This is a genomic window from Paraburkholderia sp. MM5482-R2 (assembly GCF_050436125.1).
Classification (GTDB): domain Bacteria; phylum Pseudomonadota; class Gammaproteobacteria; order Burkholderiales; family Burkholderiaceae; genus Paraburkholderia; species Paraburkholderia tuberum.
This window is the reverse complement of record NZ_JBNDLP010000004.1, coordinates 288,080-402,160: the sequence shown is the minus strand read 5'-3', so window position 1 is coordinate 402,160 and position 114,081 is coordinate 288,080. Positions and strand designations below refer to the sequence as shown.

The following is a 114,081-nucleotide window of genomic DNA, read 5'->3' as shown; positions in this document are numbered from 1 at the left end:
CCTGCCAGACGCTTGCCGCGTCGTGTCGGCGCGATCCAGCTTGCCCATGCCGCCGAAGACCGTGGCCGCATTGGACATGTGCCTCGGTTGATGCTCGGCGTACACCTGAGGATTTTTCTCGGAGTCAGGGCAAAGATCGACAACCATCTTGATATGCCCAAATTCTATTTCTCCGGCCCGACGTTTTGCTACAGTATTCATGAGAGCGTCCACGAGAAATTGACTTGAAATTCGGTGCCGTATCCGCCGAGAAAGTTCAGCGAGTTCGGGATCGGCGATTTCCTTCGTCCAGGTGATGAAGCGTCGCCAGTGCTGCTTCATGTGCCCACCGTTATGGCCGCCCATCGGGCCGTACACGCCGCTGTTGCGCCATGCGTGAGCCGGTCACGGACCGACTGCCCGCTCACGCCGAGTTGCCCGGCGGCGAGCTTGCGCTTGATCCTGTGTCCGCGCAACGACAGGGCCGCCGCTCGCGTGCGCGTGTCCCGATGCATGTGAGTGATCGACAACTGCTGCAACGTCATTCCTCGGTTTCGCTCAGTTCTACGACACACTTCATCCGCTACCCCGGCACGACGAAGGCGCCAGCAGGTTTGCGAAATTGAAATGGACTTACCAGGAACACTATCCTCCATGCCGTGCATTTCGTAAAATCGATTGTTTTGATGGAACGCATCCACACTATGGATAAGTTGGGATCATGCGCTTCAAGGGCCTCGATCTAAATCTGCTCGTCGTGCTCGATGCTTTGATGACCGAGCGTAATCTCACCGCGGCGGCACGCAGCAAGGCCCAACTCAACGTCGTTCGCTACGCCGATGACTTTATTGTGACCGGTATGTCGAAAGAAGTGCTCGAATTCGAGGTGCTTCCGGCGGTCAGGCAGTTTATGGCCGCTCAAGGTCTGGAGCGCTCGGAAGAGAAGACCCGGATCACGAACATTGCAGACGGTTTCGATTTCCTTGGCCAGAACGTGCGCAAGTACGACGGCTACCTGCCCAGCGCCTGCCCGCTCAAGGAACGATGTCACCCGGCGACTACCGTCGCATTCGACGATGGGAACATGAGCATATAGTTGAAGCCATGCAGCGTCGGCTAGAGCGCAAGCCTGACGCAATGAACATCCGCAGAAGCACATGTCGAATATGTCTTCGGCACGCTGAAGCACTGGATTGGGGGCCACACACTTCCTGACCCGAACGCTCGGACGGGTCAGCACCGATAGGCTCGGATCTGACGATCTGAAAACAGTTTCCATACGTTCTCGGCCAGTTCAAGAGGAACATTTTGTCGCCCGACACGGAAGCGCTTCTTGTGCCAAATATCCCGCTGCGCCGGGGTGGGCATGCCCGAAGAGGTCGCAAAGATAGATCATCTTCGTCCTATGCTCGGATGCGGCGAGTTATCTCACGGGCACCGAGGCAGAAATCAATGATGGACGACACCTGTAATCGGCTGCACCTGGAGTAGACAAATCGCAGTTGATTTGAGCGACATCAATGGAACTCGCGTTCCTAACGGAATCCACGCAGCGAAATCGCAAAAGCAGAAAATAAGTACATCAAGGCACTACAGTTTCACCGTCCTTCCATGAAAGGGCATTATCTTTTGAAGTCAGCCCGTGAAATTGGGCGCTAGATCGAGGATGATATGCAACACAATGCCCGCAAATCCGAACAAGGTGACGGGGAGCACGGCCCCCACAACGGGGACGTCGTCATGCTGCATATCGCTTCCGTACGCGAAAGGCCTGGCTCAAAGTCCGAGACGGACCACGCGGTCCCTATTGTGCAGTGGCACGAGAGCGTGCTTACCGGCATCTTCGAAATATCGAAGGTACTCACCGCCCCCTACCGGCTCGAAGTCACGTTGGCCAACGTCATCGATCTCCTGCAATCGTTTGTTCAGATGCGACTCGGTATCGTCTCTCTCTTCGACGATGATGGCGTACCGGACATTACCGTTGGCGCGGACTGGAGCGAAGGCAGCGATGAGCACTACCGGATGCGCCTGCCGCAGAAGGCAATTGACCAGATCATGGCGACGGACAGGCCGCTCGTCGCCGAGAACATAGCGGTGCATTCGGGCTTCAGTGCCGCCGACATGGGCGTGCTCGGTGCCTCCGACAACATGCGAGTGTCGTTCATTGGCGTCCCTATTCGCATCGACGCGAAAGTCGTAGGCACGCTGACCATCGACCGCATCCTGGGCTATGAGTCGAACTTCCGGCTCGATTACGACGTGCGGCTGCTTACCATGGTCGCCAACCTGGTGGGGCAGACGGTGAAGCTGCATCGCTTTTTCAAGAGCGACCGCGAGCGACTGATGGCGGGGAAGGACGGGCTGCAAAAGCCATTGTCCGAGCTCAAGCACCCTGCAGGTGAGCGTAAGAAGTTTCAGATCGAGGGGATCATTGGCGACAGCCCGGCGCTGCGCGGGCTGCTCGCGAAGATCGCGGTGGTAGCCGAATCGAACAGCACAGTTCTGTTGCGCGGCGAATCCGGTACCGGGAAGGAGCTGGTCGCCAAGGCCGTTCACGAGCTGTCGCCGCGCGCCAAGCGGCCCTTCATCAAGCTCAATTGCGCGGCGCTCCATGAGACGGTGCTGGAATCCGAATTGTTCGGTCATGAGAAGGGTGCCTTTACCAGCGCCTTCAATTCGCGCAAGGGGCGCTTCGAGCTCGCCGACAAGGGGACGCTGTTTCTGGACGAGATCGGCGAGATCTCGGCCTCGTTCCAGGCAAAGCTGCTGCGCGTCCTGCAGGAGCAAGAATTCGAGCGCGTCGGCAGCAACCAGACCATTAAGGTCGATGTTCGCGTGATTGCCGCCACGAATAAAAACTTGGAAGAGGCGGTGGCAAGGAACGAGTTCCGCGCCGACCTTTATTATCGCCTCTGCGTGGTTCCCTTGCTGTTGCCGCCGTTGCGTGAAAGGCGCAGTGATATTCCGCTCCTCGCCGTTGAGTTTCTCGAGAATTTCAACAGCGAGAACGGCCGTACGCTGACCTTCGATGCGAGCGCGATTGAAGTATTGATGAACTGCGGTTTTCCCGGCAATGTCCGCGAGCTCGAGAATTGCGTGCAGCGGAGCGCGACCTTGGCGCCGGGACCAGCGATCGTGAGAAACGACTTTGCCTGCTGCCACGGCCAGTGCCTGTCCGCGATGCTGTGGAAGAGCCGATCGGACGAAATTGCGCTGCAGCCCGGGCGAATCGTACCAGTGCCCGTGAAGCCGGCTACGCCGCGGGCTGAGGCTGCTACGTCGGGCGCAGTTGCTGCGGTCCAGCCTGTCGGCAGCGAGCGGGCTCCGTTGGCGGCTGGCGGCGCAGTCCTCGGAAGTGATGCGAAGATGACCAACCGCGAGCGTCTCATCGCCGCCATGGAAAGGTCCGGCTGGGTGCAGGCAAAAGCGGCGCGGCTGCTTGGACTGACGCCGCGCCAGATTGGCTACGCGCTGAGGAAATACGGTGTCGAGATCAAGCGTCTCTGAAAGGACTGTCGGACTTGCGGCGTGTCGGGGCCGCGACATCGCGACTGAGGCGAATGGCTCGGAGAAGTCAAATCTGGATTTGGCGCGGACCTTGGCACGATCACGATGGGGAGCGGCCCGTATCTCGACTAAGGTGGTGCGAACGCGGCGCTGTCATCGCCGGTTCGTTGGGCCATGTGTCTCCTCAGACGGCCCGTTGCAGCGACGCTCCCACTACGGGCCGAGGCAGCCCGAATATGTGATCGCGACGGTATCGGGCGCCTGGCGTTTCTGCTGTTCCGCCCAGAAGACCTTCAGCAGCGCGGCCGAGCCCTTGCCGCCCGCGCAGGCGCCCCGCGGATGCGGCGGCGGCCGGTTCTCGGTGCAAGCAAACACATGTCGTTCTGCTTTGGCAATGACGATGTTCCTCAACCGAACTTGAACAGGATGCCGTGACCACCGCGCGGGTAGTCCCACTCGATATTCTGGTGGTCGGTACAGAGGATGCGGCAACTGCCGCATTCGAGGCAGCCGTCGGTGATCAGCGTCACCGCGCCGTTGCCTTCGGCCTTGTAGCACGAGGCCGGGCAGACGAAGGTGCAACTCTTCGCGCTGCATTCGCTCTGGCAGACGTCGGCATCCTTGATGTGGACGTGCGGCCGTCCTGCATCGACGCGATAACGGTTCTGGAACAGCTTTTCCTCTACGTTGACGGGTAGGGTGCTCATCGGAAGGCCCTCAGGAGTTTGTAGGCGTCACCCACGATGCCGGAAAGCGAACGGGCTGTGCGGAAGCTCGAAAAAATCTCGCGCTCCTTGCTTTTCTTGTCCTTACCGTCGACCGTGATCATCGTGCGCGCGGCGCGTGCCATGAGGTCGGGGTAGGTCGTGAAGAACTGCGGATTCTGGTGCAGCACGGCCGGCATGTCGCGGTACTTGTGCAGGTCTTTCATCACGAAGCTCTGATCGAGCGCGGCCTTGTAGGCCTTGAGCGTGCCGGCGCGGTAGCCGTGGCCCGCGGCTTTCGCGTGGATCACCGTTTCGGCGGCGAGGCGTCCCGTGGTCATCGCAAGATTCGATCCTTCTCGGTGCGCGGCGTTCACGAAACCGCCTGAATCGCCAACGATCATCCAGCCGTTGCCGTAGACCTGCGGGATTGCGTGAAAACCGCCTTCGGGAATCAGATGCGCGCAATACTCCTTCATCTCGCCGCCCGCAATCAGCGGTGCGATCGACGGGTGCTGCTTCATCTTTTCGAGGAGCGCGTAGGGGCTCGTGCGGTTGGGGTTTTTCTTGAAGTCGCTCAGCATGCAGCCCACGCCTATGGTGAGCGATTCCTTGTTGGTATAGAGGAAGCCAGTGCCCATCATGCCGTCGGTGATCCTGCCGACCATCTCGATCACGACGCCGTCGTCCTCGCCGACGTTGAAGCGCTGGCGGATCGTCTCCTCCGGCATGAAGAGAATCTCCTTGACGGCGAGCGCAACGTTGCCGGCCCCGATCTCTCCATGAAAGCCCGCCTTGCGCGCGAGCGTCGAATTCACGCCGTCGGCGAGCACCACCACGTCGGCATAGACATCGCCGTGCTCGCGGTCGCACTGCACGCCGACCACCCGGTCGCCGTCCATGATCAGTTCCTTCACCGTGGTCTCGCAGAGCAGCAGTGCGCCGGCTTCGCGCACTTTCGATGAAAACCACTTGTCGAACTGCGCGCGGATGATTGTGTAGCGGTTATAGGGCGGCTTGTTGTAATCCTCGCTGCGCACATGTGTACCGACAAACGACGTATCGTCGAGCATCCACATCCGCTGCTCGATGATGTGGCGCTCCAGCGGCGCATCGTCGCGGAAGTCCGGGATGATCTCTTCGAGCGCCTTCGCGTACAGGATCGCACCCTGAACGTTTTTGCTGCCCGGATATTCGCCCCGCTCGATCTGCAGCACTTCCAGACCTGCCTTGGCCATCGTGTAAGCGGCAGCGTTGCCGGACGGACCGGCGCCGACCACAATCACATCGAACTGTGAAGGTTTTCTCATCGTGATTCTCCTCAGGCAGCCTGCTTGCGGCGCCGGGTCAAATGCTCCGCAAAAGCCTGCTTCAGCGCGGGCAACACTTGCAACGCATTGCCGACAATCCCGTAGTGTGCGAAATCGAAGATGGGTGCGTTCGGGTCGGTGTTGATCGCCACGATCACGTCTGCGCTTTCCATGCCCACGCGGTGCTGGATCGCTCCGGATATGCCGGCGGCGATGTAGAGCTTGGGCCGCACCGTCTTGCCGGTCTGTCCCACCTGGCGCTCCCCCTCGACCCAGCCGGCCTGCACGCATGGCCGGGTCGCACCCACTTCGCCGCCGAGCACGTTCGCCAGTTCGAACGCCAGCTGGAAGTTCTCAGGGCTCTTCAACCCCTTGCCGCCGCTCACGATCACATCGGCATAGGGCAGGTTGATCCGGTTGCTGCTCGCATCCGGGATAAAGTCGAGCAGCCTCGTGACGATGTCCGTCTCGATCATCCCCAGCGTTCCATGGACGATGTTGCCGGTGCGTTCGGCGTCGCGCGGCGGCATCGGCATCACGCGGGGGCGCACCGTCGCCATCTGCGGACGGTACGCGAGCGTCATGATCGTGCACAACAGGGAGCCGCCGAAGGTGGGGCGCGTCGCCGCCAGCGCCCGCGACGCGGGATCGATGTTGAGTCCGGTGCAATCGGCGGTCAGCCCGGTCAGCAGGGTCGTCGCTACGGAGCCGGCGAGGTCGCGGCCCATCGACGTCGCGCCCAGCAGCAGGATCTCGGGCTGATGCCGGTTGACGAGGTCGGTCAGCCCTTTCGTGAACGGCTCGTTGCGATAGCCTTGCAAGACCGGGTCGTGGACGATGTACGCATCGTCCGCACCGTAAGTGAAGGCTTCTGCGGCGAACTGTTCGAGCGGTTCATTCGCGCCGCCGAGCACCGCGATGCCCACTCGGCTGCCGAGCGTGTCGGCCAATTTTCGCGCTTCACCGAGCAGTTCCCACGAGACGCTGTGCACGTGTCCACGGTCGTGCTCGATAAAGACCCAGACGCCTTTGTAGGCCTTCAGGTGTTTCGGCAGTTCGAGATTGCGTCCTGCGCGGCCGGCGGGTTTCTTCGCGGGGGCGGCGGGTGCGTTCATGAACCCTCCTTCATCAGCAGGTCAGCTTCCAGGGTAGGATGGCGCGCGAAGATCTTTTGCAGCAGGTTCACCGACACGTCGCAAAGACTCGTTGCGTCGAGGTCGAGCATCTCCGCTTTCTCGCTGCGCGGCGTCGGTCCAAAGACTTTACTGACCACCGTCGGCGAGCCCTTCAGGCCGATCTTGCCAAGATCTTCGATGCCGGCCTGTTCGCAGTTCCATTTGTGCACCGGATAGCCGGCCGCGTGAATCATCGCGGGCAGCGTCGCAAAGCGCAGTTCGTTGGTGTTCTCCAGCATTGTGATCAGGCACGGCAGCGCAGTCCTGAGCACGTGCACGCCGCCCTCGGCGCGGCGCTCGACGGTGATCGTGCGCGCATCGAGAGCGGTCTCGACGATGCGCGACACGTAGGTCAGCAGTTGCAGCCCGAGGCGTTTGGCGATACCGGGGCCGACTTGCGCGGTGTCGCCGTCGATCGTCTGCTTGCCGGTGAACACGATGTCCACCGCCTGCTCCTTCGCGATCTGCTGGATACCCGCTGCCAGCGCGTACGACGTAGCGAGCGTATCCGCGCCAGCGAATGCACGGTCGGTGAGCAGCACGGCGTCGTCCGCGCCGAAGCTGATGCACTTGCGCAGCGCTTCCTCGGCCTGCGGCGGGCCCATGCAAAGCAACGTGACCTTGCCGCCGAAGCGGTCCTTCAGTCGCAGCGCCTCTTCGAGTGAAAACAGGTCATACGGGTTGACGATCGCCGGAACACCTTGGCGCATGATCGTGTTGGTGACCGGATGAACGCGGATCTGCGTCGAGTCCGGGACCTGCTTGATGCAGACGACAATGTGCATGGTCTTAACGATGTGCATGGTCTTGCTCCACCTGTCCGGCAAGGGTGCGCGCGGGCAGCGACGCGCGCAGACTGTCGAGTGAAACGTGCTGCCGCCCATTTGTGTCCCGGAACACCTTGAACACTTTTTCCTGCGCCGGCGTGGAGGTGACGAAGTCGCCGTAAGCCTTCAGCAGCAGCGCGTGATATGACGCGAACAGGGCGGCTTCGTCGCCTTCCGGCAGCGCGTCCTGTTGCTGGATGTACTGAAAGAAGCGCTTGAGGATGTGCAGTCGACTCACGTTGACGACCTTCTGGTCGAACGGAATGCCGAAGAACTGCAGGAAGTCCTCGGCTGAGGACAGCGCCTTGAGTTGCTGGACAAAGCTTTCCATCGCGTTTACTCCTTGCAAGCGGATGAGGATAGGTGTGGACAGAACGTCGGCTCGGCGAAGTACTTGTCGCAGGCGCCGCTGGTGGGGCACGGCGTCGTCGTGCCCGACTGTTCGGATCGCGCGACGCACTTCGTGAAGCCGACCACAGCGCCGCTCATGACAATTCTCCGACGGTGTAGCGCAACTCGATCAGGAAGCGATAGAGGTCGGCGGCGCTGGGCGTTTGCTTGTGCTGGGTGGCATGGTGGCGGATACGGGGCAGCAGCAGCACGAGCAGCTTTTCACTGACGGCCAGGCCGAGCGCGTCATAAGCCCGGCGCACGCTTTGCGAACCCGAATGCTTGCCGAGCACGACCGAGCGTTCGCGACCGAGTTCGGCGGGATCGAAGCTCTCGTATGTCGATGCATTCTTCGCGAGCCCGTCTGTGTGGATGCCCGACTCGTGCGTGAATACGCTGGCGCCGACAATGCTTTTGTTAAGCGCGACCGGGCGTCCTGAAGCCCGTTCGACAAGCCGCGAGATGCTCAATAGCGCGGTCGTGTCGACGCCGGTGTTGCGACCCATGATATGGCGCACGCCCATCACGATCTCCTCCAGCGCGGCATTTCCGGCGCGTTCGCCGAGACCATTGACAGTGGTGTTGGAGTGGGTTGCGCCGGCGCGCAGTGCGGCAAGGGTGTTCGCGGTCGCGAGCCCGAGGTCGTTGTGCGCGTGGATTTCGATTTCCAGATCGACCGCGTCGTGCAATCGCGCAATCGCTTCATAGGTCGAAAAAGGATCGAGGACGCCGAGCGTGTCCGCAAAGCGGATGCGTTGCGCACCACACTGTTGCGCGTGCCGCGCCACGTCGGCAAGGAACGAGGGGTCCGCGCGCGAGGCATCCTCCGCGCCCAGCGAAACCTTGCGGCCGCTTTTGACGGCGGCGCTGATCACGCGATTCACCTGCGCGAGCACCCACGAGCGCGGCTGGCGCAATTTGTGTTGAAGTTGGATATCGGACACGGGAATCGACAGGTGAATGATGTCGGGATTGCAGCACAAGGCCGACGCCAGGTCCGCGTCGGTGAGACGGCCCCAGACCATCAGATCGGCGTCGAGATTCAGCGCGACGATGGTCTGGATGCAATCGATTTCCTCGGCACCCATCGCGGGGATACCGATCTCCAGTTCGGGTACGCCGGCGCTTGAGAGCGCCTCGGCAATCGCGCATTTTTCGGCAACCGTGAATGCGACGCCAGCGGTCTGTTCGCCGTCGCGCAGTGTGGTGTCGTTGATGATCGGATTCGACACGGGAAGTTGTCCTTTAGGCATTTGATCATACGGTTTGCAAGTACTGCGCCATGCACCGTTAGTGCGAATAGCCGCTTGCCGCGGGGCTTTCCCGTGTTCGCTGGCGCTGTGATGAAGCGGTTCCAACGAAGACCTGTCGCGAATGTCCTGTTTCGAACAGCCAGGTGTAGCGATGAACACGGCGCTGCAGAAAGCGATGCGCGATGCGATGGGCGTGGTCAGCCAGGATGTGCGGATGCGGTCGGCGCGATGCAAACGCTGGAGGAATTGGCTATCCATGGCGACGGCGATGCGGGAAGAAAAACACAGGCGGCGGCTATCAGCGCGGCTATGACCGCTATGGCGCTTGAAGAGGCCGCACAGCGCTAAGGACGCATGCCCTCAATGCTCACGCGCGAGCTCGCGCGTATGTGGCGGCAGTTCGATCGTCAGGTCGGCGTTGCGCAGCTTCACGCAGCACGCGAGACGCGATTGCACGTCAAGGCCCCACGCATTGTCGAACTGGTTGTTCTCCTCGTCGTCGGGAGGCGCCAGTCAGTGAGATTTCATGATTGCCTCACACGGAAAACGAACTGCCGCAGCCACAGGTGCTCTGCGCATTGGGGTTGTGAATGACGAAGCGCGAACCTTCCAGGCTGTCTTCGTAGTCGACGCGCGCGCCGGGCAGGTATTGCTGGCTCATCGAATCGACCAGCAGCGTGACGCCGTCCGTGACGGTCTGCATGTCGTCGTCCGCCACCTGGTCGTCGAACGCGAAGCCGTACTGCAAGCCCGAACAGCCGCCGCCTGACACGTACAGCCGCAGCTTCAGGTTGGGATTGCCTTCTTCCTCGATCAGCGAGGCCACTTTCGCAGCGGCCTGAGGCGTGAATTCGAGTAGGCCGGGCATGACGCCGGGTGTGGCGGAAGCCGGTTGGGCGAGCGTTTCCATGGAGGTTCCTCTCAGGCTTGAATGGACTCATTTCGGGTTAGACGAGCAGGTCGGTTGCTCGGCGAGTTACAGGTCGTCGGCTGCTGCGCCTCGAATCGTCTGGCGCGAGCGAAAGTCAGACACGGCCGCCTTGATCGCGTCCTCGGCGCGAGAATCGAGCAGTGGATCTCGATCGGCGGCAATGGCAGTTCCTCGACGATCTGATGCGTGCACAACGTCCCCGAGCGCATGCCGCGCTCGTGGACGCCGCCGTGCAGTTGGCACGCGATCCGCATGCGCGGCCCGAGCCCCACGAGGTCCAGACAATCTCGTCCGGGTCCCCGTTGACGAGCGAGCTGACCTGCTCGCGGGCGAGTTCCACCGCTTCTTCGCCGACCCAGCCGTAGGCATGCGAACGGCTGGCGGGATTGCCGTACATCTCGGTCAGGTAAGGCAGCATGCGTCTGATCACGCACGGATCGACCGGCGTGGTGGCGGCATGATCCAGATGCACCGGGTGGGCGCCGCGCGGATGGAGGCTGGTACTGACGCGTTGGAAATCCGACATTGCAGGCTCTTGAAAGCGGGGTAATGCGACCTTGAGGGCAACTTCCATGCCACTGGATTGTCACGCTCTAGTGGCCTCTTTCAGCTGGGCCGCTGTTGTTTCGCTGTTGTTTTTGAGTCGATGCGCCCGACGAGTGAGGATTGCCGCCGTTCTTTTTGTCGGATTTGTCGTTACGCGCGCGGGATTGACATGCGCGATGGCTGAATCGTCAGGCGTTGAAATGCGCTTACTTCAAACGCTGTGTCTTTGGGTCGATCGTGCGCCTTGCGCTGGTACATCGAAAGCGCGCAGCGCACGAAGGGGAAGTCAACGGTGAACATTCAGGCAAGCGTTGGACGGCGTCTACGAGGTGAGCAAGACGCTGGTTTCGTCGCTCGATGTGGCGAAAGCCTTCCGCGAGTCCCTGAACTATCTTGTGCAGACGATGGAGTGGCGGCGCGCCTTTGTGGTGCTGGCCGAACCGGACGGGCAACTGCGCGGCCGTGAGCGCTACGGGACTTTCGCGTGACGAGCAGCAGCGGGCGACCACACGTTCGCGAAATCGCAAGCCAGGGAAGCCGGAGGGTGAACGCGAACGATTGATCTGGTTTGTGCGGGTCCCTCTCGCTGGTTTAGAACATGCCGTCCGGGTCGTGTGAGATTTGTCGCAACACCGACACGACGCAACGAAAATGTAGGGATACGTCGCGCGCCGGGATCAAACAGAACTGCGAAATATATCCTAACCCATTGATTCCTGGCGTTCTTGTCGAGTGGCATGGATCTGGCTCTATGGCTTGCGCGCGGCCGCCGTTGGTTGCGAGGAGATATCCATGCAAGCGAGTTCAAATGCGAGCGACTTGCCCGCAGCGGCCTATATCAGCATCGGGCAGATTAAACCGCTCGGTGTGAAGATCGAAGACCCGTCCACCGGTGCCGGCTGCGGCACGCACGGTGGCGAGGGTAAGGCCAGCTGCGGCGCGTTGGGTAGTCTCGACGACATGCCGCCGGACATCTGGGAGAAGGTCAAGAATCACCCATGCTACTCGGAAGAAGCCCATCATCACTATGCGCGCATGCATGTGGCGGTGGCGCCGGCTTGCAACGTCCAGTGCAACTACTGCAACCGCAAATACGACTGCGCGAACGAGTCGCGTCCCGGCGTGGTCTCTCAGAAGCTAACGCCGCAACAGGCAGTGAAGAAGGTCGTGGCGGTCGCAAGCGAGATTCCACAGATGACGGTGCTTGGCATCGCCGGTCCCGGTGATTCGCTGGCGAGCCCGAAGAAGACCTTCGAGACGTTCCGGATGCTGCAGGAACAGGCGCCGGACATCAAGCTGTGCCTGTCGACCAATGGCTTGGCGTTGCCCGACCTCGTGGACGAAATCTGCAAGTACAACATCGACCACGTGACAATCACCATCAACATGGTCGACCCGGCGGTGGGCGAGAAAATCTATCCGTGGATTTTCTGGAAGCACAAGCGCGTGACCGGTTACGAAGCAGCCCGAATCCTTCATGACCGGCAGATGAAGGGTCTCGAGATGCTCACCGCACGCGGCGTGCTGACCAAGATCAACTCGGTGCTGATTCCCGGCATCAACGAGGAGCACCTGATCGAGGTCAACCGCGACGTCAAGAAACGCGGCGCGTTCCTGCATAACATCATGCCGCTGATCTCGGAGCCCGAGCACGGCACTCACTTTGGCCTGAGCGGCCAGCGCGGACCGACTGCGCAGGAACTCAAGGCCGTGCAGGACGCCTGCATGGGCGGCGCCAACCTGATGCGTCATTGCCGCCAGTGCCGCGCGGATGCGGTTGGCCTGCTGGGCGAGGACCGCAGCGAGGATTTCACGCTCGACAGGATCGAGCAGATGGAAGTGGTCTACGACCTCGACCGCCGCCGTGAATACCAGCAGCGCGTCGAAGCCGAGCGTCAGGCGCAGCACGACGCGAAGCAGGAAGCGCTGGCTGTCTCTCGCGAGATCGACGTCGCCGACGACATGAAGGCGCTGGTCGCGGTCGCAACGAAGGGCGGCGGCCGGGTCAACGAGCACTTCGGCCACGTCACGGAGTTTCAGATCTTCGAGGTCTCGGCAGCCGAAGCGCTGTTCGTCGGCCATCGCCGGGTGGACCTGTATTGCCGGGGCGGTTACGGCGACGACGAGCAACTACCGTCGGTCGTGCGCGCGCTTCGCGACTGCCACGCGGTGCTGGTCGCGAAGATCGGCGCCTGCCCGAAAGACGAACTGGCGCAAGCTGGCATCGAGCCGGTCGATCAGTACGTCGGCGAATTTATCGAAAAAGCGGTGCTTGCTTGGTTCAACGACTACCGCAGTCGCATCGCCAGCGGCGCCATCGTGCACCTGGACCGCGGCGATGCTTCGATCCGCCAGGGTGCTTACACCTCGTCAGCCTCAGCGGCGTGACACCCCACACCCTTCCAGACAGGACAACAGGAGAGCCTCCATGTCTCTGAAGATTATTGCGTCCACCTGTACGGGATGCTCGGCCTGCGAACCGGAATGCCCCAATGTCGCGATCAGCGACAAAGGCGGCGTGTTCGCGATCGACCCCAAGAAATGCAGCGAATGCGAAGGCCACTTCGACGACCCGCAGTGCGTCGCCGTGTGTCCCGTGGACGGCTGCATCGTTCAGGTTTGAGTCTGGCTCGTGGCCGGGCCGGCCATTCATCCATCAGGAGACTACGCATCATGCTGTCCAACGTAACTGTTACGAGCGCCGCAGAGAAGTTCATGCGTCGTATCGTGCGCTTTTCGGGCCTGCCGGCTGGGGCCGGCTTTCGTCTGGTGGTGAGCGCCGGCGGCTGTTCCGGCTATACCGCGAAATTCACCGCCGAGCCGGCGCTGCAACCAGGCGAACAGGAACTCGACATCAACGGCCTGCGCGTATTCCTGCCGGCTGAGAGCCGGCTGATGCTCGAAGGCATAACGATCGATTTCGCCGACAGGCTAACCCAGTCCGGCCTGATCTTCTTCAATCCGAACCAGGCCGCTTGTGGTTGCAGTAGTAGTGCGGAGTCGGCGCCGCCGGGCGTGGCGACCATCGATGTCAGCGCGATTGGCCGCGGGCGGCCGCCGCTGCCGCGTCAGATCTCCTGAAGAGGAGCGATGGCGATGGAGTCCGGCGACCGTGCCCTCGACGACGTAATGACCGCGTTTGCGCAGAGCGCGATTGGCGGCGGCTTGCCGTCGGGCGTCAATGCATTGATCGCCGAGGCGGGTCGGTTGCGCGAGCGCCCCGGCGAGGCGCTCGCGCTGTTGCAACGCGCCCGCGCCGCCGCGCCGCGCCATCCGGTGCCGTTGATCGCGCTGTACCGCTTTTACTTCTACGACCATCAATTGGCGCAGGCGCGTGCGATCGGCGAAGACGCGCTGGCGGTCGCCCGCACCGCGCTGGGCTCAGATTTCGGCGATGAACCGCATGCGGCCGCGATCGTGACCACGCGTTATGACGCGGCCGCGCGTTTTTATCTGTTCACGCTGAAGGGCCTCGCGTACCTCAACATGCGTCTCGGCGACTTTGAAGAAGCGCGCATGCGACTGCGCGAATTGCGCCGGCTCGATCCCGAAGACCGGGTGGGGGGCGCGCTGCTTTCGCAGGTCTTGGATCGTCATGAGTCCGGCGTCGGGTCCGACGATGCAATGGATGCGCTGAGTGCATATCCGACGCGCGGCTGGACGGGGACGAAACCATGAGCGTACAGAACGTGCGCGTACCAGGCGGCGACATTGCACCGCGCCACTGGCAGGGCGGCCCGCTCGACTGCGCCGGCTGCGGGTGCGTGCGGTTGCGCGAGTTGCCGGCGGAGCACGATTGCGGGCCAGCGAGTCACGCCGGTGTGTTTTGTCTGCCGGCATTGCTCGGCGACCCGGACGAGATGGTCCGGCTGCAGCTCGCGTTGCGATTGCCGCAGGCGCAACTGGCACGCCTGATCCACGATCCGCATCGCGAGGTGCGGATTCGCGTGGCGCAGCGCCTGTCGCCTGCTGCATTGATCGGCATGCGGGGCGATGCCGACTACGGCGTGCGTGAATGGGTGGCGCGGCGTCTGCCGCTCGCGCTGCTGCCGCAGATGATCGGCGACCCTGATCGCGGAGTCCGGATGCGACTGGCCGAGCGTCTTGAGATGCCCGCGCTGCTGCGTATTGCCGACGACAGCGAGGCCGAGGTACGCCGCATCGTTGCCGAGCGTCTGCCCGCGACGCTGCTATCGCGCCTCGCGTTCGATCCCGATTGGCGAGTGCGCTGGCAAGTCGCGCGGCGCGCCGCTGGCGAAATCGTGGCGTCGCTGATGGATGACGCGGACGAAGAGGTGCGCGCGCTCGCGCGGCAGCGCCGGCAGTCGGGCGAGGTCGCGAACCTGATGACCACCGGACAGACGCAACGATCAGCAGGAGTGAAGCATGGCTGACATCAACCGCGATGACGACCTGATCGAGGTCGCGTTTCCCCCGCGCTTCAACTACGGCGAGCGCGTGATCGCACGCGCGGTGATCCGCAACGACGGCACCTACAACGGCAAGGACATCGGCGAAGTGCTGGTGAACAAGGGCGAGATTGGCTACGTCACCAGCATCGACACCTTCCTTCAGCAGTTCTATATCTACGCGGTGTATTTCGTCGAGAGCGGCCACCGTGTCGGCATGCGCGCGAAAGAGCTATGCACGCTCGACAACCTGCCGGACGACGTGCTGCAAGGCTTGGGCGAGCGGGCCGAAGCGCTGCACAAGATCGGCACGCGGGTCCAGCCGGAAACGTCGCAACCGCAGGAGCCGTCAGCATGAGTATCGAACCGGTTCAGCCTGCTTATCAGTGGGGCATGCGCGTGATCGCGCTGGATGACCTGTGCAACGACGGCAGCTTTCCGGAGCGCGGCCAGGACGATTGTCTGGCCGAGGCGGGTACGGTCGGCGAAATCGTCAACGTCGGCCAGGTGATTGAGAGCGGCGAGCCGGTCTATCTGGTGGAGTTCGGCAACTGTGTCGTCGGATGCACGGAGAATGAAATTGCGCCCGCACCCGCCGGCCTGCTACCCGAAGAAGGAGCCATGTCATGACGGTTCAGGCGAGCGCGCCAGAAGCGGCGGCGCCGCGCGACGGTTTGCGCGCGGGCCGCCCTTTCGACCTGACCCAGCGCCAGATCGAGCAAGCGTTGCGCGAGCGTACCCGCTACCGCTATGTGGTGCCGCGCGTGCTGCGCGATGGGCCGGGGTTCCGTGTCGAGAGTCCGTGCTGCTCCCGCAATGTCGACGCGAATGGCGGGCTGATCGACATAGCCTGGCTCACGCGCGATGAAGACGGTATGTGGCACCTGAGCGCGCGCGATCATGCATCGCACCGATGGATGCCCCAGCATGAGAGCACCGGCCTGGCCGAGTTGCTGGACACGCTGTGCATCGATTGCGAATGCGTGTTCTGGCCGTGAAGCAAACTAACGGAGCCGGGCGACGATCTATGGTGTGCCGCGCGATGAGGCGCTGGCGGCGGTGCGGCTGTCGCTCGGCGAAATCACTACGGCGCAGGACATTGAGTACGTGCTCGCCCATCTGCCGCGGTTGCTTCGTCCACTGCTGGAGGAAGCAGCGCATCCCGCTTGAACCTGGTTTGAACCTGTCATCAACCTCCGGAGTCCGCAACCATGAAAGTCATGATCCGCAAGGACAGCAAGGGCGCGCTGAGCGCCTACGTGCCAAAGAAGGACCTGGAGGAGCCCATTGTCGCGATGGCGCAGCCCGGGATGTGGGGCGGTCTCGTCACGCTCGCGAACGGCTGGCAACTCGAATTGCCCGCGATGGCCGACGATACGCCACTGCCCATCACGGTCGAAGCGCGGCGTATTGCGGGCGTGGAGGAGTGAGATGAGCCTGAACGCCGAGCAATTGGACTTCGCGGCGGACCTGCTCCGCACGGCACCGACGCTACGCGACGCCGCCGCGCAATGGCACGAACGTTATCCCGAGGTGCGCACAATGCATGTCAGCGCAACGGCGATGCGCGACGAGACAGCAGCGCTCCGGTTCGGTGTGCGCAGTATCTATTTCGCGATATCGGCCGGGTATTACAGGACCATCACGCGGCGGCCTGAAGAGGCCGATGCGTTGATCCTGACTGAGGACAAGGCGCATGGAAATCGATGAGATCGCGTTGAGCGAACCGGCTTGCGCGGCGCGCGAGATCGATCTCGTCAACGCGGTGCTGCAATCCTCGCGTTGGAGCGACGGGCCGATGCTTGATTCGTTCGAGCGCGCGTTTGCGGGCTGGGTTGGCCGGGAGCATGCGGTCGCGGTCGCGAGCGGCACGCTCGCCACCTGGATTGCGTTGCGCGCGACGGGGATCGGCCCGGGAGACGAGGTGGTCTGCGCGTCGCACACGTGGCATCAGGTGGCGCAGGCGATCACGCTGGCGGGAGCCGTGCCGGTGTTCGCCGACATCGACTACTGGAGCGGTTGTCTGAGCGCCGAAAAAGCCGCGCAGAAGATCGGCCCTCGCACGCGCGCGATCCTCGCCGGCAATACCAACGGCCACCCGGCCGCGTGGGCGCTGCTGCGCGAACTGGCCGACGCGCAGCGCTTGCGGCTGATCGAAGACAGTACTGAGGCGTTGGGCTCGCGCTACCGGGGCCGCAACGTCGGCTGTTTCGGCGACGTATCAGTGTTCGACTTCTCCAGCCCGTCCGCGCTGTGCACAGGAGCGGGCGGCATGCTCGTCACCGACGATGACGAACTCGTCCATGAACTGCGCTATCTGCGCGAGCGGCGCGTCACGGACCGCGCGTCCGTCTCGGTCGGCTCGCGGGTGCCGCTGCAGGCGGGCATCAGTGATCTGACCGCCGCGCTCGGTCTCGCGCAACTGGCCGAACTCGACACGCGCCTCGCGCAGCGAAAGCAGGTCGAGACCTGGTATCACGAAGAGATGCAAAGCTTCGAAGGGATCAAGCCGGCCTACGTGGCCGAGGACGTCGAAGAAGTGCACTGGATGCTCTATGTTGTGCATTTGGGCAAGCGTTTTACGCAGAGCGCGCGCGCCCAGATGATCGACGACATGAAATCTTGCGGCATTGAGACGGTGGCCTACAGCCATCCGCTGCATCAGCAGTTCCACTACATGAACTCGGGCGATGCGATCGGCCGCAAGAGCGGCCTGTTGCCCGACACCGAGCGCATCGGCGATCGCGCGCTGGCGCTGCCGCTGCACACGCTGCTCGACACCGACCAGGTCAGGTACATCGTCAAGACGCTGAAAGACACCGCGACCAACGTGGGCGCCGGCGCTGCCATTTATCTGTGAGGCGCACTGCATAACCGTTTCAGTCCAGACCATCGCCGAACGCCTGCGGGCGGCGTCATTCCGCACCTGGGACCGGCGCTGCTCGCGCTGTGCCCCGACACGGCCGTCCCTGCCACGCCGCTCGCGCTCGCCGAAATCATCACGGCCAAGGTCAGCGTGCTGCACAAGATCCGCACCCGGCTGACCCAGGCGGCGCAGTTCATCGAAAACTTCAAGCATCGCAAGTCGCTGGTGAGCGTCATGAATGAGGCCTTCGCCATGACGCCGACGCCGTCGGCACTGCATTGCGCGCTGGCGCAGGCGCGGCCGCAGGGCGGCTGGGCGCAGTTGCAGGGGCTGTCGCAGGCCGAGCATTTCGGCCATTGGTTCGCGGCCTATAGCGCAGACGGCGCGTTGCTGGATGACGTGCCGGCCTCGGGCGCGCTGCTCTACAAGCCGATTGGCGGCCATGCGCCGGCCTCTAACTACCTGGTCTCTGACAGCGACTTCGTCGAAGTCATGACTGAGATCGATATCCAGACGCCCATTCCGCCTGCCGTGCAGGCGTGGCGCAGCGGTCGCAGTTTTTTGTTTCTGGGCTTTGAGCGACGAGATGACCGCGGTCGAATCGCTGGTGGTCGAAGTGGCCATCGTCGGCGCGGGTCTACGCGGCCTCGCGCTGGCGCGCGTACTGCATGCGCAGGACGTTTCCGTCGTGGTCATCGAAGGGCGCGAGCGCGAGGGCGGCCGTGCTGACGCAATGTTGCGAAGCCACGCGTCGATATACGGTCAGATGCCCTTCGCGTGTTCCAGCAGGCTGTCGGCGGTGGCCCGATCCAGCGTGCCGGCCATGAAGACGGTGAGACTGAGTGCCATCTCGTAGGCGCCCTCGAGGTTCATCTACATCGACAGCGCGATTCCCCGTTGGGCTCAGCGCAGCAGCTTGCGGCGCTCGGCCGGCGAATAGTTGCTGAGGTGCCCTTCGCGCGCCGCCTGACGCCGCGCGCGGGAGATGATCGCGCGGCTCTTGCCGGGCGAGGCCGGCGCGCTGACCTGCTTGTCCAGCGCGGTGCCGCCGCATTGCGGGCAGACGGGCGTGTGGCCGGCGCGCACCAGCGTTTCGAATGCGTGGCCGCAGGCCGCGCAGCGGTAGTCGTACAGAGGCATAGTGACCAGATCTCCGTTTCAGGTGGATGGGGCGCAGCGGATCGCCCGTTGGTGCGAGCTGTGGTCTGTCATTGCGCGCTCGCTAGAACTTCATCCCGACGCCTATTCCCAGTACCAGTGGGTCGATGTCCAGTCGGCCCAACGAACTATCGCCGACCGAGGCGTCCGTGTGCATCCAGATCTTCTTGATATCCGCGTTGAGAAAGACGGTCTTCGTGATCTGCACGTCGACGCCAGCCTGCACCGCCGGACCGAAGCTGCTGCGTGACACCTGGATGCCTTCGGAGCCCGCGCTCAGGCCGTCGTTGTAGAAGTACGTGTAGTTGACCCCCGCGCCGACATACGGTCGGATCATGCCAGCATGGTTGAAGTGATATTGCAGCAGCAGCGTCGGTGGCAGCACGTTCACGCCACCGAGATCGCCGAGGCTGGACGTCACGTGGTGCCGCGAGGTGGCGAGAATCAGCTCGATGCCGATCGCGTCGCGGATCATATAGGTCAGGTCCAACTCCGGCACGAGTGCGTTATTGACACCCACGCCGAGCGACGACAACGTGCCGCTGGTGTGCACTTCGGGCTCGATCGAGATGGCACGCAGACGCACGAGCACGTCACCGGCGTGGATCCCATCCGCCGTCACCTCGCCTGCCATCGTGCTTCCGTTCGCGCTGACGTCATCCGCGTATGCCAGCACTTCGAACAAACCGGTAGCGCACAGGCTTGCCACGATCATGACGGCCTTGATCATGTGCTTCATCGCTTTCCCCTTGTTGATGTATGCGGGGAATTGTCGCCGCGCAAATCAGGGCTGCCCTTGCGCAGGGTCAACCGGTCCCGATCCCGAAGTCAGGATGCGACACCGGGTCACGCGGAGGAATGTCGAGATAGCGGGAGCCTTGAGGCCGGACTATTGGCCTTCAACCGCATTGACTCGTACCCAAGATGTTTCTCGCACCCGGAGACACCGATTTCGCAGCCATTGCCGGACTGGCTGCAGCCGCCGAACGGCACGCAGATCATTCTGCTACTTCTGCGCATGCAACAAGGTCATTACGCACGACCATGGCTGCAGCGCCAGATATCTGAGCTACCTCGTTCGTGAGATGGATCTGGCCGCGTCACATCTCGGACCTGACCGGCGAACCGTGCAGCTGCATCTGGGAGGTGGAACGCCGACCTTCTTCCCTGTTGCCGAACTCGAAGAGCTTTCCAGCAACTGCAGAACCGCTTCGCGTTCTCGATCGACGCAGAACTTGCCATCGAAATTGATCCGCGAACCGTCAGCACCAAAACGCTTTCACCACTCGCGCGCCTCGGCTTCAACCGAGCGAGCTTCGACGTACAGGACTTTGCTACCGACGTTCAGCAAGCTGTCAATCGCATCCAGCCACTCGATGTGGTGGAACGCGCACTCAGCGGCGCACGCGATGCGGGATTTCTCTCAATCAACGTCGACCTGATCTACGGTTTGCCGCAGCAGACTGTCGCCTGATTTAGCCCGCGCACTGCGTCAGTGCACCGCACCCCGCCGCTTTGTTCGTCCTTGATCGACATCAATCACAAAGCTGGCCGGTTGTCGGACCATGACGCTGCGAGTGTGATGCCGCATGCGTCAAGCCAGCTTCAGGTCGAAAGTGCCACAACCCGGACTTAACCACTATGACAGACAGAAAAGCCTTAAGGAAACGGTCGATAGCCATCGTCACGACATTGAGCGCCTGTCTATCGGGATGTGATCTGACTGTGCTTGATCCAAAAGGGAGCGTCGGCGCGGCCGAGAAGTCGCTGATCGCCACCGCCACGTGGGCGATGCTGATCGTCGCGATCCCGGTGATCCTGCTGACGCTGTTCTTCGCGTGGCGCTACCGTGCGTCGAACCGTCACGCGGTCTATGCACCCAAATGGGCGCACTCGACGGCGATCGAGATCGTCGTCTGGACGATCCCCGCCATGATCATCCTGTACCTCGGTATCCTGACCTGGCGCACCACACATGAGCTCGACCCGTACCGGCCGCTGCAGTCGAGCGTGAAGCCGATCGACGTCGAGGTGGTCGCGCTCGACTGGAAGTGGCTCTTCATCTACCCGGACCTCGGCATTGCGTCGGTGAACCAGCTCGCCGTGCCAGTCGATACGCCGGTAAATTTCCGGATCACGTCCGATTCGGTGATGAACTCATTCTTCATCCCGCAACTCGGTACCCAGGTGTATGCAATGGTCGGCATGCAGACCCGTCTGCACCTGATCGCGGATGCACCGGGAAATTTCGAAGGCATGTCCGCCAACTTCAGCGGCAAGGGATTCGCCGACATGAAGTTCCGTACGCTCGCGACGAGCGCCACCGACTTCGACGCATGGGTGCGGAAGGTCAAGGCTTCGCCGGACCGCCTGAGCATGGACGAATACGCCGAAGTCGCGAAGCCGAGCGAGAAGCAGTCGGTACGCTACTTCTCATCGATCGACCAGTACCTGTTCCGCAACATCGTTGCCCGATACAACAACGGCAACGTCACGGCCTTCCGCGACGCCGCCTGTCGCACGCAGACCACGGAGTAAGCCATGTTTGGAAAACTCACGCCCGGCGCGATTCCGTTCGATCAGCCGGTCATCATGGGCGCGGCCGCGTTCATGGCGCTCATCGTGCTGGCGGTCATCGTCACGCTCACGAAGCTCGGCCGCTGGAAGTGGCTCTGGACCGAGTGGCTGACAAGCGTCGATCACAAGAAGATCGGCATCATGTACATCATCGTCGCGGTGCTGATGCTCGTGCGCGGTTTTGTCGACGCCGTAATGATGCGGCTTCAGCTCGCGATCGCGTTTCACGGCCCCGGTTACCTGCCGCCGCACCACTACGACCAGATATTCACCGCGCACGGTGTCATCATGATCTTCTTCATGGCGATGGCGCTGATGGTCGGCCTCTTCAATCTTGTCGTGCCGCTGCAGATCGGCGCGCGCGACGTCGCCTTCCCGTTCCTGAATTCGCTGAGCTTCTGGATGACGGCGATCAGCGCGATCCTGATCAATCTGTCGCTCGTGATCGGCGAGTTCGCGCAGGTCGGCTGGCTCGCGTATCCACCGCTGTCGGAGCTGCAGTTCAGTCCGGGCGTCGGGGTCGACTACTACATCTGGAGTCTGCAGCTCTCCGGCGTCGGTACGCTGATTACCGCGATCAACTTCTTCGTGACGATCGTCAAGCTGCGCGCGCCCGGCATGACGCTGATGAAGATGCCGGTGTTCACGTGGACCGCGCTGTGCTCGAACGTGCTGATCATGGCAACGTTCCCGATCCTAACCGTGACGCTCGCACTGCTCGGCCTCGACCGCTACGCAGGCATGCACTTTTTCACAAACGAGCTCGGCGGCAACGCGATGCTGTACCTGAACCTGATCTGGGCGTGGGGCCACCCGGAGGTGTACATCCTCGTGCTGCCCGCGTTCGGCATCTACTCGGAAGTGATCGCGACCTTCGCGAAGAAACCGCTGTTTGGCTACAGAACGATGGTCTACGCGTCGTGCGCGATCACGGTGCTCGCATTCCTCGTGTGGGCGCACCACTTCTTCACGATGGGTTCCGGCGCGGACGTCAACGCGTTCTTCGGCATTATGACGATGGTCATCGCGATCCCCACGGGCGTGAAAATCTTCAACTGGCTGTTCACGATGTACCGCGGTCGCATCGAGTTCACCGCACCCGTGCTGTGGACGATCGGCTTCATGGTCACGTTCACGATCGGCGGCATGACGGGCGTGATGATGGCGATCCCGGGCGTGGACTTCGTGTTGCACAACAGCCTGTTCCTGATCGCGCACTTTCACAACGCGATCATAGGCGGCGTCGTGTTCGGCTATCTCGCAGGCTTCCATTACTGGTTCCCGAAGGCGTTCGGCTTCAAGCTTAACGAGAAGCTCGGCAAGCGGGCGTTCTGGTGCTGGTTCGTCGGCTTCTACGTATCGTTCGTGCCGCTCTACGTGCTCGGCTTCATGGGCATGACCCGGCGCCTGAATCACTACGACAACCCGACCTGGCATCCCTGGCTGTTCGTCGCCGCATGCGGCGTGGTGCTGATCGCACTCGGTGTCGTGCACCAGATCGCCCAGGTCGTCGTGAGCGTGATCCATCGCAACGAGCCGGAATACGGCGACCTGACGGGCGACCCGTGGAACGGCCGCACGCTCGAATGGGCCACCTCGTCACCGCCCGCTGTCTACAACTTCGCGCGCATACCGGTCGTCCACCAGCTCGACGCGTTCGCGCACATGAAGGAAAGCGGCGCAGCAAATGCCGCACTGGCGCATTACGAGGACATCCACCTACCGTCGAATACCGCGGACGGGTTCCTGATCGGCGCATTCAGCCTCGTGCTCGGCTTCGCCGGCGTCTGGCACATCACGTGGCTCGCCGTGCTGGCCTTCGTCGCGATCGTCGCCGCGCTGATCGCGCGTAGCTTCCGCGACGACCATGGCTACGTGATTCCGGCCTCGCGCGTGCGCGAAATCGAAGCACGACGCGGCAGCGCACCCACCCCGGCCGCCCTTGAATTACCCGAATCCGCGGAGACCTGATCCATGACGCAATCTGCATTACTCGTCCATCACGGCAGGTCGAGCGCTGACCACGGCCCAACGCCCACCGTGTTCGGCTTCTGGCTGTACCTGATGACCGACTGCATGCTGTTCGCGTCGCTGTTCGCCGTGTTCGCCGTAATGGCGCACCAGTTCGCGGGTGGACCGTCCGGACGGGACCTGTTCGACATCCCCGGTGTCGCACTTGAAACCGGCGCGCTGCTGCTGAGCAGCACCACCTACGGCTTCGCGATGCTCGGCGCGCAGCGCCAGGGGCGTGGTGCCGTGATCGGCTGGCTCCTCGTGACGTTCGTGCTTGGCGCGCTGTTCCTCGCGTTAGAACTGGGCGAGTTCTCGCACCTGGTCGCCAACGGTGCCGGGCCCAGTCGCAGCGCCTTCCTGTCGTCGTTCTTCACGCTGGTTGGCACCCACGGCCTGCACGTAACAGCGGGCCTCGTCTGGATGGCCGTGCTCGTCGTGCATGTCGTCCGCTCGCCTGAACTGTCCGGTCGCGACCTCACGAGTCTGACATGCCTGAGCCTCTTCTGGCACTTCCTCGACATCGTGTGGATCTGCGTGTTTTCGTTTGTCTATCTCGGGAGCATGCTCTAAATGGTCCATTCACACTCGACGTCCACGACCGCCTCGCGTGGTGACGTCGCCAGTTATATCACCGGTTTCGTGCTTGCCGTGGCGCTGACGGCTGGCTCATTCTCGATCGTCACGCAACGGTTGCTGCCGTCCGGCTCCGCGATTATGGCGCTCGCGTTGCTGGCGTTCGTGCAGATCGTCGTGCATCTGGTGACGTTCCTGCATCTCGACCTGTCGCGCGGCCAGCGCTGGAACGGGCTGGCGTTATGCTACACCGCGCTCGCCGCGCTGTTCCTGATCTTCGGCACGATCTGGGTGATGCACAATGTCAGTATGAACATGATGTCGCGCTGACTCGCCACCAGCGCGAAACGGTCTGGTCACATCATCGCGGACACGGCATGTAGCCGTTGGCCGCGTGCGTGGTGTTGTGCTGCACCGCTCTACCGGTCTTCTTCATGAACAGTCCGAATCACCCCGTTCCCGCCAATGAGCCATTGCCCCATCGCAAGGTCATCCGCTCGTGGCTGACACCGTTCGCCGAACGCTGCACCGCCTACGCGCTTCTGCTGCTCGTGTTCGACTACGTTTTGCTATTGTGTGCGCTCGCCGCGAGCGTGTTCGCGCACGGGTTCGTGCTGAAGACCGTATTCGGATGCATGGCGGGCTTCGTCATCGGGCGGCTCTTCGTCATCGGTCACGACGCATGTCATGAGAGCCTGACCCGGCACCGCACGCTCAACCGCTGGCTGGGCCGGATCGCCTTCCTGCCGTCGCTCACGCCGTACAGCCTGTGGCAAGTGGGTCACAACGTGGTGCATCACGGCTACACGAACCTGAAAGGCATCGATTTTGTGTGGGCACCACTGACGATCCAGGAATATCGCGCCTTGAGTGGGCCACGGCGCGCACTGGAACGTATCTATCGCAGCGGCTGGGCGCCTGGTCTCTACTACATGATCGAAATCTGGTGGACGAAGATGTTTTTCCCGTCGCGGGTCGCAATGCCGACGCGGCGCCCCGTGTTCTTCCGTGACTGCACGCTGGTATCGGTGTTCGCGCTGCTGTGGATCGGCGCGCTCGCGTGGATCGCTCGCGCGACGCAGCGGGGGGTGGTCCCGTCAATCGCATGCGGGTTCGGGGTGCCGTTCCTGTTCTGGTGCGCGATGGTGGGTTTCGTCGTGTACGCGCACCACACGCATCCGCAAATCCGCTGGTACGACGATCGCGCGAAATGGGGGCGTTCAGATCCGTTCGTATCCACGACGGTGCACTTGACCTTTCGCTGGCGTTTTGGCGCGCTGTTTCATCACATCATGGAGCACACCGCGCATCACGTCGACATGAGTCTCCCTCTATACGGGCTCGTCGGTGCTCAGCGAACCCTCGAAGCGATGCTTCCGGAACGGATCGTCGTGCAGCGGTTTTCGTGGCGTTGGTACTTCGACACCGCACGAGGCTGCAAACTATACGATTTTTCGACTGATCAGTGGACCGATTTCGCTGGTCGCGCGACGCACGTCCCTCTTAAGACTCGCTGACAAAGCCTGTCATCCGAAAGCAAGCAGCAGTTGCAGCCCGAGGTCGGCTGCCATGTCGAGCGCGCTGCGCCCATCCGGTGCGCACAGTTCTGCGTTCGCCCCATGCGCAAGCAGCATCTGCAGGACGTCGAGGCGGCCGCTCGCGGCTGCCTGCATCGGGCATGTGATGTCGTCGTCGTTCACATGGTCGATCGGCGCGCCGGCGTCGATGAGCCGCAGGATGGTCGCGGGGCCGCCGTGCAGGCACGCGAACCAGAGCGCATGGTTGCCGTCGTCATCGAGCGCGTCGGCGCGTGCGCCGAGTGCGAGCAACGCTTCGACGACCGCGTCCTCGCCATGCTGCGCGGCGCGCATCAACGGGGTTTCGCCGTTCACGCAGCGCGAATGCGGATCAGGGAAGCCGTGGTACGCCAGCCACGTGCAAAGTACGGCGGGCACGATCGTTTCGAGTTGTGCATCGGGGTTCCGGACAACGCGCGAGGCCAGGCGTTCGCGGACGACGAAAGCAGTGTCGGTGTGCATGATCATGGTCGCGTTCGGGTGCAAGGGAACATCGGTTAGCGCAGCCGCGCGGGCGGCAGCCGTCGGGACCCGAGCCTCACACGGGCCGGTTCTCGTTGGGGTTGCGCACCGGCCCCATCAATTCAAGTCCTTCGCTGTAGGTGATCGTCTCGAAGGTCACGTCGAACTTGATGGCCGCGTCCGCTACCGCATCCAGCTTGCCGCCTGAGTCCTTTTTCTTCAATTCGTTCTTTTCGAGGTACAGCAGTTCGAGCATCTCGTTGTAGACGGTGGACTCGAGAATCGGCAGCACATAGAACATCGCGCCCTTGTACGGCACCTGATATCGCTTGCTCAGGTCGATGTTGTCGCAAAACAGAAAGTACTTGCCGTCCGCCGAGAGCGTGTCGCTGAGCACCTCGGCCACGTTCTTCAGATGCTCGAAGCTCAACAGATACCCGGCGAAGAACGGCAAGTGCTTATGGCCGATCGTCGCGCATGCCATCACCTGATCGCAGGTCAGCTCCGGCGGCCGCGCTTCGTCGGCGAGCTTCGGGGCAAACCGCAGCGCAAGTTCGCCGCGGAAGCCGACCCGGTCGAGCCTGTTCGTCAGCCCCTTGAGAACCGGGTTGAGCAGACGGCCTTCATGTTCGAGACGGGCGAACGCGGTGTCGTCGATCTCCTTGTGCGCGAGCGTTTCGGTCATCACAGATCCTTGGGTTAAACAGCGTTGAAGAGGGATTCACGTCTGCGTATTGCGCATCCGGTCGGCGATTTTGAAAAAGGCCTGCATCAGTTCATCGCGTAGCACCGGATCGACACCCGTCTCGTCGAACGCGGCGCGCATGCAAGCTAGCCACGCATCCCGTTCGGCGGTGCCGATCGCGAATGCGGCATGACGCGTGCGCAGCCGTGGTTGGCCGCGCTGTGCCGAGTACCGCTTGTCGGCGCCGAGCCATTCGCACAGATACAGCACCAGCACGGCCTTCGTCGAAGACAGGTCCGGGTGATGCATCGCGCGAATGCGCTGCGCGTCGGCCCGCGTATCCATGTGCCGATAGAACGCGTCGACCAGGCGGATGACGGCGGTCTCGCCGCCTAGACGGTCGAAGTGCGTCTCGCGCGGCACGGGTCGCGAAGCTTGGGTGGCTGGTGTGTCCATGGCGCGATCAATGCAATAACCGAACCAGGCCGCAACCCGGCGATTGTCCGGCTGCACGCAGGCCAATGCGACAGAAATCGCACGACAAACGCGCCCGAATGGTTTCATTGGCGACGAAGTTCGCGTGGTTTGTCGCGAAATCGACAAGACAGAAGAGGAGTCCGCAAAAGTCCCGTACCAACCCCCGCAGCGCGGCGGGGCGGACGCGTCGCAGTACCGCTGGTGACGTGGCACAGAAGCTGCGTTTGGAGTCCAGCGCGGACACAGGTCCGGCCGATGCGTGACTCGATATAAGAAGACCCATACAGGCACGACAGGCTGACATGGTCGCGGTTACGCAACCTGGTTTCAACCCTTCTTCCTGAATGGAGAAATGCAATGTCTAAACTTCGGCAAATCGCTTTCTACGGTAAAGGCGGTATCGGCAAGTCGACCACCTCGCAGAACACCCTGGCAGCCCTGACTGAACTCGGGCAGAAGATCCTGATCGTCGGCTGCGATCCCAAGGCGGACTCTACTCGCCTGATCCTGCATGCAAAGGCGCAGGACACCATCCTGTCGCTAGCGGCCGAAGCCGGCTCGGTGGAGGACCTCGAACTCGAGGACGTGATGAAGATCGGTTACCGCAACATCCGTTGCGTGGAGTCCGGCGGTCCGGAACCGGGCGTCGGCTGCGCGGGCCGTGGCGTCATCACGTCGATCAACTTCCTCGAAGAAAACGGCGCCTATGACGGCGTGGACTACGTGTCGTACGACGTGCTCGGCGACGTGGTGTGCGGCGGTTTCGCAATGCCGATTCGTGAGAACAAGGCGCAGGAAATCTACATTGTGATGTCCGGCGAAATGATGGCCATGTATGCGGCCAACAACATTTCAAAGGGCATTCTGAAGTACGCGAACAGCGGCGGTGTGCGGATCGGCGGGCTCGTGTGCAACGAGCGTCAGACCGACAAGGAACTCGAACTCGCCGAAGCGCTGGCGAAGATGCTCGGTTCGAAGCTGATCCACTTCGTGCCGCGCGATAACATCGTGCAGCACGCCGAGCTGCGCCGCATGACGGTGATCGAGTTCGCGCCCGAATCCAAACAGGCGGAAGAGTATCGCCAGCTCGCCACCAAGGTGCACAACAACGCGGGCAACGGCACGATCCCGACGCCGATCACGATGGATCAACTGGAAGACCTGTTAATGGAGCACGGAATCATGACGTCCATCGACGAATCGCAAGTCGGCAAGCCTGCAGCGGAACTGACCGCCTAAGCGAGCGCCGCTGCGCGCGGCCCGGTGTTCTTCTTCACGCGATGAACCGGGCCATGCCGGCTACCCGCTGCCAGGCTTGATACTCACCCTATGGAGCATTCCCATGAGCGTCACTGTTGAAGAGCGCAAGGCCGCGAACAAGGCCCTGATCGATGAAGTGCTGAAGGCCTATCCGGAGAAGATGGCCAAACGGCGCGCCAAGCATTTGGGCACCTTCGAGGACGGCAAGCCCGACTGTGGCGTGAAATCAAACATCAAGTCATTGCCGGGCGTGATGACGATTCGCGGTTGCGCGTACGCCGGCTCGAAGGGCGTGGTCTGGGGGCCCATCAAGGACATGATCCACATCAGTCATGGTCCGGTCGGTTGCGGCCAGTACTCGTGGGCCGCGCGTCGCAACTACTACATCGGCACTACCGGTATCGACACCTTCGTGACGATGCAGTTCACGTCGGACTTCCAGGAAAAGGACATCGTCTTCGGCGGCGACAAGAAGCTCGACAAGATCATCGACGAGATTCAGGAACTGTTTCCGCTGAACAAGGGCATCTCGATCCAGAGTGAATGCCCGATCGGCCTGATCGGCGACGACATCGAGGCCGTCTCGAAGAAGAAGAGTGCGCAGTATGAAGGGCACACCATTTTGCCGGTGCGCTGCGAAGGTTTTCGCGGAGTCAGCCAGTCGCTGGGCCACCATCTGGCTAACGATGCGATTCGGGACTGGATATTCGACAAGGCCGATCCGGACAAGCGGCCCGAATTTGTTTCGACGCCTTATGATGTTGCGATCATCGGCGATTACAACATCGGCGGCGATGCCTGGTCGAGCCGGATTCTGCTCGAAGAGATCGGCCTGCGCGTGATCGCGCAATGGTCGGGCGACGGCTCGATCGCCGAGCTCGAGAACACGCCCAAGGCCAAGCTCAATTTGCTGCATTGCTACCGCTCGATGAACTATATCAGCCGGCACATGGAAGAGAAGTACTGCATTCCGTGGGCGGAATACAACTTCTTCGGCCCGTCGATGATCGAGAAGAGCCTGCGCGAGATCGCCAGCCACTTCGACGACACCATCAAAGCCAACGCGGAGAGGGTAATCGCCCAGTATCGTCCCCTGGTCGATGCGGTAAACGCGAAGTTCAGAGCGCGCCTGCAGGATAAGACCGTGATGCTGTTCGTTGGCGGCCTGCGTCCGCGCCACGTGATCGGCGCCTACGAAGACCTCGGCATGAACGTGGTCGGCACCGGCTACGAATTCGGCCACAACGACGACTATCAGCGCACCACGCACTACGTGAAGGACGGCACACTGATTTACGACGACGTGACCGGCTACGAGTTCGAGAGGTTCGTCGAACAGGTCCAGCCCGATCTGGTCGGCTCCGGCATCAAGGAAAAGTACGTGTTCCAGAAGATGGGCGTGCCGTTTCGCCAGATGCACAGCTGGGACTATTCCGGTCCATATCACGGCTACGACGGCTACGCCATTTTCGCGCGCGACATGGACATGGCCATTTCCAGCCCGGTGTGGGGGCTCGCCAAGGCGCCCTGGAAGAAAAACCCCTAAGCGCCGGCCACCGCGCCGATCACCGGACTGACCACCGGCCGGCAGGCCATTGAATTGAATATCAGGAGCATCCCGTGCCCCAATCCGCAGACCAGATTCTCGACCAGGAATTCCTGTTCCGTGAGCCCGAGTACCAGAAAATTTTCCGCGCGAAAAAGGAAAACTTCGAGTTCAACCATTCAGACGAGCAGGTCAAGCAGATCGTCGAGTGGACCAAGAGCGAAGACTACCGGCAAAAGAACTTTGCACGCGACTCGCTCACCATCAACCCGGCCAAGGCCTGCCAGCCGCTCGGCGCAGTGTACGTGGCCAACGGCTTTCACAAGACGCTCAGTTTTGTGCATGGCTCGCAGGGCTGTGTAGCGTTTTACCGCTCGCACTTCTCGCGTCACTTCAAGGAGCCGACCTCGTGTGTCAGCTCGTCGATGACCGAGGACGCGGCGGTGTTCGGCGGCATGAACAACATGATCGACGGCCTCGCAAATGCGTACAACCTGTACAAGCCCGACATGATCGCAGTCTCCACGACCTGCATGGCGGAAGTGATCGGCGATGACCTCGACGCGCTCATCAAGAGCAGCAAGCAGAAGGGCAGCGTGCCGGAAGACTATGACGTGCCGTTCGCGCACACGCCGGCCTTCGTCGGCAGCCACGTGACCGGCTACGACAACGCGCTCCTCGGCATCCTCAGGCACTTCTGGGACGGCAAGGCCGGCACAGCGACGCCGCTTGAGCGCGTGCCCGACGACAGCGTCAACTTCATCGGCGGCTTCGACGGCTACGTGGTCGGCAACATGAAGGAAATTCGCCGCATCTTCGATCTGTTCGGCGTGACGGTGAACATCATCTGCGACCCATCCGAAACGTGGAATACGCCGACCGACGGCGAGTTCCGGATGTACGAAGGCGGCACGACCAAGGAGGAAGTCGAGCGCGCGTTGAACGCGAAGGCGACCTTCGTGTTCCAGGAATACTGCTGCGAGAAGACCAGCAAGCTCATTGGCGAGCATGGACAGGAAGTGGTGGTGCTGAACTCGCCGGTTGGCGTCGCGGGCACCGATCAGTTCCTGATGGAAATCTCGCGCGTGACCGGCAAGCCGATTCCGGCGCAACTGGAGAAGGAGCGAGGCCAGCTCGTCGATGCGATGGCCGACAGCCAGGCTCACCTGCACGGCAAGCGCTTTGCACTCTACGGCGACCCGGACCAGATGCTGGGCTACACGCAGTTCCTGCTGGAACTCGGCGCCGAGCCGGCTCACGTGCTGGCGACCAACGGCAACGAAACCTGGGCTGCGAAGGTGCAGGCGCTGCTCGACGCGTCGCCCTACGGCGCCGGCTGCAAGGTGTATCCGAAACGCGACCTGTGGCACATGCGTTCACTGCTGTTTACCGAGCCAGTGGATTTCCTGATCGGCAACACCTACGGCAAATATCTCGAGCGCGATACCAAAACGCCGCTGATACGCATGGTGTTCCCGATCTTCGATCGCCACCATTACCATCGCTTCCCGACCTGGGGCTATGAAGGTGCGTTGCGGGTGCTGGTCACGCTGCTGGACGAGTTCTTCGAAGCGCTCGACGCCAACACGATCGACGTGGCGAAGACCGACTACAGCTACGACATCATTCGCTGACGAGGAGAGCGCGGCCATGGCAGACACAGCAGATGCATCGGGCGCGGCAGATGCAGTTCTGGTCAAGATGACGCAGGACGGCCGTAACGTCGAGGTCATCAGCGGCTAGGTTTGCCTGGCCGGTGTGGGCGAGGCCGACCACCTCGTCCCGCTGCTCGAACACCCGAACCGGCAGATGATCGCCCAAGTGCTGCCCGGGGCCCCGCGCATGTGGCCGGCCGGTTGCCATTGACGCACGAGGAGATTGCGATTGCACAGGGTGCGATGTCGGCGGCTCGGTGGCAGTTCGACGCGAGCCCGGCGGGTATCGCGCCGCGGTTACCTCGCGCGGTGTGGGCGAAGATTGCGGCGGAGGATGTCGAGTAGCGGGGCACCGCTGAAAACGAAATTGCTGCGCTGTGTGTAGCTAGCCTGCGTGACGAACCTCAGCGAGGGAGCGGGGCATGATCTATGTAGTCGCGCAGTCTGACTCCGTGCCGCTGCGTGCCTGGTTCGCAACCAGTTGATGGTAGAGATCGCCAAACTGGCTGGCCGGATAGCGTGGATTTGCGACGACGTTGGAACGCCGTGGGATGTTCAGGATCGCAAGCAAGCTGTGACGAAACTGCTCAGTCTGAATATGGGCGGCGAGATCGGCAAGCAGAGTGGAAAGAGACATGGGGCCAACGAAGATCAAAAAGATCCTCATTGGCCGCAGCCCTGCTGGCGTCTAAAAAGACGCCAGCAGGGCTGCGGCCGCGCGAAGCTGGCTTCACGTCAAGTGTTTTTTTAACTTGATTGAGTTCCGGCGCGGCAGACGCGCTTAACTTGGGTGGATCGAGGTGCCGCCGGGTGCCGGATATCGATTGCGCGAAAACCATACCCGTTTTCCGGATCAGTGCCGCAGGCGTCAACGAAGTTGCGCGCGTACAGGCTCATCGGTCGTCAGATGGATCCCATATTCCAGGTTCCGTGTTGCGGGATTATATAAAAAGCATACGTAATTAAACTGCCAAGGTGAAACGCATGACCAGCAAATTAACCAGCCGTCAGCCTTATGCCAGCCCGTTGGAGCGAATACAGAAGCGCGTGAGGAACAAGCGCGCTTCTATTCCGCGGCGAAGCGCAACCTGTCTTGCGGCCCTTGCATATATCGCGGCCATTCCTTCATTGTCTTTCGCGAATTGCACGACATCGAATAACTCGACGACGTGCGACACGAGCGCCCCGTCGCCATGGTCAAGCACGATCGGAACCGGCCCGACCACCGCTTCAGGCTCTACTGTGACAGTAGGAGCAAACGCACAGATCGTGGTGGGCGATGCGACAGCGATCGCGCTTGCCGACAACGCCACCATCGTCGTTCAGTCAGGCGCGCAAGTAAAAAACAGCGCGCTGACGGGTAACGGCACGTACGGCACCGGGGCCGATACGATCGCCTTCCGGAACAACAGCACGCTGACAGTGGAACAGGGCGCGGCCGTCATCTCTGGCGGGACGGAAGGCAACGCCGAAGCCGTCAATCCGGAGGGTACAGGCAATACCATCATCAACAACGGGACGATCCAGGGCGTCCATAGCGCTGCGATCTGGTTCCAGAATACGTCCGGCTCGAATACCGTCATCAACAACGCGACCGGCGTGATCGAGGCGCCGGGAAACGTGATGGGCGCGTCCGGCAACGGCGCGGTCGACTTCACCAACCGCGGACAGGTGATCGGTAATCTGGTCTTTGCCGGTGGCAACGATACGTTGCGCCTTTACACCGGTTCGTCGGTGAGCGGAACCATCAACGGAGGCGGCGGCAACAACCTGTTGACGCTGAACGGCACCGGAACGGACACGCTGCCGACCGGCATCACGAACTTCCAGACGCTGCAGAAGCAGGACACCGGTACCTGGACAGTCGCGAGCTCGATGGGCGCGATGGGGGTCACGTCGGCCGAGGTGCAGCAGGGAACGCTCGCGCTGACCGGCAACAACACGCAGTACACTGGCACGATGCTGGTCGATCAGGCGGGCATCCTTCAGGGATCGTCGCAGAGCCTGCCAGGCGCGATCACCGATAACGGTCTGGTGCAGTTCGCGCAGGCCGCCAACGGCACTTATGCGGGGCTCATCAGCGGTACCGGCTCGGCGGAGAAAGACGGTGCCGGCACGCTTACGCTTGCGCCCACCGCTGCGGGCGGCAATACGTATACCGGGGGTACCGTACTGAAGCAGGGCGTACTCTCGGTGTCCGCAGATAACGCACTCGGCGGCACGGCAGGCGGCGTGACGTTCGACGGGGGAACGCTGCAGCTCGGCAGCAGTTTCGACCTCGCCAGTACGCGCGCGTTATCGGTTGCCGCGGGCGGCGGCACCATCGATACACAGGGCTTCCAGTCGACGATCGCGCAAAACGTGACGGGTACTACGGGCTCGTTCTTCAAGACCGGCTCGGGCATGTTGACGATCGACGGCTCGCTCATCGGCCCGATCGCCGCGGAGGTGCAAGAGGGCACGCTCGTGCTCAACGGCAGCGGCGCACAGCATACGGGCAGCGTGACGGTTGATCTGCCCGGCACGTTGCAGGCGAGCGCCAAAAGCCTGCCGTCGACCGTTACCAACAACGGTCTCGTGCAATTCGAACAGAACGTCGACGGGACATATGCCGGGTTGATCAGCGGGACCGGCGTCGTGGAGAAAGACGGACTGGGCACGTTGACGCTCGCGCCGGGCGCGGTGGGCGGCAATACGTATACCGGCGGCACGGTGCTGAAACAGGGTGCGCTGTCGGTGAGCGCCGACAGCGCGCTGGGCGGCGCGACCGGTGGCGTGGCCTTCGATGGCGGCACGCTGCAGTTCGGCAGCAGCTTCGACCCGGCCAGCACGCGTGCAATCTCGATTGCGGCAGGCGGCGGCACGATCGATACGCAGGCGTTTCAGTCGACCCTCACACAGAACATCACCGGCACCGGTGCCTTGACAAAGGTCGGTGCGGGGACGCTGGTGCTCGATGGGGCGAATACGTGGTCGGGCGGCACGACGGTAAGCGCCGGCACGCTCGCGGTCGGCGATGCGTCGACGTCCGCCGCGTCGATGACCGGCGCGACGAGCGTCGCTGCGGGAGCGACGCTCGGCGGCTACGGCACTGTCAACGGCGACGTGACCAACAACGGCACCGTCGCGGTGGCCAATGCGTTGGCGCAGTTTGCCGGCGGCGCACAGGGCAATTTCACGATCAACGGCAAGTTGACGAACGCGAATCTCGTGCAGATTGGCGGCGGCAAGAGCGCCGGCAATTCACTCGTCGTCAATAGCTACGTCGGAAACAATGGGGCCATTGCATTGAATACCGTTCTCGCGGGTGACAACGCGTCTTCGGACAAGCTCGTTGTGAACGGCGGCACGGCAACCGGTGCGACCACGCTGAAGGTGACGAACGTGGGCGGCCAGGGCGCGGCGATCACGTCGAACGGCATCCAGGTCGTCGCCGCGACGAACGGCGCCACGACTGATGCCGGTGCATTTTCGCTCGCAGGCGGAACGACGAAAGCCGGCGCATACGAGTACTACCTCGTCAAAGGCGGCGTGATGGCCGGCACGTCGCAGAGCTGGTACCTGCGCAACACCGTGCCCGCTGCGCAGAGTGCGCCGGCCGACGCGAGCGGCAGCGGCACGACAGCCGTGACCAGCACCCCCGCGCCGGGCACACCCGCACTTCCCGCCGCGAGTGCTGATCCGATTACGCTTTACCGCCCTGAAGCGGCCCTTTACGCGGAGCTTCCAGCCGTTGCCCGGCAGCTCGGCATGATGCAGATCGACAACTTCCATCTGCGCCAGGGCGAGCAGTCGTTGCTGAGCGAGAACGGCAGCCTGCCAGCGGCGTGGGCACGTGTGTGGGGCGGACACAGCACGCTGTCGCAAAGCGGCGACGTCGCGCCCGGATTTTCCGGCTCGATGACGGGAGCGCAGGTCGGTCAGGACCTGTACGCGAGTACGACGGCGAGCGGTCACCGCGACCACTACGGGCTCTTCCTCGGCTTTGGACGGGCCACGGGTGATGTCAGCGGCTTTGCAGTCGGCGTGCCGGATGCCGCGGCCGGCCATCTTGGAATTAGCGCATACAGCATCGGCGGCTACTGGACCCACATCGGACCGAGCGGGTGGTACACAGATGCGGTGGTTTCGGGCAGCTCACTGGTGATCGATTCGTCGTCGCGCGACGGGGTTAGCGCCACGACGCACGGAAATGCGGTGACCGGTTCGCTTGAAGGCGGTTTGCCGTTCGCGATCGGACACTCGCTCACGCTCGAACCGCAAGCCCAGCTGATCTGGCAACACCAGACGATCAAGGATCTGAACGACGGAATCTCGAACGTCACGTTCAGCAACGGTAATACGATGGTCGGCCGTCTTGGCGTGCGGCTCGCCGGCGTCTACGAGGCGGCACGCGTGACCTGGCAGCCTTATCTGCGGCTCAACCTGTTGCGTTCGTTCGGCAGCACGGACAAAGCGACGTTTGGCGGCGTGACGCCGATCAGCACGTCGGTTGGCCAGACCACCGGGCAGATCGACGCGGGGATGGTGGCGAAGCTGACGAAGCATGGAAGCGCGTTTGCGACTGTCAGCCTCGGCACGAACCTTGGGGGCGAACACCAACGCGTTGTCACTGGAAACGTCGGCGCGCGCTGGACCTGGTAGCACAATTTACCAGGTTCGCAGGAAGACATTGAACTGTCAAGCTTCGGACGGATCTTCCCCACGGTAAATTTGTTCTAGCCCGACACGGGCGCGGAAGGTCGGGTGGAGTTCTGCGTCATTCGCGGATAGTCGAAGACCTGTCGTGTGTTGCGGTTCAGGCTGCGCATTTTCTCTCAACTGGTTGCGGGTTTCTCAAGGCTGCTAAATTTGCCTGAAGGCCTTTGTGGGTATGACTTTCGCCGATTTCCGCCGGATCCGCTAGAATTCCCGATCTTTGGCGGTCGATAATGGCGCAAAGCCAGCAATGGCAACGGATTCCAACGGAATTAAGCCTCGAACAGTTCGAGCAATTTGTCTTGCCGCACCTTACGGCAGGAAGTCGGGGACCGGCATCCAAACTGACCGCGCACGCGATCTTCAACTACATCCTGAAACTGCTTTACCTCGGTTGCCAATGGAAGGCGCTGCCGATTGCAATGGATCGGCACGGCAAGCCGGAGATTCACTACACGAGCATCTATCGGGCCTTTCGGCGCTGGCAGGCATGCGAATGTTTCGACGCTGTCTTCCTCGCGTCAGTGGTGCGGCTTAGCCACGACCAGTTGTTGGACACCAGCGTCATCCATGGCGACGGCACCACGACGGCGGCGAAAAAAGGCGGCGACAATATTGGCTTCAGCGGCCACAAGCACATGAAGGGTGACAAGGTAGTGGCCTTCTGTGACCGGAACTGCAATGTGATCGCCCCGTTCGTGTCGACGCCAGGCAATCGCAACGAATCGCCACTGCTGCGAGACGCGTTGCCGCAGGTGATGCGGATTGCCCGTGAAGCCAGGCTGGACCTGCGTGACACCGTGGTCAGCCTGGACGGCGTCTACGATTGTCGCGCCAACCGCAAGGCGATCTTCAACCGCGGGATGGTGCCCAACATCAATCCGAACCCGCGCGGCAGGAAACGCACAAAGCGAGGTCGCAAGGCGCTGTTCGATCTGGCCATTTTTAAAGAGCGATTCCGAACGATCGAGCGCGTGTTCGCATGGGAAGATAAGTTTCGTCGCCTGCTACTTCGCTTCGATCGTATCAGTCAGTTGCACTACGCATTCAAGATCATGGCCTACACGATGATCAATCTACGACACCATTGCGGTAGTTGATCTGACAGTTGAGGTCCATGCTTCATGTCCGGCGCAGCGCGCCGTGATCCCGTTCGTCCTCATCCTGCGGAAATACATCCATGACAACACAAAACTGCCTCGTCCCCCTCCTCGACGCGGCTGGTCTCGCCCGCTTGCCCATTCCGTTGACCGCCGCCAGATCGCTTCAACCGAAACTCGCAACCAGTTGGTCGCCTACGACGACTTTGAGCGCGAGGTGGCGGCGTCCGACCCGTTGAGCCTCGCGGAGATCAATGACGAGGTAACGCCGCGCGAACTGCTCGCTCTGGTCGACGACGTTTCCGATGCGAACGGACGGGCAGAGTACCTGTCGATCTGTGCGGTGGGACTACGCGAAAGCTCCACGGATGCGCCACGCGCTGACTGCTTACCTGGCGGTTCGCGACCCCTTGGGGCCGGATGCGTTGCTGGAGGCGCGCGCGAATGCGATCGCACGGTTCCTGCTCCATACGGAACGGCAAGGCAGGCAGTGAACGTGTGTTGTGGTTCTCTGTGTCGCGAACCGTCTGTCGCAGACCGTTCAAACCCGCCATTGCGATGCGCGCGAGCGACTGCTTCAGCGCCAATTGGCACGTTTTCAAGGCGTTTCCCGGTGGTATGGAACTTGCCACTAGAGAAACGTCCATCCATCAGGAGCACGTCATGTCTGCTTCGCTCAATGCCCAAATCGCCGAAGTTTTCGACGAGCCGGGTTGCGACAAGAATCAAGGCAAGAGCGAGAAGGAGCGCAAAAGGGGCTGCACGAAGCAGCTTTCGCCGGGTTCGGCCGCAGGCGGGTGCGCGTTCGACGGCGCGAAGATCGCTTTGCAGCCGGTGGTGGACGTCGCACACCTCGTGCACGGGCCGATTGCCTGTGAAGGTAATTCGTGGGACAACCGGCACGCCGCTTCGTCCGGTTCGCAACTCTATCGCACCGGCTTCACCACCGATATCAACGAACTCGACGTGGTGTACGGCGGCGAGAAGCGCCTGTTCAGGAGCGTGCGCGAAATCATCGAGAAATACGATCCGCCCGCGGTGTTCGTCTACCAGACCTGCGTCACTGCGCTGATCGGCGACGACATCGAGGCGGTCTGCAAGCGCGCCACCGAACAATTTGGCAAGCCGGTGATTCCGGTCATTTCCCCCGGTTTCGCCGGGCCGAAGAATCTGGGCAACAAGCTTGGCGGCGAGGCGATCCTCAACTATGTGATCGGCACGCGCGAGCCCGAGTACACGACGCCGTATGACATCAACGTCATTGGCGAATACAACCTGTCGGGCGAACTCTGGCAGACCAAGCCGCTGCTCGACGCGCTAGGCATCCGTATCCTCTCGTGCATCTCCGGCGACGGGCGCTACAACGAGATCGCAAGTTCGCATCGCGCCAAGGTCAACATGATGGTCTGCTCGAAGTCGATGATCAACATCGCGACAAAGATGCAGCGGCGCTACGGCATCCCTTACTTCGAGGGCTCGTTCTATGGGATCGGCGACATGAGCGACACGCTGCGCCATATCGCCAGCCTGCTCGTGCAGCAGGGCGCGCCGGACGATCTGCTCGATCGGACCGAGCGCCTGATCGCCGCCGAGGAAGCGCGTGCGTGGGAGCGCATCGCGCACTACAAGGCGCGCCTTACCGGCAAGCGGGTGTTGCTCATCACAGGTGGCGTGAAGTCTTGGTCGGTGGTTTCCGCGCTGCAGGAAGCAGGGCTCGAAATCGTCGGCACCAGCGTCAAGAAGAGCACTAAGGAAGACAAGGACAAGATCAAGGAGATCATGGGCGACGACGCCCACATGATCGACGGTATGACGCCGCGGGAGATGTACGCGATGCTCAGGGACGCGCGGGCCGACATCATGCTGTCGGGTGGCCGCTCCCAGTTCGTCGCACTGAAGGCCCGCATACCGTGGCTCGACATCAATCAGGAACGCCACCACCCTTATGGCGGCTACCAGGGGATCGTCGAGCTGGTGCATGAGATCGACCGCGCGATCTACAACCCGGTGTGGCAACAGGTGCGGATCCCTGCTCCGTGGGGCGACGACGGGGGAGCGCTCGGTGTGGTCCAAGCGCAAGCCGCGCGCCCGCTGTCGAGCGCCCCGGGGTTGGGGCGATGAGCCTCGAACCCGGTATTCCGACCTGACACCCCCGAACTCGAGAACATCCCATGGCCGATGTCGTCGAATCTATGAAAGCCTGTGCGGTCAATCCGCTCAAGATGAGCCAGCCGCTGGGCGCGAGCCTCGCGTTCCTTGGGCTCGATGCCTGCATGCCCGTGATGCACGGCTCGCAGGGCTGCACGTCGTTCGGCCTCGTGCTGCTGGTGCGCCACTTCAGGGAGGCGATCCCGCTGCAGACGACAGCCATGGACGAAGTCACCGCGGTGCTCGGCGGCTACGAGAACATCGAGGCCGCGCTGCTCAACATCCGCAAGCGCGCTGCGCCGAAGATCATCGCGATCTGTTCAACAGGTCTCACCGAGACCGAGGGCGACGACGTGGACGGCTATCTCGTTACCGTGCGCAAGCGCAAGCCCGAACTCAACGACACTGAGATCGTCTATGTGTCGACCCCCGACTATGTCGGCGCATTCGAAGACGGCTACCGGCATGCGATTACCGGCATCGTCAACGCGCTGGTCAAGGCGTTGCCAACGGTGGCCAATCAGGTGACGCTGCTGCCCGGCAGCCATCTGTCGCCTGGCGACATCGACGAACTGCGCGAGATCATCGAAGCGTTCGGCTTCGATGTCATCGTGCTGCCCGACATTTCCGGCTCGCTCGACGGCCATATCGCGCCGGACTGGCGCGGCACCACACTGGGTGGTACCACGCTCGCGGAGATCCGGGCCGCGGGTGCATCGGCATTTACGATCGGCGTGGGCGAGCAGACGCGCGACGGCGCCGAGGCATTGCATGCTATCGCCGGCACACCGTTCGAAGTGTTCGGGCGGCTCACCGGACTGGAACCCAACGATCGTCTGCTGCAATTGCTCGCGCAGCGCTCGGAACGACCCGTTCCCGCGAAATACCGGCGTCAGCGCAGCCAATTGCTCGATGCGATGCTGGACGGCCATTTCTACACCGGAGGCATCAAGGTCGCGATCGGCGCAGAGCCCGATCTGCTGTTCGCGGTCGGCAGCATGCTGCACGAGATGGGCGCGCAGTTGCGCTGCTGCATCAGCACGACGCGATCGCGCGCGCACGCGTTGCTGCCCGCTGATCAGGTCGTGATCGGCGATCTCGAAGACATGGAGCGCGCCGCGGCGGACTGCGACCTGCTGATCACCCATTCGCACGGCAGGCAGATGGCCGAGCACCTGCAAAAGCCGCTCTTCCGGATCGGTTTTCCGGTCTTCGACCGGGTTGGAAACGCACATCGACGCTACGTCGGCTACCGCGGCACGATGAACCTGATCTTTGAGATCGCCAACCTGATGATCGAGCAGATTCCGCATCACGATCCGGGCGAATGGCCGCTGCCGCAGGCCGCTATCGATCTGGCCGCGCGCGATCCGGCGCGCGAAGCGGACATTCCTGTCGTCGCGGCCGGTGCTTGACCCACCTAAAGGAGCACACAGCATGAAGATCGCGTTCGCCACCCAGGACAGGCGGTTCGTCGATGCGCATTTTGGCTGGGCGAGGAGCATCGTCACCTACAACGTCACACCGGACGGCTACCAGTTCGTCGAGGCGTTCGACTTTGGTGACAAGCTCGAAGAGGACGGCGACGAGGACAAGCTCGCGCCCAAGCTCGAAGCCGTCAAGGATTGCGCGATCCTGTACGTCGCCGCAATCGGCGGCTCGGCCGCGGCTCGAGTGGTTGCGCTGAAGATTCATCCGATCAAGGTGCCGCGGCCCGAGTCCATCGAGGAGACTCTCGGCAAGTTGCAACAGGTGCTGAAGGGCACGCCGCCGCCGTGGCTGCGCAAGGCGCTGGCGAAGGATGGCGAACGTGTATACGACTTTGAAGACGATGAGGTATCCCATGGCTGAAACATCCGCAATTCCGTCCAAGGCCAGCGACGAAATGCTGCTGGTCGCACCGTTCGTGCAGCAGCTCGTCAGGCAGTTGCGCGCGCAGGACACCCACGGCGTGTGGGACGGAAAGACCGACCTGCAACTGCTCAAGCCGTACATCCACACGCCGGAGGAACGCCGCGCGATTCCGATCATGGGCGACCCCGACCCCGAAACGCTGTGGCGGCTCGAGCTTTTCTATAGCGCGATTGCGGTGGCGATCGAGCGTGAGACCGGCCAAATGGTTTCGCCGATGATGAAGATGAGCCACGAGGGCTTCGGCCGCATGGTGTTGATCGCGGGGCGGCTCGTTGTCGTCAACAAGCAGTTGCGCGACGTACACCGGTTCGGCTTCGCTTCGCTGGAGAAGCTCGCCGAGGCGGGCGCAAAGCTTCTCGACGAAGCGGTCGAGGTGATCCGGATGTACCCCGCCGTCGCACAGTACGGCGCCTGAAGGAATCGTGAGGGGACCGAGACGATGAGCACCGATGCCGATGAACTCAAGGCGCACCTGAAGAAACTCAACGCGCAAGCGACCCGGGAGAAGTTGGACCTGCACGACCTCTCAGAGGAACTCCCGACCAACTGGGAGAACATTCTCGCTGTCGCCCAGCGCTGCCATGACGCCCACGCCGCGCTGATGGCAGCCCGCAAGGCTGCCGCTGCGGCAGCGGCCTGAACCAGCGAAGCCATGGAGCCACATCATGAGCGATACCTTCAGCGTTACGCTGCCAAGCGGCGCCACCTGGACGCCGACCTTCGTCAACAGGCTCGACGAAGAAAAATGCATTGGTTGCGGACGTTGTTTCCGTGTCTGTCCGCGTGGCGTGCTGCAACTCGTCGGGCTTAACGAGGACGGCGCGCACGTCGCACTGGACGGCGACGACGAAGACGAAGACGAAGACGACGACGAGTACGAGAAGAAGGTGATGATTATCGTGCATCGGGAACTGTGCGTCGGCTGCACCGCGTGCGCGAAGATCTGCCCGAAAAAGTGCTACACGCACGCGGCGGCCGTTCTCTGAGCGATGCCGCGATGGACGCCTATGCAACCCTGATGGCGTGTGCGGTGGATGCGGGCGATCCCGCCGTGCTGGCACTGGCCGGCGTGCTGTCGAGCGGGTTCGAGCACCACGGCGTCGATGTGCTGCCGATGCCCGGACTGGACGCCGACCAGACGCGCCGAATGCTCGCGCGCTGGTTCCCAGGTGCCGGCTCGGCGCTCGGTCTTACGTGCGTCTTGTCGCCCGCCACGATGCCGCGTGGCGACGAACTGGAAGACCTGGTGGCGTTGCTCAATCACCATGCCGATCCCCGCGCCGGCCCGGCAGACGAGGCGAACTGCGTGGCCCATGCATTGGCCTGCGCGAGCCTCGGGCAAAACCACCTTTGGCAAGACCTGCTTCTGCCGTCGCGGCGCGAGTTGTCCGCATTGATCAGCCACTGGTTTCCGCGGCTGGCCGCGAAGAATACGCATGACATGAAGTGGAAGAAGTTCTTCTACAAGCAACTGTGCGAGCGCGAGGGCCTGTTCATCTGCAAGGCGCCGAGTTGTGGCGTCTGTTCGGACCATGCGCTTTGCTTTAGAGCGGAGTAGGCAGCACGCGTCGGTCACCGCTTCGATTGTGTCGCGTCGCGGGTGGCCGACTTCTGGGGCTGGGCGAAGCCGCTGTCCGAGCATCGGCTGGCGCCGCACGCGCGTCATGCCGGCCGGACGCGCTACACGTACGACACGGTGCGTAGCTGGTTTTTCACTCCGGCAGCGGGCGAACGGCTTGCGGGCCATGTCACGAGGCGCTCTCCATGAGACCCATCCCGCCTGCCGTTGCCGTAACGGTGCGATCCGAAGCGCAGCCCGTCATGAATCAGAACCGCGGCACATGCCTTCCCGACAGCAGTGCGAGCCTGTCGCTGGAGCGCGCGCGGGCACATGTCGCGAGCCTGCAGCACGAGTTGTTCGCGGTTGAGCAAGCGCTGCTCGACGAGCGCGCATTGACGCGCGCATTAAGCGGGCGTCGATGGGTTTATGTGGGCGGGCGGCCAAGCATCAACGCCGTGCTGCGTGCGCTGGTGGAGGCGGCCGGAGGCGAGTTCGTTCATCACACCGGGACCATCGACGACGATAGCCGTGCCGAAGGCTTCGAGGCTTTGCTGTCAGGCGCCTACCGGGTGCTGTGCCCATTGGATCTGATCGACCCGGACTCGCTGGTCGCGCTGCGGCGATTGTGCGCGCGTCACCGCGCGCCGTGGTCCGCTTTGCGTTCGTCGAGCGTGACGAGCTTCATCGCGGGCGTGTTGCGGGCTCGGCCTGCCCAGCCGCGCGGCGCGGTCGCAGCGTCGCGCTTCTGCCTGAGGCATGGCTGACGTCGTCATGACTTTACGTAGCGCGAGATGTGGGCGCAAAACTTGCCTTTGACGTGGTCTTTCCACGAGAGGGCTTGCCACGTCGGATTCCGCACAACGCTACGGCCTTTTCCTCAACGTCGAGAACCCCGACGGCGACGCGCGCGATGCGCTGACGCAAACCGTGCGTAATGCGACGGCCATAGCTGGCATTAAGACATGAGGCGTCGACGTAACAGCGCCACCGACAGGAAGAACGGCAACACCGTGCAAATGCAGAGAGCGCCAATATGCAAGGCAACACTGCCCACCGGGCGTCCGAGCATCGCGGGACGGATAAGGTCGACGGAATGTGCCAGCGGCAAGAAGCGCGCTACGTCGCAAAAAACGGCAGGTAGCTTGCTGATCGGGAAGATCACGCCGCTCAGGAGCACCATGGGCGTGAGAACGAGCGTTTGATAGAACACGAAGTAATCGTGACTGGGTGCAAGCGCCGTGAGGATCATCGCCAGACTCGCGAAGGCGAGGCCAGTCAGGGCGATGGCAGGCAATGCATAGAGAATGGATGACCACGCTGCATAACCCAGCACGGTGGCTACCACCATGACGGCGATGCCGGCAAAAAAGGCCCTGGTGGCGGCCCATGCCAGTTCACCGAGAACGATATCGCCGAGCGTGAGCCGTGTACACAGGATCGCTTCCCACATGCGCTGAACATGCATGCGAGAGAAAGCTGCGTAAATCGTTTCGAAGGTCGCGGAGGTCATCGCGCTCGTGGCGACCATACCCGCCGCGAGAAACGCGATATAAGATGCGCCATCGACGCGACCTACCATTATCCCGAAACCAAAGCCGAGGCCGAACAGATAAATCATAGGATCGGCAAGGTTACCGAGAATCGAGGCAAACGCGACTTTTTTCCATGCCAGATAGTTGTGGCGCCACACTGCAACCCAGTTCCACACGTTCGCGGGCAGGGCCGCTGCATAAAACTCTCTCATCGTTCACTCCTTCATCCCGCGCCCGGTTAACTGCAAAAAGACATCCTCGAGATTTGCTGGACGCTGTAAAAGGCGCAGCGCCGCGCGCCCGCGCAACTGTACACACACCCGTTCCGGATCGGACACATAGCAGAAGAGGGTCCCGCCACTGACCTCGATACGCTGCGCGTGCGGCGCGATCAACGTGCGCAGCTCATGTGGATTGCCGCCGTGGATCTCGACCACGTGGCTCCCGATCTGTTCTTCGATCAGCACGCGAGGCCCGCCTTCGGCGATCTTTCGCCCCTCCTCCAGCACACACAGTCGGTCGCACAACCGCTCGGCCTCTTCCATGAAATGGGTGGTCAAGAGGATCGTCTTGCCGCGCGCCAACAATGAACGCAGGCTTTCCCAGATCAGGTGGCGCGCATGCGGGTCGAGACCCGTTGTAGGCTCGTCCATGACCAACAACTGTGGATCGTTGATCAGCGCGCGTGCCAGCATCAGCCGCCGCTTCATGCCACCGGATAGTTCGGTGACGCGCGCATCGACCTTGCTTTCGAGGCAAGCGAATTCGAGCAGCGACGGCACGACCGCTTCAATTTCACGTGTGCTCATGCCGAAGTAGCGCCCAAACACCAGAAGGTTCTCGCGCACGGTAAACCCGGGTTCGAGGTTGTCGAATTGCGGCACCACGCCAATGCTCATACGTGCCGAGCGAGCGCGCGCCGGCACTGGCTCCCCGAGCACGATGATCTTGCCTGCGTCGGGCGGCGCCATGCCGAGAACCATACGCACCGTCGTGCTCTTGCCCGCGCCATTTGGCCCTAGCAGACCGAAGCACTCTCCAGGCGCGACGCTAAACGACAATCCGTCGACTACGATCTTGTCGCCATATGACTTCCTTACGCCGGTGAAGCTGATTGCTGCTTTGGACATGGAGATAAGAAGGAAAATTACGCACTCGTCTTGGAGAAAAATAAGCCGTTCTGCTGCCGCGGCCCGATTGAAAACGCCCCGGTCGATAGAAGATCCTTGCCTGCCAAGCGCATGAGTTACTGACAATGGAGTACCAGGATTTCGGTGAATGCACCGGCGTTGGGAAGACGACAATCGAGCCTTTGCGTGAGACGATCGCACTCAAGCGGACCAGTGCCGATGGTGGGCGGTTCTGGGTTGGCGCAATACTCGAGATCTATATGTACGATTAACTAATCGCCATCGAATGCTTCGTCAGACGTCGCTAATGTTGAAGACTCGCACGTGTGATCCTGCCGACGGTGTGGAGTCGCAGATCTTGACGCTGAAGTCGCGTTCGGCTTTGTAACCGGATTCGGAGTATCGACCTGTTTTTCACGAACGTTCGAAACGTTCCCTGCAGAGCCACGGGACAGCCAATTGCTATTGCTCAATGTACACAGCGCATAGACTTTCAGGGGGAGCAAGAGAAAGAGGTTAATGGGTGTGTGAAGAGAAAAGCCAAGAAATCGAACCTGGCGAGCGCGAACCGATGCCACGCTACAGCGGATCATGGTCGATGATGCGATTATCAGGGCAGTCCACCACGGCACTGTCGCTGTCAATGCGAGCTGCGCGAGACCCGCTAGTAGCGATAAGCCGAGAAATAGCGAGCCCAGATTGTGTCCGATCACGTCCAGCGTAAGGTAACGATCGAGACGGGGCAGCAGGCGCAGCGAAAGCAACGTGTCCCGATACGTACTGCGCGCCCAGCGCAGTTGTTGGCGCAGATACGCCCCCAGTCTGTCTGGAACGACTGTCGCCGCAATGGCGTCGTGAACGTACACGGTCCGATAACCTGCCGTCAGCATGAGAATCGTCAGATGACGGTCCTCGCCGAAGTCGCTCGGCTTCCCGCGAAAAAACTGTGTCTCGTACTGATCTAGCAGCAAAAGGAGCGCGGACCGGCGGTACATGGCACATGGACCGGAGCAGCACATAACAGCGCCGAAGCGAGCCTGTGCGGCGCGCTCTTCGTTGCAAGCCAACCAGTACTCCATATCGATCAGACGGGTCAACCAGGTGTCGCTCCGGTTGCTGGCCGTCAACTGCCCCATGGCGGCGCCTATCGTCGCTTCTCGCATTGTCAATACGAGCTTCTTGACGACATCGGGCGCCAGCGTCGTGTCCGAGTCGACGTTGAGTACCAGTTCCCCGGATGAAGAGCGTATCGCGGCGATCTGTGCCTTGCGCTTTCCCATATTTTGGGGAAGCGTAATGAAGTTGAATTTCGGGTCGCGCGAGTACTCATCGTATACCGGCCTCACGGCGTCGAGATTCGCAGAACCATCATCGACCACATAGACGCGCAGTTTTGCGGCGTAGTCCTGGTTTGCGATGGACTCCAGGCATGCCGAGAGCGTGCGCGGGTCCTCATTGAAGCAGGGAACGATGACATCCACGCCCGGCAGAGTGTCGGAGTCGATCAGACCGTCCGACAGCGATGACACGTTTGTCGGCTGAGCATAAAGCGTCTGGGTGCTTTTATAGACAGTCGAGAGCAGCGCATAAAACGAGACAGCGACAGTGCTAGTTGCGGCAAGCATGTTCATAGGGTATCTGGTTCGTCCGGTGAGGTTGAGGAAGCGATCGGATTGCAAACCCCCGGTCATGCAATGCTGGAATCATGAGGGAAAGCGCCGTGAGGGTCTGCTCGCGCCGACCAGCGTGAGTGCATCGTCACAACTCATCGGGAGGGCATCCGTCGTGCAAGAGCACAATTGCGCCAGGCCGGACAGAGGCCAGCACTGCGCTGACAATCGCATCGATGCCGGGGGGCGAGACCAGTCACGCGGGTCTACCGACCAGTGGAGGGGCGCCAGACCAGCGCTCGCTGACGTAGTGAGCACTGCTTCGGTCCACATGCCATACGGGGCACGCATGTACGGCCCGAGTAAATCGAGAAAATTCGGTATGAAAAAGGAATTGGTACTGTCGTCAAGGGTTAAGTAGACGTCGCGACATCCGGCGCGATTGTGGCACTCGTCGCGCGCCGCGGATACGCAATTGAGGACCTTCACAGCTCTGGACCGTTTCGTTCAATTATCGAGCCAGTAGGCCGATCCACGGTCGATAGTCCCAACCGAAAGGCTGCGACGGGCACGGTTCCGGTAAGCTTAGGTGGCGCGTCGAGAGATACATCTAAAGGTATGATCATCATGAAGACACGTCTAAACATTGTCGTACTACTTATAAAGTTGAAGTATTCGATCAATCAACTTCGATTCCGATTTCCGCAACGAGAGGCTTCACTGTGCAACACAAAAATTGATTTGTAAAATCGATTGCGTTGATGCCTTACATCTATAGTGTGGATATGTTGAGAAATGGGTTTTATGGGTTTCGATCTAAATCTGCTCGTTGCGCTCGAGCGCATAGACCAATCCGCTGGCGTTAAGGTAGCTCCGTTTTTGGAGCGACCGACGATGCCGGCTGATCGCACAACCATGCGAAAAATCAAGGAAGTACTCCGCCTGAAGTGGGCATGCGATCTCACGCACCACCAGCGTGCAGGGCGCCCTCAGCGTCGGTCTGGGGACGATCACGCAGTATCTTCAGCTTGCCACAGCGGCAGGACTGGGCTGGGCGTCGGTCGAACATCTGGAAGAAGACGAGCTTGAGCGGCGCGTCCTGTCGCTCGCGTCGTCACCTTTGCGGTACTCGACTGCGAAGGTCATATCAGTAGCTGGTCGTGGTCATGCGCAGATTGCTCTGTCACAAAGGATCATTTAGGCGCGACACGACAGGTAGAGCACACTTGCAATAATTATGACCGTTCCGAGTGCTACCTGTAGAGAAATGACCTCCCCCCAAATCAAATAGTCGAAAATGATTGCCCATACAATGCTGAGGTAACCAAATGAGGCGACGATTGGGGTGGCGACAGTCGCGACTGCGATCGTTAGCATAAGTTGCGCTACACCTGCAGTCAGTCCAAATAGAACCATGTACCCGAAATCCCTTAGATCTGGCGTTACCCAAGCGACGGGAAGTGACACTCCGCTAACAATCGTCGCTATGATTGTGTAATAGAAGACGATTGTCGCTGGCTCGTCAGTTCGCGAGAGTCTCTTGACCTGGATGACTGAACCGGCGCTAAACATAGCACTCAGCAGAATTAGAATCATTGCGCGCAGCGACGCACCATTGGCGCTGAATGGTGAGGAAGCCACCGCGACTCCCGCGAATCCGGACATCGACGCTATCGCCGTAGGTAGACGAAAACGCTCACGCAAGAACACGATGCCGAAAAAGCAGACAAAGATTGCTTCTGTCTCCTTCAGCGTTACAGCGGTTGATAAAGGCAGATATGGCACGCCGGCAATGAAAAATCCTACTGCGGCAAGCCCTGTGACGGCTCTGATGAAATGACCGCCTAAGCGATAAATCGTCAGTTCCTTCCATTGAATGCGACAAGTCCCGAACACGAACGCGGCGGGAATTAACCCGGATAGCATCCGAAAGAACATCATCTCGTTCGCCGGATATCTTGCCGGAATGAGCCTCGCAACCGCATTGCTTATTGCGAAAAGAAGAATCGCGTAGAACATGAATGCAATCCCGCGCAGCTTTCTAAATCGTGTGCGAAAAAGCCGATTTTCGGTTGCCAACTTGTAGCCAGACTGCTCCGATGTCTCAAAAGAATCGTGACTTATATGAGGATTTCCTAACGTGACACGATTCAAACCGACATACCGCAGAAGGCAGAATTTCGTTGTGCGCGTCATCACGAAAAGTTTTCTCATGTTGCGAAGGTCCCGCGAAAAAGGAGTGCCTGCTCGATTGCGTGTGGTAACGAAGCCCACACGGCGCATACCGGCTAACTGTCGGGGCCATTTCAGCGTGGACGGAATTGAGCCGCGTTACGGGACGTCGCGGTTTGTCGAAATATCCCAGGTCGGATAGCTGTCTGCATGCAGCTTTCGCACCATGTCGGCCTGAAAGCTCGAAATCCCCGGTGAACGAACTTTTGGCGCATTTCGCGAAATTGCCTCGGCTGATATGGCCGCCGTCGGATTCCCGACAAACGGCGCGCGGTTTGTCGCAAGCGGTGCCTTCGTGTCCCGTCCTGGCGCGCGATTGGGTCTGTAACACTTCACGACGGATGACCCAGTCGCGCAGCGTCGGCTCTACGCGACGACAAATGGAATGAACGCCCCTACGTACAGATTGGAGGCTCTATTGGAGGTGTTCGCGGGCCTATGGCACCAGGGCGCCAAATTGAAGATCATTGAGATGTATCCGTCAGCTGAACTCGTGTTGTAAGAAGCTCGCACCAACATACCTACGCGATCCGAGTGCCAAAACACCGTTTTGGCCTTATAACCTTTCCGCACAGATGATTGTTCAGCGGTGGTTAATACGCATTGCCTTACAAACACGTCGAGATTCGGACAGATCTAACTCAAGATGCTGGATTTGTAACGTTCGCGACATGATCTGCACTGGACGAGGAATCGCGTCTTGTTCTCCTCACCACATTAACCGGTATATGAGCCGTTTAAAGAGGTGGCCTCGTTCCGCGGTGGCACGTTCGTTGCGTGCCGTCGTCGTGCTAACGCACAACTACTGATCGGCGTTCAGCCTTGCATGACGTCGCAATATTGGGTGGCGTCACAGAAAACTTCTGTTTGTTTATGCGGAGAGGACATGTCATTAAGGTTTCCAGTTTCAATCATCGGTGCCGGAAATTGTGGATGCGCTTTCGCGGCCGATTTGGCTAGTCGTGGATTCGAAGTTCTCCTTTACGGGAAGCCAGATCATCGTCGTAATATTGATGCGATCCGAGCGAACGGTCGCTTGTTGGCTAGCATGGCTATCACGGGTGAGTTTTATCCGACTGTAACTACCGATATGGATGAGGCCGTAAACTTCTCGCGTTTTCTCGTGATTGCTGTTCCAGCATACGCGCATGACGATCTCATTGGCGATCTAAAAGGTTTCGATTTGAGTCGACATGTCATCATAGTCAATAATGCCAATTTTTTTTCCCCAATGGGTTCAAGAGAGCTAAACCCGCAGGCAGTTCTAGAGACAAATTCCTCGCCCTATGCGTCGTCGGTCAGGGACGGCGAAGTCCGGATCACTGGAATTAAGAATTGTTTGCCGATTGCTGCTTTTTCGAACGCCATGGATGAGAAACAGTTATCGCAAATCACCGCAATCTTTCCGGAAAGGCTCTTGTGGTGGGATAACATTTTCGCAATTGGAATGCAGTCGAATAATGGTGTCATCCATCCTGTCGGGGGTATTTTAAATACGGGATGGATAGAAAGCACAAAAGGAGATTTTTTCTTCTATCGTGACGGGATCTCACCCTCGGTCGGAAGGGTCGTAGAGGCGTTGGACAATGAGCGATTGAAAATCGGAGAGGCTTTCGGTTTTCGACTGCCGACAGTCCTCGAGGAAATGATCGGCTTTTACGGCGGAGATTGTGCCAACTTCTCCGATTTCGCTTTCCAATCCAAAACTCATAACTCCACGAAGGTCAAAACGCCTGATCGTATGCAACATAGATATATATGTGAGGATATTCCATATATCTTGGTCCCTTGGTACGAACTCGGCGCCAGAGTGGGCATAGAGTCTCGGGCAATCAAAGCCGTGATTGAAATCGCTTCCTCCATCAACGGCGTTAACTATTTTCAAACTGGCCGTAATCTGAAGCGCCTCGGTGTAGACCACATGTCGAAGGCGGAGCTTTTGCGATTCGTAGATAGCGCGACTTTCCGATTGCCGTTAGCTTCGGCTACTAAGAAGTGACCGGATCCATCGGGTAACTTGAATCGCCTTCGGAATTCTGGAGGCCGCTTGGTTTAAGTCGATACCGGCTGCAACAGTATTGTTGAATTGCCGGTAGTAGTTTGCTTCAGCATCGTCAGGCGGGGCGGGATATGGTTGAGCCGTTCCATCACCCTATGGCAGTTGGGCGCCGAAGAAAGGGCCGACGCAGGCACGCGCTGATGCGACGAACGCGCGCCGACATGTGCAAGCGCAAATCATCACTCGCAGGAGATCACCGCGGAGGGCCGGCACGTGGGTGCGCTGGTGAGGACGCTCTCCGCTTCTGTAGGAACTGGGCTGGCGCAAGGCGCTGCCCAACAGGTTCGCTCGGAACGTGGACGAACGTCAATCGAGCGATATCTGGCCCGGTTTAGAATTTATGACGCAGGCCGACGCGCGCAACCACTTGATTGCGATTCGACGATACGTCATCGGCCACCGGCACAAAGGCGAAGTCGAGGGCGCTGCCAGTACGGTCACCACCGACGTGCTGATACGCACTCTGTACATAGACGTCCGTGCGCTTTGACAGTGAGTAATCAGCCATCAGCCCCGCAGTTTCGTAATTCGGCTTTAGCTTTCCAGTGGTGGCGTTGAAACCGCTCAGGGTGTACGTATACATCGCCCCGACGAAGAAGGCTGGCGTGAACTGGTACTTGCCGTTGATTTCGAAATTCTGGTAACGCAGGTTGGAAAGCGTGCCCGAGGCTGGCGTAATCTTGCCGACGTATCCCGAAGACACCGGATTGGCGACGAAGGTATTCGAATACGAGATGCCCACGTTGGCCGAACCAAACGTGTAGGTTGCCCCCGCGCCGAAGATGCGCAGCTTGTTCCCCAGAAAATTTTCATCCGCAGCGGGATTGTTCCCGATTGCACCACCGGCGGTGGACGACTGGTTGTTCGCCTGCAGATAGGCGGCTTCCAGCAGCAGGCCGCCTATGACGTATTGGACGCCCATGCTGTACGCGCGATTGTTGGCGAAGTTGGTGTCGTTGCTAAAGCCGTACGTGCCGCCAAATTTAAAGCCAGCAATCTCGGGGCTTGTGTACTTGACAGTATTGTTGACACGGAAGGTGTTGTCCGTGTTGTCGTTGTCGTACGGATGGGAGAACATGCCCCCGCCCCATGTGCCATTCGCCGTCGTTTGAGCCAGATAGTTGACGACGGAGTCGTACTGTCGACCGAGAGTAACCGTCCCGTATTGGTTGGATGCGACGCCGACCCACGCCTGTCGCCCAAACATCAGGCCACCCTGACCGAGCTTGCCATTATTGACATTAAAGCCGCTCTCCAACTGAAAAACTGCCTTGAGACCACCGCCGAGATCCTCCGCTCCCTTCAAGCCCCAACGACTCCCCTGGACCGTACCGCTCTGGAGCTCGAACAGCTTGTGGCCTCCGACGTTATTCGTATAGTTGATTCCTTCGTCGATCAGACCGTAGAGCGTCACCGTACTTTGGGCCATTGCGGGAGCTGCGGCGGCTGACATCACGAAAGCTGCAAGAAGTTTGATTTTCATTGAGGTCTCCAAACCTTATATTGTGTGTCTCGATGCTTTTTTATGCGCAACCCTGGGTCGGGCATGCGGTCTGTTTTGCTGGGCAGTTGACGTCGATTAACCGCCGTAAATGTCGAACGTGAAGTACTTCTTTGCAATTCGGTCATACGTCCCGTCCTTGCGGAGACTGTCGATCGCACCGTTGATTGCTTCGAGCAGGGCTCTGTCACCCTTTCTCACACCGATGCTGACACCGGGACCGAAGATAGCGGCGTCGTGGATGGCCGGACCTCGCGCGAAACCGAAATCACGACCCTGCGCAGTCTTCAGGAATCCCGACTCAGCCGTCGGCCCCGAAACCAGTGCCGCATCGAGCCGCCCACCCGCGAGGTCATTCCACACCTGGTCTTGCGAAGGGTAGGGCACAATGTCAACTCCATTTGTCCAATGCTTCCGTGCATAGGCTTCCTGTGTGCTTCCCTGCAAGACTCCGATATGCTTTTCGTTCGGCGATTCGGGCATTGTCACCAGAGCCGAGCCGCCCCTTACAACCAGCGCTTCGAAGTTGGCGTATATCTTGTGGCTGAAATCGATTGCCTTCGCGCGCTTCTCGGTCTGCGACATTGACGAATTGATCGCATCGAACTTGCGGGCCTGCAACGCGGGAATCATGCCGTCGAACGAGTTTTCAACCCAGACGCACTTCACCTTGAGCTTCGCGCAAATTGCATTACCCAGATCGATGTCAAATCCAACGAGCTCGCCACTCGGGGTTTTCGATTCAAATGGCGGGTAAGCGCTGTCCACTCCGAACTTAAGTTCCTTTCCATCGTACGCGAATGCCGCAAATGGAATGGACGTTGCGCACAGAGCGATCAGTAGCGTTTTAATCTTCATTTTGGTTTCTCATAAACTCCAAGTCTGGATTTGCGGCATAGTGCTTGTGGTTTTATTGCATCGGTGGCGTCGGACTCGGACGCCCATCGAGCGCCGCGCCGGATGTAATGACATCTAGGTTGGAACGGCATAGCCGTCGACCACAAGCCTCTTGAGGGTGTCGATTTGAAGCGGTCCAATCTCGGGAAGAATGTCGTTGTCCGCCACAAAGTTCCGACCGTAACAAGCGCCGAGAATTACCACGCCGCCCTCGTGCAAGGGTGCTCTCACCCCAGCCAGTTCGGCGAGTCGAAGCGTCGGTACCAACCCGAACGGCACGTCTTCGAGCACGTAGCGTGTGGCGATATCTCTCGGGCCGAGCGGATCACTCCTTTGCCGGACCAGTTGCTCCGATATTGCCGAAAGTGAGTCACCAACCACGCCAAAAGACAGCCTGCAATGATCAAAGGTCGTTCTCACTGACTTTCCGAATGCTGCTGCGATGGTAAGTCTCTCTTGGTCTAGAGCCTCAAGGAGCCTCCCGACTGTTGGTGTCAGATTGGAGTTTTGGCTCCAGCTTTCGCCTTTCTCAATACGGGTCAAGTTGGCTAGCGCAATACCCATGTGATCTTGCGGATTAATGTTGCTGAGCGTCAGCGTCAGCATGTCGTCCGTCAGTGCGAACCGGTCTCCGAAGAGTGAAACGCAAGTGGTATGAATCCGGTGGATGTGGCGGGTTGGAAATGCGGCCATGTCGACCTTGGCGCGGATCGTGCCTACCGTGATAGCTCTCGCAGACTGAGTCTTGCACGTTAGCACGGTGGTGCTCCAAGCTGCTATGGGGATGACGAGCCCCCGCGCCGCAAGGCGCTGGGAAATGTAGAGAGCGGCAAATGAAAGATGAGCGCTGATGATTACGCTATGGTGTGCGCGGATATGAGGGATGATGCTGTCGAGGACGAATCGGTATCCGTAGGCCGGCAATGCCAAAATAATGACATCGGCGTCGCCAACATCTTCCGCTTTCCCGCAGACTTCTAAGTAGAACTCTCCCTCGACCGCTCCCTTCACGTGAAGGGGAAGTCCAGCAACGAAGTCTGCAGTCCGGGCTCCCGATGGAGACCAAACTTTCGGTTTATGTCCACTCTGTATGAGATACGCCGCATAACCCAAAGCGATTGCGCCGGCTCCCACGATTGTCACTTGCATGTACCTTCTACCTTGGAATAGTCCACTGGCCGTGCACGACCTGGGCGGTTATGTACTAAATTTCTCAGCCCAAGCCCGAACCCATCGTCTTTAGGAGAGGGCAAACGAAACGTTACGTAGACGTTCTTCGCATATGAGATAGCATCGATCTGCAAAACTACATTGAGTGTGGTGGGTTTTGGTGCTCAATGCGATGATCTTACGTGCGAAAACACTATCGGTTGCAAGACAAGCGTTTGTCGTTGTAAAGGCTTTTATTGACTGCATCAAACTGCGGCAGAAAAGGCAAGTTCCGTCTTATCCAGTGAGAAGCAAAGCCAATGGGGCTCAGAATAGAGAGGCAAAAATCTCGTGTCAAAGTCCGGTTTGATCGTGGATGTATTCTGGGAGGTTATGGGTGCGGAGTTGCCTTTAGGGAAGCGAGCAACTCAGGCAGTTCACCTCGCACCTTTGCTCCGCGCCATTTGTCTTCATCGTTTCAGCAACGTCTGCAGCTTCGTGATCTCCCGCGCTGGACGTCGAGATCAGTGCATCATTCGGTACGCTGCGCGTGGAAAGGGGCTTCGGTCCCGGACAAAAACGGCATCCCGTCCGTAGTGCACCCACATATCCTCGCCTTTTTCTGGCGTTTATGCAGAGACGATGTACTCGCCAATAGACCCTGCATTTTGTTAAATGCTCGGGAGAAAGCAATGCAGCGCTATAACCTTCTGGAATGTTGACGTTTGAAAATCGGACTTTGATTTTTCGACGAGACGCGCCTAACATGTCTCGTCACTCGAGTGAGCGTCGGGAGGGTTGACAGTAGCATCAGCGCACAATTGTTATTAAGGACGGTCGGGCGTCGCAGATCGGCGTAGCTGTTGCCAGAGGTGGTCGGTTCGGGTTACTTGCGAAAAGCGGCATTCCGATTTTTCACGGCGAGTACTCGCATGCTCATTGACAAAGCTTCGAGTCGCCTTGGAGACGTTACGACCCGTCCGTCGTATCCGTGGCGACGACCAAGGGCTTCCATCGGATCCCTGGGCGGTCGCACGCGGTGCAATCATTTTGAACATAGATTTGTGCGTTACGCACGTTTGGTCGGTCACATAATTCTGGAACGTCATGAACAATTCACCGCCTGATGACGAGCTTTCTCTGCAGCCAAGCACGATTCATCGTATTGCATCTTATGTCGTCGAAGCTCGCGGTAGGCGGGTGTCCGGGGTTGCCAGGGAATCTGCGCTAAAACGCATCCTTGACCTCTTATGCGCGGTGGGGGCAGGGGCTAGCGAGCCAGGTGCTGTCGCAATTCGCGCGACAGCATGTAAATATCTGGGATCGGGCGATATACCGATGTGGTTCACGGGAACGGGCAGTTCGGTCGTCGGTGCTGCGTGGGCGAATAGCGCGGCTGCGTCGATGCTAGATCTCGACGACGGGCATCGACGCGCGCGCGGGCACCCGGGCGCGGCGGTCATTCCGGTGGCCTTTGCGGTTGCGGCTGAAATGGGAGCCGGGCTGGAAGATTTGATCGCGTCAATCGTCATCGGTTATGAAGTCGGCGTATCAATCGCTGCGGCCCGTACAACATACGGTACGACAGGTACGTGGTCATCCTACGCAGTTGTCGCAACAGCCGCGGCCTTGAGGTGTGCCTCGTGTAGTGTAGTCGAGCATGCGTTGGCTATCGCAGGCGAAAGCGCGCCCAATTCGTTGTTCATGAGCGCGCCACCGCTCTCCTTCCCAACACCGGAGAGCAGCGACATTAAGGAGGGCATACCATGGTCCGTAGTGACCGGGATGCTCGCGCTCGATCTCGCAGAAGGCGGGTTCACCGGTCCCCGGAACATACTTGACAGCGGTCTGCTCTATAGGTTTGCCGACGTATCGCCCCTCGGGGAGTCTCTGCATATCTGCAATGCCTACTACAAGCTCTATTGCTGCTGTCGGCACGTTCACCCGCCCTTGGAAGCCACCCTGAGGCTGATCGAGCAATATCGACTCGACGCGAAGGCGATTGAGGCGATCGACATCGAGACGTACGGCGGGGCGCTGCGCATCGCGAATCAGACCTGCCCAGCTACCCTTGTTGACGTTCAGTACAGCATCCCTTATTGCGTGGCCCTCGCCGCCCTCGCGGGACGAGAGTCGCTTTTGCCCCTCACGATAGACTGCTTAACTTACGAGGGAGTAAGCGCACTCGCCAACAAGGTCTCGCTAACGGTCGACGCCGAAATTGATAAACAATTCCCTGCCAGAACACTCGCGCGAGTCACAATCGTGTGTGGGGGACGTCGGTATGTGTCGGAGGTTACCGAGCCACGCGGCGAAGCCGGTGACTCCCTCTCTTGGGAAGAACTCAAGGCAAAATACGTTGCGGCGACGCGGTTTCACGCCACTGGTGCGCAGCAAGAGCAACTGCTCGCCGCGGTTGAAGAACTGCGCTCAAAAGCTGACTTGGAGCCGTTAAAGGCCTGTATGAGTACTTCGTTCGAAAAGAGTATTGCGCGTCCGAATGCCTAAGAAGCTCTAATAATATGATTTTTGGGGGGGATAACTTCAAGGATTGAGGTTAGCCTCATCACCGTTTCGATGATGAAATGCGTGCGAATCGGCGAGGACGTCCGGGAGAAGTTCGACTACGCACCGGGTGTATTTACGTTAGAGGGACATATCGGGGACAAGTGGTATGCCGCCTCGGCTACAGCCGTGTGAGCTTCGTGCGCCTTGCCGCCGGCGAAGACGCGCGTATCGGCCGGTGGCTTACTACGCTTCGCGCAACTCAATAGGCAAGACCCGCACGCAATCTCAAGGACATCCTCACGCGCCTGCCCACGAGGGCCAGCCCATGCCGCATTATTGCCGCATCGCTGGCAGCCCGAGGCAAGCCAGCGCCTACCTCGCCCGTCAAGAGATCATTGGTCGCTTATGACATTGGTAGTCAAATTGCGGGCGCCCTGCCGATCGGCCGAAGGCAAACGAAAACTTGGAACAATTTCGACCCTCAAGCGATCGTTAAATTGGATCGAAGAGTAAAGGGGCTCGATCACGGAAGGTTCTGTGATGGGTTGGCGCCTGGAGACGGCCATTTTCGGAGGCGTGCGGCGGTCTCCTTGACATCAGAATGTTCGCATTGTGTACGCGGTGCAAATTGTGCCAAATCCAGAACGGGCACGCGACCGAAGTCTTGGGGCGCAACCTCAAGATGCGCTCGTGCGAACCGCAAACGTGCCCGATGTAACGCAAGGCAGGTATAACCCGGAGGAATACCATCGTGTCTCAACTCGACTTTGACACCCAATTTGGGCATACGTATTCTGAGCTTATCCGCAATCGCTCGGCGCTGAGACGGGCGTAAATCGAGCGAACGACCGGCGGCCGCCTTTTTTCGTCCGTCGAGTGTGCTTGGCGCTTCCATCGCGTTCATTGCAGGTCCGACAGCGCAAGGCAGTACAACGTTTAATTAATATCTATAACGATAATCCTTCTCAGGTTGACGTAAATGTCAAACCTGAGATGTTCAGTCATGAGGAGATGAGATGAAGGTGGTTAATGCACTTCGATCGGCGTACCAATCTGCGAGTTACGCCTTGTCAATGACCCCAGAGGCGGGCGGGACCACGATCGGCATGGTGGGCCATAAAACACCGGCTCTCGTAGCCGATGGCATATACAAAAGTTACGGCGTTCACGAAGTGCTCAAAGGGGTCTCGCTTCAGGCTGAGCGGGGCGACGTGATCTCGTTAATTGGTAGTTCTGGGTCGGGAAAAAGTACGTTTTTGCGATGCATGAATCTCCTTGAGGTCCCTACCAAAGGCCGCATCGCGGTGGGGCAGCGCGAGATCAGCGTGGAAACCGACGCAACCGGTCGCGTCGTCGGGATGGATCGCAAGAAAGTTGACCAGATGCGCACGCAACTCGGTATGGTCTTCCAGGGCTTCAATTTGTGGTCCCATATGACCGTGCTGCAAAATGTGATGGAAGGGCCAGTCCATGTGCTGAAGCTGCCAAAGAACGAAGCGCGCGATAGGGCAATGGATTTCCTTGGGAAAGTTGGCGTTGCCGACAAGCACGCGTGTTACCCATCTGAGTTGTCTGGTGGGCAGCAGCAACGAGTAAGCATCGCGCGTGCGCTCGCGATGCAACCGGCTGCGCTCCTTTTCGACGAGCCGACCTCCGCACTCGATCCCGAATTGGTGGGAGAAGTGCTGAAAGTCATCAGGAAGTTGGCGGAAGAGGGGCGCACGATGATAGTCGTGACTCATGAGATGGGTTTTGCTCGTGATGTCTCCAACAAGATGATCTTTCTTGAAAGGGGACGCATTGAGGAAGAAGGGACGCCAGAAGAGGTTTTCAAAAACCCAGCATCGCCGAGATGTCGTGAATTTCTCTCGCGTGTACTTTGACTGACTTAAAACGCGATATTGAAATTCCGAGAATCATAGAACGAAGAAGATAGGACATAGTCCAGGAGATGCTCATGAAGTTCCTGAAAATCGGCGCGCTTATTGGAATGCTGTCTGCTGCATTGATGCTCTGCGACCCTGTTATGGCCAAGGAGTACAAGAGAATCACGATTGGTACCGAAGCTTCGTATGCTCCGTATGCCTTCAAGGACCAAAGCGGCAAGATGGTTGGCTTTGAGATCGATGTAGCTAGCGACTTGTGCCGACGGATGGGATTGCAGTGCGAAATCGTCGATCAGGCCTATGACAGCCTAATTCCCTCTCTTTTGTCTGGTCGGTTCGATTCAATTATGGCTGCAATTGGGATTACACCCGCCCGAGAAAAAGTTATCTCATTTTCCAGGCCGTACGTAACCACTCCGATGGTTTTTGTCACCACATCGGCGAGCGATCTAACCGCTCTCAAAATATCGCCATCAAATCTGAATTTGGACAAATTTGATGCTGATGAGGAGACCGCGATAAAAAAAATGACCTCCGCTCTGAAGGGAAAAACCGTTGGGGTACAGGTGGGCAGCAACTTTGAGACGTTCATGAAGAAGTTCATGCCGACCGTGAGAGTTTCGACATATGACACCACGGATAACATGATGCTCGACTTGACGGCTGGGAGAATTGATGCAGGAATGGTTTCGTTCAATTTCCTCAAGCCGTTGATGGACAAGCCCGACGGCAAGAACCTGCGGACATTTGGCCCTAGTATGACGAACGGGCCGTTCGGCAGCCGAGTGGCCGCTGGATTTCGCAAAAATGACGATCAACTACGTGCGATGTTCGACAAGGCGATCGGGGAAGCAATTTCGGATGGCAGCCTGCGCAGACTTGCCATCAAGTGGTTCGGCTTCGACAATTCGCCGAAGGAATAGGTAAGTGAATACGGTCGTTTATGTATAGCCGAACTCAATTTGATGGGGAATGAAAGTGAATATTTCAGTGCTCGCATGGGGAAGCACAGCGTGGGTTGATGAATTTGCGCGTGGCACCCTTATGACCGTTGCCGTCGCGGTGTGTTCATTTCCCGTCGGCATTTTGCTCGGCTCGGTTTTTGCCGCGGCAAAACTCTCTCGCTTCAGTTTGCTGCGTATTCTAGCTGACGTCTATACGACGGTCGTACGCGGAATTCCCGAGCTGCTGATAATTTTTCTGGTGTTCTTTGGTGGGGATACGTTGCTCCGCTATGTCGCGAACGCTGTTTTCGGCTTCGAAGGTTATATAGAACTGCCCGTGTTCGCAGTCGGTGTGCTCTGCATCGGCATCAGTGCCGGCGCCTATGCGACAGAGGTCATACGGGCGGCGGTCATAGCCATTCCAACAGGACAAATTGAAGCGGCAGTGGCAATGGGATTGGAGCGGGCAGTGCTACTTCGTCGGATTCTTATCCCACAGGCCGCGAGATTCGCCTTGCCCGGTCTGGGGAATGTCTGGCAACTGGCCTTAAAGGATACCTCACTCATTTCCGTCGTTGGGTTGGTTGAAATCATGCGCACAGCTGCCATCGGAGCTGGATCTTTCAAAGAACCGTTCACGTTTTATCTGGTCGCCTTCGTGATTTTCCTTTTGCTTTCTTCGATTTCTAACCAGGGATTTCTGAGAGCAGAGAAGTGGGCTAACCGCGGCGTAAGGAGGCGGTGATGGATTTTCAGCTGATATATGAGTCGTTTCCCAAGCTTCTTGCGGCGGTTCCCGCGACCGTCGCATTGGCTTCCGTGTCGCTTTTTGTTGGTTTCCTGCTTGCGGTCCCAGTCGCATTGGCTCGGCTTTCGCACAGTAGACTTTTGGCTTCTCTCGGTTATGGTTACGTATATGTAGTGCGGTCCACGCCGCTTCTGGTGCAAATGTTCCTGATTTATTATGGATCGGGGCAGTTTAGAATTGTCTTGGAACACCTCGGCCTGTGGGCGCTATTTCGCGATGCGTGGTTTTGTGCGATTTTAGCTCTGTCGCTGAACACTGCGGCATACACCAGCGAAATCATTCGTGGTGGTGTTCAGTCAGTACCATGGGGACAAATTGAAGCGGCGCGGTCAATTGGCATGTCGAGCGTCCTTTTATTCCGCAGAATTGTCTTCCCGATTGCAATGCGGCAAGCACTACCAGCTTATGGAAGCGAACTTATGATTATGATCAAGTCAACGTCACTTGCGTCGACAATCACCATAGTCGAAGTGACAGGAGTGGCTAAGCAAATCATCTCTGAGAGCTACCGCCCCCTAGAGGTATTTCTGATAGCTGGCTGCATATATCTCAGCATGAACTTTCTTATCAGTAGAGTTATATTCATGATCGAAAGGCGGATTAGTCCGAAGAGACGCGATCGCGGCACGTTCGGATCTTCTGCTGCAGCGGCCATGCATTAAGCACTTCGGTACGGTGTCCGTCGGCCATGAACGCATCAACAGTTCGACGACGTAGAAGTGGCCTGACGGCACGAACCGACATTGTCCCGTTACGGCGGCTCCGTCCGGGTACACGAGGGTAGTTGGCCCTTGTGTACAGCTTTTTTCTCATGGCGGACGGCTTGATGTTTGAAGAGTGCCCGGCTGCGTCGATTATGGCAGGCCGACAGCAAAACGGGATCGTGGGTGGACATCGCGGTGTTGCGCATTAAAGTGTCACTTGCAGCCAACTATCAAGTTCGAAATGTTCAATTGATGTTATCGAGGCACCATGACGACTAATGTGATCGAGGATGAGCGTTATCCCCAAGGCGGGATCGTCCAAAAATTTTCCGCTTATATCGTGGAGGCGCGGGAAAATCGAGCTCCAGAAGAGTCGCTGGAATTCGCGCTCAAATGTATCCTGGATCTGCTCAGTGCTGTTGGCGCTGGAGTTGGGCAGGCGGGGGCCCTTGCGATCCGAAAGACGGCTCACGAAACGCGACCTCCTGGCGACATTCCTATTTGGTTCACGGGAGAGACCAGTTCCGTCATTGGAGCTGCTTGGGCAAACAGTGCCGCCGGTTCTGCGCTAGACCTCGACGATGACACGCCGGCATCTCGGGGCCATCCTGGCGCCGCCGTCATTCCAACAGCCATTGCCGTTGCCAAAGAGACGAAAGCCACCTTGGGAGAGCTATTAAATGCGATTGTCATCGGTTATGAAGTGGGTACAGCGATTAGCGCTGCGCGCGCCTACGGAAGTAGTGGTACGTGGGCTCCTTATGCGGTCGTCGCAACGGCTGCGGCGCTTCGCCGGTCCTCCCGCGAGGTGATTGAACACGCTTTGGCGATTGCTGGGGAAAGTGCACCCAATCAGTCGTTGGCGAGCGCTCCCGCTCCCCGAAAACCGCATCCCGAGCCAAACCATGTCAAGGAGGGCATCACGTGGGCTGTCGTGACCGGCTTGGAGTCGCTCGCATCAGCGCAGAACGGATTTCACGGCGCCCGCAATATCTTGGACGCAACGCGTTACTACAATTTTCCGAACGATCTAGACCTCGGTTCCTACCAGTACATTCGCACGACGGGCTTTAAGCCGTATTGCTGTTGCAGGCATCTACACGGTGCGCTTGATGCATTAATCGAGCTGATCAATGAACATCGGTTAGTGGGTCGAAATATCGACAGGATTGAGGTCGAAACATACGGGCCGGCCTTACGCATTTCGAACTGGAAAGAACCTCGAGATATAATGGATGTTCAGTATAGTCATCCATATTGTCTCGCGCTGGTCGCGCACTACGGTCACGAGGCTCTGTTGCCACTGACTGGCGATGTCCTAAACAATCCCTCCGTCACTGCGCTTTCACACAAGGTGGAGCTTTCGCTAAGTCCGGAGCTGGACAAGATCTATGCGGAAAGCGGCATGCTGCCGGCCCGTGTCACGGTCACATGCGGGGATCAGCGCTTTGTTTCACCTGTAACCTTCCCGAAGGATAACGGTCTTCCGTGGGATAAACTCGAGGATAAGTTTCGACAGGCCACGCGTTTCGTTGCCACCCCCGAGCAGCAGAACATTGTGGTCGGGGCCATTTCGGACGCCAGACGAGGCGACATGCGTGGTTTGACGGAAAGCTTGTCGGAGATCCAGTTCGTTTAAAAACGGCATTTGTGTAGCCCGCGTAGTTCGGAAACTCATCGGTCATCGATGTAAGAAATGACAAAAATGTCTCAGCTTGTTGAGGATCGTCCGCAAGCTGTGGCTACCGTTGCATACAGCGAGCGAGTTGCATTGTCTACCCGGCATTCAAGGAGCTGAAAATGGGTTGCATATGGAAGTGACTGCTAGCAGGGACGCTCAGCGGTGCCGGGTAAACGCTGCGACCGTCCGAACAAGCGTTCTTCACAGCTTCAAAAGGACAGATCGGCGACGCGGGCTACATCGGCGTAGACAAGCGCGAGGAAACCAGGAGGCTCGTTTACGAGCCAAATTCACCGAAATGAGCGCCGATTCGATTCGTTATCCGGAAATTTCGACGCCTGTTCTTCTGCATGCCGAACGGGCCGCACATTAATCAGCATTTTCCTAGTCTGGGAATGACATTAGAAAAAGCAACCGGCATATGAAAAGACAAATTCAACTACGGCAGATAGAGGCATTTAAAGCTCTCATCGAGCAAGGCACGGTGAGTCGAGCGGCCGAGGTTCTTCACGTGACCCAACCTGCCGTGAGCAAACTGCTGGTGCACCTTGAGGAGGAGACAGGTCTTCTACTGTTCGAACGGGTTAAAGGCCGACTAACTGCAACGGCACAAGGCATGCGCTTGTACGGTGAAGTCGATCGAGTATTTGCGGGTCTAAGACAAATTGAAGAGGCGATCGCAATCATCCGGCGGAAGGACATGAGTCACTTTGCTATCGGAGTGCTGCCGGAATTATCCGGATCATTCATCAGGCGGGCGACGATGATGTTCCTCTCTCGGTGTCCAGACGTTCGTCCGACGATCCATATGCGAGCGTCCAACATTGTGTCGGATCGCGTCGCCACGCGTCAGATGGACGTTGGATTCACAACGAGCTTGATGAGCAGCCCAAATTCGGTGGTGACGCCTATCATGGAGAGCCCGTTAGTTTGCATCATGCCAAAGGGACACCCGCTGAGCCAACTTGAATTTATCACCCCCGAGCATATTGAGGGAATCCCTTTTATCGGATATGCGGCAGATAACCGGACGACTAGTGCTTTCAATGACGCTATCCGCTCCTACGGCGTCGACCTCAACATCGTGTTAGAAAGCGAAACTACGCCCACCCTGTGTGAATTCGTCTCGGCGGGACTGGGGATTTCCTTGGTACATCCCCTATCTGTCATCGACATGAGCTGTCGCTTAGATATCAGGCGGTTCAAGCCCGATATTCCCGAGTATTTTCATTTCTGTCATGCGAGATTGGCGAAAAACATCGAGCGTGTTCAGGAGTATGAACGATGCGCTAAACAGGTTGCGGAAGAGGCGTGGACGGAGATATTCGGTGAGTCGGCGACAAAGCAAACCTAGCAGAACGCTGAGATTGATCATCGTACTGGTGAGTTCACCAAATAGTGCGGGATGCCTTATGCGGGCATGAAGACGAAGCGTTTGCGAGAAGACGGATTGAGGGCGCTCAGATTTGGCAAACATGGCCGCCGGCCGGCGCAGTGGCTGATTGAATCATGACCTTGCCCCTGTTTGGCGAATTTCATAGCTGAGAGATTTATGCGGCTCGCCCCTGTTGATCGGCGAACCAGTTTTTCTCGAACGTCATGCGGCTGACGTACTCGAGCGTCGAGTATGGTCGGCGCGAATTATACAAGTGCGTTTCATACTGCCCAACCTCGCTATGTTGTTGATAAATCTAGAGAGCCCTGTTGTGTCGTTGGTATTGTGGGGTGTCCACGCCGTGCGCGAGCCCGTCCGACGAGTTCGGTAACTGCGTCCCCGGTAAGCGAATTGCGATTGAAGATCCATGGCCCGTTGGGTAACGGATGTTCGGCGGGGATCTTGTTGCGCTCAACTGCGAGCCTGAGCGTTCCGGGGCTCACACCGATGAACGCCGATGCCTCGGTCAACGTCATCCATCCTTCAGCAGCACGTCGTTCGCTCGAATAGACCGGGATCTGATGGTGGCTGCGCAACGCGGTGACTCGCTCCTGGGTCCAGAAGTTACCCCGGCCGGTTCGCAGGTCATTGCGATTGAGTACGCCGGCGATCACCAGATCCGGACAGATACGGACAAGCTGGCGCACGGCATCAATTGCTTCACGTGACGTATGCGTAGTGTTCTCTCCGCGGCGCCGCCGCGGCACGCGAATCTCGGTATGTACTCCGCCCTTCCAGTGAATGACGAGCACGATTTCGCTCGTTGCGTCGTCAACGTCAACGACGACTTCGTGGATCAGGGTGCGCACTATGCGCTTCTTCAGGCGGGCGTCGGCCTGCGGCCAGATCGATTCCAATGCAGTGGCAAGATCGGCAAACTCCTCTGGCTGGGTAGGCGGTATCTGGCCGGATGTGCCCGACTGTTGCTCGATACGCGATTCCAGTTCCTCTACGCGTAGTAGCGCATGATTCCAGCGCCGCTCCAGTTCGTCGGCGACAAGCCGGTTCTCGGGGTCAGCAGCATCGTACTGTTTCTGCGCGCGTTGCGCGGCGTAGCGTGCAGCCTGAAGATCCCGCTGCAACGCGGCCAGCACTTCGTCCTGCTTCAGGGTCTCTTCTTCGCGCGCCACGATTGCTGCCTCAATTGCCGCCGGTTGAACGACCTGCAAGACCGCCTCGGCGATGGCCGCGTCCGCGCGTGTGCCACCGAACGCAATACAACGCGGTTGCCCCTTGTCCATCCAGCCGCGATGACAGCTATAGCGCAAGGCGTCGTGCCTGTTACCCGTGTAGTGTAGCGTCAGCTTGCTCGCGCAGCGCCTGCAGCGCAACAGTCCCGCCAGCAGGGCCTCACCGTTCTTCGGGGCGCCAGCGTGTCCGGCCAGACGCAGGTTGCCGCTAATGGCACACTGGATCCGTTCGAATTCGTCCCAGTCAACGTACCCTTCGTGGGCATTCGGAATGAGCGCAAGCCACTGATCCCGTGGTTTGCGGCGATCACGTTTGCGTGGTTCCCCAGCCTCGTAATGGATCGCGCATTCGGTCTTGCCGTAGGCATACGTGCCACCGTAGATCGGGTTGGTCAGGATCCGGTACACCGTGCCGTAGCTCGGCCGTTTCCATTGGATTTCGCCGCGCGGCATGCATGCCGGCAACTGCAGGCCGTGCTCCAGGAACCATAACAACGTCTGACGCACCGAACCAATCGCGCCGAACTGGCGGAATACCGAGCGGATGGCGTCCTGCACGCGCAAATCCGGATCCTTCTCCAGGCGCTGGTCTTCGGTCTTGCAGTAACCCACCGGCGCCGCGACAATGAGTTCGCCCCGTTTGGCCTTCTCCCGACGAGCTTCGAGCGAACGCTGACGCAAGAGATCCAGCTCGTATTCGTTCAGGCTGCCCTTCAAGCCGAGCAGCAAACGATCGTTGCTCTGCCGTGGTGAGTAGACGGTCTCCTGATCGACGAGCACCGTGTCGACGACGCGGCACACCTCAACCAGTTGCTGCCACTCGCGACTGTTGCGCGCGAATCGTGAAACCTCGCGAGCGGCAACTGCGCCGACGTGCCCAAGACAGACCTCTGCGACCATCCGTTCGAAGCCCGTGCGCGTTTGCGTTCCGGCCGCAGAGCGTCCCAGATCCTCGTCGATCACCTCGATCTCGTTCCAGCCCAACTGATGCAGACGATCCTGCATCGCATACTGCAGCTTCTGGCTCTCCAGATTGTGGCTGACCTGATAGGCCGACGACTGGCGCACGTACAGCATGGCCTTGCGCGCCAGATGCTGCGCCCGAATCTTGTCACTCATCGCGCACCTCCGGCTCGTGTACGGCGGCGAGCAGCCCGCGACGGTGTTGCCGCAGCAGTTGCGCCAGCAAACGCACCGTCTGCTGCCGGACCTCCTGCGGCAGGCGCGCCCATTGTGGTGTCTTCGGAAAGGGACGGAACAGGTCGAGTTGACCGCCCGGTTGGGGGTTTGTCTGGCGTCGCATCAGCACCTCCTGTACGGAGCAAAGGATGGTGCTCGGCTTGTACCATACCGCGCGGCTTGGCAGCAGGCGCCTGCGCCAGCAGGTACTTCAGTTCCCTCAATGCTTCACAGCTGACGGCGGGAGACGTTGCCGAGGTAATGCGACAGCAGGCAACGGGATCGAACATCCATTGCGGCACCTCCAGCAAGCCTGCCGTGTCGAACGGCTCTCGCCCACAGCGCAACACTGACTCGGCGTTCTTCCTCTCTATCGTGGTGAAAATCCATACCGTGTGCCCGTACCACGGATGCCAGCGGTAGAGAACCTCCTTTGATTCGCTGATATGGGCGTTGTGTTGACGGCTTGTACAACGCCGTACGCTTGCATTCGACTTTGGGGTATCTGTCGCCCGTTGCCTACGAGGCGAAACCGACAGTGAAAGAACCTATCTGCCTGTCCGAAATATCTTGACCACTGCAGAACGGCCTTGATTCCGCGTCAGCTCCAGTTGTCATTTGCCACTACTACATGCTGACCTGTGTTTGGGATAGCATGAACACGAGATCGTAGGAGCTTACGTTGAGCGCGCGAACATCCCGTCACCTTCTTCAGCGTGCGCACCTTTGCTTGCCGAATGCTCCCGCGATGTTCGCCCACCCAAAGCCTTGCTCGATTGAGTTGCCTTTTTTTCTGCGGGATGGCGTAACCCAACTGGGGCGTTTGTCTCGACCACAGCCGAACGCCGCCACAGAAGTTTCGTTGGCTGACTAAATTCGCGGTCAGCTACGGCCGCCTAACACGGTCCATTGATCGTATTGCCTTGGCAATGAAGTTATGCGTTGGGACCAATCATGGAGTGTGGCGTCTCGTTGCTGGGTTTGGGGCTTTTTCGAGCGCCCGTGCTGCCGAGATTGTTGTCGTGATGGAAGCGGTCGTCGCACTCTATTCTCGTATTCCATGGGCACGCGAGCTCTATCGCCTACCGGGGGCGCCCGCGTTTTGGACCATAACCGCTGAGAATACCTCGTACCTGAAATTCGACTTTGACGCCTTGCTGCGACGATCATAGAGTTAACCAAATCATTCAGGAAAAGAGGCGGGCTTGATACGCGAAAACCATGACGTCGTCATAGTTGGCGGCGGTGTTGTCGGCTGCGCATTGGCGCACGGGATGCTAGGGCGAGGGAAGCGTGCGCTTGTGCTCGACGGGGGTGATTGCGACCCGCGCGCGTCGAAAGCGAATTTCGGTCTTGTCGGCGCATACGGGAAGGGATATGGCGCGCCCCGCTACCAGCAGCTGTCACGCGAGAGCGTCGCACTTTGGTCCGTTTTCGCAACAGCGCTGCACGATGAAACTGGCATTGATGTCGAGTATGAAAACGATGGCTGCTTGCGCTTTTGCCTAAGCGAAGCGGATTTTGAAGAGGAAGCCGAATTCCTCGCGAGCTGGAATGCGCAAAGCCCGAAAATCGACCCGTGTTCGCGCATGATCGATCGATCGGTATTGGAAAGGCTGCTGCCTGGTACACGGCTCGGGCGGGAAGTGGTGGGGGCTGGAATTGGCGTTGCCGATGGCCATTGCAATCCGCTTAAGCTGTTGCGGGCGCTGCAGCAAGCCATTGAGTTACGTGGCGGCACTCTAGCTGGCAATCACACGGTGTCGAAGATTGAGCCATGTCCTGACGGTAGTTTTCGTGTTCATGTGCAAACCTCGACAGGTCCGCGTTGTTTCGAAACGGGACAGTTGATCATTGCGGCCGGGCTTGGTTCCACAGCCCTGGGGGCAATGGTGGCGCTCGACGTCCCGTTGCGTCCCCTGCGTGGCCAGTTGCTGGTCACTGAACGGCTCGACCCAATTCTGCGCCTCCCCGCTAGCGGCATTCGCCAGACTCGCGACGGTACAGTAATGATAGGTGTAAGTCATGAGGAAGTCGGTATGGATCTCGGTACTACTACCTTCACCGCCGCCAAGATGACAAAGCGAGCCCTACGAATTTTGCCGGACCTTGCTATGGCTCGCCTTGTTAGGCATTGGGCATGTCTGCGCATCATCACCCCGGACGAGCATCCGGTGTACGCACAATCTTCAACGTATCCTGGTGCCTGGATCGCGCTCTGTCATTCCGGCATCACCCTCGCGGCGGTTCATGCTGGACCAGTTGCGGATGCTCTCGCCGGCAACGTACTGCCAGAAAACTTCGAGTTCTTCCATCATAGGCGCTTTGATGTTTCGCAAGTTATCTAGTCCCGCCGAGGACGCCGTGGTCACGGTATCGATCGACGGCAGGCGTGTGAACGCCGAGCGAGGCGAATCCGTGGCGGCAGTCCTCGTGCGCGAGGACAACCCCGTCGCTCGCACCACGCCGCGAAGCGGCAGTCCACGCGGACCTTTTTGCATGATGGGTGTGTGCTTCGAATGTCTTGCTGTCGTCGATGGTGTAGCGTCCACGCAGACCTGTCTGACGATCGTGCGCGACGGGATGCGCATCCAACGCCAACACGGTCGCCGCAATCTCAGTGAGGCGATCGCTGAGTCAGAAGACGGCAGTGGCGATCTTCCTAGTGGTGAGGTGCATTCGTGATGCGAACGTTCGATATTCTGATTGTAGGTGCAGGACCTGCCGGCATGAGTGCCGCAATACGTTCTGCTCGTCTTGGAATGACCACGATCCTCGTAGACGAACAGCAGGCACCGGGCGGTCAGATATGGCGCGCCATCGAAGAAAACGTCCGACGCGGTGTTCATCAAGGGTTAGGCGCTGCGTACAGCGCAGGCGCGGCAGTGGTACAGAACTTTCGCGAATGCGGTGCGCACTACTTGCCGGAGACCCGTGTATGGCAGATCGAGCGAGCGCCTAGCCCAGGGAAACCGGCCGGTTCCGGGGAGTGGATTGTCTTTTTGAGCCGCGCGGATGGCGCCGAAAGTATTCGCGCGCGCCATGTGCTACTAGCGACGGGCGCACAGGAACGGCCCATGCCTTTCCCAGGTTGGACGCTTCCGGGTGTAATGACAGTCGGCGCCGCGCAGATTCTGCATAAAAGCGCTCACCAGATACCCGATCAACCCGTCTGGATAGCCGGTAGTGGTCCATTGCCACTGCTCTACATGACCCAGTTGCTCGACGCCGGCGGTAGGATCGCAGGTTGGCTTGACACGACTCCCCGCGGCGCCCTCCGTCGGGGCCTTCCGACTCTACGTGGTGCAGTTGACGGCTGGCATGATCTCCTTAAGGGGCTACTGTGGTCGGCAAGATTGCGCGGGAGGGGGTTCCCCATTGTTCGAAACGTCAGTAGCCTTCGCGCTTTCGGTATCGGCCGTCTTGAACAGATTGTCTATCGCACCGAGAACGGGCTGTCGGGCGATGTGGCTGCCGACATTCTTCTGGTTCATGAAGGCGTCGTGCCGTCTATCCACTTCACTCAGGCGATGGGATGCAGCCATCGATGGAACGAAGCACAACTTTGCTTTGAGCCCGAAGTTGATACGTGGGGTGAAACCAGCATAACTGGTCTCTATGTCGCAGGCGACGGCGCCGGCATCGGCGGCGCGAAAGCCGCGTGCACACGCGGTGAACTTGCTGCTACCGGCGTCGCGCTTTCCTCGGGCGCACTCTCAGTCGAGCGCGCAAGCGAGCTTGCAGCGCCGCTGCATCGGCGGCTCGGACATGAGCTGGCGATGCGGACTCTGCTTGATTCGATCTATCGGCCGCGTACGGAGATTTTCACGCCGCCCGATGAGACGATTGTCTGTCGCTGCGAAGAGGTAACCGCTGGCGATGTACGGCTGGCCGCGCAGCTCGGCCAGCCGGGGCCGAACCAGCTCAAAGCGTTCACGCGCGCGGGCATGGGCCCGTGTCAGGGTCGTCAATGCGGCTACACCGTTGCTAATTTGCTTGCATCTGCGCAATGTCGCTCCGTTGCTGCGGTTGGTTTCCAGCGCGTGCGGCCCCCACTAAAGCCGATAACACTCGCGGAGCTCAGTGCACTTGAAGAGTCGTCATGAGGGCGTGTGGGCATGCCTCGGAGCTCACGGCATGGCAATAAGAGAGTGTGGGTGCGGATGTTTCAGGTCCCGGAAAGGTGGAGCGTGTCGCGAGACTAATCGGATTTCCCCCTTTCTGAGAAGCGTGCGCCGCTGCACACGGCGCTCGTCGTCGAAGTTGCCGCAATGTCGCACATTGGACGTGAGCCGCAAGCAATCATTCCATCAAGCTTTCGCGTTTATGATCTGATGGGGAGGGCTTGCTGTTATTCCCCGACGGGCACTAATAGCGGCCCAATAGTTCTCCGGGATCATTCATAACGAATCTCCTGAAAGATTGATGTGAGCATGATGGTTCTTCGTCCAGTTGCACAGGCCAGATGCGCTTTGCCGATCGCTGTTGTCCGGCGTGGATTTCTGGCTGGTTGTACGACTCCGGATCAAGGAGAAAGTGTCTCATTAACGGACATCCAGATCGGCGGTGCCGTCTGCTTGTACTACCAGGTGTCTGACATGATCGGCACAGCCCCGTTGCCTTTGCAGCACGGCGCACGCACCCTCGACTTACAAGAGAACTGCCTGCTGCAAAAGTTCCAGCGCCTTCAGTTCGTCCAGTCGACCCGTCCGTGCCTTACCTGCCAGCGTCTTGATCAATGCTTCGGCGATTGGCGCGATGCCGTGAAGATTGTCCAGGCTTGTCGCGGAAGCGGGTTGCGTCGCCGGATCTCGCTGCGACGTCGCGGCGACTGGCAGCGGCTCACTTTTTGCCGCTGGGACGGACGGTAGCCCACTATCGCCGTTGGCGGCATTGCGACCGGCTGGCTCGTCGGAGGCATCGCCTGAATGATTTCGCTGGCTGACACCCATCCCGTTCGCTTCTACGGAATCTGCGGAAACAGGGGAGGCGCTTTCCAGAGCGCTCGCGACACCCGTGCGCGGGCGTGGGCCGCGCACCTTTGCCTTCGCATCTGCCGCCTTTTCCCGCAGGCTTTCGCTGGATGCGTTGGCGAGCGGCTCCTGTCGTTCAACAGGCTCGCGACCGCGCGAAGCAGGGGTCAGCAAACGCGACACCGATTCCGGAATCTCCGCTTCGGATCGCGGCGTATCCAGCCAGCCAGCGGGCAGGCCAAGCCGCTCAGTGAAACGGTTTGCTTCAACACTGTCCATGCGCTTCTTGCCATAAAGTCGATGGGCCATGTTCGATCCGCTCATGGACATCACCACACCCAACCTTGCTTTCGATCCGTTGCGACCCGTGAGAACGTGGAGGTTATCCCGTCGAACTTTTGCGACCGTGGCCTCGTCTTCGAGCGCCAGCGGTTGCTGCTGGATTGCTTCAGACGCTGCTTTCTGTTTCGATCGCGAAGCTTTGTGCGGTACAGCGGCGTCGAGCTGCAGGGTCGTTTCGCGTCTACTGCTCCTGGCGTTCCCCGGCGACCCGCCAGTTGCTTTCTTCGGCATTTCCGTTTCCTTGGACAGGTTATCTTCAGTAGATGATGGTTGGCCGCCGTCCGGTGCAAGCACCGTGTTGGATTCTTCAGTCACGATTTCCCGCTCATCATCCAGGCTCGCGAAATCAAGCGGCGACTTCAGGCGCGCTATGGTTTCGACCGAGAGAACCGGATGGGGCTGGTCAAAGAAGCCGTGCGGTAGCCCAAGCGTGGTTTCCATGTGAAATGCGGTCTCGGGCGTGAACCGTTCACCTTTTGTCAGTTCAGCCACTCGCGTCATGCTGGATTGAAGTCCTAACGCGATGTTCTCAGCACCCACAGCATCGACGAGGAACTTGAAGGAACGTGTTTTGAAAATCGAAGCGGTTTGTGCGGAGTCTCGAGGCGGCGCTTTCGCGTACGGTTGCCCCTGCCGGTTGGCTGGAGATTTTTTCACGTGACGGGGCTGACGTTGCGCGCTGTCACGAACTCCCGCATATCGTCCGCGGGTTTGACTCATAAAGTGGGGCTCCGTGCGGTCGTTGATGTTTGACTTCCGGACTATAGGCGAGGCAATGATGACATCACGCGTCCATAATTTCGTCAGCAGCTCACGTCATTTCTCCTCGTGCACGCCGATTTGATCTGACTGTTTTTGAACCGGTAGGCACCTGTTTGCTGGAAGCTTTTGTCGGCTTCCTGGCGACCTTTGGTGCGTTCTTCTGAGCGGCGGGAACGTTCACGCGCGTCTTGATAGCAGTCGGTGTTTTTTTCTTGGACCGACGAGCTTTTTTCAGCTTCCGTTCTACCTCGGCGAGTAGCTCGGCGGGCGAGCATTTCAAAGCGGTTGCCAGTGCGAACAGCATCGTTAGCGTTGGCTGGTGCTGGCCGAGTTCCAGCATGCTGACGTAGTTGCGACGTATATTGGCCTCGAAGGCGAGCTGTTCCTGCGTTAGCTCGGCGTGAATACGGCGCTCGCGCAGAAGGGCGCCAAAGACTTCGGCCAACTCCAAATTTCTCTCCCAGTGAAATGGGAGTACTGTCCAATCGGCGCTATAATTTGTCTTCCCAGTACACTGGGAATTAGATGGTTGGTATGTTGGCGAAGTCCTTATCCAGTAAGGATGTGAGAATTTTTTGATGTCGGCGTACGTGCGCGAAGCGATGGTGCTCCCGAAGAAAGCGCACGTCGGCATCAGGTGGTTGATTTATCGCGAAAGCGTTTGAGGTCGTGGTTGAATGTTTGTGACTAGTGAAAAGAACCGTTTGCCTTCGTCGGCAGTGCCGTTTGAGCCTGAGGGCGCAGGGGTGTGGGGGGTTATCTCGCAATTGATCCCGCGGGATGTACTGATCCTCCGGGTCTCGCCGCGGGGTTCGCGGGCCGTGCCGACGATTGTGATGATGGACCTGAGCGGAAGCGCGCCGTCGCTTGACCAGTTCGCGGGCGGGGATGTCGTACTGCGCGACGCGGCCGTGCTGAGCACGAAGCTGGCACGGGAGGTCGACCAGTGGACGCTCGAACCGCTGAGCGAGATCCGGGTGAGGGCAACCGAGCCCGAACAGTACAGCCAGGGCGAGCGACTGGTGACGGTGACCCGGTTCACGACGTCGGCAGGACGCACGTTCTCCGTGCCGTACGCGCTGGCGACGCGCCCTGCGCGCGGCAGGCGGTTATGGCGGGCGAAGGCGCCAGCCGTCGCCCGTCGCTGACCGGGGCTGGCAGCGGATGCACATCCGGAGGTGGGGTGATAATCCGCCTATGGGGTGTCCATTTAACCGGAGTTAGCGTTTTGCCTCCACGGGCGGCTCGGCGAAGGTCGCTCCAAGCTGGGCGGATGTCCGCGTTGCCCCGGCGGCTTTGGAGGAACAGCCTTTGGGCGCTGGGTCATAACAAGGTCTTGGTAACGAACCGGTCCATGGGCGACAGCAAGCTCCATGACCCGATAGAACAGCATCCCTCGGCTACGTGAGCGGCGGCGGTTGAAACGGAACACGAACTCGTCCAGGTAACTGGGCAAGTGTGCAGAATCCACCGCTCCCTGGTGGGTGCCCAGGAGCCAACGTTTTGCAAGGGACGCTATTCGATGCACACCTGGCAGAAGTTCTTCGGGGTCCTCGCCCCGCGCCGACGCGGCCCGCTGGCTACGGCGGTCATGGATGTAACCATTCTTCTCCAGCCACCGGTAACCCTGCCAGGCATCGGTGATGACCGTCGCCCCGGGCTCGACGTTATCCAACACGAAGGAGCGAAGCGATTCCGAGGAGGCATCCGCCACGGGCGCCATTCGACAGCGCCCGAATCCCTTCGGCTCCACGATCTCGATCGCGATACACGTCAGGATCTTCTTCCCTTTGGCACGGCCTCCCGAAAGTCCGGATTCTTTGCCTCCGATGTAGGTTTCGTCCACCTCCACCTTCCCGCAAAGGCGCTCCCGATCGGGGCGAATCAGAACAGACCGCAGGCGATGAAGAATAGCCCACACCGTCTGGTAGGAGCCGATCTCCAAGGTCCGCTTCAAACTCAGCGCGGAGATCCCATCTTTAGCGGTAGCAAAATGCCAACAGACCGAAAACCAAACCGTGAGCGGAGTACGTGTCCGGTCAAAGATGGTGCCAGCCATCACCGATGTGCGGCTACCGCATCCAGTACACATGAACCGGTTGTCCCCAAGCCGCCATCCTCCGTGATGCCCACAGGACGGGCAGACGAAGCCGCAAGGCCATCGCAGCCATTCGAGGTAGTCCAGGCAGTCTGCATCAGTCGGGAACCAGGCCTGAAACTCCCCAAGGGACTTAGGGTAGTGGATGCTGGCGTGGGCGCGTTCCATTGCCCCAGTCTACGCTTAACTCCGGTCAAATGGACACCCCATATCCGCCTTATCGCGGCGAGCGCACCACCGGCGCATCGGCTGCGGCCTCAGAAAGGGATCGGTATGAGCAGACGCAAACGGGCGACAGCGCTTCCAGACGAAACCGCCGAGGCGCTGCGCGCGCGGCTGCGGCGCTTCGTGCGTGCGACCCGCGACGAGGCGACTGGGGCGACCGGGGCCGTCCCGATCCCGTTTCCCACACCCGTGACGGTGCTCGCCGGGCCGCTGCGGCGGATCCGCGGCGCGCGCGAACCCCGCACGGTGCCGGGGCCGGAGGTGCGGGCCGGGTCAGACGCGCGCAGGGAAGACGGCGACCAACCCGGATCAGCCCCGGGCGGGTTCGCGTGGGATGACACGGGGCGAGCCGACGGCAAAATGACGAAGTAGCGGACATGACGGATACACACTTTCACGGCGCCATGCGGTGGCCACTGCCGGCTGAACCCGAGCCGCAGGCCGGCTGGAACAACCGGTATTTCCTCGACACGGAATTCACCGACTTCCGGCAGTGCCAGCTGCTCAGTCTCGCCCTCGTGGGCGAGAACGGGTACGAGTTCTACGGCGAGCGGACCGATTTCGATCCGGCGCTGTGCAGCGACTTTGTCCGCGCCGTGGTACTGCCGCAGCTCGGCCAGTCCGAGGGGCGCGCGATGCCGTTCGCAGCGCTGCGCGAGGCACTGCGCGCATGGCTCGTGGCGGTGCCGGGCGACTCCGGGCCGGTGCTGTGCTACGACTACGAGACGGACCTGGCCCTGTTGCGGTTCCTGCTGGGCGGCCCGCTGCCGCGTGGCTGGCGGATCGAGAACATCGCAGGCACGCGCAACCCCGAGCGGCGCGCCGCCTACTACGCGCGCCATGGCGGCGAGCACCATGCGCTGCATGACGCGCGCGCCAATGCCTATGCGTGCACCGGTTGAAGCCGGGCGGCTGCCGGCCGGGCCGTCGTCCGGTCTCCGGACGTGCGGACGCATTTCTTCGCTCAAACAGAAACAGCCTCATGAAGGGGATCAGGATGGCCGGGATGCGTGTGTGGATTCCACGATCCGACGTACCGCGGATTGCACAGCGCCTGCGGACCCGACGCAAGGCGTTAGCGATCACACAGGACGATCTCGCGGTCAGGGCGGGGGTGGCGAGAGTGACCCTGGTGCACCGGGAGCAGGGGCGGTGGCCGCACACCGTCGCAGCCGTCACCGTGAACGCGCTGGAGGCGGCCCTGCAGGTGCCGCCGGGATGGCTGCTCGGTCCTGGGACGCGACCGTTGCCGGACCCCGTGTTCAATGCAGCGGATGCCGTCGCCCGCGAAGGAGAGGGTGACAGCGAGACGCGCATTCCCCCGTCCCGGTGCCGGGAAATCGGCCCCCACGCGCGGCGGCTGCGCAGTGAACTGGGCCTGGGCGTCGCGGAGGTGGCGCGCGCCTGCCATGTGTCCCGTCCCACGCTGTTGCAGTGGGAACACGGGACGTTTCCGAGGGCGCTCACCGTGGCGCGCCTTCGCACCTGGGAGCGCGCCCTGCTGCTCGCGCCCGGGCAACTGCTGGCGCCGCCGGCGTCGCATCCCCGGGTAGGCGATGGCCGCTGGCGCGTGACGATCGGCACGGAAACGCTCGAGGCTGCCATCCATCGCGTCGCGGCGTGCCTCGCCACCCGCGGACGCAACCTGCTCCGACCGGAGCAGCCGCTCGATGCACAGGCCGCGCGCGATGCCGACCTGCTGGCCCACCGCTATGGGGTGGGCGCGCATCGCTGGCCACTGGTCGACGTGGCCGTCTCATACGGGATCGATCCGTCGCACGCACGCCAGACCGTCGCGCGCATGGTCGCGCGCGCCGCCGGGTTCGCCTTCAGGATTCCGGCGCTGGATGCGATGCTGGCGGTGGACGCGGCGGGCTTTTCGTTCACGACCGCCGTTGCCGATGGTCGCATGCGTGACCTGCTGGGGCCTTCGCTGTCCATGGAGCACGCTGCGGCATTCGCCGGCGACATACTGTCCCGGCGGATCACCGGTGCTGATCCTGGCAAGGCGGTGGCCGGCACCCGCGGGCCGGCGAAAGCGGCGAACCCTTCGCTGGCCGCGGACGTCGTCTGTGTGGCGAAGGAACATCGCCTCGAGAGGTCATAAGCGGCGCAACGGGGCGTACGCAGCGTTGCGCCCGGCCGGCAGGACGGGGTATGGCGGAAGGAAAACGCGAAAGCCATCGAAAGCGACAACGCCTGCGTGGCGCAGCAGGGGCTTCCACGCGACGGCTACTGGAAGTTCTGAGGGGGCGTTCTGCTGACCGGGCGGAGCCACCGGGACGACCTGATTTGCTGGGGGGCAGGCGATCGCGGCGCAGGTCCGGGTCCTCGACCCGATGCGCGCCCGCGCAACTGCGGTACCGGATGACAAGATCACAAGGAAAGGCGAATGCTTCGAATCACCATTGAATTGCTGCCCGGTGGACGGGAAGACGGAAAGCGGGTCATCGCGACGGCGGACATCGCGCGCGTGAGGTCCGGGGCTCTTGCGGACTACAGGGTGGCCCTGGACGATGCGGTGCTCCGGCAGGTCGGCGAGCGGGCCACGGTGCGCGGCTATCCGAGATGGGCGGGCAGCGTATGGGATCTCGTTGCGCGCTGTGTTGCCGCTGCGCTGAATCAGGGCCGCGAAGCCCTGCCACCGCGACCCGCGCCACCGCAGGTGACGGTTCACGTGAATGACGCAGGCTACCGTTACGTGCGTCTGGATGAGATTCCCGAGCCTGCCAGAACGTACTTCGACAGGAAGCTGGCCGGTTCGGGCATTCCTGACCACGGCTGTGCCTTTGCGCACGACTGGTTCGACTTTCTCAACGGCCAGCGCTGATGCCAGAGCGGTGCGCCGTGCCGTGTAGCAAGTTGCAGCCTCGCACAACATGTCGATCAGATCGAACCAGCCGTCGCCGCACTCGAAACCCCACAGGGAGAAAACCGTTGGAATGGCATCCAGATCATCAGCGACTGTCGGGTTGACGTCGAAGATGAGCGGGTATTTTGCCCGCAGGATGCCTGACAGTTCTCACGCACCGTTCTCTCGCTCCCATTCCTGTACCGCCATTGCAGCAACGGGATCGATCGTCCCATAGTGAAAGGCTCTCCGGAACCCGAGTGCGGTGCACGGTCAGTGATGAGCGATGATGGCGTTCTGGAATGCGCTGTAAATTTGATAAGCGTCAGGCAGCGCGGCCGCCCGGCCAACCTGCTTCTCGCCCTACACCCTATACGCCGGGCATCGGAGATTGCGACAATGGCGCTCCCTGGAGCATATTGCGGTTATCGACTCGAGTCTGTCATGGCCGCATTCAGATCGGCTGCTCCATCGGGAAGAAGGGATAAGGCCGGAGCACCTGCGAACCTTTCTGGCCAACCGGGATCGCATGATGAACAGTGAAACGAGGGGCGGCTGTCAGTGACGCCGCTGACCGCATCCAGTATCTGCGCGATTGGCCACCGACAATCAGGGCATCGGCGAAACGCTCGCAAAAGGGACAGGGATTCACGAGTACCAGGAACCACATCAGGTATCAGGCGAAAGAGGGTGATCAGCCCGGCTGGGATCTCTACACCGAGATTCTTGAGCCGGAGGACGTCGTGTATCTCGAGCTCGACGGTGTAGCCGCTGAAGTCACGATGCTCGGCAACATGGAGCGCGGCCCGGGCACGGTGCTGTTGCGCCTGCCGGTCGACACTGCGAAGCAGCTTGGTCTCGTGCCGCCGGACTGGGAAAATTCGGACTGGGGAAAAGGATAGGTCATGCGCGAATACCGGGACAGGACGGTGCAGGAGGTCGCGGCATGCACATGCGACCGCTGCGGCCGGCGCATGACGCCCGTTGACGATCAGGGGGAGTGGTACGAAAAGATGTCGCTCGATTGGCGTGGCGGCTTTGGCTCGATTTTCGGCGACGGCGCCCATGTGAGCCTTGACCTTTGCCAGCAGTGTGTCCGCGATACGCTGGGGCGTTGGCTTCGCGTCGATCCGCCGTCCGGACCGGATGGCTCAATGCAAGCCCTGAAGGGCGTCGTGCCCCGACCCAATGCACCGGTATCTGTCGACAGGATGAATCCCTGGGAATTTCACGAGCGCGACTAGAGGGCTTACCGCCCCATGCGGCTCCGCGCGTCGCTCAGACTGCCGATCATGGATTGCCGTTTCTCACGGGGCATCCCGAACTCACCGTCGCGACACTCAGGCGGCTCGTTACCTTCGGTTGAACAGGTTAGCCTTCTCGCTGAACGAGTCTTGTCGACCGCATCGCCGCCGGTGCGACGTTGGGAGTTCAAGCGCAGATAACAAGATGGACCGGTCGTTCATGACGGCGCCTCAGAGGCAGCAGCTCGGCCATTGTGGTCATTGGGCCAATCTCCGGCCAAGGGCCGCTATGGGTTGCTCTGCTGTCTTTGGACCATCGGTCATTTCGAATGAAAGCTTTTCGCCTGCGCGAGGACAGCACACGACCCGAAGCGGGCGGTCAGCTCTTGCAGTTCAAAGTCCGCTTTCGATTGGATTGTGTTGAAAAAGTCTTGTTTGGGTCGGAGACGCAGGAGTTAGCGGCAGGTTTTCGAGTTGCGACCAAGGAAGAGTGTTGCTCAAAGATCAACAGAATTGACCGGACCGATGAAATCCATTTTCCCGAGGTCGACCCCATTCGTGCGCAAGATCGCGTAAGCCATAGATACATGGAAGTAGACATTCGGAATCACGATCTGCAGCAAATAGTTTTCACCAGTTAGCTTACCGGGCACCCACGACACCTGGACGATTCGATTCGCGGCGTCCGCGTACTGGTCCACAGCTACACTTTCGGCGAAGTCGATCGTCTTGCGAATGCGTGCACGCGCTTCGTCGAGCGTGTGTTCATTGTCCTCATGCCGCGGTGGCTGCTGTCCGGAAAGCCACGCGGCTCCGCCCTTCAAATAGTCGCAAGCGCTTTGTATCTGATAGAGCAACCCGCCCATGTCTGGGGCAAGGCGAGTCGATAGCAGAACCGCGACATCGAACTTCTTCGCATTCGCGGTGCGCTCGGCCTTGTCGAGATAGGTTTCCATTGCTCTTACTGCCTGAACGCATTGTGCGATAGCCTGTGCATACATTGGCGTCTCCCATGAGATGTGTTTCCGTGAACCGGCGCCGCACAACCGCCGCGAAGCGCCCGGTCATTGTGCAGCGAGGGATGTTTGTATCTCATACAATACTGCGAGCTGAACCTTACGTGAGCAAGCGCCTTGGACCGACTTGAAGCGATGGAAATGTTGCTGACTGCTGTGGACGGAGGCAGCCTCTCGGCAGCAGCGCGTCAACTGAAAATCCCTGTCAGCACGCTCACTCGCAAGGTGGCCGATCTCGAGGAGCTGCTCGGAACCCGCTTGCTCATACGCACCACCCGAAAGCTAACCCTGACCGAAGCGGGCATGTCGTATGTGGCGGCGGCCCGGCGCATCCTCGATCTCGTGCGTGAACAGGAGCACGAAGCCACGGGTGAGTTTTCGACGGCGAGAGGAGAACTCGTGGTGACGGCACCTGTGCAGCTGGGTCGCCTGCATGTCTTGCCTGTCATCAACCAGTTCCTCGCGCAATACCCGGACATCACCGTTCGACTGCTGCTTTCAGACCGGAACATCGACCTCATCGATTCGCACGCCGATCTCGCAGTGCGGATCGGAGAGCTTCCGGACAGCAATATGATCGCCACGCGTATTGGTTCATTGCGGCCGATCGTCTGCGGGAGTCCGGACTTCCTGGCAAAGCATTCACTCCCGCGCGAACCCGACGACCTCGTGAAGTATTCGTGTGTCGTCTTCAACAGCCCGTATCTGTCGCCGTGGCGCTTCCGTCTTCCTGCGAGCAACAAGATCTATATGCTCGAAGTGAAAGCCCGGCTCGAGGTCACGTCGCCGGACGCTGCCGTCAGCGCCGCGATGGACAGTGCCGGTATCACCTTCGTCTTCGAACACGATGCCGATGAAGCGGTTCGAAACGGACAACTCGAGATACTCCTGTCCGAGTTTGAAATCGATCCGGTGCCGGTTCATCTGGTGCATGTGTCCAGAAACCTGATGGCGATAAAGCTACGTCACTTCATCGACTTTGCGGCGCCCAAACTCAGAGAGTCGCTTTCCAGATTCGGCAAGCAAAAGCGGTCATAGCATCTTTCCCGCTTTCGCCACTTACGATTCTTCATCCTGATTGCCGAGTACCCGGTCGTTCCGGTTCTCGATGACCTCTCGCGTCGCCTTCGTCGCGCCTGGCCCGGGCGCAAACCGCACGTCCTGGTATTTCAATGCTTGCCCGCTAGGTGAGCGAACCCCCACGGCTTCTACGCGATGCCCGCTTGCATGTTCCACCAGTTCGATCGGCGGTTTGCCATTTCGCGCTAGCCACTTGTCGCCCCATTGCATGAGTGCGACCAGCACCGGGTACAGGTCTGCCCCTTTCGAGGTCAACCGGTAACCGAACGTATTCGCGCGTTCTGCAAGCGGGAAACGTTCGAGAATCTCAAGCTCGATCAAGCGCTCAAGGCGAGCCGTCAGGATATTGCGGGAGATACCGAGCCCGCTCTGAAACTCGTCGAAGCGCCTGCCGCCCTGCGTGCATTCGCGAACGATCAGCAGCGTCCACCACTCGCCGACCTCGTCGAGGGCGCGAGCGACCGAACAGTCCATTCCATCGAAGCGTTTTCTGTACATGATGGACCATATCGTAGCGCAAGTTGCGTCATGCAACTTAATCAGTTTATGGGGAACAGCTTCCCGATTTCGGCCAGTAGTGTGACGCAACTGCGTTACCTATAGTTGCGTCACGAAACTTAGCCGGTAGATGTCACGGGACATACCCGGAACGCGGCCAGCTTCCGGATTATTGGCGCTGCCTTCCTGCAAGACAGCAAGGAAGGATCACCTCACGGGCGAGTCAAGGCATACGACGCCGTTGTCCAGCCTGTATCCATACTTAGGAATACGATGAACATTCAAATCGATCAGTCCGAGACACGGAGCGCTGCTCCGGAACGCTCGGCAAACGCCGGGGCCGTTCGATGGGTCGGTAAAGGCGTCGCGGCCGTTGTCGTCATCGCCGTGGCCGCGACGGCGTTTCACCTGCATTCGTCGAGTTCGGCTCCTGTTGCCGTGCCGTCGCCGCCGTCCGTTGCAGTCAGTGCGCCATTGCAGCGCGATATCGAAGGCCGGCTCGCGTTCTTTGGCCAGTTCTCAGCGGTGAACCGCGTCGAATTGCGTGCGCAGGTCGGTGGCACGCTTACCCAGATCAACTTCAGGGACGGCGACATCGTGCATAAAGGCGATCTGCTCTTCGAGATCGACCCAGAACCGTATCAGATCAAACTGAGTGAAGCGACAGCCGAACTGGAATCCGCGAATGCCCGACTGGCACTCGCAACGCGGCAGCTCGCCCGCGCTCAGGAATTGCAGCGCTCGGAGGCAGGCACGGTCGAGAACGTCGATCAGAAAGTCGCCGAGCAGCGTGCGGCTCAAGCGGCCGTCGACAATGCAAATGCGCTGGTTCGCGACGCCAGGTTCGACCTGGATCGCTGCAAGATCACGGCACCGTTCACCGGCCGCATCGGCACGCACGAGGTGTCGACCGGCAATCTGGTGTCCGGCAGCCGCGCAGGTAGCGGCCCAACGACGCTGCTCGCGACCATCGTTTCGCTCGATCCGGTCCATCTGGATTTCGATATCAGCGAAAACGACTACGCCGCATTCCAGCGCTCGCGTGGAACGCAGAGAGGGCCGCTGGCCGACACGGTGAATATTTCGCCGACCGGCGATAGCGGTTTTACCCGCACCGGCACGCTTAATTTCATCGACAACGCGCTCGACCGGTCGAGCGGGACCATCCACGCGCGCGCAACCATTCCCAATAGCGATCTGTCGTTGACGCCCGGAGGCTTTGCCCGTGTCCGGCTCGCAACGACTGCACCGCAACCGGCATTGCTCGTGCCCGACGCCGCCGTACTCGAGGACCAGACGGACCACATGGTCTACGTCGTTGGAGACGACAACGTGGCCACGCCGAGAAAGGTCGAGACAGGCGATCTCCGCGGCGGTCTGCGAATCATCCGCTCTGGATTGAAGCCGACTGATCGCGTCGTGATCGACGGCATTGCGGCTGTCCATCCCGGCGCGAAGATTTCCCCGCAAGCCGGAACGATAAGGTTCTCGACGGAGCAGGGTAACGAAGGAGCGGCATCATGAAACTGACTCACTTCTTTATCGAGCACCCACGTTTTGCGGCGGTGCTCAACATATTCGTGGTTCTGATCGGTCTGGCAACCATGATGTCGTTGCCCGTGGCCCAATATCCGAACATCGTTCCCACGACGATCCAGATTACGACGTCGTATCCGGGTGCGTCGGCCGATACCATTGCCCGCACCGTTGCAACGCCGCTTGAACAGTCCATCAACGGCGTCGAGAACATGGACTACATTTCGAGCCAGTCGACGGGTAACGGTCAGCTGACGATCACGGTGATCTTCAAGGTCGGCACGAACCCGGACACTGCGCTGCTGCTGACACGTAGCCGCGTCGAAGATACCTTGTCGCGCTTGCCGCAGGACGTGCAGCTGCAAGGCGTCCAGGTGAAGAAGACGATTCAGGCCCTTCTGCTCGGCGTACACGTCTACTCGCCCGACGGATCACGCAGTCCTGAGTACATGTCGAACTATATGCTCAAGATCCGCGACCAGATCGCGCGTCTGCCGGGCGTGTCGGACTTCCAGCTATTCGGCGAGCGGCAGTACGCAATGCGGATCTGGATCGATCCGGACAAGGCTGCGTCGTACAACATCAGCGCCACCGAAATTCTGGCGGCACTTCGCGCTCAGAACGCGCCCTTGTCGGCGGGCGTCCTCAATCAACCGCCCGTTTCGAATAAAGGCACCGGTGCTTACCAGATCAACGTCGATGCGCTGGGTCGTCTCAAGACGCCCGAGCAGTTCGGCGATATCGTCGTCAAGTCTGACTCGCAGGGTCGTGTTACCCGGATTCGCGATATCGGTCGCGCCGAACTGGGCTCGGTCGATTACGGTTCCAAGGCTTATGCAGACCGCTACGCGTCGACGCCCTGGTTCGTGATTGCTACGCCCGATGCGAACGTCGTGCAGGTCGAGCATGCCGTCTGGAAAAAGATGGCGGAACTAAGGAAGAGCTTCCCGCCCGGCATCGACTACATCAAGATCTACGACCCCACGACGTTCGTCGGTCAGTCCATCGAAGAAGTCGCCAAAACGATCACCATTGCCGTGCTACTCGTGGTGGGGGTGGTGTATCTGTTCCTTCAGAACTGGCGCGCCACGATCATTCCGGTCGTCGCGATTCCGGTTTCGCTGGTCGGAACCTTCACGATCCTTTCGCTGTTCGGCGCGTCGATTAACAACCTCTCACTGTTCGGACTGGTCCTCGCCGTTGGGATCGTCGTGGACGATGCAATCGTGGTGGTCGAGAACGTCGAACGGAATATGGCGCGTGGCATGTCACCACGAGAAGCGGCGCATCAAACGATGAACGAGGTCTCGACCGCGATCATTGCCATCGCGCTCACGCTGTGCGCAGTGTTCGGTCCCACGGCCTTGATGTCCGGCATCTCCGGTCTTTTCTTCAAGCAGTTCGCGATTACGATTGCGGCATCCACCGTCATCTCGTGCTTCGTTTCTCTCACGCTGAGTCCCGCACTTTGTGCCGTGCTTCTCAAGCCTCATGCGATGGAGAAACCTCACGGCGGAGCCAGTATGCTCGGCCGCATCCACCATGCAGTCTTTGGACGATTCAACCTGTCGTTCGAATGGTTGTCGTCCAGGTATGGAAAGCTGACCGGCCGTTTCGTCCGCGCGACGACTGTGATGCTGATCGTCTATGCAGGGCTGATTGCTGCGACTGCATTCCAGATGTCGAGGATGCCAACGGGTTTTATTCCGGATCAGGACATCGGATATCAGGCCGTCATTGCATTCCTTCCGCCAGGTTCGAGCCTCGAGCGCACCGACAAGGTGATCCGGGAGATCAACGACATCGTTCTGAATACGCCGGGAATGAAGGGTGTCACGCATACGTCGCCGGTGGCAGGTTTCGATGTGACGACGGGCACCACCGCGCCTAACGTGGGTACGCTTTTCTATGGACTTCCCTCGCTCTATGGGAAGCACGTCCCAGGCGTCAACGCAGCATCGATGCTGGTCACGCTGCGCAAGCGGGTCTCGGTCGTCAAGGATGCGGTCGTCGTCGTGGTCAATCCACCGCCGGTTCAGGGACTGGGTTCAGCGGGTGGCTTCAAGCTGATGCTCGAAGATCGCGGTGGCGTGGGTCCGCAGGCACTCGCAAAGGCCGCTAATATTCTGGTCGCAGCGGCTAACAAGGACAAGGTATTCGGCGGCGTCTTTACGCTATACAACGCCGGAGCACCGTCCGTGTTCACGGATATCGATCGCCTGAAAGCAGAGAAAGTCGGTCTCACGCCAACCGATGTGTTTTCGACGATGAACCTCTATCTCGGCTCCCAGTACGTGAACGATTTCAACTTCATGGGCCGCACGTATCAGGTTCGGGTGCAGGGCGATCAGGCATTCCGTCAGACGCCGGAGGATATCGGCCGTCTCAAGGTCCGCAATGCGGCCGGTGAAATGGTGCCTGTCAGCAGTGTCGCGACATTCCAGAACGTGACCGAACCCTATCGGGTGCCTCGCTACAACATGTATCCCGCCGCAGAAATCATGGGCGCGGCCGGGCCAGGCTACTCATCGGGAGACGCGATCGAGCATATGGAACATCTCGCGGATCAGGTGCTTCCGAACGGGGTCTCCTATGAGTGGACCGACCTGGCTCATCAGCAAAAAGAGCAGACCATGTCGCCGCTCGTGATCTTCGCGGCGTCTGCGTTGTTCGTCTTTCTGGTCCTTGCCGCGCAGTATGAAAGTTGGAAAACACCGCTCGCGATCGTTCTGATCGTTCCGATGTGTCTTCTCGCAGCCGCGATTGGACTGAACGTTAGAGGGATGCCGATCGACATCCTCGCGCAAATCGGTTTTGTCGTCCTTGTGGGGCTCGCGGCGAAGAACGCGATCCTGATTGTCGAGTTCGCGAAGCAGCGCCAGGAGGAGGACGGTGTCGGTGCGGAGGACGCGGCGGTCCATGCAGCCCACGTGCGACTGCGCCCGATCCTGATGACGTCGTTCGCGTTTATTGCAGGGGTCGCGCCACTTGCCATCGCAAGCGGGGCAGGCTCGGAAATGCGGCAGTCGCTCGGCACGACGGTGTTCTTCGGCATGCTCGGCGTGACGCTCTTCGGGCTTGCGTTCACGCCTGCGTTTTTTGCCTTCGTTCGCAAGCTTGGCATCAAGGACACGCCAGCGTTGCCCCGGCAACTCGGTAGAGGAGAAGTGAAATGAACACCGTCATATCCAGAACATCGAAAGCGATCATGGGCAGTCTGATCGTCAGCGCTTTCCTTGCGGGCTGTGCCGTCGGACCGGACTATGTCGCGCCCGACATCGAGATGACATCGTTCCACAACGCGAAGACAGTCGCTGACCGCCAGACGACGCTGCCGGCACCGAAACTCGATAGCTGGTGGACCGGGTTCGACGACCCAGAACTGGTCAAGGTGGTACAGCGCGCGCTGGCTCAAAACCTGAGTATTCAGGCTTCGATCGCACGGGTTGCGCAGTCGCGCGCTGCGGCTCAGGCAGCGGGCGCGCAACTGCTTCCTACCGTCGATGCCAACGCGTCGTATTCGGCAGAGCATCAGAGTGTCCAGAGTCCTCTAGGCACGCTCGCGAGCGCATTCCCCAATTACAGTCGCAACCAGAAGGAATATGTCGCGGGTGCGACTGCAAGCTGGGAAATCGATCTGGCCGGCGGCTTGAGGCGCACGCATGCAGCCGCCACTGACGAAGAACAGGCCGCCGAGGCTGCGCAACTTGGAACGCGCGTAACAGTGGCGGCCGACGCCGCGGACGCGTATCTGCAAATCAGAGGACTGCAGGCGGCACTGGCAGTCACGCAGGATCAGGTGGATACCGATGCACATCTGCTCGAACTCGTGAAAGCGCGCAAGCAGGCCGGTGCCGCCGACGCGCGCGAAGTCGCACAGGCGGAAGCCCTGTTGCGTCAGGCACGGGCCACTGTCCCGAGCTTACGGGTGACGCTCGAAGCTCAATTGAATCGACTCGATGTGCTGATGGGTGCGCAGCCGGGCACCTATGCGGTGGAACTCGGCGCGCACGCTGGCGCGATTCCGGAGGTTCCCGCGATCGGACGTATGGATCAGCCCGTCGATGTGCTGCGACGCCGCCCTGACATCATTGCTGCAGAGCGTCATCTGGCAGCCTCGAACGAAGCGATCGGCGCGGCACTTTCCGAGTACTACCCGAAGATTTCGCTCGCCGGCGCACTGGGATTCGACAGCATCACCGGCAGCGGCTTCCTCAGTGCGAAGTCGTTCCAGCCTGTCGGGACAGGCGCGCTGCAATGGCGTCTTTTCGATTTCGGCAAGGTCGATGCCGAGGTCAGGAATGCGCGCGGATCGTATGCGGAAGCACTCGCGCAGTATCGCGAGGCAGCGCTCAAGGCAACTGAGGACGTCGAAGACGCCTTGATGACGCTTTCTCAAACGGAGATCCGTTTGCAGGAAATCCAGCAGGAGGTCGACTCGTTGATGAAGGCGCGCGATCTCTCGGAGAAGGCGTATCGCGCAGGTTCGATCACGCTGACCGATGTGCTCGATGCCGATCGACAGCTTCTCGATGCCCGCAACGATCTCGATGCGACGAAGGCAGACGCTGCCCGCGCTGCGGTGAGAACGTTCCGTTCGCTGGGAGGCGGATGGGACGCTCCTGAGCAGCACGTCGCCCAGACGAACTGACTCGTAGGGGCGCGTTTTGTGCGCCTACGTGCGCCTACGTGCGCCTACTTGCCGCTTCGTGCCGCGTAGCAGCAATGTGCGCGGCAATCCACCTGTCCGTTTTGTGGGGAACAGCTTCCCACTTCCGCCTGGTAGTGCGGCCCGCGCGGCTTACCTATAGTTTCGTCAAGCAACTCTACTCGCCATCTTTACGGAGAAGTCCCCATGGATCGCCGCCTTCTAACACTCGCACTTGGCATGTTCGCGCTTGGCACCGACAGCTTTGTCTTCGCGGGCATCCTGCCGGAAATTGCTCACTCGTTCGGCGTTAGCATCGGCGCTTCCGGCCAGCTGATCAGTGTCTATGCACTGAGCTACGCACTACTCGGTCCGACCATCGCGGCGCTGGCTGCCAACGTTGCGCGCAAGCGTCTGTTGCTCAGCGGTATCGGGCTGTTCGTCATCGCCAATCTCGGTACCATCGTTGCGCCAAACTTCGGCATCGCGTTGGCCACGCGGGCTTTTGCCGGTCTTGGTGCAGCAATGTTCTCACCGACTGCCAGCGGAACCGGTGCATCGCTCGTGCCGCCCGAGCGTCGCGGATATGCGTTGTCGATCATCGTTGCCGGCCTGACGACGGCGACTGCGCTAGGCTCGCCGATCGGTGCGGTGATCGGCGGGCTTGCGGGCTGGCACTGGACTTTGGTGCTGGTCGCCGTGCTGGGCGCTGCTGCGTTCGCCGGTATCCTGGCGTTTTTGCCCGAAGTCCCGCTGCCGCCCGCCATCTCGCTCACCGGGCGTCTGTCTCCGGTCACGGATTCCCGCGTCGGACTCACGCTTGCCACGACGGTGCTGGCGCAGATCGGTACCTTCATCATGTTCAGCTACTTCTCCGTCGTGTTCGACCGTGCGACGGGTCACAGCGCAGTGTTGCTCGGCGGACTGCTGGTGCTATGGGGGCTTGCGGGCACCTGTTCGAATCTGCTGACCGGACGCATTCTCGACAGGATCGGCTCGCACAAGGTCGTCGTGATCAAACTCTCTATCGTCGCCATCGCCATCCTCACGATGCCGATCACCGGCGCACACCTTTGGAGTGCGGCAATCGCGGTCACGATCTGGGGAGCCTGTGCATGGGGTGTACTGGTGCCGCAACAGTTTCGACTCGCGAGCCTCAATCCGCCGATGACCTCCGTGCTGGTCGGTCTGAATACGTCGGCGACCTACGTGGGTGTGTCGATCGCGGGCGCCCTCGGTGCAGCCATGATTCCGCTCATCGGCACTCACAACCTGGGCTACCTCGCCAGCGTTCCGGTGGTCATCGCAATCGTCGTGTCCGGGCTTGCAACGCGTCGCATTGCGTCGTTCTCAAATACGGCGAAGCGCGTTGTTGCTGCGTGAGCGTTGCCAGTTAATCATCAATGCAATCGCCGGACGAAGACTGTGCACGATGCCGGTATTTGGGCTCTCTTCGCGCTGGCCTTACCTGATCCGCAAGGAGGAACAACAATGTCTCACGCAAGCACATTTCATCAGTTGCACCGCAATGCATCGCCGCTACGGTTACCGAATGTGTGGGACGCCGGGAGTGCACGTCTTGTCGAAGCGCTAGGCGCTCCGGCAATCGCGACGACCAGCGCAGGGTTCGCATGGGCACTGGGTTATCCGGACGGACGGGTTCTTCCCTTCGATGAGGTTGTAGCCACTGTTCGACGCATCATCCGCGTTCTGAAGGTGCCACTGTCGGTCGATATTGAAAACGGCTATTCCGACGACCCGAAAACGGTTGCGGACCATGTCATGCGGCTGGTGGAGCTAGGAATTGCCGGCATCAATATCGAGGACGGCCCGGACGCAGCGTCGCTTCTCGCTTCCAAGATCGAGGCGATCAAGCGTGCCGTTGCGAAGTCCGGTTCGGAACTCTTCATTAACGCACGCAGCGACGTTTTTCTGGCAAGCCTTGTCGAGAAATCGACGCAGCCGGAAGAGTCGATCGCACGAGGGAAGCTGTATACATCGGCGGGCGCGGATGGTCTTTTTCTTCCTGCACTTGTGCATACGTCCGATATCGAGACGATAGCCGGCTCGATCCGGATACCGCTTAACGTCATGGCGGTTCCCGGGCTTGCCGATGCCGCGACGCTCGGTAAGCAAGGGGTTCGTCGGCTCAGTGCGGGCAGCGGCATCTCGCAAGTCGTGCTCGGTAAAGCGAAGGCCATCGCACGCGAATTCCTGGAGAGTGGTCGCTCTGAATCGCTCGATGACACGCCTGTGCCGTATGCCGAGCTTCAGGCTCTTTTTCGCCAGGGATGACAAACCCGTGAAGGGCAAGGGTGCGCTTGATCAGATGGCGCCTTGAGGCGTCGCGTTTTGCGGCGATGAAATTTGATTGTTAAGGAAGATCTGCAAAAGTCCTGGCATTGCGTTGTTGCTGAGCTATCCTGGAAACAGAGCGAATTAGGTGGGGGGCAACGTGATGACGCAGCTTGGTCTTGGTCTGGATCTGTCAACGAAGCGCACGCGCAAGCGGGAATTTCTCGATGAGATGCGACGTGTTGTGCCCTGGTTGAAGCTGATTGCGCTGATTGAGCCGCACTATCCCACGGGCAAAACCGGTCGGCCGCCGTTCCCGATTGCAACGATGTTGCAGATTAATTTCATGCAGCAATGGTTCGGTCTGTCAGACCCTGCCATGGAAGAGGCACTCTATGACGTTCCGCTGTATCGCGAGTTCGCGGGTCTCGACGGCGGGATGGTTCGCTTGCCGGATGAAAGCACGATTCTCCGGTTCCGCCATCTGCTGGAAACGCACGGACTGGCGGTGCAAATGCTGGCGCTGGTCAATGAAATCCTGACGGAGAAAGGCCTGATGCTCAAGGCTGGATCGGCAGTCGACGCCACTCTGATTGCCGCGCCCAGTTCGACAAAGAATGGCTCCGGCACGCGTGATCCGGAAATGCAATCAACGCAGAAAGGTGGCAACTGGTACTTCGGGATGAAAATGCATGTCGGCGTGGACGCCGACTCGGGCCTGGTCCATACGGTCATTGGAACGGCGGCCAATGTTCACGACATCACCGTAGCCCAGGCGTTGCTGCATGGTGAGGAAACGGACGTGTATGCGGACGCCGGTTATCAGGGTATCGAAAAGCGTTGTGAGACTGACGCGGTTCGTTGGCATGTGGCGATGCGACCGGCAAAGCGCAGGAAACTGGATCTGAGCGACTCGTTGGACGCGATCTATGATCAGATCGAGCGCCTGAAGGCGGGTATTCGGGCCAAGGTCGAACACCCGTTTCGCATCCTCAAGCGACAGTTCGGTTACATGAAGACCCGCTATCGTGGTTTGATGAAGAACACCGCCCAGATCACTACGCTGTTTGCTTTGGGCAATTTATGGATGGCGCGTAGAGCTTTGCGCAAAGCTTGAAACACCGGGCCGATGAAGATCACATGTCTGGTTGGAGCGCTCCGGCGCGCGGAAAAACCATGGCAATCAACTCACCAACAAAGATCTGAAGGCCGAGGCTGCGCTTGATGCGAAAGGTAATGCTTCAAAAGCGGGTTGTGCAGACCTTCCTTAACACAGGCAGACGGCAATTTATAACCGTCTGTATCGTTTTACACACCAAGGAGATTGTAATGACGCTGAGTGGAAAACGCGCTCTGGTAACGGGAGCAAGCAGGGGAATCGGGGCTGAAATCGCGAAGGCCTTGGCAGCAGCCGGCGCAGATGTGGCGATCACCTATGAAAAATCGGCGGAGCAGGCCGCTAGTGTCGTGAAGGCGATCGAAGCGGAAGGCCGACGTGGCGTTGCCATCCAGGCCGACAGCGCAGATGCATCGGCGATTCAAGCGTCGGTGCAGAAGACGGTCGAAACGCTGGGCGGGCTCGACATCCTGGTCAACAATGCCGGCATTCTTCGAATGGGTAACGTAAGAGATATTTCGATCGAAGACATCGATGCGACCCTCAACGTCAACGTGCGTGCGCCGATCATAACTGCAAAGGCGGCGATTCCTCATCTCAAGACCGGCGGGCGGATCATTTCGATCGGAAGCTACTTTGCCGATCGGGTTCCGGCGTCGGTGCTCGGAGTATATGCGGGTTCAAAATCCGCGCTCGTGGCCTTCACCCAAGGCCTTGCGAGAGAGCTAGGGTCACAGGGTATTACGGCGAATCTCGTTCAGCCGGGTTCGATCGATACCGACATGAACCCGGTCGAAGGTCCGTTTGCATCGACATTGAAATCGCTGACGGCGACGGGCGACTATGGCAAAGGCGCGGACATCGCGCAGGCGGTGGTATTCCTCGCGAGTGCCAGCGCAAGCTACGTCACCGGCTCGACGCTGACCGTCGATGGTGGTGCCAACGCTTAAAAGAAATCTGCGTGGCCGTGGACGAGGCATGCGCGAGAGTAAAGACCTGTTCCGGAAGGCGCGTGCGGAGTGCCTCATAGGGATCGCGCGGCCCAAAGTACTGATGCGCGGATCACGACCAGTTACGCGCCAAATCCGTCCTACCGATTCTCGATCCAAGGCGACACTGTATTAGTCGAGAGATTGGAGTCTTCTCAACTCGCATTGCCTCGGAGGCAAGATGTTCTGTGGAAAAACGAGATGACAAGAGCGATGATCAGGCGTCAAGCGACAAACGTGGGGAACTATAGTTCTGCCCTCTCAGCCGCTTCTGCGAGTAATAAAAAATCGCATAGTCCTGCGTCTCATTGGCCATCGATTGATGGTCCGATAGTAACGGCTAAGCGGTCGTTCAGAGGCACGCACCGAGGGACTCCTCCTGGCCGGCAGTACGCGTTCACACCACCAACCGGAAAGCCGCCGTTGAGGATTCCAATGTCGGCTCTGTAAAGTGTTCATCGAACTGGTGCGGCGAAGGCGGAAACCGACGCCATCACTGACGCGCTGCGCGCCGTCGCGCTGGTGTCCGGCGCCTGCGCATTCGCAGGAGCGGGTCTCGCGGTGGCGACCATCCAGCCCGCAAGTGATGTGCTTGGCGTCGCCGGACGCGCCTGCTTTCGGCATCCGTACTTCGATCTCCGCTGAAACGCACCGCCTTCAGGCAGGCAACGATTAAGCGCGGCCCGCTGACGGATCGCCGTGTACAGGGTTGCTGCCAATCGCGCCGCAACCATGTGCGGGGACTGAGCCGTGGACAAGGTGCGGAACCCTTCTTGAAAATCCCGTGAAGCAATGAGGGGGTGGCCGAGCGTCCTGACGAATGCTCTGCGCATTCTTTCGGTATCGCCAAATCCGGTCTCTCCGGCGATCACTGCAAGTGAGAGTTCTCCGGTATCGACGAGGCTGCGAGCGGCATCGACCGCAGGACGAGCAAGATCGACCAGGTTTTGTACGTCAGCAAGAGCATACGTCGTCGGGCGTCCGCGACGGCGAAAGATAGCCGCCCGCGCCCGTGCCGAGCACACCTCGGCGTCGACCGTCAGGTCGGCCGGCAGCGCAACCTTCAACATCGACATCGTCTGAACGCCGTCTCCATTACGAAATGCGGTGCCTGGAGCGCGAGGGGTGTGCGCTACTCGAATGCAACGAGGGCTTGCGGCGAAGGTGGCAGCGGCGTCACCGTTACGTTGGAAAAGCCGGCTTCGCGGCCCATTTGCTCGAGTTCGCGCGCGGTGTACGCGTCGCCTTGCGGCGTGGATGCAAGCATCATAAAGGAAAACGCGGCTGCGAACGGCGGCGACACGCGATCCTCGTCGGGAACAAATTCCACCGCGAGCGCTCGCCCTGCGGGACTGAGGCTCCTGCGGACTTTCGAGAGTAATTCCACGCAGGTTGGCGGATCGAAGTGGTGCAGGAAGTTCGTGACCAGCGCCAGATCGAAATTCGTACCCCAATCGACTTCGAACGCACTGCCGGCGACCGTACGGTAACGCGAACTGACACCGGCCGCTGCGGCGTTCTCCGTCGCGACCTCGAGAACCGGTTGCCAGTCGGTCGCCACGATTTCCGCGCCGGGGATCGCTTCGGCGATCGCGATTCCGAACAGCCCATGCCCGGCTGCAATGTCCAGCACGCGCTTCGGTGCCTGAGGCCGTGCACTCACGTGTTGCGCGATGCTCTGTGCGGTTTGTGTCACGAAGGGTGCCATCGCACGCGCAAACTTCACCCAGACGGGATGCTCGGGGGCGATGTTGCCCAGCCCTACGGCTCCTCCGTTGCGAACGAACGCCGCAGGGTCGTCCAGCCACAGTGCCGTCATTTCAGGAGCCGCCAGGAAATCCACGATGCTCCCCGTCCAGGCCGGCGAGGAAGTCGTCAGGAATGCGGCGGTCGACGGCGTCAATCGGTACTGTCCCGTTTCCTTCTGCAGAAACCCGTGCACGGTCAGAAAGTCGCAGAGTATGCGCACACCGCGCTCGGCGGCCTTTACCCGCTCGGCTATACGCTTAACGTCGCCGTGCTCGTCCGCTATCGCGGTGAACAGATCGAGCTCGACGGCGGCTTTCACTGCGGCAGTCTTCTGATAGGCGATCGCGGCATCGACGAAGGCCTGCGGAGAGATGTCGTCCATGGTCGGTAGCTTATCGTGAGATACCCTGCAAACAGATGTTTGAATCGAATCTTTCTTGGCGGATTTTCAACGCGTTTGTGCAGCACGGGGCTTCTGATAAGCCTAGTCGAATAATGGCTGCGTGTCGAACCTCTGATTGAAGCGGGGGCAAGCGGCCACTCCGCAGGCCTGCTCGCATTCAGCGGAATCCCGAATTCGCGGCGCTGGCGCACTCCGTGAGTCTCGGCCGGAACCCGAATTTTCGGGTTCGGCCAGTTTCGGTCGTTCATCCACAGAGTGGAGCGGACGTTTGAACGTCTGCGTCAACCCAGACAGCGGTCATTCGTTGGGGCGTGACTGCAGGCAGGTCATCAGCCTGGTCTGATAGCCGGACAAGGAAGTGGGCGTCTGTGAGCGTCCGCTATCAACTGTGAGTATCGTCGGACCGAGGTCGTCCAGATGGCCGCGTACTGCCTGACGCAACCGTCCACAGTCAGGTGCAACGCTCGTCCATACTTGATCGCCCACAGGCAAGTTGGGATCGAACGCCGCGATTCTCACGACGCCTCGCGCACCCTCGCCAGCAATCTTGGCCATGGACACAGAAAGAAGCAACGGCGCGACAGGAAGGCTGGCAAAGACATAAGCAATCTCAATCCGGAACTTCGAGATACACGGATCTGGATGAACATCTATCTGGAAAATTCGTCTTTAAGCGCCGCGTATATTCTGCGATATCGCGCGAGCCGGTCCCGGGTCACGGTCCGGTGCCCTGCGTCGGGTTCGCATACCTCGATCGTTGCCGGAGACGTACACACCTGCTTGACGTTCTCCTTCGTGACGGCCAACCGCGCAAGCCGTGCAGCGCCTAAAGCGGCGCCGACATCTCCGCCATGATGGCGGCGCATTGCAACGCCAGTGGCTGTTGCACAAAGCTTCGCCCAGAAACGGCTACGCGAGCCGCCTCCAATGAAAGACGCCGTGCCCAGCGCCGTCCCGGCACCTTGTAGCGCTGCGTAACCGTCGGCCATCGCGAAAGCCACGCCTTCCATCACGCTGTACGCAAGGTCGGCCTCACCGTGAGCGCTGGTTAGCCCCCAGAACACACCCTTTGCATTCGCGTCATTGTGAGGCGTACGCTCACCGCTCAGGTACGGCAGGAACAGCGGTGCGCCCCGCGCGTCGGCCTTCTCGGCCAAGCCGGCAAGCTCGGCGACGTCCTTCTTAAGCACGTCGGACAGCCACGCGAGACTTGAAGCCGCCGACAGGATGACGCTCATCTGATGCCAGCGGTCCGGCAAGCAATGGCAGAACGCGTGCACCGCCTGCGCGGGATTCGGCGCAAACCGGTCAGTTCCGGCAAACAGCACGCCAGACGTGCCCAATGACAGGAACGCGCTACCGGCGTCGGCGACGCCCATGCCGATCGCGCTGGCTGCGTTATCACCCGCACCGCCGCAAAGGAGCACTGGGCTAGCAATGCCCCATTCGCGCCGCAATGTATCGTTTAACTGTGCCGCAGCCTCGCTGCCTTCTACCAGCCTGGGCATGTGCTCACGCGAAAGGCCGGTCGCGGAGAGCATCCTGTCCGACCAGTCACGCTTCGCGACGTCGAGCCACAGTGTGCCCGACGCATCGGACATCTCGGAGACGAACTCGCCAGTTAAGCGCCACGCCACGTAGTCCTTCGGCAACAGGATCTTGTGCGCTGCGCGGAACACGGCCGGTTCGTATTTAGACAGCCAGAGCAGTTTCGGCGCGGTGAAACCCGGCATCGCAAGGTTGCCGGTAATCGAGCGCGACTCTGGAACCAGCGCTTCGAGCTCCACACATTCGGCAAACGCCCGGGTGTCGTTCCACAGGATCGCCGGGCGTAACACCTGACCGGCGCGATCAAGCAGGGTCGCGCCATGCATCTGTCCAGATAACCCAATACCGCGTAGCGCCGAAAAGCCAGCGGGATTGGACGCCCGCACCTGCGCGATTGCATCAAGTGTGGCGTGCCACCACGCCTGCGGGCTCTGTTCGGACCAGTGGGGGTGAATATTCTCGACTTCAAGTCGTGCACTGCCGGTGGCGATCGTGTGCGATTCGTCGTCTGTGAGTAGCGCTTTTACCTCGGAGGTCCCAAGGTCGATTCCAAGGAAAGTCAAGAGTGTCGTCCTGGTTCTTGCGGCCGGCTCGTCTTGCCGAAGCAAAACGTCAAGCCGCGATCATGTGTTCGTTAAGCTGATGCAGCGCGCGAAACTTCGATGGCGGCATCGCTTTCGTTGAAAGGAATTGACGATTGAAGTTCGACAGATTGTTAAAGCCAACGCGATAGCAGATCTCCGTCACGCTAAGCGTCGAACACATCAGCAGTTCACACGCTTCGTTGATCCGGAGCCGGTTCTGGTACTGCACAAACGTACACCCCGTATGTCGTCGGAAAAAGCGTGTGAACGTGCTCACGCTCATGCCGGCAAGCTCAGCGACATCAGCTTCGCGCAATGTGCCCGGGAGGTTCTGCTGAATGTACGAGAGCACCTGATTGATCGTGGACTGCATGTAGCGATGCGCGTTGACATCGTATGCGGGTCCCGCCAGCAAGGTGCGCTCGGTGCACGCCGACAACCTGTCGAAGATCGACATCAACAATTCGACGCGGCGACAACCGTGTGAAACAGCAAGCTCCAGCATCATTGGCGCAATGGCCAGGCCCACCGCATCCGGAAACTGTATCCCGCGCGCTGCATCGTCGACCAGGCCGACGATCGAGTGCAATTCGGTGAACGCGGCCACCATGCGTTCGACCGCGTCACGCGAAAACTGGAGGACCACGTCGCGTGACGGCACGGTTTCGCGCTCGCCGACTTCGCTGATCCAGTTGTGCGGTAAATTCGGCCCGGTGATCACCAGGTTACCTGGCGCGAAGTCACCGATGAAATCGCCGACAAAAAACTTGCCGGTCGACGCCCGGATGACGTGAATCTCATACTCCGGATGAAAGTGCCATTTCGCTACCGTATGCGGATAGTCGTGCGCCCAGGCACGGAACGACTCGTCCCGTCGCGTGTATACCAACTCCAGGTCCGGATTCATACCGCTTCTCCTCCTCGGCCGTCTCGACGCCGCGACTTCTTTTGTTAATGCTAAGCCGCTCCCTGTACACCCAATTCTTGATGTGGCGGACCGGCGAGCGTTGTTCTGATGCTCTGAGGAACAGGCAATGAGACGTTTTGCTCCGTCTGGGCATCGAAAACGTGCAGGTCGGCTACTTTGAACTGAAACGTTACCACGCTATCCAGTTCGGGTAGGTCACCCGCTGGCACCAGGGCGGCCAGGCGTTCGCCGGCGAATTCGAACGTGACAAGCGCCTCCGCGCCCAGCAGTTCGATCAGCTCCACCTTGCCGCGAAGCCTTAGCGAGCCGAACTCATCGTCTGCGGACGCCACCTTCAGATAGTTCGGCCGGATCGCCAGTTTCACCGCCTGGCGGTGCTGCAGCCCTGCGAAACGCGGCCCGACAAGAGCCCAGCGCTGGCCCTGCACCTGGACGAAGCACGTTTCACCTGTTCGCTCGACCGTCCCGGATATGAGATTCATGGCGGGTGTGCCGATGAACCCTGCGGCGAACAGCGTATACGGGAAATGGTACAGATCAGATGGCGTGCCGGCCTGCTCAATCCGCCCGCCCCGCATCAGGATCACACGGTCGGCGAGCGTCATGGCCTCGAGCTGGTCGTGCGTCACATACACCGTCGTGGTCTTCAGGCGCTTGTGTAGCCGCTTGATATCGCCTCGTAATTGGGCTCGCAGTTTCGCGTCGAGGTTGGACAGCGGCTCATCGAAGAGGAATACCTCGGGTGTCTTGATCATTGCCCGAGCGATCGCAGCGCGCTGCTGCTGGCCGCCCGACATTGCTCGCGGTTTGCGATCGAGCAACCCGTCGAGGTTCAGCATCGCAGCGACTTCTCGCACGCGACGGTCGATTTCTGCAGCCCGCACCTTCAGCCGGCGCAAGCCAAACGCGACGTTGTCATACACTGTCATGTGCGGATACAGGGCGTAGTTCTGGAACACCATCGCGACGTTACGCTCGCGCGCCGGCAAGTCGTTCACGACGGTGTCACCGATCGCAAGGTCCCCGCCCGTGATACCTTCGAGACCCGCAATCATGCGAAGCATCGTGGATTTGCCACATCCGGATGGCCCGAGCAACACGACGAACTCACCGTCGTCGATTTCCATATCGAGTGGATGCAGCACCGGCGGCCCGCCGTCGTAACGCTTCGTGAGGCCTCTGCAGACGATTTTGGCCATGGCTCAGTCCATCTCGATCTGGATCTTGACATCATTCGGGCGCCCTGCTGCCGCCTCTTCGAACGCCCTGAGGCCGTCGGCGAACGCGAACTTGCGCGAGATGAACGGCTTCACATCAATCATTCCTGAGCTGATCAGCGCCAGCGCGCGCGGGAACACATTCGCGTAGCGGAACACCGATTCGAGGCGCGCTTCCTTCGCCTGCATGGCAACGACGTCGAGCGGCACGCGGTCGAGCGGCATTCCAACAAGGACCGCACAGCCACCCGGGCAGAGGAGATCAAACAGGTCATCGTAGACGTTCGCGTTGCCACTCGCTTCGAACACGACGTCGGCACCCCAGCCCGCGGCGACTTCCCGAACAACATCGGCCAGCCGTTGCTCCAGCACATTAACTGTCGTAACTGCTGGATTGTCGGCGAAGAGAGCCAGTTTTTCCTTGATCACATCTGCCAGAATGACGCGCGACGCGCCGCCTGCCAGTGCGGCCAGGGCGGTCATCGCGCCGATCGTCCCCGCGCCGATGACGACCGCGACATCTCCGGGTTTCATCGCAGCCTTCTTGGCGGCCTGTAGCCCGATCGACAGTGGCTCGACGATCGCGCCCTCCGCGAAGGACACATTGTCGGGAAGCCGGAAGGTTAATGCCGCCGGATGCACGACATAAGGCGTCAGGCAACCGTGAATGGGCGGCGTTGCCCAGAAACGCACCGCAGGGTCCAGGTTGTACAGGCCGCGCATCGTCGCCGGCGAGTCGAATTGCGGAATGCCCGGCTCCATGCAAACGCGGTCGCCCATACGCAGATGCGTGACCTCGCTGCCAGTTTCGACCACCGTTCCGGACGCTTCGTGACCAAGCACCATCGGTGCTTCGACCTTGAACGGTCCGATGCGTCCGTGCGTGTAGTAATGGACGTCACTACCGCAAACGCCAACCGTATGAATCTTGATCTTGACGTCGCGAGGACCGACTTCGAGCGGCAGGTCGATATCGCGCAGCGCGAGTTGGCGCGCTTCTTCGAGTACGAGGGCTTTCAAAACTATCTCCTTACTTGCCTTTGAGCATTGAATTCAACAGCCGGCTCAGGACGCCGACGAAAATGATCGGAGGAAGCGCGAGCAGGACGGTGGAAGCATTGATGACGCCCCACGGCACCTCCTGCCCGAGCGAAGTGAACGCGGAGGCAACGACCGGCAGCGTCGCGCTTCTCGACGACGTCAAGGCGAGTGCGATCATCAGTTCATTCCAGACCAGTACGAAGCTGAACACGATGCCACCCATCAGCGTGGTTGCGCTGATCGGCAATGCAATGCGCCAGAACACCCCGTACGGGCCGTAACCGTCCAAGGTGGCGGCTTCTTCGACCTCACGCGGCAAGCGCTGAAATACCGGAATGGACAACCATGTGATGGTCGACAGCGTGACCAGCAGATAGGTCACCACCATCGACAGCTTCGTGTCATACAGCCCAACATCGACCCAGATCGCGATCAACGGGACGGCGATTGCGACCGGCGGCAGAAACCGCAGCGACAAAAGGAAGAACTGAATGTCGCGCTTGCCCGGTAGGTGATAGCGTGCGATGACATAGGCCGCAGGTACGCCGAGCAGCGCGCCCAACACGACAGCAGAACCGACGATAGAAAGGCTGTTGGCGAGTCCGATGAGTACCTCGGGGCTCGATACAACCTGCCGGTAGTTGTCGAGTGTCGGCGAAAAAAAGAAGCGCGGCGTCGGCGTAACGATGTCGAGCAGGTTTTTCAACGAATTGAGAAACGCCCAGAAAATCGGAAACACGGCCACTATGGCGAGCACCGCGCCGAGCGACCAACTGGTGCTTCGCGAAATCAGTCTTCCCATTTGTTCACCCGCTTCCAGATGAAGGTGAAAATCAGCGTGGTCGCGACCATCATCAGCACGGCCATACTTGAGGCATACGAGACCTTTCCGGACACCCCGATGCCTTGCGAATACGCGTACATGTCGAGGGTTTCAGTCGTGATCCCGGGGCCGCCCTTGGTCATCACGTAGACCAGATCGAACGAGCGCAGCGACTCGACCATCTTGATGAACGCCAGACTCATGATCGGCACCTTTAGCATCGGCAAGGCGATATACGCGTAGACCTGCCAGGTGCGCGAATAGTCGAGGCGGGCGGCTTCGAGCGGCTCGGGCGGCAGCGTTTCAAGCAGTTTCAATATGACGACCCCGAAGAACAATCCCCACTGCCAGATATCGACGACTGCCACCGCGTACAGCGCGAGATGCGGATCGGAAAGAAAAGCCGTGTTCTCAACTCCCAGCAGACCAAGAAACCAGCTGAGAATGCCGGTGAGAGGCGAATACATGAACTTCCAGATGAAGGCCGCCGAGACTCGCGGTAGAAGCACTGGCACGATTAGCAACAGCGAAATGACGCTGCGCATCCGGCCATGCATCTGCTCGAACAGATAGATCGCAACCAGAACGCCGACCACGACCGCGCCGACCACCGTGGTGATTTCCCAGATCGCCGATACTTCGATGGAATTGAGGAACCGTCTGTCCGAGAACAGCCGGGCGAAATTGCGCAGCCAGACGTACTCGCTGTCCGGATAGCGCAACACGCGATTTCTCAATGCTAGGTTGATTGCCGCGACAGTGGGAACTAGACCGAGGACCGCCATCAAGGCAAGAGGCGGGCCAAGAAATACGAACGGAAGGCTGGTTTTACCCCGATTGAACATTGACTTCTCCAACAACGTAGAGTCCGCGAATTCAGTGTTCCTGTGAGACCACGACTGGATCGGCGGTGCCCCTCGCAGTACAACGCGTGCTGCAAGGGGCGTGCGCGTTACTTCTTCGCGCCGTGTTCCATCGCGTCCTGAGCGTACTGAACGGCGTCGTTCAGCGTTGCCTGAACATCCGGCTGCGTACCCGTGAACACCTCCTCCAGCGCGATACCGAGGTTGTCGCCGATATCCGGCCACTGCGGGCTTGACCAGATCGTGACCTTTGTCACCGGGTTGGTATCGTTCAGGCCAGCGAGAATCTGCGGCTTGACGTGCTTCTGGAAGTAATCGCTCTTGATCGTGCTCGAGCGGTTGTAGTCGCTAAAGACGTTGTCGCGAAGGCGGGCCTGCTCCTGATCCTTGCCCGTCGCCCAGGCAATGAACTTCCCTGCCGCCTGACGCGTGCATTCGTCCTTGGCGCCGACAGAAGAAATCGCCAGGCCATGACCATAGGCAGCCGACGGCAACGGTGCCGGCGGCCTGACGTATCCCACCTTGTCCGCCACGCTAGACTTGGTCGGATCTTCCATCCAGTCGGCGAACGGCGTCGATTCGATCATGAACGCGACCTTGCCGGAACGGAACGCTTCGAGCGCGTTGCTCCAGTCGTACGTCGCCGAACCCGGGGGCGCGTATTTGAAGAGATCCCGATACAGTTGCGTCGCCTTCACCGCGCCCGGCGAATTGAAGGATGGAGCTTGGCTCTTGTCGGTCCAGGTACCGCCCTCGGCGAGCATGAACGGCGCCCAGCGCCACACGTTCATGCCCGACCCGCGTTGCCCGCGTGCAACCCAACCGTACATGTTAGGCGGCGCATTGAGCTTCTTGATGTCCGCAACGAGCTCGTCGAGCGTTTTCGGCACTGGGAGATGCGCTTTCTCGAGAAGGTCACGACGGTAGAACAGGAAATCGCCACCGCCGATCAGCGGAGCGAAATACGCGACGCCCTTATAGCTTGCCACCGCGCGCCGGCCCGGCAGGAAGTCGTCGTAGTCGGCGTCTTTCGGGTAGTACTTCAGCAGCGGTACGACCCAGCCCGCTGATGCAAACTCGGCGACGTTCGCCTCATCAACGTAATAGATCTGATAGGAACCCGCGCCCGTCGACGCGTCGAGTCGTGATTTCGAACGACGGTCGTTTTCACCAAAGTAGTTGATTTCAATCTTGGTGCCGCTGCGCTTTTCATAGTCGGGCAGCGACTTCTCCATGACTGTCAGGCCGAGGCTCTTCTGGGCAAGCACCTTGAGCACGGGAACGTTGCAGGTCTGTGCCGTCGCTAGCATGGGAAGGCTTGCGCCTAGGAACGCGCAAGCTGTCAACAATTGAATTGGTTTCACTCTCGTCTCCGCTTTTGGAATGTTTTTTGGCAACGCCATACGGGCGCTGCGATTGAGAGCAGAGCAGGCGTACGGTGACGAGAACTGTAGTGGTCGCGGCCAATGGCCAGCCACTGCAAAAGGCGGAAGCCGCTGATACTTTTTGCTCGCGCTTTGGGTGCGGCGCACAAAATGTGTCAGTGACCGAAGCGGTCCCGGAAGTGTCCACGCCGTGGAGGACGCCAGTCAGCAGGTCGCTTCGATCGCTGTTTCGTCTCGAAAGTACAGGTGACGAGTGCTGGACAGGTCTGTTCCGGCGTACATCGAACGAGTTGTGGTCGGAGTTGCTAGGCGGATTCAACCGGTTATGCAGCGCATGATCCACCGTCCGTTGAGGGTCGGGAGTGTGAGTTCGCTGATGCAGGAAGCTGCCGTCTAGCTGCTCGATGCCGCCACCGTCAGCAATCCGCCGCATTGCTGACGCAGAACTCAGCCCGGCCCAATGTCAGCAATGGCCGATGAAGCACATTTCGTCCTCGCGAATTGAATGGCCGCTTGCTGGGTGGATCCGACATCTGAACGTCCGCGCAACGGTGCGGGCGAATGACGCTTCATGGCCGAGTCCTGCCGGATGGACGACGTGCGCGCTTCGGCCATTGCCGACATTGGCGCTGCCTCGGTTCTACGTCGGCAATGTGGCGAACTGCTGACGGTGGCGGCATCGAGCAACCCCCTCAAAAGACTTGACGGACTGACTCAGGGCGCGAAGCGGAAGTTCGACCAGTAAGTATCCTTGACTGCTTCGCGGCGTCTCCAGCCCTTCGGTCGCTGCGGCTGAACTCACGCTGCTGGCCGCATATCGCTCATCTGAGGCGGTCAGACATCCGCCCAGTGAGGGGCACCACCAAAAACAGGCGCATGCGCACGTGCATCCTTTAGCCCCGAGAGTGTCACCGCGATGGGCTGCAACTGACCAACCAGCCTCTTCCAGAAGGTTCTGCAATGGGCACGGTTCGCAATTGCTATGATCAGTAGATAATGATCGTAATAAACCCAGTGAGGAAGGCGATGAGTCAAGAAATTCGCGCTCGGCAACGCTGGAATTCCCTTCCAAGGTAGCCATGACGCCTCAAGAAATCGTCGAAGCAACGCTAGTCACAGGTACGAAGCGCGTCCTTGTCCTTGGCTGCTTTGAGCAACGTGTGACGGTCTACTCCCAACAAGTGCGCGCACTCAATCTGGTCGATGCGATCTTGTCGCAGGGGCTGGTGCGACTGAACGGCGGGAAGGTGGCGGTTGTGGGCGGCGGCGTCGCCGGCATGACGGCAGCGGTCGCATTTGCAAAAGCTGCCCCGAATCTTGGAAGCCTAGACCTGTTCGAGCTTCGGCCAAGCACTCTGGACTTCCAGCGCAACAGTCGGCGCTTTCTTCATCCGCATTTCTATGACTGGCCAGCACCGGGGTGGGATCAAGTAGACGCGGGCCTGCCGATCATGAATTGGCAGGCTGGACCTGCAGGCGACGTCGCGAAGGTGCTGACCGCGCAGTTTGAGCAGGCACGGAGCAACTCGAAGCTTGCCGTTCATTGCGATCACAAAGTCACAGAGATCAAGAGCACCGACCTTGGACCGGTCCGCGTCGTGACAAATGTTGGCTCAGCGGCGAACCGCATCTACGACGTAGTCGTGCTCTCGATCGGATTCGGAATCGAGCGGTTCCTGGGTTCTGAGACATCGTCGTATTGGACGCCAACGGAACTCTCGGCGCCCATCCTTGCGAACGTCCGCGATCCGTTGATTTTTATCTCCGGGAACGGCGATGGCGGACTGGTTGATTTCTTGATTGCGGCCTTCGATAGCCATGAGCACATTGACATCTGTCAATTGTTGATTGAGCAGAATTTCGGCCCGGCGCTAGCTGAACTTGAAGCAATTGAGCAGGAGGCATGGGAACCCGGCGCCGACATGGATCTGCTTGCTAACTATCGTGCGCGAGTCCGCCCCCTCGTTCCACCTGAGGTCTGGGTTGCCATCAATGAGCGATTGAGGCCGAATGTGCGGATCTGTCTGCACACGAAGGAGCCCCGCCTTCTTCGGCGGGCCACCGCATTGCACAACCGATTTACGGTGTTTTTGGTCCTCGAGGCTGACGCGGATGAAGTGATAGGCCGTAAAGCCATCACGCTCAAGGTGGGCGTTGACTTCGATGGCGCCCCACCGGAGACAGGAGACGTCAGGCTGGCAGGTGATGCCCACCCCATCCAGCCGTTCAAACGATTCCTGCGTCTTGGAGCTGATACAGATACCAATTTAACGCCGTTTGCGGATCTGCTCGCGACATATCGAGCCGCGATTTCGGCGGGACATCCGACCCGACCTGTATCCCCGAGACTCAGCGCAACTGCCATCGATCGATTCGAACCATTTCGCGCGGACGCGGCGCCTGCGGCCGCCCAGCCAGCGCCACAAGCTGCCGTCCAACCGAACGCCCAGCGCGTGGCAATCCGCTTGTCTGCGGCCGGCACAGTGATTTGGGCTGGTGACATACAACCATCAGAAATCCATCTACTGTGGGCACACGGGGCAACAGTGGAGCTGTACTGCGACGTCGGTGCGGCAGACGCGTCGCGCTTACTCGCTGCTATTGCCCGTGTTGGCGCACATGCCGGCGACCTCACCCTCTTCGTACGTGATGCTGCGCGCTGGCGAACTGCGCTCGACAGCCTGTGGTCAGACCGCTCCCACCCAGGCCCCCACCTGAACTTCCGCTCGCCTGTCGAAGATTGGCGCGACCCGCCCGCACTCGTTGATATGGCCGAGTTCCACCTTGGGGAGTTGGCCGACGCAATTCACGAGCGCCTCGACGCCAGCACTCTCAACGCGGTACACGGTGCCCTGTTTAACTTTTTGGGACCGCCTGCTGTCCCAACGGGCTGGGAAATCGAACCCGCACTGCGAGATAGGCTCTGGGAGCTTTGGCAGGCATGGAATGGAGTCCTAGCCCATGATGCCGACAAGCGGCGCCGATTCCTTCGATTGCTTGCAAGCGTTCAAGACAAAGTCGACGTGGAGGTGACGGCCCTGGTGCGCATAGGGCCGAAGGTCGTAAGCAGATACCTCGCGATGCCAACGATCTTCGCCCTAGCATTTGCGGTCTGCTCGGGTCGGCCTGTTGCCCCTGCATCGCAGCACCCGGGAAACGTTTCTGTAGAAGCGCTGACCGGACACACCTGTGGCGTCGAGTGGATTGATCGCCGCGCGATTCACGCACTCGCGGTGGGCCAGCACAACTGGACCACAAGCGTTGTCCTTCTGTCTGAGCTGAGCGAAGCTGCGCAGATGATGGAAGGTGATATTCGGATGGACCAGATCAGCTCTGACCCGCCCAAAGTAGGCGTGCCCTCCTTGAGTGAAAAGCCCATAGTTATCGGCGCGGATGGTGAATTCCTGCGCGCACTCGAGGAGGGAAATCTTGCAGTGCAACGGTTCTTTCAGTCTATTTTCCAGCGCCGAACAGACGCAGCTCGACAGTCTTTAGAGGAGGTCAGCGATGCCCAATCTTGACGCAGCAGATCTGGCGCCCATGCTGCTTCAGGCGGCCGGAGCCATAGGCGCCATGGTCACGGACGCTCCCGAGTATCTAAAGGGCGACAGATTCAACTCCGAAGTTCTGAGCGATGCGATTTCAGATAGTCCGCTCCGGCGGCAACGTAGCGACCTACCAGAATCCGTCGAGGCCGTGGTGTTCGACGGCTTTCCCGTTCTGTTGGGGGTGTTGAACGGCCCGCCTAACCGGGGAAGCGTTGGTACACAAGTTCTTCGCTATCGAAATCAGGCTACCATCGCAAGGTCATGGCTCGGCGTTGCCGCTCCGAATCTGCATCTCTTCTTGGCGGGTCCCGTAGGTGCATTTGCAGAGCCGGATTGGCGTCAGCTTGCAGCAGAAATCGAGGCCGACGACCGTGTTTGTCGTAAGCTCGTTTGGCTGTTCAACGATCCTCCGACGGCAGACAATGCCAAGGAGTTCCTAGAACGCACTTTTGTCGCGCGCCCTTGGCCGGCCGAGCAGCGGACAGAACGCCTGGATAGCGTCGCAGATTTCTCCCTTCCCGACGGTTGGGAGGATGCTTTGCAAGACCAGGAGCTCGACTTCGCGGGCCTCGTCGACCGGTTGATTGAGCTTCAACGAGGGAAAGCCCTATGACCGACCTTTATTTGCGTGGCGTCGAGTTCTCAAACTTTCGCATCTACGGCGATAGCTATGCCTTCGAGTTTCCTACAGGTCCTGGCGTCACGCTGATCACTGGCGGGAACGGTCTAGGCAAGACCAGCTTCTTTGACGGCATTGAATGGGCGCTAACTGATCAAGTAGGTCGTTTCAACGACATCCCAGTGGATGGGCGCCGTAAGATCATCGACCCGCTGACGCGCATCGGCGCGCCCGAAAAGAGCCATCGCGTTAGTCTCCAATTTTCGGATGGCACCATCATTGATCGAGGTGCTGGCTTTGAGGCCAGCGAAGCCGAGATTATTCGGCTGCTCAAGCGCCCCGAGTGGGCCGAGATCAGCAGTCTCCACGGCTACTTGTCGATCACTCACTTTTTTGGGCAAGCGTCTGCACAGCGCTTTTCGCTGAAGAAGCCGACAGACCAATGGGAAGCACTGAAAGGTCCGGCAGGCGTTGACCGCATCAACACGTTGCGCGAGCGTATGAGTGGGATGGGGGTGAAGCGAGCGTTCACCCGGGCAATTGAGGACAGGGGCTCAAAGCTTGAGCAAGCGACGCTCAATCTGACCTCGTGGAACGAATTGCTCAGTGACCGCGATCGCGCGCGACAGTTGGCATCTTCTGAACATGCGGTCCCGCCGTCCGAGCTGCGAGCGGACGTAGACAGACTCGCCAATCAGATCATCGGGCTGACAAATCAGGGAAACTGGTCTCAAAACTCTGCAGATGGACCACCTGAGGCGGCGTTAGATGCACTATCTTCGCTGTTCCGCGCGGCGACAGATCGAGCCGATGCGGACAACGAGGACGCCAATTTACTAACTAGACTTCTGAATGCATTTGAGTCCGCCCGCTCAGAAAGCTCCACGCTTGGCTTGCAAGTGGACGCAACCGAAGCCAAGCTTGCGTCGGTGCGCGACGACTTAATGCATGCCAATGGAAGATTGGCTGAAATGGCGGAGGCCCTGCGGGCTAGTGAAGTTGAGGTTAGTCACGCTCAGAACCGCCTCGTCACCATTGGCCGCGTAGCGGTCTCGGCTAGACAGCTAGATGACGCCTTGGCGCGCCAAGCCACCTTGCAGGCAGAGCTGAGAGCATCAGAGATGGCGCAAAGCGAAGCGGCAGCAAACTGCGAGGTATTGCGAAAGCAGCATGCGGAAGCGGTCGGTCGGCGAGCTGAGCGTCGAGCTCTTGCTGACCGGGTGACCCTTGCGCGCAGGCGCTCGCAGATCTCTGCATCCATGGTGAGGGTTGTGGCTGAGATTGCTCGGGTCTTAGGACTGCTCACGGATCGGAATGTACTCGAAATCCGCGAAAGGCGAGCGACGTGGGCCGACCAAGCGGAAAAAGCGGTCGCCAGAGTCGTCACCTTGAACGACGAACTCCGTCGGCACGATGACCGATCACGGGCCATTACCGAAGCGGTAGCGGCGATTGCACACCGACTCAGCCATGACGACACGGCATGCCCGGTTTGCGCGACGACATTCCCTGCAGGTCGACTATTGGATCTAGTTCAAGGTCAACTCGCGGCCGGCGCCACACCTGCCCACACCATTGCGAATGCATTGGCAGAGGCGCGTGCTGAGGTTGAGGAGTTGCATCGTCAAATTGCAGGGGCGGACCGAGAATTGTCCGATGTCGGACAGCTTGAAGCGTCCTTGGCCAGCTACCGGTCTGAGGAGGACGATCTGCGCCAGCAACTAGTCGAGGCCGGTGGCATCGCTGATGGCAAGTACGACGAAGCTGGTGTCGTCGAGTTGGAGCAAGAGCTACTGCGACTTGATGAGGCTCTGGCGCAGACCGAGACTCCAGAAGGGATTGCGGTTCTTCTTTCAGGTGCTGAAGCATCTGTCAAAGCCGAAGAGGTAAAGCGAGGCTCAACGCAGAAGCTATTGGTCAGCGCATCCGACGACGCTCAAACGGCACGATCAGTACTACTTCAACATCCCGATCTGTGGAGCGTCGAGCGTGGTGCCTTGGTTGACCTGGCGATGGAGCAGAAAGTTGCCGAAGAGCGCACCCGCGACGCGGGAGCGCTCGCCGCCGCAGCACGGTCCAGCCTTGCCACAACTCAAGCAAATCGTGATGCGCTTCAAGCTGCCGAGGCGCGAGAAGTAGGGACTATTGAAGCTACAAAGTCTCGGCTGGCCGCGCTCGCACGCGAGCTGGAGGAAACACGTGGACGGTGGACTGGAATTGGTCAAACTGGAGATCCCGACCCGGAGCGTCTGGCGTCATATCGACAGGTAAAGATTGATAGAGCCGCGGCGTTGAACTCGATCGAACCGGCGATAGAGCGTCTGGTGGTTGGGTACCGAAAGTGGCACGATGACGAACAACTTCGCAAGCTTGAAGCGGACATCGTGGCCAGGGTTAAGGCCGCGCAAGTTGATTCCGAACAAGGGTGTCAGGCGCACCTTACCCAGTGTGTTGAACAAGCTTCGAAGGATCTAAAGCTCGCGCAGGAGGCGAAGGCGAAGGTCGATGATGTCGGAGCGCGCATGCAAGAACTGGCCAAGGCCTATGCTGGCGGCGTACTTGTACCGCTGAACGAAACTATTAGGCGCTTCGCTCGGGCTCTCATGACCTGGTCAGAGACGGCCGTCACCTACAAGGCAGAACACCACGCTACCCGCTCCGAACTTCGACCCAACATCGTCCACAGCGAGCTAGATGGATCAACGAGTCAGGTGGACATGAATCCAAGCCTCTATTTCAGCGAAGGGCAACTCTCAGCGCTTAGCGTTGCGGCGCTCCTTGCTGCTAGTACGACCTTTGGCTGGTCGCGCTGGCGCGGGCTTCTTCTTGACGACCCACTGCAACACAACGACGTTATTCATGCCAGTGCTTTCATGGACCTCGTTCGGCAGATGGTGCTGGGCCTGGGCTACCAAGTCATCCTGTCTACTCACGACAGTGCCGAAGCTGAGTTCTTGATTAGGAAGTGTCGCAGCGCTGGCATACCGCACCGTGTCCATGAGCTTGTCCCACGTGGCGCAGGCGGATTGGTGAATCCTTATGTGAGCAACTCTCGCGTTGCCTAAGGAAGAGAACCCATCACGCTTGGTGCTTAGCTCGCTTCCGATCATCTGAGTCAATGTCTTCGGCGCCACTGGGCGGCGAGAGTCCGGTGACGACCATAGCTGCCGCTCAGATTCTATCTTTGAATGACGGTTCATGGCCGGCAGTACGCGTTCACCCACGTCGCCGGAAAGCAGCCGTTGACGACTCCAACTTCGGCTCTGTAGAACGTTCACAGGACCGGTGCTCTCGGCCAGTTCCCGTCATTCACTATCGACGGAGAGTAGTCATTCAAGCGACCGCTTTTCTGGTAGTTGCCCTTGAACCGGCAACGGCGCGACCGCGAGAAGCGGATCGGCCGCGGCCCCTTGGAGGCTCAGCGTGACGCGCCCGGCACCACCAGGCCGCGACGCGGAATGGGGGTGGAGAAGACGATCGAGGTTCGCGTCTCGCCATAGCTGTTGATGGAGGCGAGAAAGCGCTCCAGTTGCTCAAGGCTGGGGGACACCACGATGTAGGAATCGGCGTCGGCCACGTGATGGCATTCCAGCACCTCGGGCGCGCGGCGCAGCTTGTCGAGAAAGCTATTCTTGCCGGGCTGCGGCACGGTGATGCCGACAATGGCGCGCACGGCGTAGCCGGCCTGCACCGGATCCAGTTCGACACCCAAAGAGCGCACCACGCCGGAGTCCTTCAGACGCTTGAGTCGCTCCGCAGTGGCAGGTACCGACAACCCAGCGGCAAGGGCCAGGGTCTTCAGCGGTGCGCGCCCATCCTCCTGTAGTGCCATCAGCAGCGCCCAGGCTTTGGCGTCGAGTTGCAGTGCTTCGGTCATAACGGGCTTCTACCTGAAAAATCGAAAGTTAATTGGATTTTGGGTTGGTGTTTTATTCTGCGCAACTTTTCGATGCCGTCGGATAATTCTCGACATGGATCTCATCTTGTCGTCACCCGTACCCGTGCTGTTCGGCCAATCGCTACTCATCGGGCTGTCGATCGCCGCGCCCGTCGGGCAGATTGGATTGCTGGCCATCCAACGCACGTTGGACCATGGCCGCCCTGCGGGGCTCGCCACTGGATTGGGGGCGGCATTCGCCGACGCAGTGTACGGCGCCATCGGCGCGTTTGGCGTCAGCGGACTGATCGGCTGGTTGTTGAGCCTGAGGCTATGGCTGGGCCTGTTCGGTGGCGGCTTCCTGCTATGGCTTGCCTGGCGCATCGCCACAAAGCGGGCAGTGCGCAGGGTGTATACGTCCCGGCCGACCAGCACACTACTGCGCTACGTGGCCGGCACGTTTGTGCTGACGATGTCGAACCCGACGACCATCCTGTCGTTCATGGCGGTGTTCGGCGCGCTGGCAGGCCGCGCGCCATCGGTTTCGCCTTGGGTGATGGTGGTCGGTGTACTGGTGGGCTCGTCGCTGTGGTGGTTGATCCTGTCTACCGGTGTGAGCCAGTTGCGCGACCGTTTCGACGAACGTTGGCAACGCGCCGTCAACCTATGCTCAGCCGCGCTGCTGGCTGGACTCGGGCTATGGCAGCTTGGCCAGCTCACCATATGATCAATGGAGGATTAACCCATGGCGCACCGTCTGCACGCAAGCCACCGAATCGTAGTCGACGCCGCGGTCGACCAAGCCTTCATGTTCTTCACGCCGGCCGGCGAGGAGCTGTGGGTTGACGGCTGGAAGCCAACCTACGTCTACCCCCGCGACGGCCGCACAGAGTCCGGTATGGTGTTCATCACTGGTCAGGGTGATGAGCTGACCATCTGGACCCTGGCTGACTTCGACAGCAAGGCACACCGATCGCGCTACTTACGCTGCACACCGGCCTCGCGCACCAGCCTTGTCGACGTGCGTTGTGTCGCAATCGACCAGGCGCGCACCGAAGTATGGGTGAGCTACGAGCTCACCGCGCTGAACGCTGCGGGCGAACAGGCGATCGAGGATTTCGTTGGCGAGCGCTTCGCTGCAATGATCGACGACTGGGCACGTAAGATAGCAGCTTGTCGCGAGTTGCTGCTGGCAATTCCAATCCGCTGAAGCGCTCGGCCCGTGGCTGCAGCAGCTTCACGGCTTCTGCGACACCGACGTACACCGCCAATTGCGAGCGGTGCCGGTCAAATCCGCGGATTGCGGATTTGCTGTCGCCACACTGGGCTTGCAGCAGGACGCAGGGCAGCCTGTCACGCAAATTGATCAGCTCGCGGACGGATGGAGAGTCCAATGCTCTCGCCGCGGCGCGACAGTCGGCTTTGAGGCAACGAATCCGGGGAGGAGCGTCGCTGTGTTGTCGCCGGGCGGTATACGGCCGGGTGCAGCGCGCATGTATTGCCCCGACTGTGGGTGCCGGCGATCGGCGGCATGCGACGTAACGGCTCATTCGTACCGGAACTGCGAATGTCGCGCGTCTCCGTCGCTAGAGCAGTTGATACGATTTAAGTGCCGCCGAATCGCTTCACCGAACCGCCTTTTTTCCGACGACAATGGCCGATCTTCACACGCAAATTGCAAACAGCTTCAACGCGCAGGGGTTGATGCTTACACTTGGCGCACAGCTTCTCCTCGTTAAAGACGGGGAGGTGCAGATCGGCCTACCTTTTTCAAGTCAACTGTCTCAGCAACACGGCTATCTCCATGCGGGCGCTACGTCGAGCATTCTAGACAGCGCATGCGGATACGCAGCGCTGACGAAGGTAGCGCCTGACTTTGAAGTCGTCACAACAGAATTCAAAATTAATCTCTTGCGGCCAGCTGTTGGTAAGCGCTTTCTGGCTATCGGACGAGTACAGAATGCAGGCAAGACCCTTACCGTCTGCACAGGTGAAGTCCGGGCGTTCTCCGGAGTTGGGGACGAGCATAAGGTGATTGCGATCATGCAGGCAACGATCGCTAACCTACGTCGG

At 60.0% G+C, this 114,081-nt stretch carries 107 protein-coding genes and 7 pseudogenes (2 of these 114 only partly in view); 74 read left to right on the top strand and 40 right to left on the bottom strand.

The features are described from left to right. Positions 1–321: the start of a hypothetical protein gene (locus OKW37_RS37940; protein WP_429402230.1), read on the bottom strand. It extends 447 nt beyond the left edge of the window; only the first 321 of its 768 coding nucleotides appear in the window; it begins with the start codon at positions 319–321; its stop codon lies off the left edge, out of view. A 379-nt stretch (positions 322–700) separates the two neighbouring features. Between OKW37_RS37940 and OKW37_RS37935 the strand changes: the two are divergent. Next, positions 701–997: pseudogene (locus OKW37_RS37935) on the top strand (reverse transcriptase domain-containing protein); the annotation flags it as partial. A gap of 653 nt (positions 998–1,650) precedes the next feature. Further along, a complete protein-coding gene (gene nifA, locus OKW37_RS37930; protein ID WP_429402231.1) occupies positions 1,651–3,489 on the top strand; it encodes a nif-specific transcriptional activator NifA in 1,839 nt (612 codons plus the stop codon). Positions 3,490–3,702: 213 nt separating this feature from the next. Here the strand turns inward: nifA and OKW37_RS37925 are convergent, their stop codons facing one another. The 7 genes from OKW37_RS37925 to nifV all read right to left on the bottom strand — a co-directional run bounded on the left by OKW37_RS37925 (position 3,703) and on the right by nifV (position 9,127). Further along, complete coding sequence (locus tag OKW37_RS37925; protein WP_429402232.1) at positions 3,703–3,864, bottom strand: hypothetical protein; 162 nt, start codon at positions 3,862–3,864, stop codon at positions 3,703–3,705. Positions 3,865–3,896: 32 nt separating this feature from the next. Then, the gene (locus OKW37_RS37920; protein WP_018423212.1) at positions 3,897–4,196 is read right to left on the bottom strand and encodes a ferredoxin family protein; all 300 of its coding nucleotides are present in this window, start codon (positions 4,194–4,196) and stop codon (positions 3,897–3,899) included. Continuing rightward, the gene (locus OKW37_RS37915) at positions 4,193–5,503 is read right to left on the bottom strand and encodes an FAD-dependent oxidoreductase (protein WP_184053433.1); all 1,311 of its coding nucleotides are present in this window, start codon (positions 5,501–5,503) and stop codon (positions 4,193–4,195) included. The genes OKW37_RS37920 and OKW37_RS37915 overlap by 4 nt, the downstream gene beginning before the upstream one ends. Positions 5,504–5,514: 11 nt before the next feature. After that, positions 5,515–6,618, bottom strand: coding sequence for an electron transfer flavoprotein subunit alpha/FixB family protein (locus OKW37_RS37910; RefSeq protein WP_184053435.1), 1,104 nt, complete (start codon positions 6,616–6,618; stop codon positions 5,515–5,517). Continuing rightward, positions 6,615–7,463, bottom strand: coding sequence for an electron transfer flavoprotein subunit beta/FixA family protein (locus OKW37_RS37905; protein WP_184053554.1), 849 nt, complete (start codon positions 7,461–7,463; stop codon positions 6,615–6,617). Before OKW37_RS37905 ends, OKW37_RS37910 begins: the two co-directional genes overlap by 4 nt. 4 nt (positions 7,464–7,467) lie before the next feature. After that, positions 7,468–7,836 (bottom strand): nitrogenase stabilizing/protective protein NifW, encoded by a 369-nt coding sequence (nifW, locus tag OKW37_RS37900; RefSeq protein ID WP_184053439.1) that lies wholly within the window; start codon positions 7,834–7,836, stop codon positions 7,468–7,470. 154 nt (positions 7,837–7,990) lie between these two features. Next, entirely contained in the window at positions 7,991–9,127 is a 1,137-nt protein-coding gene (gene nifV, locus OKW37_RS37895; protein ID WP_184053442.1) for a homocitrate synthase, read from the bottom strand. A gap of 111 nt (positions 9,128–9,238) precedes the next feature. Between nifV and OKW37_RS37890 the strand changes: the two genes are divergently transcribed. Then, entirely contained in the window at positions 9,239–9,496 is a 258-nt protein-coding gene (locus OKW37_RS37890; protein WP_184053445.1) for a hypothetical protein, read from the top strand. A 12-nt stretch (positions 9,497–9,508) separates the two neighbouring features. Here the strand turns inward: OKW37_RS37890 and OKW37_RS37885 are convergent. From OKW37_RS37885 to OKW37_RS37875, 3 genes and pseudogenes are all read right to left on the bottom strand, one after another. Further along, positions 9,509–9,661: pseudogene (locus OKW37_RS37885) on the bottom strand (2Fe-2S ferredoxin); the annotation flags it as partial. A gap of 22 nt (positions 9,662–9,683) precedes the next feature. Then, positions 9,684–10,058, bottom strand: coding sequence for an iron-sulfur cluster insertion protein ErpA (erpA, locus tag OKW37_RS37880; protein ID WP_184053448.1), 375 nt, complete (start codon positions 10,056–10,058; stop codon positions 9,684–9,686). A 292-nt stretch (positions 10,059–10,350) separates the two neighbouring features. Beyond that, positions 10,351–10,605 (bottom strand): annotated as a pseudogene (locus OKW37_RS37875) (aminotransferase class V-fold PLP-dependent enzyme); the annotation flags it as partial. Positions 10,606–10,954: 349 nt separating this feature from the next. Here OKW37_RS37875 and OKW37_RS37870 point away from each other — a divergent pair. From OKW37_RS37870 to OKW37_RS37800, 15 genes are all read left to right on the top strand, one after another. After that, positions 10,955–11,113: a hypothetical protein gene (locus OKW37_RS37870; protein WP_260335099.1), complete on the top strand. Its 159-nt coding sequence runs from the start codon at positions 10,955–10,957 to the stop codon at positions 11,111–11,113. A gap of 304 nt (positions 11,114–11,417) precedes the next feature. Next, positions 11,418–13,013: a nitrogenase cofactor biosynthesis protein NifB gene (gene nifB, locus OKW37_RS37865; protein ID WP_184053451.1), complete on the top strand. Its 1,596-nt coding sequence runs from the start codon at positions 11,418–11,420 to the stop codon at positions 13,011–13,013. A gap of 40 nt (positions 13,014–13,053) precedes the next feature. Next, the gene (locus OKW37_RS37860) at positions 13,054–13,248 is read left to right on the top strand and encodes a 4Fe-4S binding protein (RefSeq protein ID WP_184053454.1); all 195 of its coding nucleotides are present in this window, start codon (positions 13,054–13,056) and stop codon (positions 13,246–13,248) included. Positions 13,249–13,298: 50 nt separating this feature from the next. Continuing rightward, positions 13,299–13,706: a HesB/IscA family protein gene (locus OKW37_RS37855; RefSeq protein WP_184053457.1), complete on the top strand. Its 408-nt coding sequence runs from the start codon at positions 13,299–13,301 to the stop codon at positions 13,704–13,706. Positions 13,707–13,721: 15 nt separating this feature from the next. Continuing rightward, positions 13,722–14,303, top strand: coding sequence for a hypothetical protein (locus tag OKW37_RS37850; RefSeq protein WP_184053460.1), 582 nt, complete (start codon positions 13,722–13,724; stop codon positions 14,301–14,303). Then, positions 14,300–15,019, top strand: coding sequence for a hypothetical protein (locus OKW37_RS37845; protein ID WP_184053463.1), 720 nt, complete (start codon positions 14,300–14,302; stop codon positions 15,017–15,019). Before OKW37_RS37850 ends, OKW37_RS37845 begins: the two co-directional genes overlap by 4 nt. Further along, positions 15,012–15,392: a nitrogen fixation protein NifZ gene (locus OKW37_RS37840; protein WP_184053466.1), complete on the top strand. Its 381-nt coding sequence runs from the start codon at positions 15,012–15,014 to the stop codon at positions 15,390–15,392. Before OKW37_RS37845 ends, OKW37_RS37840 begins: the two co-directional genes overlap by 8 nt. Then, the gene (locus tag OKW37_RS37835) at positions 15,389–15,664 is read left to right on the top strand and encodes a nitrogen fixation protein NifZ (RefSeq protein ID WP_071336673.1); all 276 of its coding nucleotides are present in this window, start codon (positions 15,389–15,391) and stop codon (positions 15,662–15,664) included. The genes OKW37_RS37840 and OKW37_RS37835 overlap by 4 nt, the downstream gene beginning before the upstream one ends. After that, a complete protein-coding gene (locus OKW37_RS37830) occupies positions 15,661–16,032 on the top strand; it encodes a hypothetical protein (protein WP_184053469.1) in 372 nt (123 codons plus the stop codon). Before OKW37_RS37835 ends, OKW37_RS37830 begins: the two co-directional genes overlap by 4 nt. A 34-nt stretch (positions 16,033–16,066) precedes the next feature. Next, complete coding sequence (locus tag OKW37_RS37825) at positions 16,067–16,204, top strand: hypothetical protein (RefSeq protein WP_260330635.1); 138 nt, start codon at positions 16,067–16,069, stop codon at positions 16,202–16,204. Between the two features lie 41 nt (positions 16,205–16,245). Then, the gene (nifT, locus tag OKW37_RS37820) at positions 16,246–16,464 is read left to right on the top strand and encodes a putative nitrogen fixation protein NifT (RefSeq protein WP_007177241.1); all 219 of its coding nucleotides are present in this window, start codon (positions 16,246–16,248) and stop codon (positions 16,462–16,464) included. A gap of 1 nt (position 16,465) precedes the next feature. Then, entirely contained in the window at positions 16,466–16,744 is a 279-nt protein-coding gene (locus OKW37_RS37815) for a hypothetical protein (protein WP_184053472.1), read from the top strand. Next, on the top strand, positions 16,731–17,894 hold the full coding sequence (locus OKW37_RS37810; protein ID WP_184053475.1) for a DegT/DnrJ/EryC1/StrS family aminotransferase: 1,164 nt from the start codon (positions 16,731–16,733) through the stop codon (positions 17,892–17,894). The genes OKW37_RS37815 and OKW37_RS37810 overlap by 14 nt, the downstream gene beginning before the upstream one ends. A gap of 156 nt (positions 17,895–18,050) precedes the next feature. Further along, a complete protein-coding gene (locus tag OKW37_RS37805; RefSeq protein ID WP_311541614.1) occupies positions 18,051–18,629 on the top strand; it encodes an SIR2 family protein in 579 nt (192 codons plus the stop codon). Beyond that, positions 18,517–18,756 (top strand): NAD(P)-binding protein, encoded by a 240-nt coding sequence (locus OKW37_RS37800; protein ID WP_311541615.1) that lies wholly within the window; start codon positions 18,517–18,519, stop codon positions 18,754–18,756. Before OKW37_RS37805 ends, OKW37_RS37800 begins: the two co-directional genes overlap by 113 nt. 47 nt (positions 18,757–18,803) lie before the next feature. Here the strand turns inward: OKW37_RS37800 and OKW37_RS37795 are convergent, their stop codons facing one another. Both OKW37_RS37795 and OKW37_RS37790 read right to left on the bottom strand, forming a co-directional pair. Continuing rightward, a complete protein-coding gene (locus tag OKW37_RS37795; RefSeq protein WP_090811320.1) occupies positions 18,804–19,040 on the bottom strand; it encodes an FmdB family zinc ribbon protein in 237 nt (78 codons plus the stop codon). A gap of 82 nt (positions 19,041–19,122) precedes the next feature. Next, on the bottom strand, positions 19,123–19,797 hold the full coding sequence (locus tag OKW37_RS37790; protein ID WP_184053478.1) for an OmpW/AlkL family protein: 675 nt from the start codon (positions 19,795–19,797) through the stop codon (positions 19,123–19,125). Between the two features lie 259 nt (positions 19,798–20,056). Between OKW37_RS37790 and OKW37_RS37785 the strand changes: the two are divergent. From OKW37_RS37785 to OKW37_RS37760, 6 genes and pseudogenes are all read left to right on the top strand, one after another. Then, positions 20,057–20,529: pseudogene (locus OKW37_RS37785) on the top strand (radical SAM protein); the annotation flags it as partial. Between the two features lie 170 nt (positions 20,530–20,699). Continuing rightward, on the top strand, positions 20,700–21,596 hold the full coding sequence (cyoA, locus tag OKW37_RS37780; protein ID WP_429402233.1) for a ubiquinol oxidase subunit II: 897 nt from the start codon (positions 20,700–20,702) through the stop codon (positions 21,594–21,596). Positions 21,597–21,599: 3 nt separating this feature from the next. Then, a complete protein-coding gene (cyoB, locus tag OKW37_RS37775) occupies positions 21,600–23,606 on the top strand; it encodes a cytochrome o ubiquinol oxidase subunit I (protein WP_184053481.1) in 2,007 nt (668 codons plus the stop codon). 3 nt (positions 23,607–23,609) lie between these two features. After that, positions 23,610–24,218: a cytochrome o ubiquinol oxidase subunit III gene (cyoC, locus tag OKW37_RS37770; protein WP_184053484.1), complete on the top strand. Its 609-nt coding sequence runs from the start codon at positions 23,610–23,612 to the stop codon at positions 24,216–24,218. Continuing rightward, complete coding sequence (cyoD, locus tag OKW37_RS37765; RefSeq protein WP_184053487.1) at positions 24,219–24,551, top strand: cytochrome o ubiquinol oxidase subunit IV; 333 nt, start codon at positions 24,219–24,221, stop codon at positions 24,549–24,551. Positions 24,552–24,655: 104 nt separating this feature from the next. Beyond that, a complete protein-coding gene (locus tag OKW37_RS37760; RefSeq protein ID WP_429402234.1) occupies positions 24,656–25,738 on the top strand; it encodes a fatty acid desaturase in 1,083 nt (360 codons plus the stop codon). A gap of 9 nt (positions 25,739–25,747) precedes the next feature. Here OKW37_RS37760 and OKW37_RS37755 read toward each other — a convergent pair whose 3' ends face one another. From OKW37_RS37755 to OKW37_RS37745, 3 genes are all read right to left on the bottom strand, one after another. Next, on the bottom strand, positions 25,748–26,260 hold the full coding sequence (locus tag OKW37_RS37755; protein ID WP_260335108.1) for an ankyrin repeat domain-containing protein: 513 nt from the start codon (positions 26,258–26,260) through the stop codon (positions 25,748–25,750). A gap of 76 nt (positions 26,261–26,336) precedes the next feature. Next, positions 26,337–26,945 carry a hypothetical protein gene (locus OKW37_RS37750; RefSeq protein ID WP_184053494.1) on the bottom strand — a complete coding sequence of 203 codons (609 nt, stop codon included), beginning with the start codon at positions 26,943–26,945 and terminating at the stop codon, positions 26,337–26,339. A gap of 36 nt (positions 26,946–26,981) precedes the next feature. Next, positions 26,982–27,401: a group II truncated hemoglobin gene (locus tag OKW37_RS37745; protein ID WP_026226291.1), complete on the bottom strand. Its 420-nt coding sequence runs from the start codon at positions 27,399–27,401 to the stop codon at positions 26,982–26,984. A 378-nt stretch (positions 27,402–27,779) separates the two neighbouring features. Here OKW37_RS37745 and nifH point away from each other — a divergent pair, with 378 nt between their 5' ends. From nifH to OKW37_RS37670, 15 genes and pseudogenes are all read left to right on the top strand, one after another. Continuing rightward, complete coding sequence (nifH, locus tag OKW37_RS37740) at positions 27,780–28,661, top strand: nitrogenase iron protein (protein ID WP_018423167.1); 882 nt, start codon at positions 27,780–27,782, stop codon at positions 28,659–28,661. A 103-nt stretch (positions 28,662–28,764) separates the two neighbouring features. Continuing rightward, positions 28,765–30,228, top strand: coding sequence for a nitrogenase molybdenum-iron protein alpha chain (nifD, locus tag OKW37_RS37735; RefSeq protein ID WP_184053500.1), 1,464 nt, complete (start codon positions 28,765–28,767; stop codon positions 30,226–30,228). A gap of 74 nt (positions 30,229–30,302) precedes the next feature. Next, a complete protein-coding gene (gene nifK / locus OKW37_RS37730; protein ID WP_187613716.1) occupies positions 30,303–31,862 on the top strand; it encodes a nitrogenase molybdenum-iron protein subunit beta in 1,560 nt (519 codons plus the stop codon). 16 nt (positions 31,863–31,878) lie between these two features. Next, positions 31,879–32,228, top strand: a pseudogene (locus OKW37_RS37725) (hypothetical protein). Between the two features lie 139 nt (positions 32,229–32,367). Continuing rightward, a complete protein-coding gene (locus OKW37_RS37720) occupies positions 32,368–32,634 on the top strand; it encodes a hypothetical protein (protein WP_143037302.1) in 267 nt (88 codons plus the stop codon). Positions 32,635–33,125: 491 nt separating this feature from the next. Beyond that, a complete protein-coding gene (locus tag OKW37_RS37715; RefSeq protein WP_429510099.1) occupies positions 33,126–36,527 on the top strand; it encodes an autotransporter outer membrane beta-barrel domain-containing protein in 3,402 nt (1,133 codons plus the stop codon). Positions 36,528–36,814: 287 nt separating this feature from the next. Continuing rightward, entirely contained in the window at positions 36,815–37,681 is an 867-nt protein-coding gene (locus OKW37_RS37710) for a transposase (RefSeq protein ID WP_429402236.1), read from the top strand. 663 nt (positions 37,682–38,344) lie between these two features. After that, on the top strand, positions 38,345–39,802 hold the full coding sequence (gene nifE / locus OKW37_RS37705) for a nitrogenase iron-molybdenum cofactor biosynthesis protein NifE (RefSeq protein ID WP_429402237.1): 1,458 nt from the start codon (positions 38,345–38,347) through the stop codon (positions 39,800–39,802). Between the two features lie 50 nt (positions 39,803–39,852). Continuing rightward, positions 39,853–41,244 (top strand): nitrogenase iron-molybdenum cofactor biosynthesis protein NifN, encoded by a 1,392-nt coding sequence (nifN, locus tag OKW37_RS37700; protein ID WP_429402238.1) that lies wholly within the window; start codon positions 39,853–39,855, stop codon positions 41,242–41,244. A gap of 22 nt (positions 41,245–41,266) precedes the next feature. After that, positions 41,267–41,680 carry a nitrogen fixation protein NifX gene (gene nifX, locus OKW37_RS37695; RefSeq protein ID WP_184062935.1) on the top strand — a complete coding sequence of 138 codons (414 nt, stop codon included), beginning with the start codon at positions 41,267–41,269 and terminating at the stop codon, positions 41,678–41,680. Continuing rightward, on the top strand, positions 41,673–42,158 hold the full coding sequence (locus OKW37_RS37690) for a NifX-associated nitrogen fixation protein (protein ID WP_429402239.1): 486 nt from the start codon (positions 41,673–41,675) through the stop codon (positions 42,156–42,158). Before nifX ends, OKW37_RS37690 begins: the two co-directional genes overlap by 8 nt. Before the next feature lie 24 nt (positions 42,159–42,182). Continuing rightward, positions 42,183–42,383 carry a CCE_0567 family metalloprotein gene (locus tag OKW37_RS37685; RefSeq protein WP_429402240.1) on the top strand — a complete coding sequence of 67 codons (201 nt, stop codon included), beginning with the start codon at positions 42,183–42,185 and terminating at the stop codon, positions 42,381–42,383. A gap of 25 nt (positions 42,384–42,408) precedes the next feature. Next, positions 42,409–42,729, top strand: a complete 321-nt coding sequence (fdxB, locus tag OKW37_RS37680) for a ferredoxin III, nif-specific (RefSeq protein WP_429402241.1) — start codon at positions 42,409–42,411, stop codon at positions 42,727–42,729. 11 nt (positions 42,730–42,740) lie between these two features. Then, complete coding sequence (locus OKW37_RS37675; RefSeq protein WP_429402242.1) at positions 42,741–43,301, top strand: nitrogen fixation protein NifQ; 561 nt, start codon at positions 42,741–42,743, stop codon at positions 43,299–43,301. Positions 43,302–43,564: 263 nt separating this feature from the next. Then, complete coding sequence (locus OKW37_RS37670) at positions 43,565–44,068, top strand: DUF2325 domain-containing protein (RefSeq protein WP_244145119.1); 504 nt, start codon at positions 43,565–43,567, stop codon at positions 44,066–44,068. 191 nt (positions 44,069–44,259) lie between these two features. Here OKW37_RS37670 and OKW37_RS37665 read toward each other — a convergent pair whose 3' ends face one another. From OKW37_RS37665 to OKW37_RS37650, 4 genes are all read right to left on the bottom strand, one after another. Beyond that, positions 44,260–45,048: an ABC transporter permease gene (locus OKW37_RS37665; RefSeq protein WP_090811273.1), complete on the bottom strand. Its 789-nt coding sequence runs from the start codon at positions 45,046–45,048 to the stop codon at positions 44,260–44,262. A 3-nt stretch (positions 45,049–45,051) separates the two neighbouring features. Continuing rightward, positions 45,052–45,966 carry a nodulation factor ABC transporter ATP-binding protein NodI gene (gene nodI / locus OKW37_RS37660; protein WP_184053521.1) on the bottom strand — a complete coding sequence of 305 codons (915 nt, stop codon included), beginning with the start codon at positions 45,964–45,966 and terminating at the stop codon, positions 45,052–45,054. 272 nt (positions 45,967–46,238) lie between these two features. Continuing rightward, positions 46,239–47,597, bottom strand: a complete 1,359-nt coding sequence (gene nodC, locus OKW37_RS37655; protein WP_184053524.1) for a chitooligosaccharide synthase NodC — start codon at positions 47,595–47,597, stop codon at positions 46,239–46,241. A 1,176-nt stretch (positions 47,598–48,773) separates the two neighbouring features. Then, positions 48,774–49,790, bottom strand: coding sequence for a DMT family transporter (locus tag OKW37_RS37650; protein ID WP_260335102.1), 1,017 nt, complete (start codon positions 49,788–49,790; stop codon positions 48,774–48,776). Between the two features lie 904 nt (positions 49,791–50,694). On the opposite strand from OKW37_RS37650, the gene OKW37_RS37645 reads away from it, so the two are divergent. Further along, positions 50,695–51,807, top strand: coding sequence for an NAD/NADP-dependent octopine/nopaline dehydrogenase family protein (locus tag OKW37_RS37645; protein ID WP_184053527.1), 1,113 nt, complete (start codon positions 50,695–50,697; stop codon positions 51,805–51,807). 391 nt (positions 51,808–52,198) lie between these two features. On the opposite strand, the gene OKW37_RS37640 is transcribed toward OKW37_RS37645, so the two are convergent. The 3 genes from OKW37_RS37640 to OKW37_RS37630 form a co-directional block, all read right to left on the bottom strand. Further along, positions 52,199–53,350 (bottom strand): porin, encoded by a 1,152-nt coding sequence (locus OKW37_RS37640; protein WP_184053530.1) that lies wholly within the window; start codon positions 53,348–53,350, stop codon positions 52,199–52,201. A 96-nt stretch (positions 53,351–53,446) separates the two neighbouring features. Beyond that, a complete protein-coding gene (locus OKW37_RS37635; protein WP_184053533.1) occupies positions 53,447–54,226 on the bottom strand; it encodes an ABC transporter substrate-binding protein in 780 nt (259 codons plus the stop codon). A gap of 114 nt (positions 54,227–54,340) precedes the next feature. Further along, entirely contained in the window at positions 54,341–55,414 is a 1,074-nt protein-coding gene (locus OKW37_RS37630; protein ID WP_429402243.1) for an NAD/NADP octopine/nopaline dehydrogenase family protein, read from the bottom strand. 1,107 nt (positions 55,415–56,521) lie between these two features. Between OKW37_RS37630 and OKW37_RS37625 the strand changes: the two genes are divergently transcribed. The 7 genes from OKW37_RS37625 to OKW37_RS37595 all read left to right on the top strand — a co-directional run bounded on the left by OKW37_RS37625 (position 56,522) and on the right by OKW37_RS37595 (position 65,299). Then, complete coding sequence (locus tag OKW37_RS37625) at positions 56,522–57,922, top strand: MmgE/PrpD family protein (RefSeq protein ID WP_429402244.1); 1,401 nt, start codon at positions 56,522–56,524, stop codon at positions 57,920–57,922. A gap of 1,106 nt (positions 57,923–59,028) precedes the next feature. Then, positions 59,029–59,805, top strand: a complete 777-nt coding sequence (locus OKW37_RS37620; RefSeq protein ID WP_429332824.1) for an ABC transporter ATP-binding protein — start codon at positions 59,029–59,031, stop codon at positions 59,803–59,805. Between the two features lie 74 nt (positions 59,806–59,879). Then, a complete protein-coding gene (locus tag OKW37_RS37615) occupies positions 59,880–60,731 on the top strand; it encodes a transporter substrate-binding domain-containing protein (protein ID WP_429402245.1) in 852 nt (283 codons plus the stop codon). Between the two features lie 49 nt (positions 60,732–60,780). Further along, positions 60,781–61,497 carry an ABC transporter permease gene (locus tag OKW37_RS37610; RefSeq protein WP_429402246.1) on the top strand — a complete coding sequence of 239 codons (717 nt, stop codon included), beginning with the start codon at positions 60,781–60,783 and terminating at the stop codon, positions 61,495–61,497. Next, positions 61,497–62,222: an ABC transporter permease gene (locus OKW37_RS37605; RefSeq protein ID WP_090811259.1), complete on the top strand. Its 726-nt coding sequence runs from the start codon at positions 61,497–61,499 to the stop codon at positions 62,220–62,222. Before OKW37_RS37610 ends, OKW37_RS37605 begins: the two co-directional genes overlap by 1 nt. Positions 62,223–62,532: 310 nt before the next feature. Further along, complete coding sequence (locus OKW37_RS37600; protein ID WP_429402247.1) at positions 62,533–63,903, top strand: MmgE/PrpD family protein; 1,371 nt, start codon at positions 62,533–62,535, stop codon at positions 63,901–63,903. Positions 63,904–64,366: 463 nt separating this feature from the next. After that, positions 64,367–65,299, top strand: a complete 933-nt coding sequence (locus OKW37_RS37595; RefSeq protein ID WP_429402248.1) for a LysR substrate-binding domain-containing protein — start codon at positions 64,367–64,369, stop codon at positions 65,297–65,299. A gap of 320 nt (positions 65,300–65,619) precedes the next feature. Here the strand turns inward: OKW37_RS37595 and OKW37_RS37590 are convergent, their stop codons facing one another. Together OKW37_RS37590 and OKW37_RS37585 are read right to left on the bottom strand one after the other, a co-directional pair. Then, positions 65,620–67,689, bottom strand: a complete 2,070-nt coding sequence (locus tag OKW37_RS37590) for a recombinase family protein (RefSeq protein WP_429402249.1) — start codon at positions 67,687–67,689, stop codon at positions 65,620–65,622. Further along, positions 67,682–67,873, bottom strand: coding sequence for a hypothetical protein (locus OKW37_RS37585; protein ID WP_429401213.1), 192 nt, complete (start codon positions 67,871–67,873; stop codon positions 67,682–67,684). Before OKW37_RS37585 ends, OKW37_RS37590 begins: the two co-directional genes overlap by 8 nt. A 1,081-nt stretch (positions 67,874–68,954) precedes the next feature. Here OKW37_RS37585 and OKW37_RS37580 point away from each other — a divergent pair. The 3 genes from OKW37_RS37580 to OKW37_RS37570 are packed head-to-tail and all read left to right on the top strand — an operon-like array spanning position 68,955 to position 71,855. Further along, positions 68,955–70,097 carry an NAD(P)/FAD-dependent oxidoreductase gene (locus tag OKW37_RS37580; RefSeq protein WP_429402250.1) on the top strand — a complete coding sequence of 381 codons (1,143 nt, stop codon included), beginning with the start codon at positions 68,955–68,957 and terminating at the stop codon, positions 70,095–70,097. Next, on the top strand, positions 70,078–70,434 hold the full coding sequence (locus OKW37_RS37575; protein WP_429402251.1) for a (2Fe-2S)-binding protein: 357 nt from the start codon (positions 70,078–70,080) through the stop codon (positions 70,432–70,434). Before OKW37_RS37580 ends, OKW37_RS37575 begins: the two co-directional genes overlap by 20 nt. Then, the gene (locus OKW37_RS37570) at positions 70,434–71,855 is read left to right on the top strand and encodes an FAD-dependent oxidoreductase (RefSeq protein WP_429402252.1); all 1,422 of its coding nucleotides are present in this window, start codon (positions 70,434–70,436) and stop codon (positions 71,853–71,855) included. Before OKW37_RS37575 ends, OKW37_RS37570 begins: the two co-directional genes overlap by 1 nt. Positions 71,856–72,398: 543 nt before the next feature. Here OKW37_RS37570 and OKW37_RS37565 read toward each other — a convergent pair. Then, positions 72,399–73,784, bottom strand: a complete 1,386-nt coding sequence (locus tag OKW37_RS37565; RefSeq protein WP_184040585.1) for a hypothetical protein — start codon at positions 73,782–73,784, stop codon at positions 72,399–72,401. Between the two features lie 91 nt (positions 73,785–73,875). Beyond that, positions 73,876–74,277: a helix-turn-helix domain-containing protein gene (locus OKW37_RS37560; protein WP_260330703.1), complete on the bottom strand. Its 402-nt coding sequence runs from the start codon at positions 74,275–74,277 to the stop codon at positions 73,876–73,878. A gap of 385 nt (positions 74,278–74,662) precedes the next feature. Here OKW37_RS37560 and OKW37_RS37555 point away from each other — a divergent pair, with 385 nt between their 5' ends. Further along, complete coding sequence (locus OKW37_RS37555; RefSeq protein ID WP_260330704.1) at positions 74,663–74,974, top strand: hypothetical protein; 312 nt, start codon at positions 74,663–74,665, stop codon at positions 74,972–74,974. Between the two features lie 179 nt (positions 74,975–75,153). Here the strand turns inward: OKW37_RS37555 and OKW37_RS37550 are convergent. Beyond that, positions 75,154–76,092 (bottom strand): annotated as a pseudogene (locus tag OKW37_RS37550) (IS1595 family transposase); the annotation flags it as partial. A 105-nt stretch (positions 76,093–76,197) separates the two neighbouring features. Between OKW37_RS37550 and OKW37_RS37545 the strand changes: the two are divergent. The 7 genes and pseudogenes from OKW37_RS37545 (at position 76,198) to OKW37_RS37515 (ending at position 80,244) form a co-directional block, all read left to right on the top strand. After that, complete coding sequence (locus OKW37_RS37545) at positions 76,198–76,521, top strand: hypothetical protein (protein WP_429402253.1); 324 nt, start codon at positions 76,198–76,200, stop codon at positions 76,519–76,521. 5 nt (positions 76,522–76,526) lie between these two features. Continuing rightward, positions 76,527–77,051, top strand: coding sequence for a hypothetical protein (locus OKW37_RS37540; protein ID WP_429402254.1), 525 nt, complete (start codon positions 76,527–76,529; stop codon positions 77,049–77,051). 80 nt (positions 77,052–77,131) lie between these two features. After that, positions 77,132–78,256 (top strand): helix-turn-helix domain-containing protein, encoded by a 1,125-nt coding sequence (locus OKW37_RS37535; RefSeq protein WP_429402255.1) that lies wholly within the window; start codon positions 77,132–77,134, stop codon positions 78,254–78,256. A gap of 36 nt (positions 78,257–78,292) precedes the next feature. Then, positions 78,293–78,397 (top strand): annotated as a pseudogene (locus OKW37_RS37530) (type II toxin-antitoxin system CcdA family antitoxin); the annotation flags it as partial. Between the two features lie 144 nt (positions 78,398–78,541). Then, on the top strand, positions 78,542–78,979 hold the full coding sequence (locus OKW37_RS37525; RefSeq protein ID WP_429353505.1) for a hypothetical protein: 438 nt from the start codon (positions 78,542–78,544) through the stop codon (positions 78,977–78,979). Positions 78,980–79,539: 560 nt separating this feature from the next. Beyond that, on the top strand, positions 79,540–79,902 hold the full coding sequence (locus OKW37_RS37520; RefSeq protein WP_429402256.1) for a hypothetical protein: 363 nt from the start codon (positions 79,540–79,542) through the stop codon (positions 79,900–79,902). Positions 79,903–79,905: 3 nt separating this feature from the next. Further along, the gene (locus OKW37_RS37515; protein WP_429402257.1) at positions 79,906–80,244 is read left to right on the top strand and encodes a hypothetical protein; all 339 of its coding nucleotides are present in this window, start codon (positions 79,906–79,908) and stop codon (positions 80,242–80,244) included. A gap of 497 nt (positions 80,245–80,741) precedes the next feature. On the opposite strand, the gene OKW37_RS37510 is transcribed toward OKW37_RS37515, so the two are convergent. Next, on the bottom strand, positions 80,742–81,245 hold the full coding sequence (locus OKW37_RS37510) for a DUF1993 domain-containing protein (protein ID WP_429402258.1): 504 nt from the start codon (positions 81,243–81,245) through the stop codon (positions 80,742–80,744). Between the two features lie 150 nt (positions 81,246–81,395). Here OKW37_RS37510 and OKW37_RS37505 point away from each other — a divergent pair, with 150 nt between their 5' ends. Beyond that, positions 81,396–82,298: a LysR family transcriptional regulator gene (locus OKW37_RS37505; protein ID WP_429402259.1), complete on the top strand. Its 903-nt coding sequence runs from the start codon at positions 81,396–81,398 to the stop codon at positions 82,296–82,298. A gap of 21 nt (positions 82,299–82,319) precedes the next feature. Here OKW37_RS37505 and OKW37_RS37500 read toward each other — a convergent pair whose 3' ends face one another. Next, positions 82,320–82,928, bottom strand: a complete 609-nt coding sequence (locus OKW37_RS37500; RefSeq protein ID WP_429402260.1) for a winged helix-turn-helix transcriptional regulator — start codon at positions 82,926–82,928, stop codon at positions 82,320–82,322. Between the two features lie 183 nt (positions 82,929–83,111). Between OKW37_RS37500 and OKW37_RS37495 the strand changes: the two genes are divergently transcribed. The 7 genes from OKW37_RS37495 to OKW37_RS37465 all read left to right on the top strand — a co-directional run bounded on the left by OKW37_RS37495 (position 83,112) and on the right by OKW37_RS37465 (position 93,384). Next, on the top strand, positions 83,112–84,362 hold the full coding sequence (locus OKW37_RS37495) for an efflux RND transporter periplasmic adaptor subunit (protein ID WP_429402261.1): 1,251 nt from the start codon (positions 83,112–83,114) through the stop codon (positions 84,360–84,362). After that, positions 84,359–87,550, top strand: a complete 3,192-nt coding sequence (locus OKW37_RS37490; RefSeq protein ID WP_429402262.1) for an efflux RND transporter permease subunit — start codon at positions 84,359–84,361, stop codon at positions 87,548–87,550. The genes OKW37_RS37495 and OKW37_RS37490 overlap by 4 nt, the downstream gene beginning before the upstream one ends. Next, a complete protein-coding gene (locus OKW37_RS37485; protein ID WP_429402263.1) occupies positions 87,547–89,025 on the top strand; it encodes an efflux transporter outer membrane subunit in 1,479 nt (492 codons plus the stop codon). Before OKW37_RS37490 ends, OKW37_RS37485 begins: the two co-directional genes overlap by 4 nt. Before the next feature lie 204 nt (positions 89,026–89,229). Next, entirely contained in the window at positions 89,230–90,405 is a 1,176-nt protein-coding gene (locus OKW37_RS37480) for an MFS transporter (protein ID WP_429402264.1), read from the top strand. Between the two features lie 108 nt (positions 90,406–90,513). Next, positions 90,514–91,317, top strand: a complete 804-nt coding sequence (locus OKW37_RS37475) for an isocitrate lyase/PEP mutase family protein (RefSeq protein WP_429402265.1) — start codon at positions 90,514–90,516, stop codon at positions 91,315–91,317. A 163-nt stretch (positions 91,318–91,480) separates the two neighbouring features. Further along, positions 91,481–92,434: an IS5 family transposase gene (locus OKW37_RS37470; protein ID WP_429402529.1), complete on the top strand. Its 954-nt coding sequence runs from the start codon at positions 91,481–91,483 to the stop codon at positions 92,432–92,434. Between the two features lie 212 nt (positions 92,435–92,646). Continuing rightward, positions 92,647–93,384, top strand: a complete 738-nt coding sequence (locus OKW37_RS37465) for an SDR family oxidoreductase (protein WP_429402266.1) — start codon at positions 92,647–92,649, stop codon at positions 93,382–93,384. Positions 93,385–93,878: 494 nt separating this feature from the next. Here OKW37_RS37465 and OKW37_RS37460 read toward each other — a convergent pair whose 3' ends face one another. The 6 genes from OKW37_RS37460 to OKW37_RS37435 all read right to left on the bottom strand — a co-directional run bounded on the left by OKW37_RS37460 (position 93,879) and on the right by OKW37_RS37435 (position 100,824). Then, a complete protein-coding gene (locus tag OKW37_RS37460; protein WP_429402267.1) occupies positions 93,879–94,499 on the bottom strand; it encodes a hypothetical protein in 621 nt (206 codons plus the stop codon). A gap of 56 nt (positions 94,500–94,555) precedes the next feature. After that, on the bottom strand, positions 94,556–95,554 hold the full coding sequence (locus tag OKW37_RS37455; RefSeq protein WP_429402268.1) for a methyltransferase: 999 nt from the start codon (positions 95,552–95,554) through the stop codon (positions 94,556–94,558). A gap of 671 nt (positions 95,555–96,225) precedes the next feature. Further along, on the bottom strand, positions 96,226–97,686 hold the full coding sequence (xylB, locus tag OKW37_RS37450) for a xylulokinase (protein ID WP_429402269.1): 1,461 nt from the start codon (positions 97,684–97,686) through the stop codon (positions 96,226–96,228). Positions 97,687–97,735: 49 nt separating this feature from the next. Next, positions 97,736–98,614 carry an AraC family transcriptional regulator gene (locus OKW37_RS37445; RefSeq protein ID WP_429402270.1) on the bottom strand — a complete coding sequence of 293 codons (879 nt, stop codon included), beginning with the start codon at positions 98,612–98,614 and terminating at the stop codon, positions 97,736–97,738. A gap of 50 nt (positions 98,615–98,664) precedes the next feature. Next, a complete protein-coding gene (locus OKW37_RS37440) occupies positions 98,665–99,834 on the bottom strand; it encodes an ABC transporter ATP-binding protein (protein WP_429402271.1) in 1,170 nt (389 codons plus the stop codon). Positions 99,835–99,837: 3 nt separating this feature from the next. After that, complete coding sequence (locus OKW37_RS37435; RefSeq protein WP_429402530.1) at positions 99,838–100,824, bottom strand: NAD(P)-dependent alcohol dehydrogenase; 987 nt, start codon at positions 100,822–100,824, stop codon at positions 99,838–99,840. Here OKW37_RS37435 and OKW37_RS37430 point away from each other — a divergent pair. Next, entirely contained in the window at positions 100,774–100,896 is a 123-nt protein-coding gene (locus OKW37_RS37430; protein ID WP_429402550.1) for a hypothetical protein, read from the top strand. The genes OKW37_RS37435 and OKW37_RS37430 overlap by 51 nt on opposite strands. Here OKW37_RS37430 and OKW37_RS37425 read toward each other — a convergent pair. The 3 genes from OKW37_RS37425 to OKW37_RS37415 all read right to left on the bottom strand — a co-directional run bounded on the left by OKW37_RS37425 (position 100,883) and on the right by OKW37_RS37415 (position 103,889). Next, positions 100,883–101,695 (bottom strand): carbohydrate ABC transporter permease, encoded by an 813-nt coding sequence (locus OKW37_RS37425; RefSeq protein WP_429487909.1) that lies wholly within the window; start codon positions 101,693–101,695, stop codon positions 100,883–100,885. The two genes, OKW37_RS37430 and OKW37_RS37425, sit on opposite strands and share 14 nt — an antisense overlap. Next, entirely contained in the window at positions 101,683–102,561 is an 879-nt protein-coding gene (locus OKW37_RS37420) for a carbohydrate ABC transporter permease (protein ID WP_429487911.1), read from the bottom strand. Before OKW37_RS37420 ends, OKW37_RS37425 begins: the two co-directional genes overlap by 13 nt. 107 nt (positions 102,562–102,668) lie before the next feature. Then, a complete protein-coding gene (locus tag OKW37_RS37415) occupies positions 102,669–103,889 on the bottom strand; it encodes an ABC transporter substrate-binding protein (RefSeq protein ID WP_429402272.1) in 1,221 nt (406 codons plus the stop codon). Positions 103,890–104,535: 646 nt separating this feature from the next. Here OKW37_RS37415 and OKW37_RS37410 point away from each other — a divergent pair. The 4 genes from OKW37_RS37410 to OKW37_RS37395 all read left to right on the top strand — a co-directional run bounded on the left by OKW37_RS37410 (position 104,536) and on the right by OKW37_RS37395 (position 111,196). Further along, on the top strand, positions 104,536–104,709 hold the full coding sequence (locus OKW37_RS37410) for a hypothetical protein (RefSeq protein ID WP_429402273.1): 174 nt from the start codon (positions 104,536–104,538) through the stop codon (positions 104,707–104,709). A 334-nt stretch (positions 104,710–105,043) separates the two neighbouring features. Further along, positions 105,044–107,485 (top strand): ABC-three component system protein, encoded by a 2,442-nt coding sequence (locus tag OKW37_RS37405; protein WP_429402274.1) that lies wholly within the window; start codon positions 105,044–105,046, stop codon positions 107,483–107,485. Beyond that, positions 107,472–108,125, top strand: coding sequence for an ABC-three component system middle component 1 (locus OKW37_RS37400; RefSeq protein ID WP_429402275.1), 654 nt, complete (start codon positions 107,472–107,474; stop codon positions 108,123–108,125). Before OKW37_RS37405 ends, OKW37_RS37400 begins: the two co-directional genes overlap by 14 nt. Next, positions 108,122–111,196 (top strand): AAA family ATPase, encoded by a 3,075-nt coding sequence (locus OKW37_RS37395; RefSeq protein ID WP_429402276.1) that lies wholly within the window; start codon positions 108,122–108,124, stop codon positions 111,194–111,196. Before OKW37_RS37400 ends, OKW37_RS37395 begins: the two co-directional genes overlap by 4 nt. A 353-nt stretch (positions 111,197–111,549) precedes the next feature. Here OKW37_RS37395 and OKW37_RS37390 read toward each other — a convergent pair whose 3' ends face one another. Further along, positions 111,550–112,008: an Lrp/AsnC family transcriptional regulator gene (locus tag OKW37_RS37390; protein ID WP_429402277.1), complete on the bottom strand. Its 459-nt coding sequence runs from the start codon at positions 112,006–112,008 to the stop codon at positions 111,550–111,552. 106 nt (positions 112,009–112,114) lie between these two features. On the opposite strand from OKW37_RS37390, the gene OKW37_RS37385 reads away from it, so the two are divergent. The 3 genes from OKW37_RS37385 to OKW37_RS37375 form a co-directional block, all read left to right on the top strand. Then, positions 112,115–112,735: a LysE/ArgO family amino acid transporter gene (locus OKW37_RS37385; protein WP_429402278.1), complete on the top strand. Its 621-nt coding sequence runs from the start codon at positions 112,115–112,117 to the stop codon at positions 112,733–112,735. 18 nt (positions 112,736–112,753) lie between these two features. Continuing rightward, positions 112,754–113,218 carry an SRPBCC family protein gene (locus OKW37_RS37380; RefSeq protein ID WP_429402279.1) on the top strand — a complete coding sequence of 155 codons (465 nt, stop codon included), beginning with the start codon at positions 112,754–112,756 and terminating at the stop codon, positions 113,216–113,218. Positions 113,219–113,661: 443 nt separating this feature from the next. Continuing rightward, a protein-coding gene (locus OKW37_RS37375) for a PaaI family thioesterase (protein WP_429402280.1) crosses the window boundary here: on the top strand, positions 113,662–114,081 show its 5' portion. The gene runs 3 nt beyond the window's last position; only the first 420 of its 423 coding nucleotides appear in the window; the start codon lies at positions 113,662–113,664; its stop codon lies off the right edge, out of view.

Bases quoted from the DNA above. Each gene is read 5' to 3' on its own strand.
- OKW37_RS37690 (WP_429402239.1), top strand. From the start codon at position 41,673: ATGGCTGAAACATCCGCAATTCCGTCCAAGGCCAGCGACGAAATGCTG.
- nifX (WP_184062935.1), top strand. From the start codon at position 41,267: ATGAAGATCGCGTTCGCCACCCAGGACAGGCGGTTCGTCGATGCGCAT.
- OKW37_RS37430 (WP_429402550.1), top strand. From the start codon at position 100,774: ATGAATCTTGATCTTGACGTCGCGAGGACCGACTTCGAGCGGCAGGTC.
- OKW37_RS37400 (WP_429402275.1), top strand. From the start codon at position 107,472: ATGCCCAATCTTGACGCAGCAGATCTGGCGCCCATGCTGCTTCAGGCG.
- OKW37_RS37890 (WP_184053445.1), top strand. From the start codon at position 9,239: ATGAAGCGGTTCCAACGAAGACCTGTCGCGAATGTCCTGTTTCGAACA.
- nodI (WP_184053521.1), bottom strand. From the start codon at position 45,966: ATGTCCAAAGCAGCAATCAGCTTCACCGGCGTAAGGAAGTCATATGGC.
- cyoD (WP_184053487.1), top strand. From the start codon at position 24,219: ATGGTCCATTCACACTCGACGTCCACGACCGCCTCGCGTGGTGACGTC.
- OKW37_RS37575 (WP_429402251.1), top strand. From the start codon at position 70,078: ATGTTTCGCAAGTTATCTAGTCCCGCCGAGGACGCCGTGGTCACGGTA.
- nodC (WP_184053524.1), bottom strand. From the start codon at position 47,597: ATGAACATGCTTGCCGCAACTAGCACTGTCGCTGTCTCGTTTTATGCG.
- OKW37_RS37545 (WP_429402253.1), top strand. From the start codon at position 76,198: ATGAGCAGACGCAAACGGGCGACAGCGCTTCCAGACGAAACCGCCGAG.
- OKW37_RS37795 (WP_090811320.1), bottom strand. From the start codon at position 19,040: ATGCCTCTGTACGACTACCGCTGCGCGGCCTGCGGCCACGCATTCGAA.
- nifN (WP_429402238.1), top strand. From the start codon at position 39,853: ATGGCCGATGTCGTCGAATCTATGAAAGCCTGTGCGGTCAATCCGCTC.
- OKW37_RS37650 (WP_260335102.1), bottom strand. From the start codon at position 49,790: ATGAGAAAACTTTTCGTGATGACGCGCACAACGAAATTCTGCCTTCTG.
- OKW37_RS37590 (WP_429402249.1), bottom strand. From the start codon at position 67,689: ATGAGTGACAAGATTCGGGCGCAGCATCTGGCGCGCAAGGCCATGCTG.
- OKW37_RS37485 (WP_429402263.1), top strand. From the start codon at position 87,547: ATGAACACCGTCATATCCAGAACATCGAAAGCGATCATGGGCAGTCTG.
- OKW37_RS37645 (WP_184053527.1), top strand. From the start codon at position 50,695: ATGTCATTAAGGTTTCCAGTTTCAATCATCGGTGCCGGAAATTGTGGA.
- OKW37_RS37830 (WP_184053469.1), top strand. From the start codon at position 15,661: ATGACGGTTCAGGCGAGCGCGCCAGAAGCGGCGGCGCCGCGCGACGGT.
- OKW37_RS37600 (WP_429402247.1), top strand. From the start codon at position 62,533: ATGACGACTAATGTGATCGAGGATGAGCGTTATCCCCAAGGCGGGATC.
- OKW37_RS37380 (WP_429402279.1), top strand. From the start codon at position 112,754: ATGGCGCACCGTCTGCACGCAAGCCACCGAATCGTAGTCGACGCCGCG.
- nifB (WP_184053451.1), top strand. From the start codon at position 11,418: ATGCAAGCGAGTTCAAATGCGAGCGACTTGCCCGCAGCGGCCTATATC.
- OKW37_RS37850 (WP_184053460.1), top strand. From the start codon at position 13,722: ATGGAGTCCGGCGACCGTGCCCTCGACGACGTAATGACCGCGTTTGCG.
- OKW37_RS37475 (WP_429402265.1), top strand. From the start codon at position 90,514: ATGTCTCACGCAAGCACATTTCATCAGTTGCACCGCAATGCATCGCCG.
- OKW37_RS37555 (WP_260330704.1), top strand. From the start codon at position 74,663: ATGATGGACCTGAGCGGAAGCGCGCCGTCGCTTGACCAGTTCGCGGGC.
- OKW37_RS37665 (WP_090811273.1), bottom strand. From the start codon at position 45,048: ATGAGAGAGTTTTATGCAGCGGCCCTGCCCGCGAACGTGTGGAACTGG.
- OKW37_RS37760 (WP_429402234.1), top strand. From the start codon at position 24,656: ATGAACAGTCCGAATCACCCCGTTCCCGCCAATGAGCCATTGCCCCAT.
- OKW37_RS37410 (WP_429402273.1), top strand. From the start codon at position 104,536: ATGGCCGAGTCCTGCCGGATGGACGACGTGCGCGCTTCGGCCATTGCC.
- OKW37_RS37630 (WP_429402243.1), bottom strand. From the start codon at position 55,414: ATGCAAGTGACAATCGTGGGAGCCGGCGCAATCGCTTTGGGTTATGCG.
- OKW37_RS37515 (WP_429402257.1), top strand. From the start codon at position 79,906: ATGCGCGAATACCGGGACAGGACGGTGCAGGAGGTCGCGGCATGCACA.
- OKW37_RS37490 (WP_429402262.1), top strand. From the start codon at position 84,359: ATGAAACTGACTCACTTCTTTATCGAGCACCCACGTTTTGCGGCGGTG.
- OKW37_RS37540 (WP_429402254.1), top strand. From the start codon at position 76,527: ATGACGGATACACACTTTCACGGCGCCATGCGGTGGCCACTGCCGGCT.
- OKW37_RS37570 (WP_429402252.1), top strand. From the start codon at position 70,434: ATGCGAACGTTCGATATTCTGATTGTAGGTGCAGGACCTGCCGGCATG.
- OKW37_RS37505 (WP_429402259.1), top strand. From the start codon at position 81,396: ATGGAAATGTTGCTGACTGCTGTGGACGGAGGCAGCCTCTCGGCAGCA.
- OKW37_RS37585 (WP_429401213.1), bottom strand. From the start codon at position 67,873: ATGCGACGCCAGACAAACCCCCAACCGGGCGGTCAACTCGACCTGTTC.
- OKW37_RS37905 (WP_184053554.1), bottom strand. From the start codon at position 7,463: ATGCACATTGTCGTCTGCATCAAGCAGGTCCCGGACTCGACGCAGATC.
- OKW37_RS37480 (WP_429402264.1), top strand. From the start codon at position 89,230: ATGGATCGCCGCCTTCTAACACTCGCACTTGGCATGTTCGCGCTTGGC.
- OKW37_RS37685 (WP_429402240.1), top strand. From the start codon at position 42,183: ATGAGCACCGATGCCGATGAACTCAAGGCGCACCTGAAGAAACTCAAC.
- OKW37_RS37610 (WP_429402246.1), top strand. From the start codon at position 60,781: ATGAAAGTGAATATTTCAGTGCTCGCATGGGGAAGCACAGCGTGGGTT.
- OKW37_RS37790 (WP_184053478.1), bottom strand. From the start codon at position 19,797: ATGAAGCACATGATCAAGGCCGTCATGATCGTGGCAAGCCTGTGCGCT.
- OKW37_RS37835 (WP_071336673.1), top strand. From the start codon at position 15,389: ATGAGTATCGAACCGGTTCAGCCTGCTTATCAGTGGGGCATGCGCGTG.
- OKW37_RS37525 (WP_429353505.1), top strand. From the start codon at position 78,542: ATGCTTCGAATCACCATTGAATTGCTGCCCGGTGGACGGGAAGACGGA.
- nifT (WP_007177241.1), top strand. From the start codon at position 16,246: ATGAAAGTCATGATCCGCAAGGACAGCAAGGGCGCGCTGAGCGCCTAC.
- OKW37_RS37845 (WP_184053463.1), top strand. From the start codon at position 14,300: ATGAGCGTACAGAACGTGCGCGTACCAGGCGGCGACATTGCACCGCGC.
- nifH (WP_018423167.1), top strand. From the start codon at position 27,780: ATGTCTAAACTTCGGCAAATCGCTTTCTACGGTAAAGGCGGTATCGGC.
- OKW37_RS37810 (WP_184053475.1), top strand. From the start codon at position 16,731: ATGGAAATCGATGAGATCGCGTTGAGCGAACCGGCTTGCGCGGCGCGC.
- OKW37_RS37425 (WP_429487909.1), bottom strand. From the start codon at position 101,695: ATGGGAAGACTGATTTCGCGAAGCACCAGTTGGTCGCTCGGCGCGGTG.
- OKW37_RS37675 (WP_429402242.1), top strand. From the start codon at position 42,741: ATGGACGCCTATGCAACCCTGATGGCGTGTGCGGTGGATGCGGGCGAT.
- erpA (WP_184053448.1), bottom strand. From the start codon at position 10,058: ATGGAAACGCTCGCCCAACCGGCTTCCGCCACACCCGGCGTCATGCCC.
- OKW37_RS37495 (WP_429402261.1), top strand. From the start codon at position 83,112: ATGAACATTCAAATCGATCAGTCCGAGACACGGAGCGCTGCTCCGGAA.
- nifW (WP_184053439.1), bottom strand. From the start codon at position 7,836: ATGGAAAGCTTTGTCCAGCAACTCAAGGCGCTGTCCTCAGCCGAGGAC.
- OKW37_RS37620 (WP_429332824.1), top strand. From the start codon at position 59,029: ATGGTGGGCCATAAAACACCGGCTCTCGTAGCCGATGGCATATACAAA.
- OKW37_RS37465 (WP_429402266.1), top strand. From the start codon at position 92,647: ATGACGCTGAGTGGAAAACGCGCTCTGGTAACGGGAGCAAGCAGGGGA.
- OKW37_RS37565 (WP_184040585.1), bottom strand. From the start codon at position 73,784: ATGAGTCAAACCCGCGGACGATATGCGGGAGTTCGTGACAGCGCGCAA.
- OKW37_RS37750 (WP_184053494.1), bottom strand. From the start codon at position 26,945: ATGACCGAAACGCTCGCGCACAAGGAGATCGACGACACCGCGTTCGCC.
- OKW37_RS37920 (WP_018423212.1), bottom strand. From the start codon at position 4,196: ATGAGCACCCTACCCGTCAACGTAGAGGAAAAGCTGTTCCAGAACCGT.
- OKW37_RS37670 (WP_244145119.1), top strand. From the start codon at position 43,565: ATGAATCAGAACCGCGGCACATGCCTTCCCGACAGCAGTGCGAGCCTG.
- OKW37_RS37855 (WP_184053457.1), top strand. From the start codon at position 13,299: ATGCTGTCCAACGTAACTGTTACGAGCGCCGCAGAGAAGTTCATGCGT.
- OKW37_RS37605 (WP_090811259.1), top strand. From the start codon at position 61,497: ATGGATTTTCAGCTGATATATGAGTCGTTTCCCAAGCTTCTTGCGGCG.
- fdxB (WP_429402241.1), top strand. From the start codon at position 42,409: ATGAGCGATACCTTCAGCGTTACGCTGCCAAGCGGCGCCACCTGGACG.
- OKW37_RS37420 (WP_429487911.1), bottom strand. From the start codon at position 102,561: ATGTTCAATCGGGGTAAAACCAGCCTTCCGTTCGTATTTCTTGGCCCG.
- nifD (WP_184053500.1), top strand. From the start codon at position 28,765: ATGAGCGTCACTGTTGAAGAGCGCAAGGCCGCGAACAAGGCCCTGATC.
- cyoA (WP_429402233.1), top strand. From the start codon at position 20,700: ATGACAGACAGAAAAGCCTTAAGGAAACGGTCGATAGCCATCGTCACG.
- OKW37_RS37635 (WP_184053533.1), bottom strand. From the start codon at position 54,226: ATGAAGATTAAAACGCTACTGATCGCTCTGTGCGCAACGTCCATTCCA.
- OKW37_RS37415 (WP_429402272.1), bottom strand. From the start codon at position 103,889: ATGCTAGCGACGGCACAGACCTGCAACGTTCCCGTGCTCAAGGTGCTT.
- OKW37_RS37470 (WP_429402529.1), top strand. From the start codon at position 91,481: ATGACGCAGCTTGGTCTTGGTCTGGATCTGTCAACGAAGCGCACGCGC.
- OKW37_RS37745 (WP_026226291.1), bottom strand. From the start codon at position 27,401: ATGGACACACCAGCCACCCAAGCTTCGCGACCCGTGCCGCGCGAGACG.
- OKW37_RS37615 (WP_429402245.1), top strand. From the start codon at position 59,880: ATGAAGTTCCTGAAAATCGGCGCGCTTATTGGAATGCTGTCTGCTGCA.
- OKW37_RS37815 (WP_184053472.1), top strand. From the start codon at position 16,466: ATGAGCCTGAACGCCGAGCAATTGGACTTCGCGGCGGACCTGCTCCGC.
- OKW37_RS37860 (WP_184053454.1), top strand. From the start codon at position 13,054: ATGTCTCTGAAGATTATTGCGTCCACCTGTACGGGATGCTCGGCCTGC.
- OKW37_RS37915 (WP_184053433.1), bottom strand. From the start codon at position 5,503: ATGAGAAAACCTTCACAGTTCGATGTGATTGTGGTCGGCGCCGGTCCG.
- OKW37_RS37390 (WP_429402277.1), bottom strand. From the start codon at position 112,008: ATGACCGAAGCACTGCAACTCGACGCCAAAGCCTGGGCGCTGCTGATG.
- OKW37_RS37440 (WP_429402271.1), bottom strand. From the start codon at position 99,834: ATGGCCAAAATCGTCTGCAGAGGCCTCACGAAGCGTTACGACGGCGGG.
- cyoC (WP_184053484.1), top strand. From the start codon at position 23,610: ATGACGCAATCTGCATTACTCGTCCATCACGGCAGGTCGAGCGCTGAC.
- OKW37_RS37455 (WP_429402268.1), bottom strand. From the start codon at position 95,554: ATGGACGACATCTCTCCGCAGGCCTTCGTCGATGCCGCGATCGCCTAT.
- OKW37_RS37405 (WP_429402274.1), top strand. From the start codon at position 105,044: ATGACGCCTCAAGAAATCGTCGAAGCAACGCTAGTCACAGGTACGAAG.
- OKW37_RS37395 (WP_429402276.1), top strand. From the start codon at position 108,122: ATGACCGACCTTTATTTGCGTGGCGTCGAGTTCTCAAACTTTCGCATC.
- OKW37_RS37445 (WP_429402270.1), bottom strand. From the start codon at position 98,614: ATGAATCCGGACCTGGAGTTGGTATACACGCGACGGGACGAGTCGTTC.
- OKW37_RS37535 (WP_429402255.1), top strand. From the start codon at position 77,132: ATGAAGGGGATCAGGATGGCCGGGATGCGTGTGTGGATTCCACGATCC.
- OKW37_RS37625 (WP_429402244.1), top strand. From the start codon at position 56,522: ATGAACAATTCACCGCCTGATGACGAGCTTTCTCTGCAGCCAAGCACG.
- nifE (WP_429402237.1), top strand. From the start codon at position 38,345: ATGTCTGCTTCGCTCAATGCCCAAATCGCCGAAGTTTTCGACGAGCCG.
- OKW37_RS37840 (WP_184053466.1), top strand. From the start codon at position 15,012: ATGGCTGACATCAACCGCGATGACGACCTGATCGAGGTCGCGTTTCCC.
- OKW37_RS37710 (WP_429402236.1), top strand. From the start codon at position 36,815: ATGGCGCAAAGCCAGCAATGGCAACGGATTCCAACGGAATTAAGCCTC.
- nifA (WP_429402231.1), top strand. From the start codon at position 1,651: ATGCAACACAATGCCCGCAAATCCGAACAAGGTGACGGGGAGCACGGC.
- OKW37_RS37720 (WP_143037302.1), top strand. From the start codon at position 32,368: ATGGTAGAGATCGCCAAACTGGCTGGCCGGATAGCGTGGATTTGCGAC.
- OKW37_RS37460 (WP_429402267.1), bottom strand. From the start codon at position 94,499: ATGTCGATGTTGAAGGTTGCGCTGCCGGCCGACCTGACGGTCGACGCC.
- OKW37_RS37510 (WP_429402258.1), bottom strand. From the start codon at position 81,245: ATGTATGCACAGGCTATCGCACAATGCGTTCAGGCAGTAAGAGCAATG.
- OKW37_RS37595 (WP_429402248.1), top strand. From the start codon at position 64,367: ATGAAAAGACAAATTCAACTACGGCAGATAGAGGCATTTAAAGCTCTC.
- OKW37_RS37910 (WP_184053435.1), bottom strand. From the start codon at position 6,618: ATGAACGCACCCGCCGCCCCCGCGAAGAAACCCGCCGGCCGCGCAGGA.
- cyoB (WP_184053481.1), top strand. From the start codon at position 21,600: ATGTTTGGAAAACTCACGCCCGGCGCGATTCCGTTCGATCAGCCGGTC.
- OKW37_RS37640 (WP_184053530.1), bottom strand. From the start codon at position 53,350: ATGAAAATCAAACTTCTTGCAGCTTTCGTGATGTCAGCCGCCGCAGCT.
- OKW37_RS37755 (WP_260335108.1), bottom strand. From the start codon at position 26,260: ATGCACACCGACACTGCTTTCGTCGTCCGCGAACGCCTGGCCTCGCGC.